The following is a 112,255-nucleotide window of genomic DNA, read 5'->3' on the forward strand; positions in this document are numbered from 1 at the left end:
CGTCCTTGCGGATGGTCTCGATGTGCTTGAGGTCGTTGGTGAGCTCCGTGCCGTCCACGATGATGTGGCCCTTCTGGTGCTCTTCCAGGCGGTTGATGCAGCGGATCATGGTGGACTTGCCCGAGCCCGACGGCCCGCACACCACGATGCGTTCACCCGGCGCGACGTCCAGGTTGATATTGCGCAGCACGTGGAACTGGCCGTACCACTTGTTCACGTCCTGCAATTTGATGATGGCATCAGACATGCCCGTACTCCCGTAAGTATCGCGGTGCGCGCCCGCCCGAGGCGGACGCGCTGCAAAGTTCTAGCGTGCGTGTCCCGTGGCCAGGCGTTTTTCCAGCGCCTGGCTGTACTTGGACATGGAGAAGCAGAAGACGAAGTAGATGAGCGAAATGAACAGGTACGCCTCCACCCCGAATCCGCGCCATGCCGCGTCGGACAAAGCCGCCTTGGCCGCCAGCGTCAGGTCGAAGATGCCGATGATCACCACCAGCGAGGTGTCCTTGAACAGCGCGATGAAGATGCTGACCAGCGGAGGAATGACGATCTTCAGCGCCTGCGGCAGGATGATCTTGCGCATCTGCTGCCAGTAGTTCAGGCCCAGCGAATCCGCGCCCTCGTACTGGCCCTTGGGGATCGCCTGCAGGCCGCCGCGCACGGTTTCGGCGATGTACGCCGCCGCGAACATGATGATCGCGATCTGCGCCCGCAGCAGCTTGTCGATGGAGAAGCCTTCCGGCAGGAACAGCGGCAGCATCACCGAGGACATGAACAGCAGGCTGATCAGCGGCACGCCGCGGATCAGCTCGATGTACACGACGCACAGCGCCTTGATGGCCGGCATCTTGGAGCGCCGGCCCAAGGCCAGCAGCACGCCGATGGGGAAGGCGAAGGCGATGCCGAACGTGGACAAAATCAGCGTCAGCGGCAGGCCGCCCCAGCGTGCATTTTCCACGTAGGACAGGCCGAACACGCCGCCCCACATCAGGAGCGCCACGGCCGTCAGGCCCACGGTCCAGATGACAGCAAGCTTCCAGTTCCAGAAGCGGCGGATGCCGCTGCAGACGATCACCGCCACCAGGATGACGGTTGCGATCAGCGGACGCCATTGCTCGTCGAACGGATAGGTGCCGAACAGGATCAGCCGGTGCTTCTCGATGATGAACGCCCAGCAGGCGCCGCCGGAAGCGCGGCACTCCTGCGCGTTGGTCGCGGAGAAGTTCGCCTTGATGAAGGCCCACTCCACCAGCGCCGGCACCGCCATCAGCAGGAACCAGGCCAGCAACACCGTGATGAGGATGTTCAGCGGCGACGAAAACAGGCGCGACTTGAGCCATGCCCAGAAACCCACATGGGTGCTGGGTGGCGGCAGCCCTTCGGCGGGGATATGCGTAGTGCTGCTCATATCAACGCTCCACCAGCGCGATGCGCTTGTTGTACCAGTTCATGAATATCGAAATCGACAGGCTGACCGTGAGGTAGGCGCCCATGATGATGAGAATGCCTTCGATGGCCTGGCCGGTCTGGTTCAGTGTGGTGTTCACCACCGACACGATGTCGGGGTAGCCGATGGCCACGGCCAGCGAACTGTTCTTGGTCAGGTTCAGGTACTGGCTGGTCATCGGCGGAATGATCACGCGCAGCGCCTGCGGCAGCACCACCAGGCGCAGCACCTGCTTGCGGCGCAGGCCCAGCGAACCGGCGGCTTCCCACTGGCCAGTATTGACCGCCTGGATGCCCGAACGCACCACTTCGGCGATGAAGGCCGAGGTGTAGACCACCAGGCCCGCCATCAAGGCGGCAAACTCCGGCGACAAGGTCAGGCCGCCCGAGAAGTTGAAGCCCTTGAGCACCGGCATGTCCAAGGTCAGCGAGGCCCCGCTGGCCAGCCAGCCGACGATGGGCAGGCCGATGAGCAAACCGATGGCGGCGCGGCCCAGCGGGAACACCCGGCCAGTCGCCTCCTGGCGTTTCTTGCCCCAGTGACCCAGGAAGATGATCGCCACGATGGCCAGGCCCAGACCGCCCAGCATCCAGTCCAGCGAATTGCCTTCCAGCCCCGGCACCTTCAGGCCGCGGTTGGAGATGAACACGCCTGGCAGCGGATTGTGCGCCTGGCGCGGACCCGGCATGTTTTCCGTGATCAGGGCGTACCAGAAGAACAGCTGCAGCAGCAGCGGCACGTTGCGCATCACTTCGACATAGACCGACGTGATCTTGGCCACCAGCCAGTTCTTGGACAGGCGGCCGATGCCGATCAGCGTGCCGAGAATCGTCGCCAGCACGATGCCGATGACGGCCACGCGCAGCGTGTTGAGCAGGCCCACCAGGATGGCGTGGCCGTAGGTGTCGGAGGGGCTGTAGGCGATGGGCGTTTCGCCGATGGCGAAGCCGGCCTCGCGTTGCAGGAAGCCGAAGCCCGTGGCGATATTGCGCACGGACAGGTTGTGCAGCGTGTTTGAAACCAGGAACCACACGGCCCAGGCCACCGCGGCCAGCGCCAGCACCTGGTAGACCACGGAGCGTACGCCGGGATCGTTCCAGTTCAGACGCCGGGGAGGGGCCGATGCAGGCGCGCTTTTATTGGGAGTATTCATGAGTGAATCTACAGAAGTCGGAATACCGGGCGGCGAAGCCGGCGAGGCCGCGCCACCCACTCCTGCCACCCGCCCGAAGGCGGGAGAGGAAAAACGGAGCACCAGGCTCCGTTTTTCCAGGCAGCCGTGTGTTAGCGCACCGGCCAGCCGTACATCAAGCCACCATTCTTGTAGGAAGCGTTCAAACCGCGTTCCAGCTTCATTGCGCTGCTCTTGCCCAGCGTGTTTTCGAAGCTTTCACCGTAGTTGCCCACGTTCTTGATGATGTTGTAGGCCCACTTGTCATCCACGCCCAGGTTCTTGCCCATGCCCGGGGTCACGCCCAGGATGCGCTGGATGTTGGGGTTGGGGCTCTTCGCCATTTCGTCGACGTTGGCCTTGGTGATGCCGTATTCCTCGGCTTCGAGCATGGCGTTGAGCGACCAGCGCACGATGTTGAACCATTGCTCGTCGCCCTGGCGCACCATGGGGCCCAGCGGCTCCTTGGAGAAGTCTTCCGGCAGGATGACGAACTTGTCCGGGTTCTCGAGCGTGGTGCGGGTGGAAGCCAGTTGCGACTTGTCGGTGGTGAAGGCGTCGCAGCGGCCGGCCGAGAAGGCGCGGATGATTTCGTCGTACTTGTCGATCACGACAGGCTTGAATTCGATCTTCTGGCCGCGGAACCAGTCGGCCAGGTTCAGTTCGGTGGTGGTGCCGGGCTGCACGCAGATGGTGGCGCCGTTCAGTTCCTTGGCGCTCTTGACGTTCAGGTCCTTGGAGACCATGACGCCCTGGCTGTCGTAGTAGTTCACGCCCACGCCGATCAGGCCCAGCGTCGTGTCGCGCGTCAGCGTGACGGTGGTGTTGCGGGTGAGGACGTCCACTTCGCCGGATTGCAGGGCGGTGAAGCGCTGCTGCGTGTTCAGCGGAGTGAATTTGACCTTGGTGGCGTCGCCGAACATGGTCGAGGCGATGGCGCGGCACAGGTCGACGTCGATGCCCTTGTATTCGCCCTTGCTGTCAGCGATGGAGAACCCCGGAATGCCCGTCGAAACCCCGCACTGGACAAACCCTTTTTTCTTGACGTTATCGAAGGTTGCGCCCGCATTGGCGGCCGCGGATGCAGCAAACAGGGCGGCGCCGACAGCAGCGAGTTTCAGTACTTTCATCGTGTTCTCCGTGTGGGATAAAGCGAAGTCGCACGCAGGCCGGGTTGGGTCCACGTATGGGGCGGATGGTAGCGTCCGCGCCACTCGCGGCGCATCCGGGAATTCCCTTGAAATATAGGGACACTGGATGAAATGAAACGCTGTTTCCCGACAAAAAAGGGACGCTCTTTGCGCCAGGACAAACGCCGCCAGACGCCTTGCGCGTAAAGATTTATCCGCGCCTCCTCCTGGCGGTTTAGGCCACCTTAGTGTCCCCGAGTTACTATTGCGGCTTCATCTGACAGCCGCCATGATCGAATTCCAGCACGTATTCAAATCATATGGTCGCGGCCGCAATATCCTGGCCGACATCAACTTCCGCGTGAGCGCGGGAGAATTCGTTTTCGTATCCGGGCCGTCCGGCGCCGGCAAGTCCACTTTGCTCAAGCTGATCGGCGGGCTGGAGCCCGCCAGCCGGGGGTCGATCCAGGTCAACGGCCAGCGGCTGGACAAGCTGCCCGCCCGCGCCCGGCCGTACCTGCGCCGCGCCGTGGGCGTCATCTTGCAGGATACGCACCTGCTGTTCGACCGAACCGCGTTCGAAAACGTCATGCTGCCGCTGGCGGTCACGGGCCATGCCTGGAACTCGGCAGCGGCGCGCGCCCGCGCCGCCCTGGACAAGGTGGGGCTGTCCGGCAAGGAAGACCTCAATCCGATCGAGCTGTCCGGCGGCGAGCAGCAGCGCCTGGCGATCGCGCGGGCCATCGTGAACCGGCCCGCCATCCTGATCGCCGACGAGCCCACCGCCAACCTCGACCACGACAACGCGCAGCGCATCATGAATGTGTTCCGCGATTTCAACCGCGTCGGCGTGACCACGCTGATCGCCTCGCACGACCAGGACCTCATGGCGCGCTACGCCACCCGCACCTTGCGCATCGATCCGGGCAAGTTCGCTGATTCCCAGGGCGCCGGAACGGCCCAGCCTGAGACTGGCGCAGGACTAGCAGGCACCGGGCAGCCGGGCGCCGCGCCCGGCCGGGCCTATCCGGGAGAGTCCGCATGAACGCCTGGCTGCGGCAACACCGCTACGCGCTCCTGGTCACCCTGCGCCGCCTGATCAAGCAACCGTTCTCGTCCCTGGCCAACCTGCTGGTCATGGCCCTGGCCCTGGCTTTGCCGCTGCTAGGCAGCGCCATCCTGGTCTCGGTCCAGCCGGTGGCGCGCCAGATGTCGGTCACCCCCGAAGTCACCGTCTTCATGCGCGTGGATGCCCCCTCGGGCGCCGCCGCGGACGTGGCCAAGCGCATCCAGGACGAATACAAGGACGATATCCGCGCCGTGCGCGTGGTGGGCCGCGAGGACGCCCTGGCGGATCTGCGCGCCAACCCGGCGTGGCAGCAGGCGCTGGCCGTGCTGCCGGGCAACCCGCTGCCGGACGCGGTGGTGGTGACGCTGGCCGACGGCGACAACTTGGCCGGCCGGGCCGACAAGCTGGCGGCGTCCTGGAAGCAATGGAACCATGTCGACCTGGTGCAGCTGGACAGCGCCTGGGTGCAGCGCCTGGAGGCCATCCTGCGCTTTGCCCGCATCGGCTTGGGCTTCCTGGCCGCCTGCGTGGCGGTAGTGGTGCTGGCGACCGTCTTCAACACCGTGCGCATGCAGGCGCTTTCGCAACGCGAGGAAATCGGCGTGGCCCGGCTGGTGGGCGCCACGGAATCCTTCGTCCGGCGCCCCTTCCTGTACCTGGGTGCGCTGTCCGGCGCGGTGGCTTCGCTGCTGGCCATAGGCGTGGCGGCGGTCGCGCTGTCGCCGCTGAACGACGCCCTGGTCGGACTGGCCCGCAGTTACGGAGCCGAGTTCGCCTTGCACCTGCCCGGGCCGGCCGTGCTGATCGGCGCGGTGATCGCCTCGGCCGCCCTGGGCGCCCTGTCGGCGCGCTGGTCGGTCACCCGCAGCACGCGCTTCTGACGCGCGGCGCCTAAAGCTCCGTATAAAGCCCCTTCCTCCCCGTGATCCGGGGAACGACTTCCGCCCGCCTGTGTAGGATGCTCGCATGCCTGCCAGCGGGCGGCCGGCTATGGGCCGGGCGGCAAAAACAGGACACATTACTGCGTCGGTTACACAGCCGTTCACCCGCTGGAAGCTTGAGTATGCAAGAATAAAGCGACATTTTCTTACATACTTTGATACATTTCTGTCTCGAGCTGCCAACTTCGTGTCCAAATCGCTGTTCTTGCCCTTAATCGAGTCCCATGGCCGCCCGTCTTGAAGCCCGTGCGACGCGCCACTATTTCGACAGCGCGTTCCAGTGTCAGGCGGTGAAAGTACTGCCCAACGAGTACTACGTCACCAACGAAGACCTGATGATCTCGACCGTCCTGGGGTCTTGCGTCGCCGCCTGTATCCATGACCCGATCACGGGCGTGGGCGGCATGAACCATTTCATGTTGCCGGAAGGCGACATGCAGTCGCCCGCCTCGGCCACCATGCGTTACGGCGCCTTCGCCATGGAAGTGCTGATCAACGAACTGCTGAAGGCCGGCGCAGTGCGCGACCGGCTCGAAGCCAAGGTGTTCGGCGGCGGCGCCGTGCTGTCCGCCATGCAGCAGATGAACATCGGCGAACGCAACGGCCAGTTCGTGCTGAGCTATCTCAAGACCGAAGGCATTCCCGTCAAGGCGCAGGACCTGGGCGACGTGCACGCGCGCCGCATCAACTACTTCCCGCGCGACGGCCGGGTGATGGTCCGCAAGATGGCGCCGCACCACCAGCGCGCCGAGGAAATCATCGCCAAGCGCGAACAGGCGGCCGCCCAGAGCGTGCAGGCCAAGACCGAAAGCCCGCAGCGCGTCGAGCGCTTCACCCGGCCCGGCGTGGAGCGTTTCGACCGCCCGGCCCGGCCCGGCGTCGAACGCTTCGACCGTCCAGTCCGCCCCGGCGTGGAACGCTTCGACACCGCGCTGACGCGCCGGCGCCGCGCCGAGACCGCCGGCGACTGAACTGCGCCGACGCGCATTGCGCCGCATGCGCCCCTACAATCGGCGCATGTCCACCGTCCGCCTGTTCTTCGCCCTGTGGCCTGCCCCCTCGCTGGCCGCCCAGCTCGCGGCCTGGGCAGAGCAGGCTCGGCCCGGTTGCGGCGGACGCGCCATGCGCACGGAAACCCTGCACCTGACCCTGGCGTTCCTGGGACCCGTGGACGCGGCGCTCGCCGACGAGCTGGCGGCAGCCACGCCCGAACGGCGTCTCGCGCCCGAGGACATGACCCTGGACCGCTACGGCGTCTTCGGCCGCCAGCGCATCCTCTGGGCCGGCCCTGGCGACACGCCCGCGGGCCTGCAGGCTGCCCACGATGAACTCTGGTCTTGGCTGTCGGGCTTCGGCCTGGTCGCGCCGCCCCAGCCCTTCCGCCCGCACGTCACCCTGCTGCGCAACATCGAACACGTCAGCCCGCCCGCCGAAACGCCCGCTCCCCTGCCCTGGCGCTACGACCGCATGGTGCTGGTGGCATCGGAATCGCAATCGGGCGGCAGCCGCTACCGCATCGTGGCGCAGTCGCGGCCGCAGAACGCCTGAGGCCCCCTCTGGCACAATCAGCCGGTTGCCACCCCCCGGGATCGCCATGATCATCCTGCTGGACCAAGACGGCGTGCTCGCCGATTTCGAACACGCCTTCATCGACGCCTGGCGCGCGCGCCATCCGGACATCCCGCCCGTGGCGTTCGAGAACCGCAAGTCCTTCTACATCCGCCAGGATTACGCCCCCGAGCTGCGCAGCATGGCCGAAGCCATCTACACGGCGCCCGGCTTCATCCGCGACCTGCCGCCGGTACCCGGCGCGCTGGACGCCGTGAAGGAACTGCTGGCGCTGGGCATGGACGTGCGCATCTGCTCCTCGCCCCTGTCACAGTTCGAGAACTGCGTGGCGGAAAAATACCTGTGGGTGGAAAAGCACCTGGGACGCGACGCCACCAACCGGCTGATCCTGACCAAGGACAAGACCCTGGTGCATGGCCATCTGCTGATCGACGACAAGCCGCTGATCGAAGGCGCGGTGAAGCCTCGCTGGAAGCACATCCTGTTCGACGCCCCCTACAACCGCGAGGTGTCGGACCGCCCCCGCATCACCTGGCAGAACTGGCGCAACGTGCTGGCCGGAGAGCTATATACGGCAGATGAGTGAGTCCTGTTCAGCTGCCGTAATTTGGGACTATTCTGTGTTGCTGTACCCCCTACCCTGGAGGAGCCTGCACCATGAATCTGCACCGCCTGCTGAAGCAGCGAGAAGCCGACCACAAGCCTTTGCGTGTTGCATTGCTGGGCGCCGGAAAGTTCGGCGCGATGTTCATGAGCCAGGCCCCGCGCACGCCGGGGATGCGGCTGGTTGCCGTGGCCGATCTGGCGCCCGACCGCGCCCGCGCGGCGCTCACCAGGGTGGGTTGGCCGGCCAGCGCACTTAACGCCAGCAGCACCAATGACGCGCTGAAGAACGGCAAGGTCTATTTCAGCGACGATCCTCACGCCGTGATCGCCAGCCCCGACGTCGATATCGTCATCGACGCCACCGGCCAGGCCGCCGCCGGCATCAGCCACGTGCTGGCCTGCTGCGAATACGGCAAGCACATCATCATGGTCAACGTCGAGGCCGACGCGCTCGCCGGCCCGTTGCTGGCGCGGCGCGCGCGCGAAGCCGGCATCGTCTATTCGCTGGCCTACGGCGACCAGCCGGCCCTGATCTGCGAAATGGTGGACTGGGCCCGCGCCAGCGGCTTCGAGGTCATGGCCGCGGGCAAGGGCACCAAGTACCTGCCCGAGTTCCATACTTCGACGCCGGACACCGTCTGGCCCTATTACGGCTTCACCGCCGAAATGGTCGCGGCCGGCGACTTCAACGCGCAGATGTTCAACAGCTTCCTGGACGGCACCAAGAGCGCCATCGAGATGGCTGCGGTCTCCAACGCCACCGGGCTGCTGCCCTCGCCTTCCGGCCTGCACTTTCCGCCCTGCGGCGTGGACGACCTGGCGCGCGTGCTGCGTCCGCGCGAAAACGGCGGCATCCTGCACCACCGCGGGCAGGTCGAGGTGATTTCCTCGCTGGAACGCGATGGCCGCCCGGTGTTCCGCGACCTGCGCTGGGGCGTGTACGTGACCCTGGCCGCCGACAGCGACTACGTGCGCCGCTGCTTCAAGGAATATGGACTGGTCACCGACCCCAGCGGCAACTACACCGCCATGTACAAGCCGTACCACCTGATAGGCCTGGAGCTGGGCATCAGCGTGGCCAGCGTGGGCTTGCGGCGCGAACCCACCGGCGCGCCCGCCGGCTGGCACGGCGACGTCGTCGCCACCGCCAAGCGCGACCTGCCGGCCGGCCAGATCCTGGACGGCGAAGGCGGCTACACGGTATACGGCCGGCTGATGCCGGCGCGCGATTCGGTGGATGAGGGCTATCTGCCGCTGGGTTTGTCGCATCAGGTCAAGCTGAAGAACCCGGTGCGACAATCGCAGGCGATCCGCTGGAGCGACGTGGAGTACGACAATAGCTCCACGGCGGTGCAGTTCCGCCGCGAAATGGAGCAGACCTTCGCCTAGGGTGCGCCCGCGCGGCGGATCGGTCCGCCGCCTTAGACCGGCGCCGGCCGTTCCGCCTGGAACAGGCGCAGGCGATCCGCGGCATTACGCAAATGCCGGTCGGCGGCGCGCCCGGCGGCATCCGGGTCGCCCGCGTCTATGGCCGCAAAGATCGCCTGATGCTCGCTCTGCACCGCAGCCATGCGTTCCGCATACATGCGCGCCGTATTGTTGCGCGCGCTGCGGATGACCCGGCGCACATTGGCTTCCAGGTAATCGTTCAAGGCCACCAGATGCGGGTTGTGGGTGGCCTGCACGATGGCATGGTGGAACTGGTAGTCCTCTTCGTCGCCGAGCTTGTCGTTGAGCAGCGCATATTCCATGCCCACCAGCGCCTGACGCATCTTCTTCAGGTCGGCGTCGGTGCGGCGCTGCGCGGCGTAGCGCGCGGCAGTGACTTCAATGGACAGCATCAGCTCCAGGATGTGTTCCAGCTCCTGGTTGTCGCCCGGCGTGGGCGCGGCGATGCGGAAGGCGTTCTTCTGGAAGTTCGGGTCGACGAACACCCCGCTGCCTTGCTGCGACGTGATCAGGCCTTCGGACTTCAGGCGCGCCAGCGCTTCGCGCACGACGGCGCGGCTGACCGAATAGGTTTCGGTCAGCTGCTTTTCCGTGGGCAGGCGATCGCCGGGCGCGAGCACGCCCTGGCGTATCTGCTCCGCCAGCGCATCGCCCAGCGCCGCCGAAAGCGAACTCTTGGGCGCGGCGCGCGGCGGATCCTGTTCTTGGTTGGGCTGCATGGTCGAATGGTGGAAACTTGCGGGCGGCGCTCAAGCGCGCCGCCTCTTGTTTATGGGAATGCCTGGCAGGCCGGCCACGGCATGGACGGCCGCGCCATCCTGGGACTTTACGCGATATAGATGCCGCCGTTGACCTGCATGACCTCGCCCGTGACGAAGCCGGCCAGCGGCGAGCACAGGAAAGCGATGGAACCCGCGATTTCCTCGGCCGTGCCGTAGCGGCGCAGCGGCGTGCTTTCGAGCAACTGCGCGCCCTTCTGCCCGATCAGGTCCTGGGTCATGGAGGTGGCGATGATGCCCGGCGCCACCGCGTTCACGCGGATCTGCGGCGCCAGTTCCAGGGCCAGGCTGCGCGTGAAGCTCTGCACCGCGCCCTTGGAGGCCGAGTAGGCCGCATGCGCATAGCTGCCGCGCTGGGCCGCCAACGAGGTCAGCAGCACGATGGAGCCGTCATGGCGCAAGTGACGCTGGGCGGCGCGGCACACATAGAAGGTGCCGTCCAGGTTCACGCGCATCAGCGTGCGCCAGGCCTCGTCGCTGGTGTCCTTGACCAGTTGCTCCGGGTAGATGCCGGCGCAGTGCACCAGGTGATCCAGCCCGCCGAAATGCTTGGCGGCAGCTTCAAACACACGTTCGCAATCGGCAGACGCCGACACGTCCAGCGCACGCGTGTAGACGCGCTGGCCACTGGGGTCCAGTTCGGCCGCGACCTCTTCCAGGCGCGCATTGTCGATGTCGGTCAGCACCAGCCGGGCGCCATGCGCCGCCATCAGCCGCGCCGTCGCCAGACCGATGCCATTGCCTGCGCCGGTGATGGCGGCAACCTTTCCTTCGAACGAAATCATTCTGTCTCCTGAAGCGCTCTCGTATGCGGGCTGAACGCCTTTCCGGCGGCCGCTGGAGTTCCGATTGAACTCCCGAAACGGCCGCTTGACACGGGAAAAACGCTTGCCCTATGATTTATCGGACAACTTAATAAAGTTGCCTGACAACTTATTCCGAAAGCGTAAAGCAACTGACGCTTTCAGGCAAGAGAGTCGGCAACGACACGGCGGCAAGCCGCCGCCCAGGCAGGGGACAATCAGGTGGAAATCACCGGCAGCACTACCGTTTTCGCGATAGCGGCGGACCCGATCGCGCACGTCAAGACGCCCCAGCGGCTCAATGCCCTGTTGCGCGAGCGCGGCGTGGACGCGGTCATGGTGCCGTTCCACGTGGCTCCCGACGCCCTGCCCGGCCTGTTCGCCGGTATCCGCGGCCTGGCCAACCTGGGCGGCATCGTGGTGACGGTGCCCCACAAGGAGAACGCCGCCGCCCTGTGCGACGCGCTGACGCCGTCCGCCCAATTGAGCGGCGCGGTCAACGCGGTGCGCCTGCGCGACGGCGTGCTCACCGGCGGCAACTTCGACGGGCTGGGCTTCGTTGCCGGCCTGCGCAGCCAGGGCCACGATCCGGCCGGCCGCCATGTCTACCTGGCCGGCCTGGGCGGCGCGGGCAAGGCCATCGCCTGCGCCATCGCCGACGCCTGTCCCGCCAGCCTGCGCCTGTACAACCGCAGCGCCGACAAGGCGGTCTCCTTTGCCGCCCATCTCGCCCGCCAATACCCCGGTCTGGCCATCAGCGTGGCCAGTGCCGCGCCCGAAGCCTGCGACATCGCCATCAACGCGACCTCGCTGGGCCTGCATGACACCGATCCCCTGCCCTTCCAGCTGGACGCGCTTGCCGCCGGCACTGTCGTCGCCGACGCCGTGATGAGCCGCGTCGACACGCCCCTGCTGCGCGCCGCCGCCGCGCGCGGCTGCCGCACGCATCCAGGCCTGTACATGCTGGAAGGACAGATCGCCGAAATTGCCCGCTTCCTGGGCATAGAAGAGGCGCGCCTGTCCGCCAGCGCGCGTGCTTGATCCACAAATTCACCACACTCCCGTCCCACGGAGGAGACACGCATGAAATTGGCTTTCACCACCGGCCTGCTGTGCCTGGCCGGCATCGCCGCATCGGCCCAGGCCGCACCCGTCAAGATCGGCCTGATCGAAACGCTGTCCGGTCCGCAGGCTTCGACCGGCCTGATGTTCCGCGCCGCAGTCAAATATGAACTGGACCGCATCAATGCCGCCGGCGGCTGGAACGGCCAGCCGCTGGAGCTGGTCGAGTTCGACAACCAGGGCGGCCCGGTGGGCGCGTCCGACCGCTTCCGCGCGGCAGCGGCCGAAGGCGTGCAGATCCTGGTGCAAGGTTCGTCGTCGGCCATTTCCGGCCAGTTGACCGAGGACGTGCGCAAGCACAACCTGCGCAACCCCGGCAAGGAGGTCGTGTTCCTGAACGTGGGCGGAGAAGCGCTGGAACTGACCGGCCAGAAGTGCCACTTCTATCATTTCCGCTTCACCACCAATGCCGACCTGCGCGTGAAGGCGCTAGCTTCCGTCATGTCGGCCGACGGCACGCTGGGCAAGCGCGTGTATGCCATCAACCAGAACTACTCCTGGGGCCAGGACATGGAAGGCGCGACCGAGCGCTTCGCCCAGCAGTACGGCTATGAAGTGGTCGGCAAGACGCTGCACGAAGTCAACAAGATCCAGGACTTCGCGCCGTACGTCGCGCGCATCCGCTCGTCCAACCCTGACACCGTCATCACCGGCAACTGGTCCAACGACCTGCTGCTGTTGATGAAGGCCACGCAGGCCGCAGGCCTGAAGGTCCGCTTCGCCACCGTGTTCCTGGACCAGGTGGGCAACCTGGCCAACGCCGGCGAGGTCGCGCTGGGCCACTACATCGCCCACCCCTACAACATCGAAGCCGCAGGCGAGGAAGGCGCCAAGTTCGCCGAGGACTACAAGGCCAAGACCGGCCACTACCCCAGCTACACCGAGCCGCAGACCGTGATCGGCATCCGCTTCCTGGGCGAGGCGCTCAAGCAGGTGAAGCCGCAAGACGGCAAGCTGTCCGTGCCGCAACTGGCCGGCGCGCTGGAGAAGGTCACCTACACCTCGTCGCTGGGCACCTACACGATGCGCGCCGAAGACCACCAGGTGCAGCTGCCCATGGTGGTGTCCAAGGTCGGCAAGAACGCCAAGTACAAGGCCGACGGCACCGACATGGGCTTCGAGCCGGTCAAGGTGCTGGCCGCGGCCGAGGTGTCGGCGCCGGCGCAGGCAACCTGCAAGATGCAGCGGCCGAACTGATGGGCCGCAAGCGCGTCCGACGCCAGCTTGCGCATGGCGCTCCGGACGCGCTTCCTCATCAGCCTTCGTCGCAGATCAATAAGCGCACCCCCGGCGCGGGCCGGAAAAACCTCGGTGCGCACTCGCTCGCAAGACGTCCGTCGTCTTAGCGCAAGAATCCTGGAGCGGACATGGAATACTTTACCGTCTCGCTGTTGAACGGCGTGATTTACGGCCTGCTGCTATTCATGGTGTCGGCAGGCCTGACACTGATTTTCGGCATGATGGGCGTGCTCAACTTCGCGCACGCCTCGTTCTACATGATAGGCGCGTATGCCGCCTACACCCTGACGCCCGCCACCGGCTTCTGGGCCGCGCTGGTCCTGGCCACCGTCATCGCCGGCGTGCTCGGCATGGGCGTGGAGCGCTACTTCCTGCGCCGCGTCCACAAGTTCGGCCACGCGCAGGAACTGCTGGTGACCTTTGGCCTGGCCTTCATCGTGGCCGAGCTGATCAAGCTGTTCTACGGCGACTTTCCGGTCGACTACCGCGTGCCGCAGTTCCTCAATTTCGCGGCCTTCCGCGTGTTCGACGCGGACTATCCGTTCTACCGCCTGCTGATGGGCGGCGTGTCGCTGGCGATGTTCGCCGTGATCTATCTGCTGCTGTCGCGCACCCGCGTGGGCATCGTGGTGCGCTCGGCCATCTACCGTCCGCGCATGGCTGAAGCGCTGGGCCATAACGTGCCGCTGGTATTCATGAGCGTGTTCGGCGTGGGCGCAGCCATGGCCGGCCTGGCCGGCGCGGTGGCCGGCGCCTTCTACACCACCAATCCGAACATGGCGCTGGAATTGGGCGTGCTGGTGTTCGTGGTGGTGGTAGTGGGCGGCCTGGGCTCGCTCGAAGGCGCGATGATCGCCTCGCTGCTGATCGGCCTGATCAGTTCCTTCTCGGTGGGCATCGACGCCAGCCTGGCGTCCTTGTTCGGTCTGTTCGGAGCCGGCGAATGGGCCGAGAGCGTGGGCGGCCTGATGACCGTCAAGGTCTCGAGCCTGGCGGCCACCCTGCCCTTCCTGCTGATGCTGGTGGTGTTGCTGGTCAAGCCCTCGGGCCTGAAGGGAGAGCAGGCATGAGCCAGACCCGCCGCGCTTCCACAATCTTCCTCCTGGCCTTGTGCGTGGCCGCGCTCTGCGCGCTGCCCTGGCTGCTGCCCCCGGGCCAACTGGTGGCGGCGGTGCAGATGCTGATCGCCGCGCTGTTCGCCTGCGCCTTCAATCTGCTGGCCGGCCAGGGCGGCATGCTGTCCTTCGGCCACGCCGCCTACTTCGGCGTGGGCACCTTCGCCACCATCCACGCCATGAACGCGCTGGGCGGTGCGGGACTCCTGCCCACGCCCTTGATGCCGTTGGCTGGAGGCGTGGCGGGCCTGCTGTTCGGCCTGGTAGCGGGCTGGTTCGCCACCATGCGCGCCGGCGTGTACTTCGCCATGATCACGCTGGCGCTGGCGGAACTGCTGCACGCGTTGGCGCCGCACCTCAAGGGCGTGTTCGGCGGCGAGGCGGGCGTATCCGCCATGCGCATGCCGGCCTGGGGCTTTACTTTCGGTTCGGACATCGAGGTCTATTTCCTGGTGCTGGCCTGGGTGCTGGTGTCGCTGGCGGCGCTGTATGGCCTGACGCGCACGCCGCTGGGCCGCTTGACGCTGGGCCTGCGTGAAAACGCCAACCGCCTGCGCTATCTGGGCTATCGCCCGCATACGCTGAAGACGCTGGTGTTCGCGCTGTCGGCCATGTTCGCCGGCATTGCCGGGGGCTTGCAGGCGCTGAACATCGAGGCCGGCAACTATGTGCTGTTCGACGTCAAGCTGTCCACCGACGCGGTGCTGTTCGCCTACATCGGCGGCGTCAACGCCTTCCTCGGTCCGGTGCTGGGCGCCTCCATCCTGACCTTCCTGTCGCAGACGCTGGCCGATATCACCCGCTCCTGGCTGCTGTACCAGGGCATCCTGTTCGTGCTGGTGATGCTGTTCGTGCCGGACGGCCTGGTCGGCCTGGTGCAGGGCGCCACCCGCTCGCTGCGCGAGCGCGGCCTGGGCAACTGGCTGCCGCGCGCGGCGGTCTCGGTGGCGGGCGGCCTGCTGCTGACTTGCGCCACGGTTTTCACGGTGGAACTGCTGCAACGCATGTTCGCCCGCGACTACCGCTCGCTGTTGGCAATGAACCCCGAGGCCGGCTGGCCCGACATTCCGCTGTTCGGCCACGACTGGGCGCCGCTGGCGCCATCGACCTGGCTGATTCCGCTGGCGCTGTTCGCCGTGGGCCTGGCCGCCTGCCGCTGGGCGCTGGCCCTGTGGCGCGACGACGAACAAGCCGCTCCCGCGCTGGAGGCCGCACAATGAGCCACGAGATCCTGACCCTGACCGACGTGCGCAAGTCCTTTGGCGACGCACAGATCATCCGCGGCGTGAACCTGAAGATCGAGGCCGGCGAGCGCCATGCCGTCATCGGCCCGAACGGCGCCGGCAAGTCCACCCTGTTCCACCTGATGTCGGGCTCGTTCGCGCCAACGTCGGGCGACATCAGCCTGCGCGCGCGCTCCATCGGCGGCCTGCCGCCGGAACGCATCAACCGCCTGGGACTGGCGCGCTCGTTCCAGATCACCAACGTGTTCCCGCGCCTGTCGGTGCGCGAGAACCTGCGGCTGGCGGTGCTGCGCATGCATGGGCTGGTCTACAACTTCTGGCGTCCCATCGCCCGCAACCGCGCCGTCAACGAAGACGTGGACCGCCTGCTGGAAAAAGTGCGCCTGACCGCCAAGCAGGACACCGCCGCCGGCGACCTGAACTATTCGGAGCAACGCTCGCTGGAAATCGGCATGACGCTGGCCTCGCGCCCCAAGGTCATCCTGCTGGACGAGCCCATGGCGGGCATGTCCCAGCACGAGGTGGACTACACGGTCGAACTCATCAAGGACGTGACCCGCGATTGCACGCTGCTGATCGTGGAGCATGACATGCAGGTGGTGTTCTCGCTGGCCGACCGCATCAGCGTGCTGGTCTACGGCGAAATCCTCGCCACCGGCACGCCGGCCGACATCCGCGGCGACGCCCGCGTGCGCGAAGCCTACCTGGGAGATGAAACGGTATGACGACGCAATCCCCCTTGCTGAGCCTGCAAGGCGTGCACGCCCACTACGGCAAGAGCCACATCCTGCACGGCATCGACCTGACCGTGGGCCGCGGCGAAGTCGTGAGCCTGCTGGGCCGCAACGGCGCCGGCCGCTCCACCACCATGAAGAGCATCATGGGCCTGGTGGACGTGACCGGCGGCAGCATCGCCATCGAAGGCCGCGACATCACCAACAAGCGCCCCTTCGAGATCGCCCGCGCCGGGCTGGGCTTCGTGCCGGAAGAACGCGAGGTGTTCGCCAACCTGACCGTGGACGAAAACCTGCGCATGGGCGAGCAGCCCAAGCGCGAGGACGCGCCCTACTGGTCGACCGGGCAGATGTTCGACTACTTCCCGCGCCTGAAAGAACGCCGCGGCACCAAGGCCGGCAACCTGTCCGGCGGCGAACAGCAGATGCTGACCATGTGCCGTTCGCTCTTGGGCAATCCCAAGGTCATGCTGATCGACGAGCCCACCGAAGGGCTGGCGCCGAAGATCGTGGAAGTGATCGCCGACGTGATCCGCGACATCCACAAGCGCGGCGTGTCCGTGGTGCTGGTGGAACAGAAGCTGACCATCGCGCTGAAGGTCTCCACCCGCGTCAGCGTGATGGGCCACGGCCGCATCGTTTTCGAAGGACCTCCCGCGCAGCTGCATGAGCGCCAGGACGTGGTCCAGGAATGGCTGGCGGTCTGAGCGCCGGCAAATACATCGCTAAGAGGCAAACATCTTGGACCAAACTCCCGAAGTCATCCATCCCGACCTGCGCGGCCAGAGCGTCGTCATCACCGGCGGCGCCAAGGGCATAGGCCTGGCCACGGCGCAAGCCTTCGTGCGCCAGGGCGCGCGCGTGGCGCTGCTGGACATGGACGCCGCGGCGCTGGATGAAGCCGTCGCCGGCCTGGCCGCGCTGGGCGGCGAGGCGCTGGCCGTGCAAGCCTCGGTCACCGATGCTGACGCCGTCGAGCAGGCTTTCGCACAGATCGAACAGGCCTGGGGCCGCATCGACGTGCTGGTCAATAACGCGGGCGTCTCGGCCAACAAGCCCACGCTGGAAGTCACCGTGGACGAATGGCGCCGCGCCGTGGACATCAACCTGACCGGCGTGTTCCTGTGCGCCCAGGCCGCCGGCCGCCGCATGGTGCCCGCCGGCGTCGGCACCATCATCAACCTGGCCTCGATGTACGGCGTGGTGGCGGCGCCCGACCGCGCCGCCTACTGCGCCACCAAGGGCGCGGTGGTGCTGTTGACCGAGACCCTGGCCGTGGAATGGGGCCCCATGGGCGTACGCGTCAACGCGTTGGCGCCGGGCTACGTGGAAACGGACCTGGTGCGCGACCTGGCCGCCCGCGGCCGCCTGGACCCCGAACGCCTCAAGCAGCGCACGCCGCTGCGGCGCCTGGCGCAACCGGCCGAAATGGCCGACCTGGCGGTGTTCCTGGCCTCGCGCCAGGCCGGCTACATCAACGGACACACCCTGGTGGCCGACGGCGGCTGGAGCCGCTACAGCTACCTCTAATCGCAAGACACATACACATCTCTGGAGATTCATTCATGGCCACCCACCAACCGCTCGAGCCCCAGGCGCCCTGGCGGCAACTGACGGTAGACGCCAAGGACTGGCAACAGGCGGATCCCGCCCTGCTCGGCACCATGCTTACCCAGCTGCACTGGATCCGCGCCTTTGAAGAGGCCGTGCTGGACCTGGCCGCCGAAGGCCTGGTGCATGGCCCGGCGCATTCGTCGGTGGGCCAGGAAGGCGGCGCGGTCGGCTCGGTGCTGGCGCTGGGCGCCGGCGACCAGATCAACGGTTCGCACCGCGGTCATCACCAATTCCTGGCCAAGGCGCTGCAGCATGTCGCGCCGCTGGGCCTGGACCCGCGCAATCCGCTCACGCCCGCCATCGACGAGGTCCTGCAGAAGACGCTGGCCGAGATCATGGGCCTGGCCCAGGGCTATTGCCACGGCCGCGGCGGCAGCATGCACCTGCGCTGGCTCGAAGCCGGCGCGCTGGGCACCAACGCCATCGTCGGCGGCGGCGTGCCGCTGGCCGCCGGCGCGGGCTGGGCGCACAAGCACGCCGGCACCGACCGCGTCGCCGTGACCTATTTCGGCGACGGCGCGGTGAACATCGGCTCGGTGCTGGAAACCATGAACCTGACCGCGGCCTGGAAGACGCCGCTGTGCTTCTTCATCGAGAACAACCGCTACGCCGTGTCCACCACGGTGGAAGAGTCCACCGCCGAACCGCGCCTGTCGGCGCGCGGCCTGGCCTTCAACATCCCCTCGTGGAAGGTGGACGGCATGGATCCGCTGGCGGTCCACCTGACCATGTCCGAAGCCGTGGCGCACATGCGCGCCGGCAACGGTCCGACCATCGTCGAGGTGGACGTCTACCGTTTCTTCCACCAGAACGGCCCCTTCCCCGGCAGCGCCTTCGGCTACCGCAGCAAGGATGAAGAATCGCAATGGCGCCGCCGCGATCCGCTGGACAAGATCGCCACGGAGATGATCGGCCGCAAGCTGATCACGCAAGCCGAAGTGGACGCCCTGCGCCAGCGCTGCAAGGACGTGATGAAGGACGTGTCCGGCCGCCTGACCGAAGCCGCCGATGGCGGCAAGCGCCGCGTGCGCGCCGACCTCTGGCCCAGTCCCGACTTCCGCGACGTGGGCCTGCGCAGCGACGGCTCGGAACTGGCCGGCCTGCGCTACCAGGAAGCCGCCGACCACGCCGGCCAGTCCGCCGAGCGCAAGTTCGTGGACGCGGTGGCCGACGTGCTGGACCGCCGCATGGAAACCGACGCCGGCGTGGTGGTGCTGGGCGAAGACGTGCACCGCCTGAAGGGCGGCACCAACGGCGCCACCCGCGGCCTGAAGGACAAATATCCCGACCGCGTGCTGGGCACCCCCATTTCCGAGAACGCCTTCGCCGGCCTGGGCGGCGGCCTGGCCATGGACGGCCGCTACCGGCCGATTGTGGAATTCATGTATCCCGACTTCATGTGGGTCGCGGCCGACCAGATCTTCAACCAGATCGGCAAGGCCCGCCATATGTTCGGCGGCGACATCGACGTGCCCTTCGTGCTGCGCACCAAGGTCGCGATGGGCACGGGCTACGGCTCGCAGCACTCGATGGACCCCGCCGGCATTTTCGCCACCGCGCCCGGCTGGCGCGTGGTCGCGCCGTCCACGCCCTACGAATACGTGGGCCTGATGAACACCGCGCTGGCCTCCAAGGACCCGGTGCTGGTGATCGAGCACGTGGACCTGTACGCCTCCTCGGGCGAAGTGCCCACGGACGACCTGGACTACGCCATTCCGTTCGGCAAGGCTCGCGTGCGCCGCGCGGGCGGCAAGGTCACCATCCTGACCTACCTGTCCATGGTCAGCCGCGCGCTCAAGGCCGCCGAAGCGGCGGGTGTGGACGCCGAGGTCATCGACCTGCGCACGCTGGACCGCGCCAGCCTGGACTGGGACACCATCGGCGCCAGCATCATGAAGACCAACAACGTGCTGATCGTGGAGCAAGGCGCGCGCGGCACGTCCTACGGCGCCATGCTGTCCGACGAGATCCAGCGCCGCTACTTCGACTGGCTGGATCAGCCGGTCAAGCGCGTGACCGGCGGCGAGGCCTCGCCCAGCATCTCCAAGGTGCTGGAGCGCGCGGCCTTCGCCGATACCGAGGAAGTGATGGCCGGCCTGGCCGACGTGCTGGCCGACATGGGAGAACAGGCATGAGCACAGCCCTGCACATGACCGTGCCGATGGAAGTCGGCATCTGCTGCGCCGACCTGGACGCGCTGCTGGCCTTCTACACCGAGGTGGTGGGCCTGAAACTCGTCAACCGCGTCAGCGTGCCGGCCGACAAGGCCCAGGCCACCGGTCTGACACGCCACGGCTATGACGTGGCGCGGCTGCAGACCAGCTATGGCGAACGCATCAAGCTGTTGCAGCCCGCCGCCGCGCCCGAGGCCGCCGCGCGCGGCGCGGCCATCCTGGACCGCCAGGGCGCCACTTACCTGACCTTCATCGTGCGCGACCTGCCCGGCGTGGTGCGCGGACTGGAAGCGAAGGGCGTGGTGTTCGACAGCAAGCCGGCGCCGATGGAAGTGCGCCCCGGCACCTGGCTGGCGTTCTTCCGCGACCCCGAAGGCAATGTGCTGGAACTGGTCGAATACGACGATCCCGCCACCTACCGGCCCGACCTGGCCGGCGCCGCAGAATAGGACGAACAACGTGGCACACCTTATCAAGCTCCCCTCCGTTGCGGCCGACACCTCGGGCGGCACGCTGCACCAGTGGCTCAAGAAAGAAGGCGACACCGTCGCCGTGGGCGAGGCGCTGGCGGAAATCGAAACCGAGAAGGCCATCGTCGAAATCAATGCCGAGCAGGCCGGCGTGCTGGGCCGCATCGTGGTCCAGGCTGGCGCGGCCTCGGTGCCGGTCAACACCGTGATCGGCGTGCTGCTGGTCCAGGGCGAAGACGCTACGGCTATCGACCGCGCGCTGGCCGAAGCCGGCGCCGCGCAGCCCACGGCAGCACCTGCGGCTGCGGTTGCTGGCAGCGCTGGCCCGGCCCCTGTCGCCGCCCCGGCTTTGGCATCGGCCAGCAACGCTGCCACCTCGGCTTCTGCGAGCGCCGCAGCCGCGCCTCAGGCACCCGCTGCCGCAGGCACCGCAGCTGTTCCTGGCGGACGCTTGTTCGCCAGCCCGCTGGCACGGCGCCTGGCCGCGCAATGGCATGTGGACCTGCTGGGTGTGACCGGCACCGGCCCGCACGGTCGCATCGTGCGCCGCGACGTGGAAGCGGCACGAGACCGGGCTCCGGCCGCCGCAACCGCGCCGCTGGCCGGCCGTCCAGCCGCACGCCGCGTCCCGCACACTGGCATGCGCCGCGCCATCGCCCGCCGCCTCACGGAAAGCAAGCAGAACGTGCCGCACTTCTACCTGACGGTGGATTGCAGGATGGACGCGCTGCTGGCCCTGCGCGCGCAAGCCAATCAAGGCGGCACGGTAAAACTGTCGGTCAATGACTTCATCGTGCGCGCGGCGGCGCTGGCCCTGCGCGAAGTGCCGGAGGTGAACGCCAGCTGGCATGAAGATGCCGTCGAGTACCACGCCGGCGCCGACATCTCGGTGGCGGTGGCGACCGATGGCGGCCTGGTCACGCCCATCGTGCGCGACGCGGACCTGAAGTCCTTGTCCGCCATCGCGGGTGAAATCGTCGAGCTGGCCGGCCGCGCCAAGATCAACCGTCTGAAACCCGAGGAATTCACCGGCGGCTCGCTGACCGTGAGCAACCTGGGCATGTACGGCATCAGCCAGTTCGCTGCCATCATCAATCCGCCGCAGGCCGCCATCCTGGCGGTGGGCACGGCCGAGAAGCGCCCGGTGGTGGACAGCGAAGGCCAACTGGCCGTCGCCACCGTCATGACGGTGACCTTGTCGGCAGACCACCGCGTGGTGGACGGCGCGGTGGGCGCGCGCTGGCTGGCCGCCTTCCGCACGCTGATCGAAAACCCCGTGCGCATCCTGTTGTGAGCCCCGCCATGACCAAGACTACCTTTGATCTCGTCGTGGTGGGCGGTGGCCCCGGCGGCTACGTCGCCGCCATCCGCACGGCCCAGCTGGGCATGTCGGTCGCGCTGGTGGAACGCGCCGAACTGGGCGGCATCTGCCTGAACTGGGGCTGCATCCCCACCAAGGCGCTGCTGCATAGCGCCACCGTGCTGCGCGCCTGCCGCGAGGCCGCGCACTACGGCGTGGCGGGTGCGGGCGAAGCGCGCCCGGACCTGGCCGCCATGGTGGCGCGTTCGCGCAAGGTGGCGGGCCGCCTGGGCCAGGGCGTCTCGCACCTGATGAAGAAGAACGGCGTGACCGTGTTCGCCGCCAGCGCCAAGCTGGCGGGCGGCGGCCGCCTGGCGCTGGACAACGGCAACACGTTGTCGGCCAAGCACATCATCCTGGCCACGGGCGCGCGCGCCCGCGAACTGCCGGCGCTGCCCCTGGGCGAGCGCATCTGGGCCTACCGCCAGGCGCTGGTCCCGGCCGAGATCCCGAAGTCGCTGCTGGTGGTGGGCGCGGGCGCCATCGGCGCGGAATTCGCCAGCTTCTACCGCGCCGTGGGCGCGGAGGTCACGCTGATCGACATGACTGCGGAGATCCTGCCGCAGGAAGACGCGGAAATCTCGGCGCTGGCTCGCAAGGCTTTCGAGAAGCAAGGCATACGCGTGCTGACGCAGTGCGCCGTGACTTCGTCCTCGTTGACCGCGACCGGCGTGAAAGTGGCGCTGGACCAGCAAGGCAAGCGCAGCGAACTGGAAGTGGACCGCGTCATCGTCGCCGCCGGCATCGTCGGCAACGTCGAGAACCTGGGCCTGGAGCAGACCCGCGTCAAAATCGAGAAGACCCATATCGTGACCGACGGCCTGTGCCGCACGAGCGAGCCCGGCGTCTACGCCATCGGCGACGTGGCCGGCGCGCCGTGGCTTGCGCACAAGGCCAGCCACGAGGCCGTGCTGTGCGTGGAAGCCATCGCCGGCAAACCCGCGCATCCCATTGATCCGCTGCGCATTCCGGCCTGCACCTATTCCTATCCGCAGGTCGCCAGCATCGGCATGAGCGAAGCCCGCGCCCGCGAACACGCCGCCAAGACCGGCGGTGAAATCCGCGTGGGCAAGTTCACCTTCGCCGGCAACGGCAAGGCGATCGCCATGGGCGAGGACCAGGGGCTGGTGAAGACGGTGTTCGACGCCAAGAGCGGCGAACTGCTGGGCGCGCACATCATCCACCCCGAAGCGTCCGAGCTGATCACGGGTTACGGCGTGGCGGCATCGCTGGAAGCTACCGAGGAAGACTTGATGCACACCGTGTTCGCGCACCCGACGCTATCGGAAACGCTGCACGAATCAGTGCTATCGGCGTTTGGCCGCGCCTTGCACGCCTAGGACCTGCCTGCCCCGGGGCCTGCTTGCGCAGGTCGCAGGCGGAAACCGCCACGCGGCGCGGACTCAGATCCGCGCCGCCAGGAAGTCCAGGAAGCAGGCAATGCGGCGCGACAGCTGCGTGTTGCGGTAATACACCGCGTGCATGGGCTGCAGGTAGTCCGTGTGCGCGGCCTCCATCAGCTTCACCAGCCTGCCGGCCTTGACGTCCTCGCGCACCACGAAGTCGGAAAGGCAGGCGATGCCCACGCCGCGCACCGCCAGCTGCCGCTGCGTTTCGCCGCTGGAAGTCGCCAGCGTCGGCATCGCCAGATAGCTGGATCCGCCGGCGTGGCGCAAGGGCCAGACGTTCAGGCTTTCGGGCTGGGTGAAGCCCAGCACCTCATGCGCCGCCAGATCCTCCACCGTCTCCGGCGCGCCGCGCCGGGCTACGTAGTCCGGACTGGCCATCACCCAGCGCGGCGACGGCCGCAGCGGGCGCGCGTGCAGGGTGGAGTCCGTCAGCGGCCCCATGCGCAGCGCCACGTCGGTGCGATGTTCCATGAGGTCGACGATGCGGTCGTTGCTGGTGAGTTCGAGCGTGATCGCCGGATACTCGCGCCGGAACTCCGCCACCAGCGGCACCACGCAATGCAGCATGACCGGCACCGACGCATCCACCCGCAAGCGGCCCGCGGGGCGCTGATGCACCATGCGCATGCAGTCCTCGGCTTCGTCCAGCGACGCGACGATGTGCCTGGCCTTGGGGAGAAAATGCTTGCCCTCTTCGGTCAAGTCCATGCGCCGGGTGGTGCGGTTGAGCAGCGTAACGCCGAGTTCTTCCTCCAGACGCGACAGGCCCCGGCTGACGCCCGAGGCAGTGTGGCCCAGCAGTTCTGCGGCGGCGCTGAGGGATCCCGCGTCCACTACGCCCAGGAAGAGCCGCAGCGCGTCTGAGTTCAGGGACATGGCTGGCTCCTTGGTTTGTGGATCGATTGTATAGAGGGCAACAGCCCTGAATGAAGCGAAAAAAAAGCGGCGCCTGAAAGCGCCGCCCTTCTCATGCATCAGCAAGCGAGAATCAGCGCTTGCCCTTCTGCTTCAGCTGCGACAAATCCCGCACCGCGCCGCGATCCGCCGACGTCGCCAGGGCCGCATAGGCCTGCAGCGCCTGCGACACGACACGTTCGCGTCCCACCGGCTCCCAGCCATCAGCACGAGCATCCATCGCCGCGCGGCGGCGCGCCAGTTCCTCGTCCGACACCGCCAGATGCATCTTGCGGTTCGGGATATCGATCTCGATCACGTCGCCCTCTTCCACCAGGCCGATCGTGCCGCCTTCCGCCGCTTCCGGCGAAGCGTGGCCGATCACCAGGCCCGACGAACCGCCCGAGAAGCGGCCATCGGTGAACAGGGCGCAGGTCTTGCCCAGGCCCTTGGACTTCAGGTACGACGTGGGGTACAGCATTTCCTGCATGCCCGGGCCGCCCTTCGGGCCTTCGTAGCGGATCACCACCACGTCGCCCGCGACGATCTTGTCGCCCAGAATGCCTTCCACGGCGTCGTCCTGGCTTTCGAAGACGCGCGCGCGGCCGGTGAAGACCCATTGCGACTCGTCCACGCCGGCCGTCTTCACGATGCAGCCCTTCTCAGCCAGGTTGCCGTACAGCACGGCCAGGCCGCCGTCCTTGGAATAGGCGCTTTCCTTGCTGCGGATGCAGCCGGTCTTGCGGTCGGTGTCCAGCGTCAGGAAGGTTGCGTCCTGGCTGAAGGCCACCGTGGTCGGGATGCCGCCAGGCGCCGCGCGGTAGAACTTTTGCGCTTCCTCTCCGGCGCCGCCGGCCACGTCCCATTGCTTGATCGCATTGCCCAGCGTGCCGCTGTGCACGTTGCCGCAGGACAGGTCCAGCAGGTCCGCGCGCGCCAGTTCACCCAGGATGCCCAGGATGCCGCCGGCGCGATGCACGTCTTCGATGTGGTACTTGTCGGTGGCGGGCGCCGCCTTGCACAGGCACGGCACCTTGCGCGAAATGCGGTCGATGTCGGCCATGGTGAAATCCACGCCGGCTTCCTGCGCCGCGGCCAACAGGTGCAACACCGTGTTGGTCGAACCGCCCATGGCCACGTCCAGCGCCATGGCGTTCTGGAACGCGCTCTTGGTGGCGATGCTGCGCGGCAGGACCGACTCGTCCTCTTCCTGGTAATAGCGGCGGCACAGATCCACCACCAGGCGGCCGGCCTGCTCGAACAAGCCCTTGCGCCAGGCGTGCGTGGCGACGATGGTGCCGTTGCCCGGCAGGGCCAGGCCGATGGCTTCGGTCAGACAGTTCATCGAGTTGGCGGTGAACATGCCGGAACAGGAGCCGCAGGTCGGGCAGGCGCTGCGTTCGACTTCAGCCACTTCGGCATCCGACACCTTGGGGTCGGCGGCCTTGATCATGGCGTCGATCAGGTCGATCTTGGCGATGACCTTGCCGTCGGTGGGCGACTTGACCTTGCCCGCTTCCATCGGGCCGCCCGACACGAACACCACCGGGATGTTCAGGCGCATGGCGGCCATCAGCATCCCCGGGGTGATCTTGTCGCAGTTCGAGATGCAGACCATGGCGTCGGCGCAATGCGCGTTGACCATGTATTCGACCGAGTCGGCGATCAGTTCGCGCGAGGGTAGCGAATACAGCATGCCGCCGTGGCCCATGGCGATGCCGTCGTCCACGGCGATGGTGTTGAATTCCTTGGCGACGCCGCCCGCGGCTTCGATTTCCTTGGCGACCAGCGCCCCCAGGTCGCGCAGGTGCACGTGGCCCGGCACGAACTGCGTGAACGAGTTCACTACCGCGATGATCGGCTTGCCGAAGTCGTCGTCCTTCATGCCTGTGGCGCGCCACAGGGCGCGGGCGCCGGCCATATTGCGGCCGTGGGTCGATGTGCGGGAGCGGTAGTGCGGCATGGTTTGTCTCTGGCTGTAGCTGTTAGCGTAGGCGGCAAAACGTTAAATAATACGCTGGTTCCGGACCCGTCCGTCCGCCGGCCGCGCCCGGGACGCCGCAGCGGCCATCAGGCGGACGCCATGCCGCGGGCCGCGAAGACGCTGGGCGGCTCGCCCACGGCCTTGCGGAACATGGCTGCGAAGGCGCTGGGGCTTTCGTAACCCAGGTCCAGCGCCACCTCCAGCACGCGCTCGCCGCGCGCCAGCCGCTCCATCGCCGCCAAGAGCCGCGCCTGCTGGCGCCAGCGGCCGAAGGTCATGCCGGTGTGCCGCAGGAACAGGCGGTGCACGGTCTTCGGGTCCACCCCCAGCGCGCGCGCCCAGTCGGCCGCGCCGTCCTGGCGTTCCGGGTGGCGCACGATGGCGCGGCAGATGCGGGCCAGGCGGGGCTCGGATGGCTGCGGCAGATGCAGCGGCAGCACCGGCTCCTGGCGCAGTTCATCCAGCAGCAACATCATCAGCCGGCCGTCGCGCGTGTCGGGCGCCCAGTCCAGCGGCACTTCGGCCGCCGCCACCATCAGCTCCCGCAGCAAGGGAGAAATCGACAGCACGCAACATTCCGCCGGCAGATGGGCGGCCGCGCCCGGCTCCACGAAGACCGTGCGCATGCGCGGCTCGCCGCTCATGCGCAGGCCGTGCGAGACCCAGGCCGGCACCCAGACGCCGCGCGTGGGCGGCACCACCCAGATGCCGGCGTCGGTATCCACCACCATCACGCCGGAGATCGCATAAAGCAGCTGGGCGCGGCGGTGACGGTGGCGGCGGACGCGGTGGCCATCTTCGTAGTCCACCGCCAGCCCGGCCACGGGCCGGCGCGAGGATTCATAGGGAAACAGGTCCAGGTCCGCGGGCTTGTACGGTGTGCGTGCGCGGGACGTGGGGTCAGGCTTGTCCATTTTGCGACGATTGCGATTGAAATGGCGTGGGATGGTCTGGCCAGTGTACCCAGGCCCCGGGGTTCAGCCACGCAATGCCAGCAATGATTCCTGCAAGTGCCGCAGGCCCCGGCTGAGGGGCTTGTCCCGCCGCAGCACGATGGCCAGGCTGCGCGACAGCCGTGGCGCAAGCGACCGCACTGCCAGCGCCTGGCGCCGGCCCGCGCCCGACACCGCCAGCCTGGGCAGGATCGCGCAGCCCAGGCCGGCGGCCACGATCTCCTTCATGGCCTCGGTGCTGCCCAGCTCCATCACGGGCTTGGCGGCCACGCCGGCTTCCTCGAACCAGTCGTCCACCAGACGGCGGGTGCGCGCGCCGGGCTCGAACAGCACCAGCGGCAGCTGCGCCAGCGCCTGCGGCGTGGCGGCGGCGGGAATGGCGGCCGCATCGCGGGCGGGAAAGATCGCCACGAACTCGTCCTCCAGCACCGGCGTAACCTGGAACATGCGTCCCGGCGCGGGCAAGGTGACCAGGCCGATGTCCAGCGTGTTGTTCTCCAGCCCGCGCAGCATGTCGGCCGTGTTGCCGGTGCTCGCCACGATGTCCAAGGCGGGAAAGCGGCGCCGCAGGTCAGCCAGGATAGGCGGCAGCAGATAGGTGCAGGCGGTGGCGCCGGTGCCCAGGCGCACCCGGCCGGACACCTGGGACGCATGCGCGGTCATGGCAAGTTCCGCCTGCGCCAGCGCGGCGTCGATGACCCGCACGTGCTCCAGCAGTTCCAGCCCGGCCGCGGTCGGGCCGGCGCGGCGGCCGATGCGTTCCACCAATTTCAGGCCGAAGCGCCGCTCCAGCTGACGGATCTGCAGGCTGACGGCGGGCTGGGTCACGCCGCCCCGCTCCGCGGCGGCGGAAAAACTGCCCAGTTCGATCACCAGCGCAAAAGTGCGCAGATGGTCCAGGTTGAGGCCGCGCATCGCTCTATCCAAAGTTTTACTTATGAAAATCATAATAGACCAAAGCTTTATTAATAAATAAGCTTGCGCGACACTGGCGGCTTGTTTCTTCACTCCCATTGCCACGGCCCGCTCATGTCGTCCCCCGCCCCCACCATCCTCATCCGCGACAGCGCGGAAGCCGATCTTCCCGCCATCAAGACCATCTACGCGCACCATGTGCAGCACGGCGCGGCCTCGTTCGAATTGGATCCGCCGTCCATCCAGGACATGCGCCAGCGCCGCGCCGCCGTGCTGGAAAAGGAAATGCCGTATCTGGTCGCAGAGATCAACGGCGAGGTGGTGGGCTACGCCTACGTCACCCCGTACCGCCCGCGCCCGGCCTACCGGCACACGGTGGAGGACTCGGTGTACGTGAAGGCGGGCCGCTCCGGCCTGGGCATAGGCGGCAAGCTGCTGGCCACACTGATCGAACGCTGCACCGCCGCCGGCTGGCGCCAGATGCTGGCCGTGGTGGGCGACAGCCGCAACGCCGCTTCCCTGGCGCTGCACGCCAGCCAGGGCTTCCATCCCGCCGGCACCTTGCGCTCGGTGGGACACAAGCATGGCGAATGGCGCGATACCGTGCTGATGCAGCGCGCGCTGGGCGAAGGCGACGCCACGCCGCCGCAACGGCCGTGATCGCGCCGCGCGCCATCGTCTGCCTGGGGCTGACGCAACTGGTCGGCTGGGGCGTGATGTATTACCTGATCGGCGCCCTGGGGCCGGCCATCGCCGCCGACCTGGGCTGGAACGCCGCCACGGTCTACGGCGGTTTTTCAGCGGCCATCGTAGTGATGGCCATGGTGTCGCCGCTGGCCGGCGCGGCCGTGGACCGCTGGGGCGGCCACCGCGTCATGCCCGTGGGCGCGGTGCTGGGCGCGCTGGGCTGCGCGGGCCTGTCGATAGCGCACGGCATCCCTCTGTACTTCCTGGCCTGGGCCGTACTGGGCGTGGGCATGCGGCTATGCCTGTACGACGCGGCTTTCGCCTCGCTGGCGCGCGCGGCCGGCCCCTCGGCACGCCGACCCATGTCGCAGATCACGCTGTTCGGCGGGCTCGCGTCCACGGTGATGTGGCCGGTGGGCCATGCGCTGTCAGGCTGGCTGGGCTGGCGCGGCGCGGTGCTGGCCTATGCCGGCCTGGCGCTGGCCACGGTGCCGCTGTACCTGGCGCTGCCGCGCGAACGCTACACCGCAGCAGCAGGCGGCAAGGACCCGATTTCCGCCGGCCTCACGCGCAACGCCGCCGAGCGCCGGCTGGCGGGCGCACTGTACGCCTTGATCGCGATGCTGACCAACTTCCTGGCAGCGGGCAATGCGGCCCATCTGATTTCGCTGTTGTCGGGCCTGGGCCTGGCCGCGGCCGCCGCGGTCAGCGTGGCGGCGCTGTGGGGCGTCGGCCAGTTCGCGGCGCGCCTGGCCGACGTGGCGCTGGGCTCGCGCCTGCATCCGCTGACGCTGACGCTGGCGGTGTGCGCGATCTTGCCGCTTTGCTTCCTGCTTGCGCTGCTGTCCGGTGGCAACCTCTACGCCACCGCTGCCTATGCGCTGCTTTATGGCGCCTGCAACGGCCTATTGACCATTACCCGCGGCACCTTGCCGCTGGCGCTGTTCGACTTCCGCAGCTATGGCACGCTGGTCGGCTCGCTGCTGATCCCCAGCTTCCTGCTCACCGCCGCCTCGCCGGTGGCCTATGCCTACATCGTGGACAGCCACGGCGCGCGCGGCGCGATGACGCTGTCGTTGGGACTGGCTGCGGCGATCTGCGCGGCGGCGTTCGCGTTGCGGTGGAAGTTCATACAAAGGACGCGCGCGGCATTCGCCTGAAACGCCGGCCGCGCAATCCGCTCCCGGTATCCGCCGCGCCACGGCGCGCGGTGCCCGGAGCCGCCGAGTCCTAGCCTTCGGCGGCGGAAGCCACCACCCATTTTTCCCAGCCGATTTTCCTGAGCTTGCAGGCGGGGCATTCGCCGCAGCCATAGCCCCAGTCATGGCGCGCGCCGCGTTCGCCCAGGTAGCAGGTATGGCTTTCCTCGACGATGGTTTCCACCAGCGCGTCGCCGCCCAATTGATGCGCCAGCGCCCAGGTTTCGGACTTGTCGATCCACATCAGCGGCGTCTCGATCGTGACCCTGGACCCCAGGCCCAGGCCCAGCGCCACCTGCTGCGCCTTGATAGTGTCGTCGCGGCAATCGGGATAGCCGGAGAAATCGGTTTCGCACATGCCGCCCACCAGCACGTCCAACTGGCGGCGATAGCCCAGCGCGGCGGCCAAAGTCAGGAACAGCAGGTTGCGGCCGGGCACGAAGGTGTTGGGCAGGCCGTTGGCCTGCATCTCGATGGCGCGGTCGCTGGTCATGGCGGTGTCGCCCACCTGGCCCAGCACCTTCAGGTCCAGCAGATGGTCCTCGCCCAGGCGCGGCGCCCAGTCGGGAAAGTTGTTGCGGATGTCGCGCAGCACATTCAGGCGCGCGCTCAATTCGATGTGGTGCCGCTGGCCATAATCGAACGCCACGGTTTCCACATGGGCATAGCGCTCCAGCGCCCAGGCCAGGCAGGTGGTGGAATCCTGGCCGCCCGAAAACAGCACGAGCGCGCGACGTTGATGATTTTGCATAAAAGGGGGCTTCTGGAAAGACGAAGGGACGGCAGGCTTGTACGGACAGGGAACAGCCAGCCTTTAGTGTAAACATGCTGCTGGCGGACTTTAAAGCGCCCCGGGCGGTCGCCGTTAAAAGTCTGCGTAAAATCTTCCTGATTCTTTTTTCCGGTTTTCCTGCAACGCCCCTTCTTTCCCGCCTCTTCCCCTCTCTCAGCAGCCTCGACGGATCCCCGCCAGATGAATGCCATGCGCCCGCAGTCCGATTCAGCAGAACCCTTGCGTCACGATATCCGGCTGTTAGGCCGATTACTGGGCACCGTCATCGAAGAATGCGAGGGCAAACGCGTTTTCGACACCATCGAAACCCTGCGCCGCACGGCTGTGAAGTTCCGCCGCGAAGGCAACGACGCCGACGGCAAACTGCTGGAACAACGCGTCAAGCGCCTGCAAGGCAGCGACCCCAACTCGGTGGCGCGCGCCTTCAGCTACTTCCTGCATCTTTCCAATATCGCCGAAGACCGCGACCAGAACCGCCGTCAGCGCGCCCGCGCCATCGCCAGCGACGCGCCGGAGCGCGGCAGCCTGCGCGAAGCCGTGCAGACCCTGGGCCGCCAGGGCGTAGGCGTGGCGCGCATCCGCCGCCTGCTGGCGGAGGCCTGCGTGATGCCGGTGCTGACCGCGCACCCCACCGAAGTGCAGCGCAAGAGCACGCTGGACGTGCATCGCGAGATCGCCGCCGCGCTGATCCAGCGCGAGGGCACCCTCACCCCGGACGAGCTGGCCGACCTGGACGCCTCCCTGCTGGGCCGCGTGGCCACGCTGTGGCAGACCCGCATGCTGCGCTACACGCGCTTGACGGTCGCCGACGAAATCGAGAACGCGCTGTCGTACTACCGCAGCACCTTCCTGCAAGTCATACCCCGCGTATACGGCGACCTGTCCAAGCTGTTGACCCGCGAATCCGCCAAACCGTTCGCCGCACCGCCCGCGCCGCTGGAGCCGTTCCTGCGCATGGGCAGCTGGATCGGCGGCGACCGCGACGGCAACCCCAACGTCGACGCCAGCACCCTCGAACGCGCGCTGCTGCGCCAAGCCACCGTGCTGTTCGAGCACTATCTGCAAGAGGTCCACGCGCTGGGCGCGGAACTGTCCGTCACCACCCTGCTGATCGGCGTCGACGCCGAACTGCTGGCGCTGGCCGAGGCCAGCGGCGACGACTCGCCCCACCGCCGCGACGAACCGTACCGCCGCGCCCTGGTCGGCGTCTACGCCCGCCTGGCCGCCACCGCGCAGCGCCTGACGGGCCAGAACCTGGCGCGGCGCAGCACCGTCGCCGCCAGCGCCTACGAACGGCCGGAAGAACTGTCCGCCGACCTGGCCGTGATCGCCGCCTCGCTGGCCGCCCACCACGGCGCCCCCATCGGCAAGCTGCGCCTGGCAGGACTGCAGCAGGCCGTGGAAGTGTTCGGCTTCCATCTGGCCACGGTGGACCTGCGCCAAAGCTCCGACGTGCACGAGCGCGCGCTGGCCGAACTGTTCGCCCTCGCCGGCACCCAGCGCAACGGCAAGCCGCTGGACTACCTGGCGCTGACCGAAGAGGAACGCGTCGAACTGCTGCGCGCCGAACTGGCGCAGGCGCGTCCGCTGGCCTCGCCCTGGATCGCCTACAGCGAAGACACCACGCGTGAACTCGCGGTGCTGCGCGCCGCCGCCGCCGGCCGCGCGCGCTACGGCAAGCAGGCCGTGCGCCAGACCATCGTGTCGCACACCGAAACGCTGAGCGACCTGCTCGAAGTCATGGTGCTGCAGAAGGAAGCCGGCCTCATCGCCCCCGCCGGCCAGGACATCCAGCCCGAGGACGGCCTGATGGTCGTGCCGCTGTTCGAGACCATCCCCGACTTGGAGCGCGGCGCCGACATCATGGCCGCCTGGCTGGACCTGCCAGAAATCCGCCAGCGCGTGAAGCTGGCGCAGAACGGCGCGCAGGAAGTCATGCTGGGCTATTCGGACAGCAACAAGGACGGCGGCTTCCTCACGTCCAACTGGTCGCTGTACCAGGCCGAACGCGCGCTGGTCGACGTGTTCTCGGCCCGCAACGTGCGCCTGCGCCTGTTCCACGGCCGCGGCGGTTCGGTGGGCCGCGGCGGCGGCTCCAGCTTCGATGCCATCCTGGCGCAGCCTCCAGGCACCGTGGCCGGCCAGATCCGCCTGACCGAGCAGGGCGAAGTCATCCAGAGCAAGTACAAGGACGCCGAGGTCGGCCGCTGGCACCTGGAGCTCCTGGTCGCCGCCGTGCTGGAATCCAGTCTGGCGCCGCGCGCCGAAGCCACCAGCGCCGAAGACGCGCACATGGCCCAGCACGGCCCCGCCATGTCGTTCATGTCGGAGACCGCGCAGCGCACCTACCGCGGCCTGGTCTACGACACTCCGCGCTTCGCCGACTACTTCTTCGCCGCCACGCCCATCAGCGAAATCGCCGGCCTGAACATCGGCTCGCGGCCCGCCTCGCGCAAGAAGGGCCAACACATCGAAGACCTGCGCGCCATCCCCTGGGGCTTTTCCTGGGCGCAATGCCGCCTGATGCTGACCGGCTGGTACGGCATGGGCTCGGCCATCGAGGCCTATCTGGAAACCGGCGCACCCGACGCGCCCCGCTCGCGCCGCGGCCGCCTGGCCCAGCTGCGCGAAATGGCGCGCGACTGGCCCGCGTTCCGCACGCTGCTGTCCAACATGGAAATGGTGCTGGCCAAGTCCGACCTGGCGATTGCCGCGCGCTACGCGCAGCTGGTGCCGCAACGCGGCTTGCGCGAACGCATCTTCGGCGCCATCAGCGCCGAGCACGGCCGCACGCTGGCCATGCTCAAGCTGCTGACCCAGCGCGAATTGCTGGCCGACAACCCCACGCTGCAAGCCTCGCTGCGCGAACGCTTCGCCTACATCGATCCGCTCAACTACCTGCAGATCGACCTGATCCGCCGCCACCGCGCGGCGCAGAAGCATCCAGAAGCCGAGGTCGACAAGCGCGTGCAGCGCGCCATCCACCTGACCATCAACGGGATTGCGGCGGGGCTGCGCAACTCGGGTTAGCGCATTGCTGGCACAATGGCGCGCGGTATAGAATGAGTCCGATTCTCATCTTTAACCCGCGCCATTTTTGCCGCCTCGGGGCGCTGCAGGGGCCCGCATGTCGACCAACCAATCCGCAGCGCAGCAGGGCATCGAAGGCCTGTATGCCGATCATCACAGCTGGCTGAGAAGCTGGCTGCGCCGCAGGCTGGGCAATGCGTTCGACGCGGCGGATCTGGCGCACGATACGTATCTGCGCATCCTGCATACTGGCCGGCTGCCCGAGCCGCACCAGTCCCGCCAACACCTGGCGCAGGTTGCGAACGGCCTGGTGATCGACCTCTACCGCCGCCGCCAGCTCGAGGCCGCCTATCTGGAAACCCTGGCCCACCTGCCGCGGGCGTTTGCGCCATCGGAGGAGGCCCGCGCGCTGGCGGTCCAGGCGCTGGTCGAGATCGACGCCGTGCTGCAAAGCCTGCCGGCCAAGGTTCGCGAAGCACTGCTCTTGCGCAAGCTGGACGGCCTGAGCTACCGCGATATCGCGGCTCGGCTGGGCGTGTCGGTATCGTCGGTGGAAAAGTACGTGGCGTCCGCGCTCGTGGCCTGCTACCTGGCCCAGCACGCGGCTCCTGGCGGCTGACCGCGCATGCCCGTTTCGCCCGCCATTCCGCCGACGCCGCAGGCGCCCAATCGCGCCATCGACCCTTGCATCGTGCAGCAGGCGGCCGAATGGATGGCGCGCCTGTGGTCGGACGACGCAAACCCTGCGGACCAAGCCGCATGCACCCGCTGGCGCGCGCAGCATGCGGACCATGAACTGGCCTGGCAACGGCTGCAGGCGTTCGAAGACAAGCTTGGCAGCGTATCGCCGCAGGCCGCAAGCCACGCCTTGCGGCAGCGGCCGGCCAGCGCCTCACGGCGCCGCGCGATTGGCCTGCTGGGGCTGGGCGCGACGATCGCGGGCATGGGCTATGTCTTGCGCGGCACCGACTCTTGGCAAGCCGCCACGGCCGACTACCGCAGCGGCACAGGGGAAATACGGGCGATCACCCTGCCGGACGGCTCCAGCGTGACGCTGTCGACCGGCACCGCCATCGACCTGAGATTCTCCGAGGACGAACGCCTGGTGGTGCTTCGCGCCGGAGAGATATTGATTGCGACCGCGCCGGATCCCGCCGCCATGCCCCGGCCGTTCCGGGTGCGCAGCCGGCACGGTTCCATCCAGGCGCTGGGAACCCGGTTCTCGGTCAGGGACGATGCCGAAACGTCCCGCGTGGCCGTATTCGAAGGCGCCGTGGAAATCCGTCCCGCCAGCGCGCCGGACCTGGCGGTCCTGCTTCAGGCCGGCCAGGGCTCGCGCTTTTCCGCGATCGGGGCCGCCGCTCCCAGCCCAGCGGCGGAAAGCGCGGCAGCCTGGAGTCGCGGAATACTGGTGGCCGATGCCATGCGCCTGGACGAATTCCTGGCCGAACTGGCGCGCTATCGGCCGGGCCTGCTGCGCTGCGATCCCGACGTTGCGGGCCTGCTCGTCAGCGGCGTCTTTTCCGTGCGTGACACGGACCGGGCGTTGGACAACCTGACGCGGGCTCTTCCGGTGGCCGTGACCTACCGGACGCGATATTGGGTGACGGTGCAGGCCGCTGAATGATGGCCAGCCGGCAGCGGCCGTTACAACTTTTCTCAGGCGGCGATTGCGGATCCGGCCTTCTTGCTCGGGATACAGGGTGAACCCCCTACTTCTCCAGCACGAACCCCAAGGCATCGCCTCATGTCCCGTCATCCGCATTCCACGTCGCGTACCTACGCGTCAATAGTGCCAACGCCGCGCCCCGCAACGCTCCGTCTGATGCGTCTGGCGCTGTCGTTCAGCGCAGCGCTCTGCTTCATCCCGGCCGCCCCCGCCGCCGCGCAGGCGCAGAGCGCCGAGGCCAGGCGCAGCTACGACATTCCCGGCGGCCCGCTGAGCCAGGTGCTCAATGCCTATGCCAGTGCAGCCGGCGTCGAGCTGAGCATGGACGCCACCTTGCTGCATGGCAAGCACAGCAACGGCCTGTCCGGCAGCTATTCGGTGCGCGAAGGCTACGCCGAACTGTTGCGCGGCCAAGGCCTGCAGGCCCTGCGGGAAAGCAACGGCAGCTACACCCTGCGCCGCGCTCCGGCGTCACACCAGGACGCCACCACGCTCGAAGCGGTGACCGTCACCGCGCAGGCTGCGGAAACCGCCACCGGCCCGCTACATGGCTACACCGCCCGGCTCAGCGCGGCCGGCACCCGCACCGACACGCCCATCATCGAGACGCCACAATCCATCTCGGTCGTGGGCGCGGAAGAAATCGACACGCTGAAGTCGCAGAGCATTCAGGATGCGCTGGGCTACGTGGCGGGCGTCAGCCGCGCCGAAGGCATGGACCGCACATCCGACAGCCTGTTCCTGCGAGGCTTCCGCAGCAATCTGGGCAACTATTATCGCGACGGCATGCTGTACACCGTGAACATCTACAACGGACGGCAGGAAGTGTACGGGCTGGAGCGGATCGAGTTCCTCAAGGGCGCATCGTCCGTTCTTTACGGTTCGGCATCTCCAGGCGGCATCATCAATACGGTAAGCAAACGCCCCACCATCGAGCCGCTGCGCGAACTGAACGTGGAAGCGGGCAACTACAGCCGCAAGCAGATATCCGGCGACTTCGGCGGGGCGCTGGACGAGGAAGGCAAATGGTCATACCGCCTGACCGCGCTGCTGCGCGACAGCGATACGTTCATTGACCACGTGCCCGACGACAGGACTTATATCGCGCCTGCAATCACCTGGCAGCCCAGCGCCGCCACCTCGCTGACACTGCTTGCGGAGTACCAGAAGGACCATACCGTCTACGTCTATGGCCTGCCGGCGCAAGGCACGGTGCTCCCCAACGTCAACGGCAAGATTCCCCGCAACCGCTTTACCGGCGAGCCTGGCTTCGACAAATTCAACATGGAGCGCTATTCGATCGGCTATCTGTTCGAACATGCCTTCAACAGCCAGCTGAAACTGCGCAACAGCGCGCGCTACTTCCATGCGGACAGCACCTATCACTCCACCGACATCTGGCAACTCGCGCCCGACCAGCGCTGGACCGCCGACCGAGGGGCAATGCCGCGCTGGGACCGTTCCTCTGCGCTGATCTCCGATACGTCCTTGCAATACGAAGTGGGCAGCGGCATGGTGCGCCACACCTTGCTGGCGGGCATCGATTACTCGCTACCCAAGCACGAAACCGAACGCTATATCCGCAGCAACAACAACATCGACCTCTACGATCCCGTGTATGGCTTGCCGTTGGGCCCCGTCGCGCCCTTCCCCGGATCTTCCTCCATCACCGACATGAAGCGCCTGGGCATCTACCTTCAGGACCAGATCAAGATCGCCGACAAATGGGTGGTCCTGCTGGGCGGGCGCCAGGATTGGGTCACGGTCGACGAACGCAACTTCTTCACCGACGAAAAATATGCGGACGGCGAAAAGAGCAAGGCCTTCACCGGCCGCGCCGGCCTGGTCTACCTGGCCGACAACGGGCTGGCGCCATTCCTGAGCTATAGCGAATCGTTCGAGCCCACCAGCGGCCAGGACCGCCAGGGCAGCCGCTTCCAGCCCACCACCGGCCAGCAATACGAAGCCGGCCTGCGCTACCAGCCTGCGGGCTCGGACACCATGCTCTCGGCGGCGGTCTACCAACTGACCCGCAAGAACATGACCGTGACCGATCCCCTGGACACGTCCTACCAGATACAGGCCGGCGAGGCGCGAACTCGCGGCCTGGAACTGGAAGCGCGCACCCGCATCGGCCGCAATGCCAACCTGATCGCGGCCTACGCCTACACCGACGCGCGCACGCTCAAGGCCAGCCCCTTGCAGCCCGACGAGGAAGGCAGGCGCCTGAATTCGGTCCCCTACAACCAGTTCTCGCTATGGGGCGACTACGGCTTCGGCGACTTCGGCCTGCCGGGCCTGAGAATCGGTGCGGGGATACGCTATGTGGGCAGCACCCGCGGCATGGCGCACGGCATGCCGGTGGAGGTACCGTCCTTCACGCTGTTCGACGCCATGATCAGCTACGCGACGGGGCCGTGGAAGTTCGCGCTGAACGCGTCCAACCTGACCGACAAGACGTATATCGGCAGTTGCACCTACGGCTGCTTCTACGGCGAGCCGCGCCGGGTGATAGGCACCGCCTCCTATCGCTGGTAAGGCAAGAGACCGGCCCACGCTCCCACCAGAGTCCGGGCCGGCCCTCCGTCCACCAGCCGGACACCCAAAATCCCCCATTTGTCCGCCCCCCGCGACTTTTAGTACTATCTCTTTCAGAAATTCTATATACGCACAAATGTTCGTATATAGAACAAAACGATTTTTCTGGCCAGGCGCACAGGAAGGCACTCCGGAAGAGACAGAAAGCATCCTGGTTCCGCACGTGCCGCCCGCAAGCCCGGCGTGTCAGTCAGCACCGAGCGAACCATCATGGATACTCCCCTCAAGAATCTCGCCATCGTCGGCGCAGGCGCCATGGGCAGCGGCATCGCCGCGCTGTTCGCCTCGAAGGGATTGAACGTCGTCCTGATCGACCCGATGGAAGGCGCGCTGGAGCGCGCGCTGCAGACCATAGACCGCCAGCTGAATGTCTACGCTCCCGGCAACGTCCAGGAAGCGATGCAGCGCATTCAAGTCGCGCCCGGGCTGGAAGCGGCCTGCAACAGCGACCTGGTGATCGAGGCCGTGCCGGAAAACCTGGAACTCAAGCGCGGCATCTTCGCCAAGCTGGATTCCCTGTGCCCGGCGCATACCCTCTTCGCCACCAACACCTCCGGCCTGTCCATCAACGCCATCGCCAGCGCGGTGGTGCGCCGCGACCGCTTCGTGGGCACCCATTTCTTCACCCCCGCCGACGTGATTCCGCTGGTGGAAGTGGTGCGCAACGACGGCACTTCTGAAGACACCGTAGCCCGGGTCATGGCCACGTTGCGTCATGCCGGCAAGCGCCCGGTGCTGGTGCGCCAGGACATCCCCGGCTTCATCGCCAACCGCATCCAGCATGCGCTGGCCCGCGAGGCCATCTCGCTGCTGGAGAAAGGCGTGGCCAGCGCGGAAGACATCGACGAAGTGGTCAAGTGGAGCCTGGGCATCCGCCTGGCGCTGTCGGGTCCGCTGGAGCAACGCGACATGAACGGCATCGACGTGCACTACGCGATCGCCAGCTATCTCTACAAAGACCTGGAAAGCCGCACGGAACCCTCCGAGCTCTTGAAGAGCAAGGTCGAAAGCGGCCAGATCGGCGCCAAGAGCGGCCAGGGTTTCTACACCTGGAGCCCCGAGCGCCGCGAACGCGTGCTGCGCGAAAAAAGCGCCGCGCTGGGCGAGCTGGCCGCGTGGCTCAACGGCAAGGCCAGCGGCTCCTGACGGTTCCGCCAGCAAGCATTCACTACATAAGGCGCGGGGCTTCCCGCCACCAGCGCCAGCGGGCCACAAGCCCAACCACACAAAGAAAGCAATCGTCCCACCCGCCCCCGCCGACACCCGGCGCCGGGCGGCGCAAGACGCGAAAAAACAGCCTGACCGGAGTTTGTAGGAAGCATCATGAATAAACTGGCTTCATTCTTTACCGAGCTGATGCGCAAGTATCTGCCCGATCCCTTCGTCTTCGCGATCGCGCTGACCCTGCTCACCGTGCTGCTGGCCATGGGCGTCGAAGGCAAGGGCATCGGCGACATCACCCGCGCCTGGGGCAACGGCTTCTGGAGCCTCTTGGCCTTCACGACCCAGATGGCCGTGATCCTGGCAATGGGCTATGTGCTGGCCACCGCGCCGCTCACCGACCGCCTGCTCAACCGCATCGTCAGCCACGTGCACAAGCCGCATACCGCCATCATCGTGGCGACGCTGGTCGGCGGCATTGGCAGCTACCTGAACTGGGGCTTCGGCCTGGTCATCGGTGGCATCGTCGCCAAGAAGCTGGCGCTCAAGGTCAAGGGCGTGCACTACCCGCTGATCATCGCTGCCGCGTACAGCGGCTTCACCATGTACGGCCTGGGCCTGTCGGCCAGTATTCCCGTGCTGGTGGCGACGCCCAACCACCCCACCGCCAAGCAGATGGGCACCATCCCGCTGTCGGAAACCATTTTCTCGGTGCCCATGCTGATCACCAGCCTGGTCATCATCGTGACGCTGCCGCTGCTCAATGCCTGGCTGCACCCGAAGAAGGGCGAGAAGATCGTTGAAGTGGACCCGGCCATCGATCGCGACGCCAACACGTCCAACGCCGCCGAAGACATGCTGGAAAAGGGCACCATCGCCTCCAAGCTGAACAACAGCCGCATCCTGAGCCTGCTGATTGGCGCGCTGGGCATCGCCTACGTGACCTTCCACTTCATGGACGGCGGCTCGCTGGACCTGAACCTGATCAACTTCATCATCCTGTTCCTGGGCATCATCCTGCTGGGCACGCCGGCCGCCTACGTCGCCAAGCTGACTGAAGGCATCAAGACGATCTCCGGCATCATCCTGCAGTACCCCTTCTACGCCGGCATCATGGCCATCATGGCCGCTTCCGGCCTGGTCACCACGATCTCCCAAGTGTTCGTCGACGTGGCCACGCCCGAATCGCTGCCGTTCTGGGGTCTGATCAGCTCGTTCGTCATCAACTTCTTCGCGCCGTCGGCCGGCGGCCACTGGGTCATCCAGGGTCCGTTCATGATCGACGCCGCCAAGGAAATCGGCAGCGCGCTGAACCAGACCACCATGGCCGTCATGCTGGGCAACGCCTGGAACGACCTGGTGCAGCCTTTCTGGATCCTGCCGGCGCTGGCGTTGTCCAAGCTCAAGCTGCGCGACGTGATGGGCTATACCGTCATCATGATGCTGTGGGTCGGCGTGATCCACATCACCGCCGTCCTCCTTTGGGGCTACCTCACCCACTGACCGGCACGCTTACTCTAGGAACGGAACCGATATGAGCAAACCTACTGCGTATCTCGTGACCGGCGGCAGCGCCGGGATCGGAGCGGCGATCATCCGCATGCTGCTGGATGCGGGACACAAGGTCGTCAACATCGACTACAAGCTGCCCGAAAATCCGCCTGCGGGGCTGGTGTCATATCAGGCTGACCTGACCGACGAAGCGCGCACCCAGGAAGTCGCCCGCGAAGTGACCGAGGCCTACAGCATCGTGGGCCTGGTCAACAACGCTGGCGCCACCCGTCCCGGCACGGCCGACACGGCCACGCTGGCGGACCTGGACTACGTAGTCAATTTGCATCTGCGCACCGCGCTGATCCTGGTGCAGGCCGCGCTGCCCGCCATGCGCGAGGCCGGTTTCGGCCGCATCGTGAACATGTCGTCGCGCGCCGCGCTGGGCAAGCCGGACCGCGTGGTCTATTCGGCCACCAAGGCCGGCCTGGTGGGCCTGACCCGCACGCTGGCCATGGAACTGGGCGGCGACGGCATCACCGTCAACGCCATCGGTCCCGGCCCCATCGCCACTGATCTGTTCACCAAGAGCAATCCTGCTGGCGCGCCGCAGACTGAACGCATCATCAACAGCATCGTGGTCAAGCGCCTGGGCACGCCGGAAGACGTGGCGCGCGCCGCGATGTTCTTCCTGTCTCCGGACAACGGCTTCGTCACCGGCCAGATGCTGTACGTCTGCGGCGGCACGACGCTGGGCGTCGCGCCGATCTGAGGCCAGCCATGCGCACCCCGGCCGCCCTCTTCCCCTCCTTGCCTCGCCTAGCGGCGCAGCAGGGCGTGGTTGATCTGGTCGGCCGCGCGGCGCAGCGGCGGCAGGAAGGCCGCCAGCATTTCCTCGCGCGTGAAGCGATTGGCATGGCCGCTGACGTTCATCGCGGCGATCACGCGGCCGCTGCGGTCCATGATGGGCACGGCCACCGACTGCAGCCCCGGTTCCAGTTCCTGCGCGACGCAGGCGTAGCCGTCGGCGCGCACGCCGGCCAGCACGCGCTTGAGTTCGGCGATGTCCGTGATGGTGTGCGGCGTGTAGGACTGGATCTGGCTCAGCGCCAGCACCCGGTCCAGCTCCTGCTCCGTCAGCCCCGCCAGCAGCACGCGGCCCATCGACGTCACCCAGGCCGGCAGACGGCTGCCCACGGCCAGGTTGATGGTCATGACCTTGTGCGTGGACAGGCGCAGGATGTAGACGATGTCCGCGCCTTCCAGCACCGAAACGGAACACGACTCCCGCGTCTGCTCGGCCACTTCTTCCATGTACGGCAACGCCAAGTTCCACAGCGGCGTGCCGGACAGGTAGGCGTAGCCGAGTTCCAGGATGCGCGGGGTCAGCGCGAACTTGCGGTCGTCGACGGTGACGTAGCCCAGGTGCTCCAGCGTCAGCAGGATGCGGCGCGCGCCGGCGCGAGTCAGCCCGGTCACCGCGGCGACCTCGGACAGCGTCATCTGCGAACGGTCGGGGCCAAAGGCCCGGATCACGGACAAGCCGCGCGCGAAGGACTGCACGTAGCTGTCGCTGGGTTGCTGGGTATCTTGCTCGGCCATCCGTCTACCGCAAAAAGAGTAAATGGGGATGACGCCGCGCCGGCTCGCCTTGACGCCCGGTTCATCCCCATGAAACGATGTTCTTCAGAAGAACGAAAGTTCTAATTAAGAACAAATTATGACACGCCACCTATGAGCAAACATCATGATTTCTAAGCTTGTTGCAAGCGCGGCGGCCGCCCTGGCGGACGTACCCGACGGCGCCACCGTCATGATCGGCGGCTTCGGCACTGCCGGCCAGCCCATGGAACTGATCGACGCCCTGCTCGAGCAGGGCGCCAAGGACCTGGTCATCATCAACAACAACGCCGGCAACGGCACCACCGGCCTGGCCGCCCTGCTGGGCGCCAACCGCGTGCGCAAGATCATCTGTTCATTCCCGCGCCAGGTGGATTCGCAGATCTTCGACGGCCTGTACCGCAGCGGCAAGATCGAGCTGGAACTCGTGCCCCAGGGCAACCTGGCCGAACGCATCCGCGCCGCCGGCGCCGGCATCGGCGCGTTCTTCACGCCCACCGGCTACGGCACGCCGCTGGCCGACGGCAAGGAGATCCGCGAGATCAACGGCCGCCAGTACGTGCTGGAATATCCGCTGCACGCCGACTACGCGCTCATCAAGGCCGAGCGCGGCGACCGCTGGGGCAATCTGGTCTATCGCAAGACCGCCCGCAACTTCGGCCCCATCATGGCGAGCGCCGCGCGCGTAGCCGTGGCGCAGGTGCGCGAAGTGGTTGAACTGGGCGAGCTGGACCCCGAAACCGTCGTGACCCCCGGCATCTTCGTCAAACGCGTCGTGCAGATCGCAGCCACCCCGGCCGCCAAGGAGCAGCAATGAGCACCAAACTGACCCGCGACCAGATCGCCGCCCGCGTGGCGCAGGACATTCCCGAAGGCGCCTACGTGAACCTGGGCATCGGCCTGCCCACGCTCGTCGCCAACCATCTGCCGGCTGACCGCGAAGTCATCCTGCACACCGAAAACGGCATGCTGGGCATGGGCCCTGCCCCCGCCAAGGGCGAAGAAGATTACGACCTGATCAACGCCGGCAAGCAGCCCGTAACGGAACTGCCCGGCTGCTCGTTCTTCCATCACGCCGACTCGTTCGCAATGATGCGCGGCGGCCACCTGGACATCTGCGTGCTGGGCGCCTTCCAGGTGTCGCAACACGGCGACCTGGCCAACTGGCACACCGGCGCGCCCGACGCCATCCCCGCCGTGGGCGGCGCGATGGACCTGGCCATCGGCGCCAAGGACGTCTTCGTGATGATGGAACTGCAGACCCGCGAAGGCCAGAGCAAACTGGTCGAAGCCTGCACCTATCCGCTGACCGGCGTGCGCTGCGTGTCGCGCGTGTACACCGACGTGGCGGTGTTCGACATCCGCGCCGACGGCGTGACCGTCATCGACATGTTCGGCGACACCACCGCCGACGAGCTGCTGCGCCTGACTGGCCTGCCGCTGAAGTTTTCCCGCTGAGTTTTGTGCGCGCTCCGGCAGGGCCGGAGCGGCTTTACAGGAGAGAGTCATCATGTTGTTCATGGTTCAAATGCAGGTCAATCTTCCCGTCGACATGCCCGCCGAGCGCGCCGACAAGCTGAAGGCCGATGAAAAGGCCCTGGCCCAACAATTGCAGCGCGACGGCAAGTGGAAGAACCTGTGGCGCGTGGCCGGCCGCTACGCCAACGTCAGCATCTTCGACGTCGAAAGCAACGATGAACTGCACGCGCTGCTGTCCTCGCTGCCGCTGTTCCCGTACATGGATATCAACGTCACGGCGCTGGCGCGCCACCCCTCGGCGATCTGACAGGAGCAGTCCATGCCCTACATCATCGAAACGTTCGACAAGCCCGGCCACCAGGAAGTGCGCCAGCAGCATCGCGCCGCGCATCTGGAATACCTGGACACGAACAAGCAACTGCTGCTGGCCTGCGGCGCCAAGCTGCAGGACGACGGCAAGGACGCCGGCGGCGGCCTGTACATCGTGGCCCTGGAAACGCGCGAAGCCGCGCAGCAGTTCATCGATGCCGACCCATTCTCCCTGGCCGGCCTGTTCGAGCGCGTGACCATCACGCGCTGGCGCAAGGCCTACCTCGACGGCGTCTGCCATCTGTAATCGCAAGGAATAAACCCACATGTCTTACGCCGATCTCAGCCAGGCACGGCTGTACTACGTCATCGATGGCCCCGCGGATGCGCCGGTGCTGGTGCTCTCCAACTCGCTGGGCACCTGCTCCGACATGTGGGCCCGCCAGATTCCCGAACTGAGCAAGCACTTCCGTGTGCTGCGCTACGACACCCGCGGCCACGGCAAATCGTCCATCCCCGAAGGCGAATACAGCTTCGAGCAGCTGGGCAACGACGTCGCCGAACTGCTGGCGCATCTGAACATCAAGCGCGCGCACTTCTGCGGCCTGTCGATGGGCGGCCCCACCGGCCTGTGGCTGGCGCTGGCGCGTCCCGAGCTGCTGGACAAGCTGATCCTGTGCAACACCGCCGCGCGCATCGGCTCGGCCGAAGGCTGGAGCGCCCGCATCGCCGCGGTCGCCGAACAGACCCTGGAAAAGATGGCGCCCACGCTGGTCGAACGCTGGCTCACCGACAGCTACCGCGCCGCCGAGCCGGGACTGACCCAGGTGCTGATCGACATGCTGCGCCGCACGCCGGACGCCGGCTACTCGGGCAATTGCGCCGCGCTGCGCGACGCCGACTTCCGCGAACAGGTGGCCTCGATCAAGGCGCCCACGCTGGTCATCAGCAGCACGCACGATCTGGCCGCCACGCCGGCCCAAGGCCAAGAGCTGGCCGCAGCCATACCTGGCGCGCGCTACTTTGAAATGAACACCTCCCATATCTCGAACTGGGAGCAACCGGAAGTCTTCACCCGCACGGTCGTCGACTTCCTGAAGGGGTAAACGGCATGCAGCGCTGGAAAAACCGGCCCGAAGGCTCCAACTGGGGCGACTTCGGACCCGACGACCAACTCGGCCGCCTGAACCTCATCACCGAAGAACAGGTCCTGAAAGGTGCGCGCGAAATCCGCGCCGGCAAGACCTTCTGCCTGTCGCTGCCGCTGGACCTGCCCGGCGGCAACGTGCTCAACCCGCGCCGCCATCCGCCGCAGCTGAGCCCCACGCGCCTGGCGGACACGCCGTACCTGAACTTCCCGCTGCGCAACGTCAACCCGGACGCGGTCGACGTGCTGAGCGACGACCAGGTGCTGCTGTCGATGCAGTATTCGACGCAATGGGACGCGCTGGCCCACGTGGGCGCCTTGTTCGACGCCGACGGCGACGGCAAGCCCGAACTGCGCTACTACAACGGCTACCAGGCCGGCGTGGACGTCATCGGTCCGGCCGACGGCGACCATACCGGCTGCGGCTGCAACAGCGGCGGCCCGTCCGCGGCGCTGAAGCTGGGCGTGGAAAACCTGGCCCAGAAAGGCATGCAGGGCCGCGGCGTGCTGGTGGACCTGTTCCGTCACTACGGCGCCGGCCGCACGCTGATCGGCCACGCGGAACTGATGCACGTGCTGAAGGCCGACAACATCAGCGTCGAACCCGGCGACATGCTGGTGCTGCGCACCGGCTATGCCGAAGCGGTGGTCGCCATGAACGGCACGCCCGACGCCGAAACGCTGCACACCTACGGCGCGGCGCTGGACGGCACCGACCAGGCGCTGCTGCAATGGATCACCGACAGCGGCATCGCCGCCATCTGCGCCGACAACTACGCCGTGGAAGCCTATCCCGCGCGCGAGAAAACCGGCCCGCGCGCCATGCTGCCGCTGCACCACCATTGCCTGTTCAAGCTGGGCCTGCCGCTGGCGGAACTCTGGTACCTGAAGGACCTGGCGGACTGGCTGCACGCCAACGGCCGGCATCACTTCATGCTGACCGCGCCGCCCTTGCGCCTGCCGCATGCGATCGGGTCGCCGGTCACGCCGATCGCGACGGTGTGATTGCTGCGAACCGCGCAAGCGCATATCGCGCAAATGAAAAGAGCTCCAGACTTGGAGCTCTTTTTTTAGATGCGGCGATCGTTACTTCATGCCTTCCCAATGCGGGCCAGGCACCACGATATCGAACATCTCCAGCACGCGTGCCACGGTATGGTCCACCATTTCTTCAATGGAAGCGGGCCGGTGGTAGAACGCGGGCAGCGGCGGAAACACGATGCCGCCCATTTCGGTCACGGCGGTCATATTGCGCAGATGCGCCAGGTTGAACGGCGTCTCGCGCACCATCATTACCAGACGCCGGCGTTCCTTGAGGGTGACGTCGGCGGCGCGGGTGATGAGGTTATCCGACAGGCCATGGGCCACGGCCGCCAGCGTACGCATGGAGCATGGCACGATCACCATGCCCGCGGTCTGGAACGCGCCGCTGGCCAGGGTGGCGCCCACGTCGCGCACGCTGTGCACGTGGTCCGCCAGTGCATAGACATCATGGCGGCCGACGTCCAGTTCGTGCTTGATGTTCAGCACGCCGGACGCCGACACCACCAGATGCGTTTCGACATCGTCCACGCCGCGCAATGCCTGCAGCATGCGCACCGCGTACAGGGCGCCCGTGGCGCCCGTGATGCCGATGACCAGTCGCCGCATGGGCTGATCAGGCCGTTGCGCCGGATTGATCCAGCAGCGTCTTCAGTTCGCCGGATTCGTTCATCTCGTTCATGATGTCCGAGCCGCCGATGAACTCGCCAGCCACGTACAGCTGCGGAATCGTGGGCCAGCTGGAGAACTCCTTGATGCCCTGGCGGACTTCGTCGTCTTCCAGCACATTGACGGTGACCAGCTTCTTCACGCCACAGCCCTTCAGGATCTGGATGGCCTTGCCGGAAAAGCCGCATTGCGGGAATTGGGCGGTGCCCTTCATGAACAGCACGACGGGGTGCTGGGTCACGGTTTCGCGGATGAATTCTTGAACGTCGCTCATGGTGGTCTCTTGGACAGGCATAACGGAATACGCCAATTATAGGTACAGCGGGGAAATCCGCCCGGATACCCCGGGCGCCCCACCGGGAATGGGGTCAGGTGGGCAGCCGGCCACCGGAAATACGCTCGATGCCGGCCAGGTCCCGGCGGCTGTGCACGTCCTGGAATCCGGCCGCGGCCAGCTGGTCGCGCACGGCTTGCGCCTGGTCCCAGCCATGCTCCAGCCACAGGGCGCCGCCCCGCTTCAGGTGGCGGCCGGCGCCCTGGACGATGCGAGCCAGGTCTTCCAGCCCGCCCGCACCGTCGGTCAACGCCCCCCGCGGCTCGAAACGCACGTCGCCCTGGTCCAGGTGCGGGTCGTCGCAGGCCACATAGGGCGGATTGGACACGATCAGGTCGAAGCCTTCTCCCGCCGGCACGGCCTGGTACCAACTGCCTTCGACCAGGCGCACGGACGCGGCCAGATCCCAGGCGTTGGCGGCGGCGACCGCCAGCGCGGCCGCGCTAAGGTCGGACGCCATCACCCGCGCGTCGCGGCGCGCCAGGGCAATGGAAATGGCGATCGCACCGCTACCCGTGCCCAGGTCCAGCACTGCGGGCGCGGCCAGGCCGGCCAGGCATTCCAGCGCGGTTTCCACCAGCACCTCGGTATCCGGGCGCGGAATCAGCACGTCCGGGGTCACGCGGAAACGGTGACCCATGAATTCGCGGTGGCCCAGCAGGTAGGCCATGGGCTCCCCGGCCAGGCGCCGCTGGGCCAGGGCTTCGTAGGCGGCGGCGGTCTCGGGCAGCAGAGGGTCGGTATCGTGCGCCAGCAGCCAGGCGCGCGGCTTGGCCAGCACGTGCTCCAGCAGCATGCGCACCTCCAGGCGGGGCAGGCGCGTGTCGAGCAGCAGGCTTTTCAGCTGGGGCGGCGTCATGGCCGGGCTCAGATGTCGTCGCCCAGGGCCGCCAGCTGCTCGGCCTGGTGTTCGGCGATGAGCGCGCCGGTCAGCTCTTCCAGATCGCCTTCCATGATCTGCTGCAGCTTGTACAGCGTCAGGTTGATGCGGTGGTCGGTCACGCGGCCTTGCGGAAAGTTGTAGGTACGGATGCGCTCGGAGCGGTCGCCCGAGCCGATCAGGCTCTTGCGCTCGGCGGCTTCCTTGCTCTGCCGTTCGCGGGTTTCCTTGTCTTTCAAGCGCGCAGCCAGCACCTGCATGGCCTTGTCCTTGTTGCGGTGCTGCGAACGGTCGTCCTGGCATTCCACCACCAGCCCGGTCGGCAAGTGGGTGATGCGCACCGCCGAATCGGTCTTGTTGATGTGCTGCCCGCCCGCGCCGCTGGCGCGGAAGGTGTCGATGCGCAAATCATTGGGGTTGATGACGATTTCCGACATCTCGTCCGCTTCGGCCATGATGGCCACCGTGCACGCGGAGGTATGGATGCGGCCCTGCGCCTCGGTGGCGGGCACGCGCTGCACGCGGTGCGCGCCGGATTCGAACTTCAGGCGGCCATAGGCGCCATCGCCGTCGATGCGCGCGATCACTTCCTTGTAGCCGCCCAGTTCAGAAGCGCTCTCGGACATCAGCTCCACGCGCCAGCCGCGCTGTTCGGCGTAGCGCGTGTACATGCGCAGCAGGTCGCCCGAGAACAGCGCGCTTTCGTCGCCGCCCGTGCCCGCGCGGATTTCCAGGAACAGGCTGCGCCCGTCATTGGGGTCACGCGGCAGCAGCAGCAATTGCAGCGCGGCTTCCAGCTCTTCGAGCTTGGCGCGGCCGGATTTGATCTCGTCCTCGGCCATGGACTTCAGATCCGGGTCGGACAGCATTTCCTGGGCCGCGGCCAGATCATCCTCCGTGCGGGCGAAAGCGGTGAACGCCTCGACCACGGGTTCCAGTTCCGCGCGTTCGCGCGAGAGCTTGCGAAAACGGTCCATGTCGGACGCGGTTTCCGGTTCGGCGAGCAGCGCGTCGACCTCGATGAGGCGGTGACACAGGTGCTCCAGCCGGCTGCGCATGGAAGATTTCATGGGGAATGACCAAAAAGAAAAACGGGAAAGCGGATAGCGGGCGCCCAAAAGACGAACGCCCGCCAGGAGGCGGGACGTGGGGCAGAATCGCTAACGGCGGGAGTCGCGGCCGGGGAACAGGCGCGGCATCCAGGCAAGCAGCTGCTTGCGGTCGTCGCCTTCGCTGCGGTTCAGCGCCGCCAGCGGGCCGTGCAGGTACTTTTGCGTCAGGCCATGGGCCAGCTGCTCGAGCACGGCCTCCGGCGATTCGCCCCGCGCCAGCAGGCGGCGGGCGCGTTCCAGCTCGGCGCTGCGGACGTCTTCGGCGGCCTGGTGCAGGTCGCGGATGACGGGCACCACCTCGCGGGACTGCATCCAGTGCATGAAGCCCTGGACGCGGGTTTCGATGATGGCTTCGGCCTGCACCACGGCCGCGCGGCGCGCGTCCGTGCCGGTCTGCACCAGGCGGCCCAGGTCATCCACCGAATACAGGTAGACGTCGTCCAGGCGGCCGACTTCGGGTTCGATGTCGCGCGGCACGGCCAGGTCGATCATGACCATGGGGCGGTGGCGGCGCAGGCGCGTGGCCCGTTCCACCATCCCCAAACCGAGGATGGGCAGGGAGCTTGCCGTACAGGAAACGATGACGTCGAACTCGGACAGGCGGTCCGTCAGGTCCGACAGCTTCATGGTGCTGGCCGCGAACCGGTTGGCCAGGACCTCGGCGCGTTCGGCCGTGCGATTGGCCACCACCATACTGCGCGGACGCTGCGCGGCGAAGTGCGTGGCGCACAATTCGATCATTTCGCCCGCGCCGATGAACAGCGTGCGGGCCTGGTCCAGATTGCCGAACACGCGCTCGGCCAGGCGCACCGCGGCGGCGGCCATGGACACCGACTGCGCGCCGATGGCGGTCTGCGACCGCACTTCCTTGGCCACCGAGAAGGTGCGCTGGAACATCTGGTGCAGCAAGGTACCCAGCGAGCCGGCTTCGCCGGCGGCGCGCACGGCGTCCTTCATCTGGCCCACGATCTGGGTTTCGCCCAGCACCATGGAATCCAGGCCGCTGGCCACGCGGAAAGCGTGGCGCACGGCGTCGTCCTGGTGATGGCGGTAGAGATGCGGGCGCAGCGTGCCGGCGTCCAGGCGGTTGTAATCCGCCAGCCAGGCAGGCAGTTGATCGGCCACGTGGCCGTCAGCGGCGCAATAGATTTCGGTGCGGTTACAGGTGGACAGGATGGCGGCTTCGCGGACCGAGCCGCCGAAGGCCGAGCGCAGGCCCTCGATTGCAGGCTTCACCAGATCGACGGGCATGGACACCCGCTCGCGGACCGAAACCGGCGCGGACGTGTGATTCAGACCGAAGGCAAGGACAGCTACCGACATGTGGGAAGGATGGCCGGGCCATCCGCGCGTAAGCGTTAAGTACTGCCACTAAGAACGAGGCGCGGCAAGCAGGGGAAATTCAACCTGGAAGCAGCGTCAGACCGCTAATCATTATACCCCCGCGGGTTATCCCCAGGCCATTTCACCCCAGGGCCGCGACCCTGGGTCGCACCTTTCGTGCCATCCGCCCAACAATTTGGCCCAGGATTCATGCGGCGATCCGGCAGGGCAAGGCGATATCCAAGATTTTCTCCCCCGACTGGCGCAAGCCTCAAAAATTGTGTATAGTTGCGGACTTCGTTGGCCTGGTAGCTCAGTCGGTAGAGCAGAGGATTGAAAATCCTTGTGTCGGTGGTTCGATTCCGCCCCAGGCCACCAAAAAGATTCAAGCAACGAGCCCCGCCCCGTATCCACTACGGCGGGGCTTTTTGTTTTGGTCGCCGATATCGGTCCGTCGCCCGGCATTCTGGCGGCAGTCAGAACCCCCTACGCCGCCCGATGCGCGCGGATGAATTCGAGTGCGGCCCGCTTGGACACCACATCCCCATACTTGCTGTCGATATCGAAAAGATTGGCTTCATGCGGATCCGGGTGGCGGTCCCCCACCCCCTCCCGCACCACGATCACGTTCAGGCCATGCTGCACGCCATCCACCGCCGTTGCGCGCACGCAGCCGCTGGTGGAGCATCCCAGCACGATCAGGGTGTCGACCTTGGAAGCCGTCAGCGTACTGGCAAGGCTGGTGCCGAAGAAACTGCTGGCGTACTGCTTGTGCAGGACGATCTCGCCGGGCAAGGGTTCCAAGCCGCCGCAAAACTCGTTGTAGGGCGCGTGTTTGAACAGTTCGAGGATGGGCGACTTGCGATACCAGGCGCCGGCGTCGGCCAGCGTGTGGGATTGGTGCGTGATCGTTGTGTGGATCACCATCATTCCGGCATCCCGCGCCGCGCGCAGGATCTCCGCGCTATGCGCCACCGCGGCCACGACGCCCGCGCCAAACATGGGCGATTCTTCAAGCGTATAGGCTTGCACGAAGTCGATGAGTAGCAATGCCGCCTTGTCGCCAAACCCGACTCGATGCCCCCATACGCCCTTGTAGTTTTCCGCTGCGCTACTCATGCAAAACTCCAAAACGAAAGAATTTGGCGGCGGTCACTCGATCCGGGCGCCGGTCTGCTCGATGATTCCGGACCACGTCTTCAGGTCGGTATCGATCAGCTCGGAGAACTGAGCGGGCGTGGTATTCGCCGCTACCGCCCCCTGGGCCTTCAAGTTGGCTTGAAACGACTTGTCCGCAAGCACGCTCGAGGTTTCCTGGCGCAGCGTGGCGACCACGTCCGCCGGGGTGCCGGCCGGGGCGAACAGGCCATACCACGACATGGCCGCCACGCCCGGCACCGTCTCCGCGATGGTCGGCACGTCCGGCAGCAACGATGAGCGCTCGGACGATGCAACCGCGATCAGGCGCAGCTTGCCGGCATGGACGAACGACATGACGCTGGGCCAGCTGGTGAAAGTCACCGACACCCGGCCGGACACCATGTCCGTGTTGGCGGCGGAGGCGCCCTTGTAGGGAATGTGCATCATGTCGACCCCGGCGGCCCGCTTGAACATTTCGCCCAGCAGATGATCGAGCGTGCCATTGCCCGCGGAGGCCATGTGCAGTTGGCCAGGCTTGCTTTGCGCCAACGAAATCAGGTCCTGCACGGTCTTTACCGGCAGCTCCGGGTTCACGACCAAGACATAAGGCGCTGTCGCCACCAAGCCGATGGGCTCGAAGTCCTTCTTGGGATCGAATGGCACGGACTTGTACACGAACGGGCTGATGGTATAGCTGCTGCCCACGGTCAGCAGCAGGTTGTAGCCGTCCTGGCTGCCGCGCGCCGACACGCCGATACCGATATTGCCGCCCGCACCCGCCCGGTTCTCCACCACGAAGGTCTGATGCAGACGCTCGCCGATTTTTTGGGCAAAAGGCCGGGCGACCGCATCGTTGGCCCCTCCTGGTCCGTGCGGCACGATGACCGTGACGGCCTTCGACGGATAGCCTTGCGCGTGGACGGCGCCAGCATGGGCAAGGCTCAGGGCGAGAATCAGCGCAGAGAAACTCAGTATCTTTTTCATCTTGACCAGTTTGTTCGGGTTGAAATGGAACTTCCATGCCGCGACTGAAACAACCAGGTTCATTGTCCGCTCCCCATTCTTTGTGTTTATCGTCCGCGTCCAGCTGCCTGGAGCGAATCATTTGATGGCAATTCTCGGCATCGAGATCGATATCGTCCAATACGAATTAAGGAATCATCTATAGTGTTTCCAGATAAATTGGACGGGATGCCCAGCCATGGACTTGCGGCAGCTTCGGTACTTTGCGGCGATTGCGGAAGAACAGAGCTTTACCAAAGCGGCCCGGAAGCTGCACATTTCGCAACCTCCGCTCAGCCAGCAACTGAGCAATCTGGAGGACGACCTTGGCGTCCGTCTTTTCATACGCACCAGCAGAAGCGTCCAGCTCAGTGAAGCGGGCAGCGTGCTGCTGCCCCACGTCCGCGCCGTGCTGGATCGCCTGGACGAGGCCAGGCTTCAGGTACAGCGCGTGGCGCAGGGCCTGGAAGGGTGCGTGACGCTGGGCTTGACCGGCTCGCACTTCCTCGGCACCTTGCCCCAGTTCATCCGCGAGTTCCGACAGGAGCGGCCGCAGGTGGACGTGGCCTTGAAGGAAATGCCCCCGTCCGATCAACTGACAGGGCTGCAGGACAGGCGCCTGGATCTATGCCTCTCGCGCGGCATCCCTGATGATCCGACATTCGCCGCCGAGCTGCTGTGGCACGACTCGTCGGTGGTCGTGCTGCCACCGGGCCATCCGCTGTCGCGCCGCAAGCAGCTGCGCCTGCAGGAATTGAAAGACGAAGATTTCGTGTTCTTCCGCCTGGGGTCGTCCATCTTTGCCGACTCGGTGTACCAGGCCTGCCTGTTTTCGCGCTTCGAGCCGCAGATCGTCCAACAGGTCGTGGAAGTGCCCGCCGTGGTCAATCTGGTGGCCGCCGGACTCGGGATCTCCATCGTCCCCGAATCGATTGCACGCCTGCGCGCCGATGCCGTCGCGATCTGCGAACTTGCACATGAAAAAGACATGCCGCAGATTTCGTCCAGCGTCTATCTCATGCGCCGATCCGACGAAGACCGCCAGGTCGTGCTGGGATTTGCCGCCGCGCTCCATCAATGGGCCAGGCAGTCGATACCCGCGCCCCTTTCCCTGGCCCGCCCTTCCGCGATATCGTAAGACGCCCTCCCCGTAGCCCGCCGCATCCATCCACCGGAGCCGCGACATGCGCGCCCAAGCAACAGCAAGAGCAAAAGCGCTTTTCGGTCTGATTGCACTGCTGGCCTGCCTGCTGGGCCCCGCGCACGCGCAGAGCGGCGCGACGACGCCAGCCCGCCCAGTCCCGGCTTCCACGCAGGTCCAGGCGATCCTGGTGGCGGAAATCCCGCTGCGGGCGGACACCGATCACCGCTACGCCGAAAGCGTCATGGAGCGCGTCACCGGCGCCGACCCCACCGACTTGCTGGCGCCGCGCCTGGAATCGATTTCCCGGTCCGTCGACGAAAAGCTTCAGCAGTTCCAGCCGGCCCAATTGCGCAGCCTGCCCATCATGCGGCTGGAAAGCCTGGAGCGGCACTGGATGTTCGACGCGCGCCGTTTCGCGGCCTGGCAGGAGGACATGCGCCAGGCGACCGCGGCCTATGCCGGCGACGCCGCCGAACTGGCGCGCCGCCGGGATGCCTGGCAGTCTCTCAAGACCGCGCCCGGCGCCGCCGACCTGCCGCCGGCCCTGACCGGCCGGATCGACTCCGTCATCGCCCAACTGGTCCGGGCCGAACAAGCGCTGTCCGTGCCGCTGGGCCGCCAGATCGCGCTGGGCCAGCGCGCCAACGCCGTTGAAGAGCGCATCCAGTCCGGGCAGCGCGCGGTGGCCGATGCCATCAACTACATCGACGCCCGCCTGCTTGAACTGGACGCGCCCCCGCTATGGGCGGCTACCTTCACGCCGACCGCGCGCAGCGATGCGATGGCCTATCTACGCTCCGGCCTGGACATGGAACTGCGCTTCGCCCGCCAGTACGCCGCGGCCGACACCGGCAACCAGCTGGCCCTGCATGTGCTGCAAGTCGTGCTGCTGCCGCTGCTGCTCTGGCTGGCCTGGCACAGCCGCCACGCGATCCGGGCCGGTGAAATGAGCCAGACGGCCGCAAGGGTGCTGGGACGCCCGCTGTCCGCCTGGCTGCTGCTGGCCATGATGGGAGTGCAGCTGCTGGAGTCGGATGCGCCGCTGATCGTGCTGCAGATCGCGCTGCTGCTGGCGGTAGTGCCCGTGCTGCGCCTGCTGCCGCCGACCGCGCGCGAGCAACTGGATCTGTGGCCCTACGCCATCACCGGCCTGTATCTGGCGGAGCGGCTGGGCATTTTCTTCCTGGCCAGCGAAACGTTGTACCGGCTGCACAACCTCGCCATTACCCTGCTGGCCCTGGCAACGGCGCTTTGGCTGCATGCCCGCGCCCAGCGCCGCGGCAACGCCCAGGCGCCCAGCCGGCTGCACAAGACCGTGCGCGCAGGCGCCTGGGTCGCCGTGGCGTTGCTGGCCATTGCCGGCGTCTCCAACCTGATCGGCAACCTGTCGATGGCCGAGATGCTGACCAGCGCCGTCATCAGCAGCGGCTACTTCGGCCTGATGCTCTACGCCGGAGTCACCATCATCGTCACCCTGCTGCAGCTGCTGCTGGCCCGGCCCGGCGTGTCGCGCTTCCGCATCGCGCGCGAGCACGCCCCGCCCCTGGTGCAACTGCTGATCCGCCTGGTGATGGCCAGCGCCGTCGTGGGCTGGACCCTCTACACGATGGACCGCTTCCGCATTCTGCGCGGCACCTATGCCGTCACGACGAAAGTACTGTCGTACACGCTGGCGCTCGGGGACATCACCATCAGTCTGGGCAACATTCTGGTGTTCGCGATCTCCGTGGTGATCGCGTTCTGGGCCGCGCGGGCGATCCGCCTGGTGCTGCATGACGAAGTGCTGGCCCGCATGCCGCTGCCGCGCGGCGTGGGCAACAGCATCGCCTCGCTGACCTACTACTCGGTGCTGCTGCTGGGCCTGGCGGTGGCGCTGTCGGCCGCCGGGGTCAGGACCAGCCAACTGGCCCTGGTGCTCGGCGCCCTGGGCGTGGGCATAGGCTTCGGCCTGCAGAACGTGGTCAACAACTTCGTGTCCGGCCTGATCCTGATGTTCGAACGCCCGATCCAGCCGGGCGACGTGGTGGAAATCGGCGAGACCTCCGGACAGGTGCGCGAGATCGGCATGCGCGCAACCCGCATCAGGACCTTCGAAGGGGCCGACGTGGTGGTCCCGAACGGCACCCTGCTTTCGGAAAAACTGACCAACTGGACCATGCTGGACCGCAACCGCCGCATCGAAATCAACCTGGGCCTGGCCTACGGCACCGACCCCGCGCAGGCCATCGAACTGCTGGGCTCGGTGGCGCGTGGCACCCTGGGCGTCTCCACCCAGCCGGCGCCCATCGCGCTCTTCATGGGCTTCGGCGCCAGCACCCTGGATTTCAGCATCCGCGCCTGGACGCCGGACTTCGACCAGTGGATGTCCATCCGCAGCGACATGTTGTCGCGGATGTACGAGGCGCTGACGCAGGCCGGCATCGGGATACCCTATCCGCAGACCGACCTGCACCTGCGCAGCATCTCTCCGGAAGCTGGCGCCGTCCTCGCGCAAGCCCGCCGCGCCGCGCCGGATGGCGGGCCGCCTCCCACATGACGCGGATATTGTGTATAGTGGCGGACTTTCGCGTTGGCCTGGTAGCTCAGTCGGTAGAGCAGAGGATTGAAAATCCTTGTGTCGGTGGTTCGATTCCGCCCCAGGCCACCAATGAATTCAAGCAGCTGGCCCCGCCTTTGGCGGGGCTTTTTGCTTTGGTGCGCGGCGGCGTTTGTCGGATAGCATAGTCACGCCGTGCCACCCCTGACTTCCCCTCCACGCGATGACGCCTGATTCCTCTTCCCCGTCCTCCTCTATCGGCATGGGCCGCGCGGCGCTCGTGCTGTGTCGCGCGCTCTGGCACTATGCCGACGGCGCGCGGCGGCAGCTGATGGGCGCCATCGCGCTGCTGTCGGGCGCGCAGCTGGTCAAGCTGACCCTGCCCTGGCTGGCCTCCCACGCCATCAACGCCTTGCAGCAGAACGACATGTCCACCGCCGGCCTCTGGATCCTGTTCCTGGTCGGCAGCTACATGATGTCCTGGGTGTTCCACGGCCCGGGACGCGTCCTGGAAGGCAACGTAGGCGTGCATGTCCGCCAACGGCAGGCCGACGATCTCTATGCCCGCATCGCGGCCGCCCCGCTGACCTGGCGCGACGGCAGGCATTCCGGCGACCTGCAGCATCGGGTATTGCAATCCAGCCGCGCGCTGTCGGCTTTCGCCCGCAGCATGTACGGCTACCTGCACAGCGCCTTGAACTTCATCGGCCCGCTGGTGGCGCTGACCCTGCTGTCGCCGGTCAGCGGCCTCATCGCCGTGAGCGGTTACCTGATTATCGCCCTCGTCACGTTGCGCTTCGACCTTGCGCTGATGCGGCTGGCCCGTTCCGAAAACGACCAGGAACGCCGCTACGTCGCCGCGCTGCTCGACTTCGTCAGCAATGCCGGCACCGTGATCGGCCTGCGGCTGCAAGCCGCCTCGCGCAAGATCCTGGGCCGCCGCCTGGAGGCGGTCATGCAGCCCTTGCGCCGCGCCCTGTGGATCAACGAAGTGAAGTGGTGCGTGGTCGACCTGGCGGGCATGTGCCTTACCTGGATCCTCGTGGTGGAGTATGTGCTGCGGCACCGCGAGCCCGGGCAAGCCCTGCTGCTGGGCACCATCTTCATGATTTATCAGTACGCCCAGCAGGCCGCGTCCGTGGTCAGCGCCATCGCCTCCAACTTCCAGAGTTTTGCGCGCATGCACACCGACTACAGCAGCGCCGAGCCCATCTGGCAGGCCCCGGGCGAACCCAATGCCGTCGTGCCCGCCGTACAGCCCGACGCGCCGTGGCAGACCCTGGAGTTGCGCGGCGCCACCTGGCGCTACTCGGACGAAGGACGCGGCGGCCTGCACGGCGTCGACCTGGTGCTGCGCCGCGGCTCGCGCGTCGCGCTGATCGGCGCCAGCGGCGGCGGCAAGAGCACGCTGCTGCGCACCCTTGCCGGGCTCTATCCGCCGCAACAGGGCGATCTGCTGCGCGACGGCAAGCCCGTGGACTGGACCGAACTGCGCGCGCTGGCCACGCTGATTCCGCAGGAGGCCGAAGTCTTCGAAGCCAGCGTGCAGGAGAACCTCACCTTCGGCGAACCTGCCGATGCGCAGGCGCTGCAAGCCGCCGTGCATACCGGCGTGTTCGACGAAGTGCTGCAACGCATGCCCGATGGCCTGGCCAGCCCGATGAATGAACGCGGCAGCAATCTGTCCGGCGGGCAACGCCAACGCCTGGCCCTGTCGCGCGGCGCGCTGGCCGCGCAAGGCAGTTCCTTGCTGCTGCTGGACGAACCCACCAGCGCGCTTGACCCGCAAGCGGAGGGTCGGGTGTTCGACCGCATGTACGCCGCCTTCCCGACGGCTTGCATCGTGGCCTCGGTGCACCGCCCTAGCCTGCTCAACCGCTTCGACACCATCGTGGTGATGGAAGCCGGGCGCGTGGTGGATGCGGGGCCGCGCGATGAAGTATTGTCCCGGCATCAACCTTGATAGAAAGCCCCATCAGCCAAGCCCCTGCACTCCGTAGCCATGACTCAGCCGCCCACCTCCCACGCAGCGCAGCGCCAGCCCGGACGCAAGCGGATGAACCTGTTGGCCTATGTCTGCCTGACGATCAGCGTGGTGTTTGTTTTCCTGGGCTCGCAAATGATCCGGGACGGCGCCGAGGCGGGGATTCCCGTCACGCTGTTCTTCGGCGTCTGCGCCGTGACCGCGGTCCTGCAGATATGGCCGCAACTGCTCCAGCGTGAGTCGCGCTCAGCCTCGACGTTGCTGGCACGCTATCCAGGCCCCCTGGTACTCAAGGCCGCGAAAGGCAAGTTGCTGGTGTTCTCGTTCCTGTCCGCGGCCTTCGGTGGCGTGATCCTGTGGATGCTGCTGCACGAAGCACTGCCGCCACTGAAGCAACTGATCCTCTGGCCCGGCGCCGGGTTTTTTCTGCTCGGCGCGGTCATGCTGCTGGTGCGCGCCGCGAAAGACGATACCGCCTTGCGGCTAGGCCGCGATGGCTTCGAAACCCGGCAGGTGTGGAACGGCAGGACAATACGCTGGCAGGACACCAGCGAATTCACCGTGGTCAGCGTCAGCCGCGCGGTGCCCAAGCTCATCGTTTTCGACGATGCCGCGGTCGAACGCGGCGGCACTGCGGGGCTCAACCGCCATATCGTCGGGCGCAATTCCAGCTTGGGTGAAACGTATGGGCTGACCCACGAGACCCTGGCCGACCTGCTCAATGCGTGGCGGACGCGGGCCTTGGAACAGGATGCGATCTTTACGCGGTGGCCTGAGAACGGATGACAGCCGTTCTTCAAAAAGCGGTCTAGAAGGCATGGGCAAGCGTACTGGTTGAAATCGCGCATGCGACGCCCCTGGAACATTACAAAAAAGTAATCAACGCGTAACCTCCCCGCCCCAGTCAGCCCTCCACACTGGAGTCCATGCACTTCCAGACCACAGAAAGGAGCTGACCATGAAGACCCTGACCACCTTGTTCAGTGCGTGCGCGTTGAGCCTGGGAATGACAGGCGCGGTCTACGCGCAGGCCGCCAGCGGCGGACATGACACGCATCATCCGGCCACGGCCGAGCCGGCCTCCAATATGCAAATGGCGCCGGGCGCCGGCATGATGAAGAACATGGAAGCGCACATGCAAGCCATGGGCGGAATGCACCAGCAGATGGCTGCGGCCAAGACGGCCGAAGAGCGCCAGGCCTTGATGGGCGAACACATGAAGTCCATGCCCGCCAATGGCGCCAGCATGCAAGGCTGCCACGAGATGATGGGATCGATGATGAATCCGGCGGGCGATGCGCCCTCGGCGGCGTCCCCGGCGGCCAAGGGCTGAGCGCCACGAGTCATTGCTGGCGGCCGGCGCCGCGGTGGCGCCGGCTGCCAGCTATTGCACTGCGCGCACCCTGCCTGGGCATAATAGGCGCACGAAGGATCACACCGGCACTCGAAAGGGATGGGTATGAATCACTCTCGTCACGGCGACGCGGCATCGAACGAAGGCACGCTCTATGTGTGCCCCATGCACCCGGAGATCCGCCAGGATCGCCCCGGGAACTGCCCCAAGTGCGGCATGACGCTGGAGCCCCTTATCCCGCTGGATGAGGAGGACAACAGCGAACTCAACGACTTCCAGCGCCGCTTCTGGTGGACGCTGCCCCTGACCCTCATCGTGGCCGTGATGGCCATGTTCGGCCATCGCCTGGGTTGGTTCGACATGGCGACCCAGAGCTGGCTGGAGTTGGCGCTGTCGCTGCCGGTCGTGTTCTGGACCGGCTGGCCGTTCTTCGTGCGCGGCTGGCAGTCGCTCGCGCATCGCAGCCCCAATATGTGGACGCTGATCAGCCTGGGCACGGCCGCGGCATTCATCTACAGCGTGGTCGCCACGCTGGCGCCGGACGTGTTCCCGAATTCCTTCGTATCGATGGGGCGCGTGGCGGTGTACTTCGAAGCCGCCGTGGTCATCATTTCGCTGACCATGCTGGGGCAGATCCTGGAGCTGAAAGCGCGTTCGCAGACATCCGCCGCAATCAAGGCCCTGCTCGGGCTGGCGCCCAAGACGGCGCGGCGCATCAACGCCGACGGCAGCGAGGAAGACGTGCCGCTGAACCACGTGCATGTGGGCGACCTGCTGCGCGTGCGTCCCGGCGAGAAGATTCCGGTGGACGGCACCGTCACCGAAGGCCGCAGCGCCGTGGACGAATCCATGCTCACCGGCGAGCCCGTACCCGTCGGCAAGCGCGAAGGCGACAAGCTGATCGGCGCCACGCTCAACACCAGCGGCACCCTGGTAATGCGCTCGGAGAAGGTAGGTTCCGCCACCATGCTGGCGCAGATCGTGCAGATGGTCGCCAACGCCCAACGTTCCAAGGCGCCCATGCAACGCATGGCGGACGTGGTGGCGGGCAAGTTCGTCGCCGCCGTGGTGTTGGTGGCGATCTCCACACTGCTGGTGTGGGGCTTTTTCGGGCCGGAACCCAGTTGGGTGTACGGCCTGATCAACGCCGTCGCCGTGCTCATCATCGCCTGCCCCTGCGCGCTGGGACTGGCTACGCCCATGTCGGTCATGGTGGCCACGGGCCGCGCCGCAGCGCAGGGCGTGCTGTTCCGCGACGCTGGCGCGATCGAGAAGATGCGCGAGGTGGACACGCTGATCGTGGACAAGACCGGCACCCTGACCGAAGGCAAGCCAGCCTTCGACACCGCGATCGCGGCGCCGGGATACACGTCCGACGAAGTGCTGCGCCTGGCGGCCAGCCTGGACCAAGGCAGCGAACATCCGTTGGCCGACGCCATCGTCAGCGCGGCGCGCGCGCAGGGCCTGGCGCTTGCCAAGGCGGAGGACTTCGACTCCGGCAGCGGCATAGGCGTGCGTGGCACGGTGGAAGGCAAGCGCCTGGCGCTGGGCAACACCGCCCTGATGGAACAGGAAGGCGTGCAGGTCGACGCCCTGCGCGCGGACGGCGAACGCCTGCGCGGCGAAGGCGCCAGCATCATGCACCTGGCCGTGGACGGCAAGTTCGCCGGCATCCTGGCAGTCACCGATCCCATCAAGCCCAGCACGCACGAAGCGATCCAGAACCTGCACGACAGCGGCCTGCGCATCGTGATGGCAACGGGCGACGGCCTCACCACCGCCCGCGCCGTCGGCGCCGCGCTGCGCATCGACGAAGTGCATGGCGAGGTCAAGCCGGCCGACAAGCTGGCGCTGGTGGAAAAGCTGCAAAAGGACGGCCACGTGGTGGCGATGGCGGGCGACGGCATCAACGACGCCCCCGCGCTGGCGCGAGCCGACGTAGGCGTAGCCATGGGCACGGGCACCGACGTAGCCATGAACAGCGGCCAGGTGACCCTGGTCAAGGGCGACCTGCGCGGCATCGCCGCCTCGCGCCAGATCTCGATCGACACCGTGCGCAACATGCGGCAGAACTTGATGTTCGCCTTTGTCTACAACGGAATCGGCGTGCCGATAGCGGCGGGCCTGTTGTATCCGTTCACGGGCTGGCTACTGTCGCCGATGATCGCGGCGCTGGCGATGAGTTTGAGTTCGGCTTCGGTGATATTCAATGCGTTGAGGTTGCGATAAGCGCCCGATCTACCCATTCCAGATCGGGTCATCCCTCCAGCCCTGTGGAAAACCCAAATCTGCCGGCGTAATGGCGGCGTGCGTCCGAAACGACTCCAGCAAGCGTACCGGCCATTCGTCACGACTATCAACTGCCTTTGAAATCAATCGCATTACGACCGCAAGGCAGTAATAGCTTTGCGGGTCGTTGAAATGCGCTGCAGCCCGGTTGTACACGGCAGGCCGGAAGACAAAGCGACGATTCCACACCCGCCCATGGTGAGCGCAGATATTGCGCAACAAGGTCAGTGCGTGCAGCCATGACTCGACTAGAGGAACGGTCAGGCCGAATGCTTTCGCTACGACCTTTTTTGGATTGGGGTGCGCACGATCTGCCTTTTGCAGATACTTGTAAAGTTGCGACCATTTGCCAAAAGACAAACACTCCGCCATCAACCAACTGGGCGGCAGCAAGGGCTCTGTGTAGGTCTCGAAGTAATGCTGGGCGAACAAGTCCCTGGAGCGGCGCGTCTCGCGCTCGACAGTTCCAAGAAAGTTGCCGAGTGGAAATGGTTCCGGCCGACTGCCATGCCCCGGCGCATGCCCTAAAACCTGAGCAGGGTGATTCAGATACCAGAACGGCCCATACTGCATGGACATCTGATTACTCATGACGGTCCGCACGGCCACCTCGATCCGTTCGAGCTGGCCAAGAGTGATACGCCGAAGGACGCGATCAAACTCATAGCGGACGATAACGTCTTCGAAACTCACCCCAGGCAGAAACATGCGTCCAGCTGGCGTGGGCGTCATGAGAGACAGCGCATAACCTCGCAGACGAAAATAGCCGACAAAGCTCAACGCACGCTCGGCATCCCCAACGTTAGAAACCGTCAGGCCTTTTCCTCGCCAGCGGGCAAGCAGGTCAGCGTTAGACAGCGGGAGTTTGGCGTACTTCACGACAAATTTCCCGCAGAAATGAGAAACCCGCCCTGGGAGCACTGTGCCTGCGTTCGCGCACGGGCCTGAAGTGTGGCGGGTGTTGTTAAGCGCAGTATACCCAGAGGCCCGCCAATGGCAACGCTTCCTCTTCCGATATAAGACCGATACACAGGCCTTTGCTTCCCCAGTTGCATACGCTTCCCTGACCGTTGCGCGATTCCAGCAATTCTGGCGCCGCATCGACAATGCACACAACAGCGTATGGGACGTTTTCAGCCTATAAGATGCCTCCGCTCAGACGCTTTGTTCCGACAGGTGGGTACATATCAACATTTACCTAGTTTTTGGAGCTCTCACCCAACCGCGCCAGCGTCCTCTCCACCACCCTGTCGCAATCATCCCCATCGAACTCAAACAAGCTCTTTTCCACCACTCCCACATCCCGCGCCAGCGACTCGCGCAGCAAGGCATTGGCGCGGAAGTGGCGGCTGCGGACGGTGGCTTCGGGAATGCCCAGGCAATGCGCCGTTTCCTCGACCGAAAGTTCCTCGACCGAGCGCAACACGAACACGGTGCGGAACGAGACCGGCAAGGCGTCCAGCCGCGCTTCCAGCAAACCTCTGAGTTCGGCGCGAGCGGCGGCGTGGTAGGGGGGATTGAAGTCGTTGATGGTCATCGCATCAACCTCTTTCTCTATGTCGTCGGCGATGGGGAACAGCGCCTCGCGGCGGTTGTGCTTGCGTAGCCGGCCATAGCATTCGTTGAGCAGGAGCCGCGACAGCCAGGTGAACAGCGTCGATTCGCCGCGGAACGCCGCCATGTGCCGGTAGGCCGCCAGGTAGGTTTCCTGCAAGGCGTCCTCGGCATCGGCGTCGTTGCGCAGAGTGGCGCGCGCCAGGCGGTAGAGCCGCCGGTTGTGCCGCCGCATCATCAATTCGAATGCGGTCTGCTCGCCCCCCGCGATGCGATGCGCGAGCGCCAGGTCTTCGTCCTCGGCCGGCGTTGCCGCCAGCGCCGCAAGTGCAGTCATGAGTCTGACCTCCGCCACGCGTCATTGCGCAATCAAGGTGCCCTGCATCGTCGGATGAAACAGGCAGGCATAGGCGTTGCTGCCTGCCTCTTTCACAGTGTAGGTCCAGGATGCGCCGGCGGCGATCACTCCTGAATCGAAGGCCTTGGAAACCGCGGTGGCGGTGTGCGGGACCAGGTCCTTGTTGATCCATGTCACCTTTTCGCCCCGCTTGACGGTCAGCGTGGCGGGCCTGAACTGCATTCCTTCTATGGTCACGACATGCTCGGCCAGTTGGGAGCCAGTGGGGCTTTGCTGGGCGGCCGCGACCCCGCCCGCCAACGCCAGGCTGGCGCATAACGCGGTCAGACCGGCGCGCCCGTGCGCGGAAAGTAAGCGGGTGTCAGCCACCGTTAAGCCTCTTTTGCAGGGATTTGGCATGTTCCAGGTGCGCGATGAACGCCGGCCGCACCTTGATCAGCAGAGCCTTCAATTCCGCATTGTGCGCGCCAGGAATCAGGGTCGTGTCCAGCGCCTGGATCACGGCTTCGTGGTAAGCCACTTCATGGTCCACATATGCCTTGTCGAACGCAGCGCCGCTCATGCCCTTGAGGGCGGCAAGGTTCTTGTCCCCGCCCTGCTGCAGGCTGTCGCTGGTCGCGTTCGGTTCGGGCTTGACCTTGAGCTTCTGCACCAGCTCGCCGGCCGACTTGTTGACCGCGGAATGATCGGTCACCATCAGCGTGGCGAAGTCGCGAACCTCCTTGTTGCCACTCTTGTCCTGCGCCAGCTTGCCGGCGTCGATGTCGACCTGGTTGGCCACCACCACGATGGCCGCTATCTGCGGATCCGTCGGCCCGTTACCGTGGGCAAATACCCCGCAGCTCACCAAGGCCAGCGCATAGAACCATCTTGCTTGAATCGCTTTCATCTCATCCCCCGACGCCATGGATGCAGGCGCGGCCGGAATGGCCAGGAATCTTGCCTGCTTATGGGGTTGGATGTCGCGAAAACGCGCCGCGTTCCGGCGCGGGACAACGAAGGGTTCAGCCCACCGGCACCGCCATGCCGTACTTGGCGCGGTTCAGCACCACCAGCGTGGAAAAGCGCTTGACGTTGGGATTGCCCCAGAAATTGCGCTGGGCGAAGGTTTCGTATTCGGCCATGTCGCGCATGGTGATGGTCAGGACGAAGTCCACCTCGCCCGTCACCGACAGGCACTGCATGATTTCCGGCGCGGACTGCATGGCGCGCTTGAACTGGTCGAGCTTGTCGGCGCGTTCGCTCTCCAGCGTCACCAGCACGACCATCATGATGCCCCGGCCCACGGCAGCAGGGTCGACCACGGAAACGTCGCCCAGCACCACCTTGGACTCGCGCAGCCGCTTCATGCGGCGCAGACAGGACACCGGCGACAGGTTCACGCGCTGCGCGACTTCCTGGCTGGTGCGCTGGTTGTCTTCCTGCATGCTTTGCAGGATCTGGAGGTCGAAATCGTCTAGTTCCATCAGGGTCTCGGAACGGCTGGAAACGGACCGGAAGAGGCCCGCCGATAGATTCTAAGCCCGGCGGCGCCTGAGTCCGGCCCCATTTTGACGGGAAACTTCATTTCCGCACCCCGCGATGCAGGAATTATTCAGCCGGCTTGCTTACACTGGGAGCCCTCTGCCCGCGCCGCGGGTACGTCCGCCCCCCCGTATCATGCCGTCACTCCAGCTTTTCCTGCTGTTCCTCGCCGCCGACGCGGCGCTCAAACTCACGCCCGGCCCCGACATGGCGCTGACCTTGTCCCGGGGCATGACGCAGGGGTTCCGGCCCGCCTTCCACAGTGTCCTGGGCAACGTCGCCGCCGGCTTCATCCAGGTGCCGGCGGTGGTGCTGGGCCTGGCTTCGGTGCTGCAGGCGTTCCCGTCGTTGTTCATGGGCATCAAGGCCGCGGGCGGCGTGTACCTGGGCTACCTGGGCATCAAGGCCATCGTCCGCTGCGCGCGTTCGGCCGACGTGTCGCTGGCAGCCCGCCCCGGAGACGCGCGCGACGCGTTCTGGCAGGGCTTCACGACGAACCTGCTGAACCCCAAGGTGCTGCTGTTCATGATCGCCTTCCTGCCGCAGTTCACCACGCCGGACAACGGGCCGGTGTGGATCCAGATGCTGGTGCTGGGCGTGACGATGAAGGCGCTGAGCCTGCCCTACGGCAGCTGCTTCGCCTATGGCGCCTCGCGCATCCGCGGCTGGGTGGGGCGCAATCCCTGGTTCCTGCGGATGCAGCAGGGCCTGCTCGGCGCCGTCATGCTGGGCCTGGCGCTCTACGTGCTTTATTCCACCGCCGAACACCTGGCGCCCTGAACCGCCCGCCGTCCCGTACGTATCCTGTCTTTCCGCCATTGCCATGACCGCCGCAACCCTGAACACCGGACGCAACGCCTCGTCCTCCACCCTGCTCCCCATCCTGTCGTTGATCGGCGCGATGGCCTCGCTATGCGTCGGCACCTCGTTCGCCAAGTCGCTCTTCCCGATGGTGGGCGCGCAGGGCACGACCGCCTACCGCATCGCCATCGGCGCGCTGATCCTGGTGGCGATCTGGCGTCCGTGGCGCTTTCCGCTGACGCGCCAGGCGGCGGCCAAAATCGCGCTGTATGGCGTGACGCTGGCCTGCATGAACCTGCTGTTCTACATGGCCTTGCGCACGCTGCCGCTGGGCGTGGCCATCGCCATCGAATTCATCGGCCCGCTGACCCTGGCGGTAGCGCTGTCGCGCCGCGCCATCGACTTCGTCTGGATCGGCTGCGCCATCGCCGGCCTGGTGCTGCTGATTCCCACGGGACAATCGGTGCATGACTTGGACCCCGTCGGCATCGCCTTTGCGCTGGGCGCGGCGGTGTGCTGGGCGCTCTACATCATCTTCGGCAAGATGGCGGGCAATGTGCATGGCGGGCAGGCCACCTCGCTCGGGCTGACCGCGGCAACGCTGGTGGCGCTGCCCATAGGCGCGGCGCACGCCGGCGCGGCATTGCTGGATCCGACCCTGATCCTGGCCGGCATCGCCGTGGGCATACTGTCCAGCGCCCTGCCCTATTCGCTGGAAATGGTGGCGCTGCGGCGCCTGCCGCAGAAAACCTTCGGCGTGCTGCTCAGCATGGAGCCCGCCATGGGCGCGCTGGCCGGCGTGATCGTGCTGAATGAGCAGTTGTCACAGACGCAATGGCTGGCCATCTGCGGCATCATCGTGGCTTCCGCCGGCTGCGCGGCCACCGCCCGCCGGCAAAATACCGCCCCCACGCCCGCGCCGGACTGAGCGCGGACGGACGCCGCCGCCGCGGCCCGCGGGCGTTTCAGCCAAATCCCACTTCGCGCTGGGGCGGCGCCAGCGGGTCGAAGTCTTCCCAGTGGTTGTTGCGCCAGCGGCCGTTGGCGTGTTCCACGTCGGCGCCGCCGGCATCGCGCAGGATGCGGCATGCGAGCATTTCGCGTTGCGGGCGCGTGCGCACGGCAACCATCACGCCCGCCTGGCGGATCTCGGCATGGGAATCGGGATTGAAGTGGCCGTGCAGGGTGCTGCCGTGGCCCGTCACCCAGAGCGCGCCGAACAGCGATCCCAGATAGGCGCCGACCCCGGCCGCAGCCAGGATCAGCGGCGTGGAATCGCTTATCTCGGACATCACGAACCCGCCAAACACCGCGAAACCGGCACCCACGCCACCTGCGCCCAGGAAGGCGCCGATATCGGCGCGCCCCGAGTCCGGATCGGAGCGGCGGTCGCCGCCCAAGGGGTAGCGGCCATGCTCGCCGGCCGGATTGACGTAGAAGGTGTTGATGTCCCAGTGGGGAAAGCCGTTGGCGGAAAGGCGTTCGGCCGCGGCGTGCGCCGCTTCGAAGCCCTCGAACCGGGCTGCTACGATCAGAGACATGATGTGCTCCTTGCCCGGGCTGCCGGACAGGATGTACGTGCCTTTATCGTACGCCCGCGTCGCCTCCCCGAGCTTGCCGGTTACACCTTGCCGCGCCTGTTACCACGCGCCTTCAATTGGCCGAGATGTTCTTGCTCCGGATCACTGCGCCCCAGCGCTCGTATTCCTTGCGCGCATAGTCCGCGAAGGCCTGCGGCGTGCTGCCGGTAGGCTCCATGCCCTGCAGCTTCAGTTGCTCGGCCACTTCTGGCGAGCGCAGGGCCTGGGCGATGGCCTGGCTGAGTTTCTCGACCACCGGAGCCGGCGTGCCGGCAGGCGCGACCACGCCCTGCCAGGCGGCGGCCTCGAACGCCGGGCCGCCCGCCTCGGCGAAGGTCGGCACCTGCGGCAATTGCCCGGAACGCTGCGCGGCCGGCACCGCGATGGCACGCAGCTTGCCTGCCTGGATCAGCGGACGCGCGGCGGCCAGATCAGCCATCATCATCGGCACCACGCCAGACGCCACATCCTGCAAGGCGGGCGGCGTGCCCTTGTAGGGTATGGCCGTGGCCCGGCCCTGGATGGTATCCAGGAACAGTTCCATGGCCAGGTGATGCGGGCTGCCCACGCCCAGGGACGCATAGCTGCCCGGCGTGTCTCGCTTGAGGTACGCCGTCACGTCCGCCAGCGTGTGCATCGAGGAATCGGGCGACACCACCAGCACGATGGGCAGCGCCACCAGCGTGGAGACGGGCGTCAGATCCTTCGCCGGATCGTAAGGCAGCTTCTGGTACAGCCAGGGATTCAGCGCCAGCGTGCTCATCCCGGCCGTCAGCAAGGTGTAGCCATCGGGCGCGGCGCGCGCGGTCTCCTGCGCGGCGACGATGGTGGCGGCGCCCGGACGGTTTTCCACCACCACCGGCTGCCCCAACGCGTCGCCCACGTGCTTGGCAACGACGCGAGTGGCGATATCGCTGCCGCCGCCTGCGCTGAACGGCACCAGCCAGCGGATCGGATGATCAGGAAACTCCGCCGCCGCAGCCATGCCCGGAGCGACCGCCACCCCGACCAGCGCCGTCGCCAGCAAGGCGCCCTGCAAAATGCCTTTGAACATGTCGCGCTCTCCTCGCCTGCCTATTTATTTAACATATTAATGATTAATTATCGGACCCGGAACGTCGGCGCACATCACCGGAAAAACCCGGAGTTTCGCCAGGCACGCAAGACTCAGGTACGGGCCGCAGCCAGCCAGCGCAAGCCGGCCGAGGTGCCGGCGGCCGGACGGTATTCGCAGCCGATCCAGCCGCTGTACTGCAGTTCGCGCAGCACGCTGAAGACCCAGCCGTAATCCAGTTCGCCCCGGTCGGGTTCCTGGCGCAGCGGCACGCCGGCGATCTGCAGATGGCCGACCCGCCCCGTGGGCAGGTATTCGCGCAGCTTCATGGTGACGTCGCCTTCGACGATCTGGCAGTGGTAGAGATCCATCTGCACTTTCAGATTGGACGCATTGACCGCCTGCACCACGGCATGCGCCTCATCCTGGCGGTTCAGGAAGTAGCCGGGTATGTCGCGGGTGTTGATGGGTTCGATCAGCACGGTAACGCCGGCCGAGCGCGCCTGGCGCGCAGCCCAGTCCAGGTTCTCGCGATAGCAGTCCAGCATGGCCTCGCGCGAGGTGTCAGGCGCAACCAAGCCCGCCATCACATGGAGGTTCGGGCAGGCCAACGCCGTGGCGTAGGACAGCGCCTGTTCAATCCCCGCCTGAAATTCCGACTGTCGCCCCGGCTGCGCGGCCAGGCCGCGATCGCCGCGGGCAGCAACGCCAGGCGGCGCATTGAAGAGCACCTGCGTCACGCCGGCCGCATCCATGCGCTCGCGCACGAAGGCGGCCGGGGCCTCGTAGGGAAACATGCATTCCACGCCGGCGTATCCGTCCGCCGCGGCGGCCGCATAGCGGTCCAGGAACGCGTGTTCCGTGTACATCATCGAAAGATTGGCGGCGAACTTCAACATGGCGGGCTCCGGACCGGGCGGCATGGCTGGAAATTAGCACATGCGCCCGCCCCGCCATCGCCGCTGCCGCGGCGCGCACCCGATCAGACGCCGAAGTCGGGCGCCGGATGCAAAGTCAGGCGCGGGCCAGCCTTGAGCAACTGGCTCGGGACATCGTGCCCCACCAGCGCGGGCAAGGTCGCCGATGCGCCGAGTATGGCGTCCAGGTCCACGCCAGTGTCGTAGCCCATCAGTTCCAGCATGTGCACCAGTTCTTCCGTGCAGACATTGCCGCTGGCGCCCGGCGCGTACGGGCAGCCACCCAGACCGCCCAACGAGGCGTCGAAGCGGTCGATGCCCGCCTCGATGGCCGTCAGGGTATTGGCCAGCGCCATGCCGCGCGTATTGTGGAAATGCATGGTAGCGGTCAGTCCGGGAAACAGCTTGCGGACCTCGCGGCCGATCTTGCCGACCTGCGTGGGATAGGCCATGCCGGTGGTGTCGCACAGCGTCACACCGTCCACCCCCAGCGCCGCGAAGCGCCCCACCAGTTCGAAGACGTCGAAGGCATTGATGTCGCCTTCCATCGGGCAGCCGAACACGGTGGACAGCGACACGTTGATGGCAACACGGCTGCCGCGCACCGCGTTGACCACGTCGCTCAACTGCTCGAACGACTGCTCCCGCGTCATGCGCAGATTGGCGCGGTTGTGGGTCTCGCTGACGGACATCACCAGGTTGACCTCATCCACCTGACACTCCAGCGCCCGCTGCGCGCCGCGCACATTGGGCACCAGCACCGTGTAGACGACGTCCGGATTGCGCTCGATCTCGTGCATCACGATCTCGGCGTCGCGCAAGGCCGGAATCGCCTTGGGCGAGGTGAAGGACGTCGCCTCGATCTTGGCGAAGCCGCTGGCCGATAGCCGGTTGATGAAGGCGATCTTGTCCTGCGTTTCAATGAACTGCTTTTCGTTTTGGAAGCCGTCGCGCGGCGCGACCTCCTGGATGTACAGCCGCGGGCGGCTGGCGTTGGTGCCGGGGTTGTTCACATTCATGGCCGCACTCCTCAGATGATGCCGCGCGCGCGCCAGTCCTGGCGCTGCGCCTCGACTATGCCCAGGCCGGCCAGCACTTCGTCGGTGTCCTGCCCCAAGGCGGGCGCCGGACTGCGCACCTCGCCGGGGGTTTCCGACAGCTTGGGCACGATGCCCGGCACCTGCACCGGCGTGCCGTCCGGCAGCGCGCCGTCCAGGATCATGCCGCGGGCCCGGTAGTGCGGGTCGGCCGCGATGTCGGCCACGTCATAGATCTTGCCGGCGGGAATCTGTCCATCGTTCAAGCGCTCCAGCACCAAGTCCAGCGGATGCTGGCCGGTCCATTGCGAAATCGCGTCGTCCAGCATGACCACGTGCTTCACGCGCCCGGCGTTGTTCGCCAGTTCCGACGCCTCGGCCAGGTCGGGCCGGCCGATCACGCCCATCAGGCGCTTGAAGATGCTGTCGCCATTGCCGGCGATCAACACGTACTTGTTGTCCTGGCAACGGTAGGCGTTGCTGGGCGCGATGCCCGGCAGGCTGCTGCCCGCTGGCTGGCGGATCTCGCCGAACACCGAGTATTCGGGCAGCAGGCTTTCCATCATGTTGAAGACCGACTCGTACAACGCCACATCGATCATCTGGCCCGTGCCGTTCTGGTCGCGCGCACGCAGCGCCAGCAGGATGCCGATGACGCCGTGCAGCGCCGACAGCGAATCGCCGATCGACACGCCCACGCGCACCGGGGTGCGGTCCGGCTCGCCGCTCAGATGCCGCAGGCCGCCCATGGCCTCGCCGATGGCGCCAAAGCCCGGCAAGTCGCGGTAGGGGCCCGTCTGGCCGTAACCCGACACGCGCAGCATCACCAGACGCGGATTGATGGCACGCAGTTCTTCCCAGCCCAGGCCCCAGCCCTCCATGGTGCCGGGCTTGAAGTTCTCGACCACCACGTCGATGTCCTTGACCAGGGTCCGTATCAGATCCTGCGCCTCGGGCTTGCGCAGGTCCAGGCTGACCGACTTCTTGTTGCGCGACTGCACCTGCCACCAGACGGAGGTGCCGTCATGGATCAGGCGCCAGTTGCGCAGCGGATCGCCCTTGCCGGGCGGTTCGATCTTGATGACCTCGGCGCCGAATTCGCCCAGCATCTTGGCGGCGAACGGTCCGGCGATCAGTTGGCCCAACTCCAGCACTCGGATGCCGCTCAATGGTTTGGATGACATGATTGCCTCGTCAGCTCTTGTGTTTTCCCAGATAGGCCTCGCGCACGCGCTCGCTGGCCAACAACTCCTGGCCCGTGCCCTCCATCACGATGGAGCCCACTTCCAGGACATATGCGCGGTCGGAGATCGCCAGCGCCTGATTGGCCATCTGCTCGACCAGCAGAATCGTCATGCCGCGCTCTTTCAGCGACTTGATGATCTTGAAGATCTCGGCCACGATCAGCGGCGCCAGCCCCAGCGACGGTTCGTCCAGCATCAGGATGCGCGGCTTGCTCATCAGGGCGCGGCAGATGGCCAGCATCTGCTGTTCCCCGCCCGACAGGGTTCCTGCGTACTGCGCGCGGCGCTCTTTCAGGCGCGGGAACATCGCATAGCAGTGTTCGATCTCCGCGGCCAGCTCGGCGGGCGATTCCTTGCGCAGGAACGCGCCCAGCATCAGGTTGTCGTGGACCGTCTGGTCGGGGAACACCTGGCGTCCTTCCGGCACGTGCGCGATGCCCAGCCCCACGCGCTTGTGCGCGCTGATTCCGCCCAGGTCCTGACCGGCGAAAGCAATGTCGCCGGTAGATTTTTCGATGCCCGACAGCGCGCGCATCATGGTGCTCTTGCCCGCGCCGTTGCCGCCGATGATGGTCACGATCTCGTTCGTGTCCACGTGCAGCGACACCTGCTTCAGGGCATTGACGGCGCCATAGCTGACCGCCAGATTCTTGATGTCCAGTAAACGGCTCATTGCTGTCTCCTATGCCGGCGCGCCCAGGTAGGCTTCGATGACCTTCGGATTCTCCTGGATGTGGTTCGGCAGGCCGGAGGCGATCTTCACGCCGTAGTCCAGCACGACGATATGATCGGAAATGGCCATGACCAGGTCCATGTGGTGCTCGATCAGCAGAATGGTCAGGCCCATGTTCTTCAGCTTCACGATCAGGTCCGTGAGCTGGTCGGTTTCCGCGGGGTTAAGGCCGGCGGCGGGCTCGTCCAACAGCAGCAGGTCCGGCATGGCCGCCACCGCACGAGCGATTTCCAGGCGGCGCTGCAGACCATAGGGCAGGCTGTTGGCGGCATCGTCCGCGTAGCGGTCCAGTTCGAAGAACTTGAGGATGGCGTAGGCCTGGCGGCGGATGCGCCGCTCTTCGGCCAGGCTGCCCGGCAGACCCAGCAGATTGGAGAAGAAGCTCGACTTCTGCACCCGGTAGAAGCCCACCATCACGTTCTCCAGAGCGCTCAGCCCGTCGAACAGCTTCAGGTTCTGGAACGTACGGCCGATACCCGAGGCAGCGATCTCGTTGGGCGACAAGCCCACCATCTGCCGGTTCTTGAAGCGGATGCTGCCGGCATCCGGCACCACCAGGCCCGACAACAGGTTCAGGGTGGTGGTCTTCCCGGCGCCATTAGGGCCGATCAGCGACACCACGGAACCCTGTTGCAGCGTGAACGACACCTTGTTGGTCGGCACCACGCCGCCGAAGGCCTTGTACAGATCCTTCACTTCCAGGAAGCCGGACGCCGCGCCGCCGCGATTGGCCGGTGGAGCCGGCGTCCAGTCGGCAGCGCCTGCGTCGGCGGCCAGCGCCTCGCGTTGGCCGCGCTTGGGCAGCACCTTGGCCAACAGGCCCGCCAGTCCTTCCGGCATGGCGTACAGCGCGAACAGCAGGATCAGGCCGTAGGCGAAATGCTGCACTTCCGGCCAGCGCGCCAGCATGGCGTCGATCACCGTCAGCACCACCGCGCCCAGGAACGAGCCTGCCGGCGTGCGGCCGCCGAACAGCACCAGCACCAGGAAGAACACCGACAGGTTGAAGTTGACGAAATCCGAGTTGATGTACTGGTTCTGCTGCGCCACCAGGCCGCCCGCGATGCCGCAGGTGATGGCGCTGATGGCGAAGGCCAGGATCTTGAAGCGGTAGACGCTGATGCCCACGCTCTCGGCCGCAATCTCTGACGTGCGCACGGCGGCGAAGCCGCGGCCGAAACGGCCGTTCAACAACAGCGAGGTCATGGCGTGCAGCGCCAGGCCCAACACCACGACCACCACCACCCACTGGCGGCTGTCCAGCGTGGCGCCGCCGAAGGTCAGGCCGGTAATGCCATAGAAGCCTTCCTGGCCCTTGAATACGTCGGTCCATTCCGACACGATCTTTTCGATCAACAGGCCGAAGGCGATGGTCACCATCGCCAGGCTTGGCCCCTTGACCTTCAGCGCCGGAATCGCAATCACCACGCCGAACACCGCGGACACGACCGCGGCGCAGGCCAGCGCGAGCCAGGGATCGACCTGGTAGTTCACCGTCAGGAGCGCCACTGTGTAGGCGCCCACGCCGAACAGGCCGGCGTGGCCCAGCGACTTCTGGCCGGTCTGGCCGACCAGAATATTGAAGCCCGTGGCAGCGATGTAATAGACCCCGATGTTGAACAGGATCAGCAGATAGAAGTCATTCAAGCCCGAATAGGCGTAGCCGATGGCAAGCGCCGCGATGACCAGGGGAATGAGAATTTTGGAGAGCTTCATACTTTCTCCGCATGCACGCGGCCCAGAATGCCGGCCGGGCGGAAATACAGCACCACGATGATCAGCGCGAACACCGCGATCTCGCGCAGGTTCGAATACCAGAGACCGATCAGCGATTCCAGCAGCCCGATCAGGAAGCCGCCGAAAATGCAGCCCCGCGGATTCTCCAACCCGCCCAGGATCGCGGCCGAAAAGGCCTTGAGCGACAACAGCGTGCCCACGAACACCGAGGCGGTCGCGATCGGCGCAACCATCACGCCCGCGATCGCGGCCAGCGCCGAACTGATCGCGAACACGGCGATCGCCACCGCGTTGGCATTGATGCCCATCAGGCTGGCGGCGGTCTTGCTGAACGCCACCGCGCGCACCGCCTTGCCCATCTTGGTCTTGTGCAAAGCCCAGTCAAACACGATCATCAGCACCAGCGTGGTGCCGAACACCAGGATTTCCTGCGGCCGCACGCCGGTACCCAGGACCGTAATGATGCCCTCGCCCAATGGCGAAGCCACCGCGATGGGCGCCGGGCCCCAGACCAGCAGCGCCAGGTTCTGGATGATGATGCCGAAGCCTATGGTGCTCATCACCCAGGACAGGCCCGCCTCGCCCACGAAGTGGCGGATGGCGGTGATGTAGAGCACGTAGCCCAGCAGGCTCAGTACCAGCATGGCGGCCAGCAGGGCGAACAGGAACGTGCCCCAGGTCACGTCCTCCGGATTCGGAAACCCGATCAGCTTGCCCTGGCTGACCAGCAGGATGGCGCTGATGCCGATCAGTCCCGCCAACGCCAGGAATGCGCCCTGTCCGAAGTTGAAGGTCTTGGTCGTGGTGTACGTGATGCTGAACCCGAACGCGACCAGGGCGTAGACGCTGCCCATGGCCAGCCCGCTCAAGATGGCTTGTAGTATTTGCATGCTGGATGCCCCCCTATTGACGACTCCCCGGCGCGCCTCGGCGCACCGGGGAGAGATCTTTCTCTTTGCCTTGCCTTCTTACAGCTTCAGGTCTTCCGGCTTGATCGCGCGGGTGTACTCATCGTCGACCGTGACCACCTTGCCGTCGATCCAGCGCACCAGGCGGAAATCCTTCACCGACAGCGCTTCGTGGTTCTCCGCGGTGAACGGCTTCTCGTAGGTCTTGATGACACCCTTGGCCTGAGCCAGGTTCTGCAGCGCGGCCTGCACGGCCTCGCCTTCGGTCGACTTGGCTTGTTCCATCGCGGCGGCGATGAGCTTGACCGAGTCATATGCCTGCGCGGCCATGACGTAGGTCGGCACGCGGCCATCGCGCTTCATCAGCGTGTCGTATAGCGCCTTGGACTCGGGCGAGGAGTCTTCGGTGATCGACGCCGTGAAGATCATCTTGCTGGCCAGCTCCGGGCCGGCAATACGCAGGAACGGCGAGCTCAGGTTGGCCCAGGAGGCCAGCGTGGTCGGGAAGTAGCTGATCTTTTCCAGGCTGCGCATGACGTGCGCATTGGAGTCCGCCAGCGCGTAGACGATCAGCGTGTCGGCGCCCGAACTCTTGATCTTGTTCAGCTGCGACGACATGTCCGTGTCCTTGGGACCGAACTTCTCGTTGGCCACGGGCGTGATCTTGTGCAGGGCCAGGATCTCGACCGCATCCTTGGCGCCTTGCTGGCCGTAGCCGGTGGTGTCGGCAATGATGGCGACCTTGCCGTTCTTGCTGGCGCGGGCGGCATAGGCCGCCAGCAGCGCAATCTGGTCGCGGTCGCGCATGGAGACGCGGAACACGTAGTTCGGCGGCGACTTCGCGTAGCGGCCGGTGATGTCGGTGGCAGTGGCCACCGGCGAGATCGTCGGGATCTTCTTCTGCTGCACCAGGTGCAGCCAGGCCAGCATGTTGCCGGAGTTGACGCCGCCCAGCATGGCGTTGACCTTGACGTTGTCGACCAGCTCGTTGGTGTTCTGGATGGCCTTGGGAGGCGCGCCCACATCGTCGCGTTCGACGATGACGACCTTCTTGCCCAGCACGCCGCCGGCCGCGTTCAACTCATCGGCCGCCTGACGCGCGCCGGCCAGCGCGGAAATGCCGAAGTCCGCCGAACCGGTGGCCGACATGTCGCTGTTGAAGCCGATCTTGATGTCGTCGGCCAGCGCGGCGCCGCTGGCGCCCGCAAGCGCCGCCGCCAGCAGCAGGGACTTCATCGTCTTGGGAAAATGCTTGAAGTACATCTTGTCTCCTTCTGGATCACTCTGGTGACCGCTGATTGGCAATTCAGGATTGTTTGATGAGATCGGCGGCCTTGTTGCCGATCATCATGGTGGCCGCGCAGATGTTGGCCGACGGCATGACCGGCATCACCGAAGAATCGATGACGCGCAGATTGGCGATGCCGTGCACCCGCAGCTGGGGGTCGACCACCGCATACTTGTCATCAGCCTGGCCCATGCGGGCCGTGCCGTTGACGTGATAGGACGACACGCCATAGCGGCGCGCGAAGTCCAGCAATTCGGAATCGGATTCGCACAGCGGGCCGGGCAGGACTTCGCTGTCGAAGTACGGCGACAGGGCCTGCGAACGCAGCAATTGGCGCGCCAGCCGGATGCCGCGCACCAGCGTCATCTGGTCGCGCTCGTTCTCCAGGTAATTGGCGAGGATCACGGGATCCTGCAGCGGATCCGCCGAGCGGATGCGCACCTGCCCGCGGCTCTCGGGCCGGTGCTGCCAGACGCCCGCGGTCATGCCGGGGAAATCGTCCAGCATGCCCACATAGCCTTCCTTGTAGCTGGCGGGCGTGAACACGCCTTGCAGGTCGGGCAGTGCCAGGTCCGGCGTGGACTTCCAGAAATAATGCAGCAGCGACGGGCTCAGCGCCATGATGCTGGGACGCTTCATCATCCAGCGACTGATCTGGCCGGCCAGGCTCAGACCCTTGACCAGCTGGTTCATCGTCTGGCTGTTCTTCACGCGCGCCACGACCCGGACCGAGTAGTGGTCACTCAGGTTCTCGCCCACGCCCGGCAGGTCGCGGACCACGTCGATGTTGTGCTGGCGCAGCAATTCCGCCGGACCCAGGCCCGACAGCTGCAGCAGCTTGGGCGTGTTGATCGCGCCGCAGGATACGATCACCTCGCGGCGCGCGCGCACCGCGCGGACCTGTGAGGGATGAGCCGGATGGCAATAGGCCACGCCAGCGGCCTTGCCGCCGTCGAACAGGATGCGCGTCGCCTGCGCATGGGTGCGCACTTCCAGGTTCTTGCGACCCATGGCCGGCTTGAGGAAGCACTTGGCCGTGCTCATGCGCCAGCCACGGTCGATTGTGCGCTGGAAGTAGCCCACGCCGGCCTGATCCGCGCCGTTGTAATCGGGATTGCGCGGAATGCCCTGCTCCACGGCGCCGGCGATGAAGGCCTCGCACAGCGGATGGATCCAGTCTATGTCCGTGACCGGCAGCTCGCCCTTGCGGCCGCGGTAGCGGTCGTCGCCGCCCACGCGCCGCTCCATGGACTTGAAGTACGGCAGCACCTCGTCGTAGGACCAGCCGGTGTTGCCAAGCGCGGCCCAATGATCGAAGTCGGCCGCCTGGCCGCGGTTGTAGACCAGGCCGTTGATGGAGGTCGAACCACCCAGGGTGCGGCCCTGCGGAATCGGCACGCGCCGGCCATTGGTCTGCGCCGTACCCTCGCTGGAAAACTGCCAGGCGTACTTCTTGTTGAATACCGCCTTGATGAAACCAGCAGGAATGTGCAGATAAGGGCTGCGATCCGGCGGGCCGGCCTCCAGCACGCAGACCGTGGAGCCGTCCGCGCTCAGGCGGTTGGCCAGGATGGAACCGGCCGCGCCGGATCCCACGATCACGTAATCGAATTGGTCCGCGTCGCGGAGAGAAGGCTGTGCTTGGCTCATGTCTGGATCCGCGTACGTCAGGGAATCGCGTTGAACGACTTGCCGGCAAGGCAGACGTACTTGATTTCCAGGAACTCCTCGATGCCGTACTTGGAGCCCTCGCGGCCCACGCCCGACTCCTTGATGCCGCCGAAAGGCCCGACCTCGTTGGATACGGCGCCGGTATTCACGCCGACAATGCCGTACTCCAGCCCTTCCATCATGCGCCAGACCCGTTCCAGGTTGGCGGTGTAGAAATACGCCGCCAGACCCGAGGCGCTGTCGTTGGCGCGCGCCAGCACCGCGGCTTCGGATTCGAAGGTGCTGATCCCCACCACCGGGCCGAAGATCTCCTCGTGCGCCAGTTCCATGGCGTCGGTGATGCCGGCAATCAGGGTCGGTTCATACAGCAAGGTTCCCGGCTCGCGCAGCTTGCCGCCCGCCAGGAGGCGCGCGCCGCGCGCGGTGGCGTCGTCCACCAGGCGCGCCACCTTGTCCACGGCGCGCTGGTCGATCAGCGGTCCTTGGGTGACGCCCTCTTCCAGCCCGCTGCCCACCTTCATGCGGCGCATGTCCGCCAGCAGCTTGTCATTGAAGGCGTCGGCGACGCTGGCATGGACGTAGACGCGGTTGGCGCACACGCAGGTCTGGCCGGCGTTGCGGAACTTGGACAGCACCAGGCCTTGCACCGCTTCGTCCAGATCGGCGTCCTCGAACACGATGAAGGGCGCGTTGCCGCCGAGTTCCAACGACAGCTTCTTGATGTTGGAAGCGCTTTGCTGCATCAGCAGGCGACCGGTCTGGGTTGACCCGGTGAAGGTCAGCTTGCGCACCGCCGGGTTCCGCGTCAATTCCGTGCCGATGGGCGCGGGGTCGCCGATGACCACGTTGAGAACGCCGGGCGGTATGCCGGCCTGCTCGCCCAGCCAGGCCAGCGCCAGCGCGGTAAACGGCGTCAGCTCGGACGGTTTGAGCACCACCGTGCAGCCGGCGGCCAGCGCCGGGCTGACCTTGCGCGTGACCAGGGCCGAAGGAAAGTTCCAGGCGATGATGGCGGCGCAAACGCCCACGGGCTGGCGGATGGCCAGCATGCGCTGGTCGCCGCGGGTGTGGGGCAGCACGTCGCCATAGACGCGCTTGGCCTCTTCGGCGAACCATTCGACGAAGGACAGCGCGTAGTTGAGTTCGCCGCGGGCCTCGGCCAGCGGCTTGCCCTGTTCCAGGGTCAGCAGCAGCGCCAGGTCGTCGGCGTGCGCCTCGATCAGCGCATGCCACTTGCGCAGGATGGCGCCACGCTCTTTGCCCGTCTTGGCCCGCCAGGCCGGCAGCGCGTCATCGGCTGCCGCGATGGCGCGGGCGGTCTCGGCCTGACCCAGGTTGGGTACCGTGCCCAGCACGCTAGCATCGAAAGGATTGCGCACCGTGATGGTGGCGCCATTGTCGGCGTCGCACCAGGTGCCGCCGATGTAGGCCTGCTGCCGCAGCAGCTGGCTATTCTGCAGATTCATTTGTCTCGCACTCCATCCATCATGCTCCGCACGGTCCACGCTGGGGGTCGGACGGAATTTTTTGGGGAGGATAGCCCCGGCGCCCGCCTGTGCAACAGCAGTCATTAGCGATGCCGCCATCGTCATCCGCGATGACAAACCCGTGCATGGCTACAATGAGCCATCTCGTCCGCTTTCCCGTCCGTCCCGCCATGCGCCTCGATCCCACCTCCCTCAAGCTATTCATCAGCGTGGTCGAGCAAGGCACCATCGCCGCGGCGGCCGAACACGAGCACATCGCCGCGGCGGCCATCAGCAAGCGGATCAGCGAACTGGAAGAGAACCTCAAGATCCGGCTGCTCATCCGCACCAACAAGGGCATCCGCCCCACGCCGGCCGGCATCGCGCTGTCCACCATGGCGCGGCGCGCCTTGCACGAACTCGATGAAATCTCGGTGCACATGCGCGATTACTCGCGCGGCCTGCGCGGCTTCATCCGGGTGCACGCCAATATTTCCGCGATAACCCAGTTCTTGCCCCAGGACATCAAGCTCTTCCTGAACGACTACCCCAACGTGCAGGTCGATCTGGAAGAGAAAATCACCTCGACCATCATCAAATCGGTCGCCGAGAACGCGGCTGACGTGGGGATTTTCTCGGGTACCGCGCCGGATCACGACGTGGAGATCCGCCCCTACCGCGAAGACACCCTGGCCCTGGTGGTGCCGGCCGATCATCCCCTGCAGGACAGGCCGGGCTTCCGCTTCGCCGAGGCCCTCGAATACGACTTCGTGGGATTGCACCGCGGCAGCGCCATCAATCGCATCCTGTCCAACGCGGCCAGCGACGAAAAGCGCAACATCCAGCTCAAGGTGCAGGTCACCGGCTTCGATGCGCTGTGTTTCATGGTGAACTCGGGGCTGGGCATAGGCGTGCTGCCGCTGGACATCGCACGCCGCTACTCGGTCATGTTCGACATCCGCATCATTCCGCTGACCGAAGCCTGGGCGCGGCGCCAGATCCAGATCTGCGTGCGCTCCTTCGACGCCCTGCCCACAGCCGCCAAGCTCTTCGTCAACCACCTGAGCAAGCGCGAGTCCTGAGTTGACGTCTGAGGGCCACGCCCGGGCATCGATTCCCGGGCGCAAAAAAAACGGAGACGGAATGACCGTCTCCGCCACTGTCACGTGTATTCCAGCCTCAGTACGTCATGCGCACGCCGAGCAGCACACTGCGTCCGGGTAGCGGCGCCACCGTCGAAATGAAGGACGCGTGGTTGTAGGCCAGCTTGTTCAGCAGGTTGGTGCCGCGCAGATAAACCTCATAACCCGTAGCGCCGTACTGGCCGCGATAGGCCACTACCGCATTGACCATGTTGTAGCCGGGTGTGCTCTCCTCGTAGGCGGCGATGTCCTTCTGCGCGAACACGCGCGCGTATTCGACACCGCCCGACCACTGCTGCCACTTCATGTTGGCGCGCACGCCGGCGCGCGCCGCCGGGATGCGCGGCAGGTTTCCATCGCCGCCGGTCAGCTTGCCGCGCACGTAGTCGCCGAACACGGCGGCCGAGAAAACCGGAGTGAACTGGTGGCGCAGTTCGCCTTCCACACCCGTGAACTCCGCATCGCGCTGGGTGTACTCGATCAGGCGGAAGTCCTCGTAGCGGTCCAGCGTGTTGGCGTAGATGTAGTTCTTCACGCGGTTGTGGAACACGCTGGCTGAGAACGTCGTGTCCCCGGCATGCTTACGCAAGGTCAGGTCGATGTTGTGCGATGTCTCGCGGCCCAGATCCGCATTGCCCAGTTCATAGGTGTTGGTGGCCAGGTGCACACCGTCCGCGTACAGTTCCTGCGCGGTAGGCAGGCGCTGCGAACGTGACAGGGACAGGGCCACGGAATACTGCGGCGCGAAGTCCCAGATGGCGGCGGCCGACAAGGAAGTGCCGGACAGACTGCTGCGCGCAGCCCCGCCCGTCGGCGAGATGCGTTGCCAGTCCTGTCGCGCGCCCAGTTCGAAGCGCCAGTCGTTCAGTTGGTACTCCTCCAGCACGAACAAGCCGTATGAGCGCGTCTTGCTGCGCGGCAGGAAAGCCTCTTCGCCATCGGCGCGGAAATCACTGTAGGCGTTCTGCACGCCCACCACACCGCGCCAACCGGCGATGGGCTTGTGCTGCATTTCCACGCGCAGGTCGTAACCCTTGTTCTTGAAGCGCGTACCGACTTCGCCGCCTTCGATCTCGTCGTGCTGGTAGTCGGTCAAGCCGCCGCGCACGCGGATCTTCTCGAAGCCCGCGAACGGATCCTGGTACTCGGCGCGCAGGTCGAGGCGGTTGCTGCGCAGCTTCACGTAGGGCACGCCGCCATGCTCGTGCTCATGGTCGTGATCGTGACCCTCTTCGCCGTGACCATGGTCATGGCCGCCGCAATGCAGATGGGTGCCGTGCGGGTGGCAGCCTTCGTATTCGTGATTGTGTCCCGGCAGGCCGTACTTGCTTTCCAGATGCGTGAACGCCAGGCCGACGTAGCCGCGTGGCGTGATCCAGGACATGCCCACCGTACCCTGCGTCGACTCGCTGTACGAGCCTTCCAGCTTGCCGCCAGGCCAGTCGGGCACGTCATAGTCGCTGGTGCGGCGCTTCAAACCTTCCACGCGCACTGCGAACTGACCTTCACCGGCAGTGATGCCCACCGCCCCCGCGCGTTCCTTGGTGCCGGTGGCGCCGCGCAATTCGGCTTCGGCCTCGATGCCTTTTTCCGGCACTGCCGTCGGGATCTTCTTGTCCACCACATTGACCACGCCACCGATGGCGCCGCCGCCATACAGCAGTGTGGCGGGGCCGCGCAGCACTTCGATGCGCTCTGCCAGCAACGGCTCCACCGTCACCGCATGGTCGGGAGAAATGCTGGACGCGTCCATCACTTCGGAACCGTCGGACAGCACCTTCACGCGCGGCGCCGTCTGTCCGCGAATCACGGGGCGGCTGGCGCCACCGCCGAAGGTGTCGCTATTGACCCCCGGCAGGTTCTTCAACGTGTCGCCCAGGGTGCCGTTGCGCTGTTCGATCAGTTCGTCGCCTTCCAGCACCGAGGCAGGCAGCGTGGTGCTGTTCAGGTCCAGGCCCAGCGGATTGGCGGATACCGTGATCGGCGCCAGGGTCTTGGCGGCTACGCGTTCCGCCGCGGCCTCTTCTGCTTGCGCCGCGGGCGCGGCCAGCATCAGCGCGCAGACCAAGGGTTTCAGCGCGCCCCGGCGGCCCGCCCGCACGGCGATCCGGCCACCGCGCTCCCTTTGCCGCCCCAGTTTCTTGCCATTCATCATCGCCCTCTTTTAAATGTTATAACGTACCAACTAATTGGCGAATGATATAACATTTCGAAAATGACGCAAGGCTGTGAGCTCAATGAAAGCCAGGTCGAGCCCTCATGGCCCTGCCCTGCTTGGGCGCGCGTATCATACGGCGATGGCGTTCCCTCGACTCCCGACTCATCCCACGCTGACCGACACGGTCGCCAAGCGCCTGCTCGCCGAGATCGACGAAGGCCGCGTGCCGCCCGGCGAAAAACTGCCCACCGAAAGCGCGCTGGCGGAACAGTTCGGTGTCAGCCGCACGGTCATCCGCGAAGCGGTGTCACGCCTGCGGCAGGATGGCATCGTGGAGGCGCGGCAAGGTAGCGGCGTGTACGTCACCGGCCACGCCGGCAACCGCGCCCTGCGCATCGACGCCGCCGATCTTTCCTCGCTGGACGCGGTGCTGCATATCGTGGACCTGCGCCGCGCGCTGGAAACCGAGATCGCCGCGCAAGCCGCGGCAGTGCGCAAGAAGCAGGACATGGCCGAGATCGACGCCGCCCTGGCCGCCATTGCGCGGGCCGTTGAAAACGGCGGCGACGGCGTGCAGGAAGACGTGGCCTTCCACCGCAGCATCGCCCGCGCCACCGGCAACCCCTATTTCCTGACGACCCTGGCTTTCGTCAGTCAGTTCCTGGAAGCGGCCACGCGCGTCACGCGCGCCAACGAAGCCCGCCACGCCAGCTTGATGCGGGCGGTGCTGCAGGAACATGTCGCCATCGTCGAAGCGATACGCAGCAAAGATGTGGCCGGCGCACGCGAGGCCGCCCGCATCCACATGGTGAATGCCGCCAGGCGGCTGAGCCAGGCGCACCGCTGAGCTCGGACAGCCGGCGCGGCAGCGCCGCGCATTGCCGCTCTGGACCGACAGGCACAGGTCGAAGCTACGGCAGCCGCCCTAGCCGAACGCCTTGATGAAGAAGTCCCGCGCGCCGAAGTTTCCCGACTTCAGCGCAATGCTGATGTCGCCTTGCGCCGCGAGCGCATGGCCGCAGCACCAAGGCACGCCTGGATCGATCTGCTCGCCGATGGCAATCTGCTGCAACCCCAGCGCCTGCACCACCGCCCCCGAGGTCTCGCCGCCCGCCACGATCAGCTGGCGCACGCCGCGTTCAACCAGCCCGGTCGCGATACGCGCGATGGCATCCTCGATCATGGCGCCCGCGCGCGCGGCGCCCAGGTCGCCCTGCGCCTGCCGGACCTGCTCGGGCTGCGCGGTGGAGTAGATCAGCACGGGGCCGTCGCGCAGGTGCGCATCGGCCCAGGCCAAAGCCTGCACCACGACGTCGTCGCCCGCCGCCAGCCGCAGCGGATCCAGCGCCAGCGCGGGCCGCCCGCTTTCGATGAACGCGGCCACCTGGCCATTGGTAGCCGCCGAGCAACTGCCCGCCACTACCGCCTGCATGCCCGGCACGCGCGGCTGCCCGGCGTGCGCGGAGGCGGGCGTCAAGCCCCAGTTGCGCGGCAGGCCGATAGCCACTCCCGAGCCCGCCGTCACCAGCGGCATGCCGGCAAGCGCTGGCCCCAGGGCCAGCAGGTCATCATTGGACACGGCATCCACAATGGCGATCTCGATCCCCTGAGTCTTCAACTCCTGGATGCAAGCGCGGATCGCCTCGCTGCCACGCGCAACAACGGCATGGTCGATCAGACCGACACGGCGCGTGGTCTGCGCGGACAACACGCGTACCAGGTTCGGATCAGTCATGGGCGTCAGCGGATGATGCTGCATGCCCGATTCGTTCAGCAGCACGTCGCCCGCAAACAGATAGCCCTTGAACACCGTGCGCTTGTTGTCCGGAAAAGCCGGCGTGGCGATGGTGAAATCCGTACCTAGCCGCTGCATCAGCGCATCCGCGACAGGCCCGATATTGCCTGCGGGCGTGCTGTCGAAGGTGGAGCAATACTTGAAGTAGATCTGTTCCGCGCCCTGCGCCCGCAGCCAGTCCAGCGCCGCCAGCGACTGCGCCACGGCCTCGGCCGCCGGCAAGGTGCGGGTCTTGAGCGCAACCACGACGGCATCGGCGCCGCCGCGCAAGGGTTCGCCCGGTATGCCTATGGTCTGCACGGTGCGCATGCCGGCCCGCACCAGGTTGTTGGCCAGGTCGGTGGCGCCGGTGAAGTCGTCCGCGATGCAGCCCAGCTTGATGCTCATTTGGCCTCCGGCAGGGCAATCCCGGGAAATATCTTGATCACCGCGCTGTCGTCCTCGCGGCCGTGGCCGGCGCTGGATGCCTGCATGAACATCTGGTGCGCCGTGGACGCCAGCGGAAGAGGAAAGCGGGTATGCCTGGCGGTGTCCAGCACCAGCCCCAGATCCTTGACAAAGATATCGACCGCAGACAACGGCGTGTAGTCGCCCGCCAACACATGGGCCATGCGGTTTTCGAACATCCAGCTATTGCCCGCGCTGTGCGTGATCACTTCATACAAGGCATCCGCGTCCACGCCTTCGCGCAGGCCCAATGCCATGGCTTCCGCCGCCGCGGCGATGTGCACGCCAGCCAGCAGCTGATTGATGATCTTGACCTTGCTGCCCGCGCCGGCGCGGTCGCCTAATCGGTAAACCTTGCCCGCCATGGATTCCAGCACCGGGCCGCAGGCGTCATAGGCGGCCGCGCGGCCTGCGGTCATCATGGTCATTTCGCCCGAGGCCGCGCGCGCGGCGCCGCCGGAGATGGGCGCATCCAGATACAGGATGCCCTGCGCTTCGAGCCTCGCCTCCAGCGCGATCGACCAGTTGGGATCCACGGTGGAGCACATCACGAACACCGCCCCCGGCCGCAGCGCGGCGGCAAGACCGTCTTCCCCATACAGCACCGCCTCGGTCTGCTGGGCGTTGACGACCACGCTGATGACGATGTCGCAGGCGGCCGCCATGTCGGCCAGCGTGGCGCAGGCCACGCCGCCTTGCGCCGCGAACGCCGCGCTGGCTTCGGACCGGATGTCGTACACATGCACGTCGTGGCCGGCCCGGCGCAAGCTTTGCGCGATGCCCGCGCCCATGGCGCCCAGGCCGATGACGCCGACGCGGCGGGATGGTGTTTGAGGATTGCTCATATCGTTGGCGGTACCGCTACGGTAGGGATGAATTGCGGCCCGCGCTCAACGCGCCAGGTCGTCGGCCATGTAGGCGCGGATGATGGCCGCGAAATCGGCGTCGCCGCGCAGGCCCAGCTTTTCGGCTCGGGCCGTGTCCCAGCGGCCTGGCCAACTGCCCACGATGCGCTCGACGCGGTCGTCGGGCTGCCAGCCGACGCGGCCGGCAACCTCGTCGCCCGCGACCTCGCGCAGCGCCTGCACCATCTCGGCAGCAGTGACCGACACGCCGGGAAGATTGATGGGCGCGCGGCCCTCGACGGCGGCCGCGTCCAGTTCGCAGCCGGCGATCAGCGCCTGGATCGCACCGCGCGGCGACAGCAGCCACAGGCGCGTGTCAGCGCGCACCGGGCATGCCGCCTCCACGCCATTCAGCGGTTCGCGGATGATGCCGCTGGCGAACGAGGAGGCCGCCGCGTTGGGTCGCCCCGGACGCACGCTGATGGTCGGCAGGCGCAGCACGCGCCCGTCCACGTAGCCGCGCCGCGTGTAGTCCGCCAGCAGCAGTTCGGCGATGGCTTTCTGCGTTCCGTAGGACGATTGGGGATTGAGCGCGGTGTCGTCGCGCACGATGTCGGGCAGCGTACCGCCATACACCGCGACCGAACTGGTGAAGATCACCCGCGGCTGGTGGCCCAGGGCGCGGCAGGTCTCCAGCAGCGCGCGCGACGCGTCCAGGTTGATGCGCATGCCCAGGTCAAAATCCGCCTCGGCCTGGCCGCTGACGATGGCGGCCAGATGGAAGATCACGCGCGTGTCCGTGCCGATCGCTTGCCGCAGCACCGCGGGATCGGCGATGTCGCCGACCTGCGCATGAATGCGCGGATCGTCCGGCCCCGGAGCCTGCACCACGTCCAGCAGACCGATCTGAGTGATGGCTTCGGGCTTGCCCCCAACCAGGGTCAGCGTGCCGCGCTCCAACAGCCTGCGGGCTAGGCGCTGCCCCAGGAAGCCGGCGCCGCCGGTGATGAGTATCTTCATGTCGCGGTATGTCCCGTGTGTGTCAGGTAGGGCCGGGCCCAGCCCAGCCCGGCGGAGGTGCCGGCGCGAGGCCGGTACTCGCAGCCGATCCAGCCCGCGTAGCCCAGCGCATCGATCTGCTCGAACAGATAGGGATAGTTCAGTTCGCCCAGATCCGGCTCATGACGGTCCGGCACTCCCGCGATCTGGATGTGGCCAATGCCGGCCATGTCGCGCTTGAGCTTGACCGCGATATCGCCTTCCACGATCTGGCAGTGGTAGATGTCGAACTGCACCTTCAGGTTGTCCGCGCCAACCTCGGCGCAGATGGCTTGCGCCTCGTCCTGGCGGTTGAGGAAGAAGCCCGGGATATCGCGCGTGTTGATCGGTTCTATCAGCACTGTCACGCCGGCCGCCGCAGCGGCGCGTGCGGCCCACGCCAGATTTTCCTGATAGACCGCGCGATGCGCGGCGCGGTCCTGCCCAGGCTGGATCAGTCCGGCCATCAGATGCAGCTTGCGGTTGCCGAGCGCGGCGGCATATTCCAAGGCCTGCTCGACCCCATGCCGGAATTCGCTTTCGCGGCCGGGCAGCGAGGCCGTGCCGCGCTCGCCTGCGGCCCAATCTCCCGGCGGCGCGTTGAACAGCGCCTGGCTCAACCCCTGTGCCTCCAGCCGCGTTTTGAGTTCGGCTGCCGGATACTCGTAGGGAAACAGGAACTCCACTGCCGCGAACCCGTCCCGCGCGGCCGCCTCGAATCGGTCCAGGAAGGGATGCTCGGTGTACATCATGCTGAGATTGGCGGCCAGGCGCGACATTGCAATTTCCAGGTTCAATAGCGCGCGCCGAACACGGCCCGCAGTTCGTCTATCGCCGCTGTGCTCAATGGCGCGGGCCGGGGATCGCTCATCAGCCAAAGACGGGCGGTTTCTTCCAGTTCTTCCAGCGCATAGGAGGCATGGGCTACAGAGCGCTCCCACACCACCGACCCAAGGCGCTCGAACAGCGCCCCGCGCACGTCGCCCGCCACCGCCGCGACCTCGGCTGCAGCTTGCGGATCGCCCGGGCGGCGATAGGGGATCAGCGGAATCCTGCCGACCTTCATGACCTGATAAGGCGTGATGGGCGGCAGCACTTCATCCGGCCGCCATACGCCCGCCAGCGTCAACGCCACCAGATGCGTGGAATGCGTGTGCACGATGCCGCGCGCGCCGGGACTGGCCTGGTAGATGCCGCGATGCAGTTCCAGCGTCTTGGACGGCTTGCTGCCCGACACATGCCTGCCCGCCGCGTCGACCTTGGACAGTTCGGCGGGGTCCAGTCGTCCGAGGCAGGCGTCGGTCGGCGTGATCAGCCAGCCGTCGTCCAGACGCGCGCTGATATTGCCGGCCGCACCCACGGTATAGCCACGGTCATAGAGGCTGGCGCCGACGGCGCAGATCTCGTCGCGGATGCGGGATTCCTCGGTCATGGCCGCCCACCGTCATGGCGACGGGTGGACTCGCATGGCACGGATGCTGCAGGCATGACGTCCTTCCTCCAGAGTTCGAAGTCATAAGGTCATCATACAAATTTATGGCAAAAAGCTGGCTCGGGGTAAACACCGAGTTGCGACCGGGCGCCCGCCCGGCCGCAACTCGGTCAGTCTTTCTGACGGGCGCCCAGCTCGACGCCGGCCAGTTGCTCGGACAGGCGCGCGACGGCGGTGTGATCCTGGCCCTTGCCCAGCGTCTTGCCGGCCGAGGCCCACAGTTCGCGGCAGAGCGACGCGAACGGCGTGGGCGTGCCGGTATCGGTCGCGATGCCCAGCGCGATGCCCAGGTCCTTGACCATCAGGTCCAGGCCGAAGCCGGAATTGAACTGGCGCGACAGCACGAATTGCTTGAACTTCTTCTGGGTCGAATTGTTCATGCCGGTCGACGCATTGAGCACGTCGACGATGACGTTCGGATCCAGGCCAAACTGCTGCCCGATAAGCATGGCCTCGACCCCGATCAGGAAGCCGCCGGCCGACACCAGGTTGTTCAGCGCCTTCATGGCGTGGGCGCTGCCCACCTCACCCACGGGCGTGATCGTCGTGCCCATGCTCGACAGGGCCGGACGCACCCGCTCCAGCGTCGCCGCGGGTCCGCCGTACATGATGGCCAGCTCGCCCGTGCGGGCGCGCGGCACGCCGCCGGAAACCGGCGCGTCGACCATGACGCCCCCGGCGGCAGCCACCGCCTGCGCCAGGCGCTGTGTATGCGCCGGCACGCCGGAACTCATGTCCACGACGACGGCGCCCGGGCGCAAGCCCGCCAGCACGCCCTGCTCGCCGCCCAGCACCTGCTCGACGATCGCGCTGGTGGGCAGCATGGTGAAGATGATGTCGGACTGCGCCGCCAGTTCGGCGCAGGTGGCGGCGGCCTGGCCGCCCACTTCCTGGGCGAACTTCGCGGCCTGGCCCGGCACGGCGTCGAACACCGTGACCGCAAAGCCAGCCTGCACCAGGCGGGCCGCCATGGGCCAGCCCATGCTGCCGATGCCGATCAGGCCCACCCGCTCTTGCGGGGCGCTCATGCCTTGGACTCCTTGAAGGCGCCCTCTTCTTCCAGCACCTGGTTGGCGACCTTGAACGCGTCCAGCCCTGCAGGGATACCGCAGTAAACCGTGGCCTGCAGCAAGATCTCCTTGATCTCCTCGACCGTCACGCCATTGTTCAGCGCGCCCTTGACGTGCAGCTTGATCTCGGCCGGCCGGTTCAGCGCCGTCAGCATCGCCAGGTTGAGCATGCTGCGCGTCTTCTTTTCCAGCCCTGGACGGCCCCAGGTGTAGCCCCAGCACCACTCGGTGGTGATGTTCTGAAAGGCCATCATGAAGTCGTTGGCGCGGGCCAGGGAGCCGTCCACGTATTCAGTGCCCAGCACTTCGCGGCGCAGGTTCAGGCCTTGGTCGAACAGCGCCTGGGTTTCGGATTTGATGTCTGCCATGAGTTCCTCTTTGTGATGGGGTGACGGGCTGCGGATCAAGCTTCCGCCTGATCCATTTTGTCTGATTGTCAGTCAGTTTTCCGGAAATCGTCAATAGTCAGATTGTCAGACAATCTTCTTGACTGCTTAAAATTTGAGCACAATAATGTGCCGCAGAGCGCCGGGCCGGCAGCCTTGCGCCACACCCGAAAAAAGCCAGGAGACAGACATGACAAAACCCCAACAGGCCATGCGCCGCGGGCGCAGGGAATTCGTCGCTGGATTGGGCGCAGCCGCGCTGGCCGCCAGCTTGCCGGGCCGCGCGCTGGCCGCGCCGTCGGAAATCAACGTCGGCGTCATCCTGCCGTTGTCGGGCGCCAACGCCCAATTCGGCATCAACTCGCGGCAGGGGCTGGAACTGGCCGCCGACGAGATCAACGCGGCCGGCGGCATCAAAGCCATGGGTGGGGCCAGGCTCAAGCTGATCATCGCCGACGCCACCTCGCAACCGACCACCGCTGCCACGGTGGCGCAACGCCTGATCACGCAGAACCGCTGCGTGGCGATCATCGGCGCCTACGCCTCGTCGCTGACGCTGGCCATATCGGAAGTGACCGAACGCCGCGGCATCCCATTGCTCACCATGTCGTTCTCCGACGTGCTCACGGAACGCGGTTTCAAGCACATCTTCCAGGTGGTCTCCAAGGGCTCCGTGCTGGGCCGCGCACAGTACGACTATGCGGCGTCGGTCGTGGCGGGCGCCTCGGACATCAACAAGATCGCGCTGCTCTACGAAGACACCGCCTACGGAACCTCGCAGGCGGTCGGCGTGCGCAACGCCGCCAAGGCCGCGGGCACGCAGATTGTGCTGGACGAGGCCTACCCCCTGGGCATCACCGACGTCACGCCCCTGATCAGCAAACTGCGGGGATCGGATGCCCAGATCGTCTTCCCGATCTCCTACCTGAACGACAGCCTGCTGATCATCCGCGTGATGCGGCAGCAGCGCCTGACCGTGCCCATCGTGGGCGGCGCGGCGGGCTATGTCATTCCCGACTTCGCCAAGGCCCTGGGCCAGTATTCCGAGGCCGTGCTGTCGATAGCTCCGGCCAACTACGACCAGGCGCCCGAATACACCGAACGCTACCGCAAGCGCTTCGGGACCTTCATGCCGCACGAGGCGCTGGAGCACGCCGTGTGCGCGGGCGTGCTGGCCCAGGCGCTGGAAGTCGCCGCTTCCGACAAGCCGGAAGCGGTCTCCCAGGCCCTGCGCGCGCAGAAGTACGACCAGGGCTGGGCCGGCGTGATGTCGGGCGGCGGCGTGCATTTCGACGCCAGCGGCCTGAACACCATGGCGCAACCCATCATGGTCCAGTGGCAGAAAGGCGAACTGGTCTCGGTCTGGCCGCAGGCGCTGGCCAAGGGCCGCGTCATCGCGGCCTCCTGAGTCCGCGCGGAGAACGGTCATGCAATTCCTACAGGCATTGGTCGACGGCATTCTGCTGGGCGGGGTCTACGCGGTCATCTCCATCGGGCTCACGCTCGTCTTCGGAGTGGTCTCCATCGTCAACTTCGCCCAGGCGGAATTCCTGATGGTGGGCATGTTCGTGGCGTACTTCGCCTGGAAGCTGCTCGGGCTGGATCCCTTGCTGGGCTCGTTGCTGTCATTCGCGGTGGCCTTCGTGCTGGGCGTGCTGACGCAGAAGTACCTGATCAACCGGGTGCTGAAGGCGCCGGCGGTGGCGCAGATCTTCCTGACGGTGGGCCTGCTCATCGTCATGGAAAACCTGGCGCTGATCCTGTTCGGTTCCGAGTTCCGTTCGGTGCAGACGCCCTACCAGATGACGGCGCTGGCCGTAGGCCCCATCCTGCTCAGCGCGCCCTATCTGCTGGCCTTTGCGGTCGCATCGGTGGCGGGCCTGGCCCTGTGGTGGGTGTTGAAGAAAACCTGGTGGGGCATGGCGGTGCGCGCCACCGCCCAGGATCCCATGGCCGCCCGGTTGTCCGGCATTTCCACGCACCGCGTGCACCAGTTGGCGTTCGGGCTGGGCGTGGGCATGACGGCGTTGGGCGGCGGCATCATCCTGCCCTACCTGACCGCCTCGACCACGGTTGGCGCGCAGTTCAGCGTGCTGATGTTCACCGCGGTGGTGCTGGGAGGACTGGGCAGCGTGATAGGCGCGGTGGTGGGCGGCGTGGCGGTCGGCGTGATCCAGTCGCTGTCTTCGCTGGCACTGCCGATGCAGCTGCAAAACCTGGCGCTGTTCGCCATCTTCATCCTGGTGCTGGCCGTGCGCCCGGAAGGTCTTTTGAAAAGGGCGGGCTGATGGCTCAGAACCGACAAATCCTGTTGTGGGCGCTGCCGCTGGCGGCAGCCCTGATCGCGCCGTGGCTGATGGAAGACCAGGGCTACGGCATCCGCGTCATGACGCTGGTGCTGCTGTTCGCCGCCATGGGCCAATCCTGGAACATCGTAGGCGGACTGGCCAACCAGATCTCGCTGGGACACGCGGCCTTCTTCGGACTGGGCGCCTACACCTCGACCTTGCTGCTGATGCGCTACGGCATCTCGCCGTGGCTGGGCATCATCGCCGCCATGGCCGTCGCCGCGGCCGCGGGCGCGCTGCTCAGCCTGCCGACCATGCGCCTGCGCGGACACTACTTCGCGCTGGCCACGCTGGCCTTTGGCGAAGTGCTGCGTGCCATCGCCAACACCTGGGCCTCCGTAACGGGGGGCCCGGTGGGCGTGTCGATCCCGTTCTCGGAAGGCCTGGCACAGATGCAGTTCAAGTCCAGCATCCCGTACTACTACCTGATGCTGGGAGCCGCGGTAATCACCTCCATCGTGTTCGCGCTGATCAGCCGTTCACGCCTGGGCTACCGCTTGCGCGCGGTCAAGGCCAATCCGCAGGCCGCCGAGGTGATAGGCGTAAACACAGCCAGAACCCGCATCCTCGCGGCCGTCATCTCCGCCGCGCTGATGGGCGCCTGCGGCACGCTGTATGCGCAGTTCATCTACTTCTTCGACCCGGACACGGTCTTCTCGCTGGTCGGGATTTCGGTGCGCGTGGCGCTGATCTGCATTATCGGCGGCGTGGGCACCGTGACCGGTCCGCTGATCGGCGCGCTGGTCATCATCCCGCTGGAAGAAGTATTCAACGATTGGCTGTCGGGGCACACGGCGGGCGCGTCGCAGCTGGCTTTCGGGCTGATCCTCATCGCCATCATCCTGATCGAGCCGCGCGGCCTGTCGGCGCTGTGGACCCGGCTGCGCAACCTGACGCGAGGCCAGCATGCCTGACATCCTCAAGGTCTCCCATGTCCAGCGCCGTTTCGGCGGCCTGAAAGCCGTGGACGACGTGTCGTTCAACGTGGCCCGCGGCGACATCCTGGGCCTCATCGGCCCCAACGGCGCCGGCAAGACCACCCTATTCAACCTGCTCGTCGGGCTGTACCGCGGCAACGGCGGCCGGATCGAACTGGAAGGCCGCGACATCAGCGGCCTGCGGCCCCACCAGATCGCGGGGCTGGGCATGACCAAGACCTTCCAGAACGTGGCGCTGTTCCCCGAAATGACGGTGCTGGACAACGTGCTGGTCGGCGGACTGCTGCGACATGACGTGGGCCGGGCCCGCCGGCTCGCGTTGGACAACCTTGATCGGGTCGACTTGGCCGGCATCGCGCGCAAGCCCGCCGGCGAGCTTTCGTTTCCCGAGCAGGCGCGGGTGGAGCTGGCGCGCGCCCTGTGCACCGATCCCAAGGTGTTCCTGCTGGACGAGGTGATGGCGGCGCTGAACGAATCCGAAATGGACGCCCTGCTGGACCTGATCCGCACCCTGCGCGACGAATCCGGCATCACCTTCATCGTGGTGGAACACCATATGCGCGCCATCATGCGCTTATGCAACCGGATCCTGGTGCTGTCGTTCGGCCAGAAGATCGCCGAGGGCAGCCCGGCGCAGATCGCGGCCGATCCCACGGTGATCGAGGTCTACCTGGGCAAGTCGTTGGAACAGGTGGAGGTCCCGGCATGAGCCTGTTGCAGATCCAGGGGCTGACCGCCGCCTACGACCGCAGTCCGGTGCTGCGCGACATCACGCTGGATGTGCCCGCCGGCGGCTTCATCGCCGTGGTCGGGGCCAACACGGCTGGCAAGAGCACGCTGCTGCGCTGCATCTCCGGCCTGCTGGACAAGGTCGGCGGCAGCGTCAAGTTCGACGGACAGGAAATCCTGCGCCTGGCGCCGCACCGCATTCCCGAACTGGGCATCGCCCACGTGCCGGAAGGCCGTCACGTCTTTCCGGAAATGACGGTCGAGGAAAACCTGTACCTGGGCGGCTACACCCGCCGCCGCGACATGGCGGCAGTCAGGCGCGGCTGCGACAGGATCTACACACTGTTTCCACGGCTGCGGGAACGGCGCCGCCAGCAGGCCGGCACGCTTTCCGGCGGCGAACAGCAGATGGTGGCCTTCGGCCGCGCGCTGATGCTGGAACCCCGGCTGTTGCTGCTGGACGAGCCCAGCCACGGCCTAGCGCCCAAGATCGTCGAGGAGATGCACCAGGCCATGGTCGACATCCACCGCAGCGGCCTGACCATTCTGCTGGTGGAGCAGAACACGCGCCTGGCGCTGTCGGTGGCCGAGTACGCCTACGTGCTGCAGTCGGGCTCCCTGGTGCTGTCCGGTCCCAGCGGCGAACTGCTGGAAGACAGCCGCGTGCGCGCGGCCTACCTCGGACTGTAGCCATGGCCCGCCGACGGGATATATTGCGTCTTTACGTAGACACGGCGGTTCGCCGCGGCGCGGCCATGAGCCCCCGCCGACGCGCGGACTTGCCGCCAGGATAAGCGAGAGACAGCCATGGCCAGCCCGACAGGCGCGGTATTCGAGAAACCCGGCACCCTGCGCACCCGCGTGGAGGAATTCCTGCGCGCGTCCATCATGGACGGACGGATCAAGGGCGGGGAACGCCTGCGCGAACAAGAATTGTGCGATCAGCTCGGCATCAGCCGCAGCACCCTGCGCGAAGCGCTGCGCACGCTCGAAGCCGAACGCTTGATTTCCATCGAACCGCATCGCGGCCCCACCGTCGTGCGCATCACCGAAAAGGCCGCCCGCGACCTCTACGCCCTGCGCGCCCTGCTGGAAGGCTATGCCGCGCATGAATTCGCGCGGCTGGCGAGCGACCCCGACGTCGAGCGACTGCGCAAGGCGGTGGATGCCCTGCACCGCCAGGCCAAGGGCAGCAACAAGTCGGCCCTGCTGGCGGCCAAGCGCGATTTCTACGACGTGCTGCTGAGCGGCTGCGACAACGATCTGGTCAAGGACATGCTGCCGGGCCTGCTGTCGCGCATCAACCTGCTGCGCGCCACTTCGTTCGCGCGCGCTGACCGCCTGCCGGAAAGCATGGCCGAAATCGATCTGATCTTCGAGCGCATCCAGGCTCGGGACCCGCAAGGCGCGCAAAGCGCGGCGCAGAGCCATATCGTGAACGCGCAACGCACCGCGCTCGAAGTGCTCAAGCGCCAGCAACAGGAGACATCCGACAGTGAAGGCGATCGTCCAGAAACTAAAGGCCGGGGCAGCCCTGGCGCAGCAGGATAGCGAATTCATCTTGGCCGCCCGCGGCCTGCCCTGCGCCATCTGGCTGCAAGCAGGCCCCGGACCGGATGAAAAGATAGCGGCCTGGGCCGGCCAGCCCGCCGCCCCCTCGCAATGCATCGTCGTCAGCGCCCCTCCCGAAACCTGGCACAAGCTGCTCAGCGACGCCCCGCCCCCGGGCTACCACTCCTTTACCGCGGCCCGCCGCCAGGCACAGGGCCTGCGCGTCACCGGCGATGCGCTGGCCGTCGCCCAGGCCTTGCACCCGCTCGAACGGCTATTCGAGATCCTGCGCGGCCAACTCGCCGCCGCGCCCGAATTGCTGGACCGCAGCCCGATTACCGGCGCCTACGCCACCCTCGATATCGGCCCGGCCCGGACCTCCCTCTACTATGAAACCAGCGGGCTCGACGCCGGACCGCCGCTGCTGATGCTGCACACGGCGGGCGCGGATTCCCGCCAATACCATGCGCTGATGACCGACCCCGGGCTGCGCCGGCAATGGCGCATGATCGCCTTCGACATGCCCGGGCACGGCCGCAGCATGCCCTTGCCGGGCCAGGCCTGGACCGAAGAGGGCCTGTCCCGCGACGCCTATCTGCAGACCTGTCTCGCGGTGATCCGCCAGCTGGCGGGCGCGCCGGCCGTGCTGCTGGGCTGCTCGATGGGCGCGGCGATGGCGCTGGTGGTCGCCGCGCGCAGCCCCGCCGACGTGGCCGGCGTCGCCGCGCTGGAAGCGCCCTACAAGGCCGCAGGCCGGCGCACGCCGATGCTGTGCCATCCCCAGGTCAACCAGGCTGCGCACAATCCCGCCTACGTGCGCGGCCTGATGGGTCCGGCCGCCACCTTGCAGGCCCGGCGCGATGCGGCCTGGATCTACTCGCAGGGCGGCTTCAATGTCTACGCCAACGATCTCTGGTTCTACAGCGAAGACTTCGACGCCGCGACGCACCTGGCCGGCCTGAACGCCGACGCCTTCGGCATATCGCTGTTGACGGGCGCCTACGACTATTCAGCCAGCCCCGAGGATTCCCGCCGGGTGGCGGCCCTGATCCGCGGCGCGCGCTTTCAGGCCATGCCGGAACTGGGACATTTCCCCATGGTCGAGAACCCCCAACGCCTGCTGGACTATCTGCGGCCCGAGCTGGATCGCCTGCGCACTACCGGAGCCACCGCATGACGCTGCCCCGCTACGAAGTCTATGCCCTGCGCTACGCCACGGTGGCGCGCCGGCGCAGCCAGAACTTCATCACGCCCCCAGACCCGCACGACGGCCCGATGCCGATGGACTATTTCGTCTGGGTCATCCGCCATGGCGCACGCGTCTATCTCGTCGACACCGGATTCAATGAAGAGGCGGCCCGGGCGCGCGGCCGCGAGTTCCTGCGCTGCCCGATAGACGCGCTGGAAAAGCTGGGCATCGCGCCCGCCGACATCCGCGACGTCATCGTCACGCATCTGCACTACGACCATGCGGGCAACATCCGCAAGCTGCCGCACGCCCGCCTGCACCTCCAGGAAAGCGAGCTGCACTATGCCTGCGGCTGCAATATGCGCTTCGACATGCTGCGCCACGCCTACGCGGTCGAAGACGTGGTCGACGTGGTGCGCGGCGTGTACGACAAGCGCGTGGCGTTCTACCACGGCCACGACGAGATCGCGCCGGGCCTGCAACTGCTGCACATCGGCGGCCACACGCGCGGGCTGCAGGCCGTGCGCGTGCACACCGCGCGCGGCTGGATGGTGCTGGCCTCGGATGCCAGCCACTACTACGACAACATGGGGCGGGACGCGCCGTTTCCCATCGTCGACAACGTTGCCGACATGCTGGCGGGCTACGAGATCCTGCTGAAATTCGCGGAATCGCCGGACCATATCGTGCCGGGACACGATCCTCAGGTCAGGACGCGGTATCCGGGCCTGGCTGGCATGGGCACCGAAGTAGTGGCACTGCATCTGGGCCACGCCAGCAATCCTTCTTGAGCGCGATCGCTTCAGCCGAGGCTGCCGGACAAACTCACAAATCCAGCGGCCGCATCGCCTCGTCCACATCTTCGGACGACAGGTCCTGCACGATCAGGACCATGGCCCCCTTCTGCCACACCCCTTCCGGCACGGTGACGGGCTCGGGCGTTGCAAATACGTGCCGCACGCCGTGCACCGCGCGCAAGGTGCCGTCCGTCCAGCGCAGCAAGCCTTTGGCGCGCAGCAGGCGGTCACCGATATGCCGCTGCATGTGCCGGGTCCAGCGCGCATAGTCTTCCCAACCCACCGGCCGGCTCTGCGGGAAGGCGTAGGACACGATGCCATAGCGCAGCACATGCGCCAGCGGCCCTGCGGCGAGCGGCGCCGCGGCCGTCAGCACGGCTGCGTCCAGATGCTCGGGCCGCAGTCCATCAAACAGCGCAGGCGCATCCTCATCCACGGTATCCGGCGACACCGCGCGGATGGGTGCGCTGGCGTTATAGCCGCGCAACGCAGACCGTAGCGCCTCTATGGCGGCCTCATCGGCCAGATCGGTCTTGGTCAGCGCAATTCGGTCGGCGATGGCGATCTGGGTGCTGGCTTCGCGATAGGCGTCCAGCGTCACCATGCCATGCAGCGCATCGGCCGTCGCCACCACGCCGCCGAAACGGTAATGGCGGGCGATCAGCGGATCCGCCGCCAGCGTGTTGATGACCGGGCAGGGATCCGCCAACCCGGACGTTTCGACCACCACCCGCGTAAAGGCGGGAATCTCCCCGCGCTGGCGCCGGTAATAGAGCGACTCCAGCGTGTCCTGCAGCGAACTGGTGGCCGCGCAGCACAGGCAGCCCGAATCCAGCAACACCACGTCGCTGTCGTCGGCGCGGCCCACCAGCATGTGGTCCAGGCCGATCTCGCCGAACTCGTTGATGATCACTGCCGTGTCGGCAAAGCGCGGGCTGCGCACCAGACGCGACAGCAGCGTGGTCTTGCCGCTGCCCAGGAAGCCCGTCAGCAAATAGACCGGCAGCGGTCCGGCGGCAGTCACGGCCATGACGCGCGCTCCCTGCCGCGCTTCAGGCCTGGTCCGCGCCAGCAGGCGCGGGCAGGTTGCGCAGGTAGTCCTGCACCTCGCGCGACGGAATCACGTCGGCGTACTTGCAGTTCAGGTCGAACAGGCTCATGGCATGGCTGGCCTGGAAGCGGTCGAACGCCGCCTCTTCGGGAATGATGACCTTGAAGTTGTACGAATAGGCGTCCACCGTGGTGGCGCGCAGGCATCCCGACGAGGTGCAGCCCACCAGGATCAGCGTGTCCACGTCCAGGAAGTTCAGGTGGCTCATGAAGATGGTGCCGAAGAAGCAGGACGGCTTCTGTTTGGTGATGCGGATGTCCTGCGGCCGCGGCGCCAGCGGCTCCACGGTCTGGGTGGCGTGGGTATTGGCCAGCACGGTCTTTTCGCCGCCGCGATGGTTCTTGCCCACCTGCACGCCGCTGTCCAGCAAGTCGGCGCGGCGGCCGCTTTCGGTGTAGAAGACCGGAATGTTCTTGTCGCGCGCCAGCTCCAGCAGCGGCACGATATGCGCGACCGCGTCCCAGGCTTCTCGGCCGCAGTGGGTGCGGTACTGCTTCAGGCCTTCCAGGATGTCTTCGGGCGTGTCGCCGCAGAAGTTGTATTGCACGTCGATGATGAACAGGGCCGGCCGCTTGCCGAAGCCGCCGCGCTTGCCGTAACCGGCCTGCGCCAGCACCTGCTTGTCGCGCTCGGTCAGAAAGTCGTCCCAGATTCGCTTGGTTTCGCTCATGGTAATGCCTGCCAGAAAGAGAGTAGGTTCAGTTCAAAGACGCTTGAGATAGCGGCCGCCCGGGTTGCTGCGCGCGGCATCGGTGATGCGGCCGTCCAGCGCCACGGTGCGCCCGCGCACCAGGGTGCGCACGGGCCAGCCCTTCAGGGTCATGCCCTCGTAGGGCGAATAATCGGAATTGGATTCGAGCGTGGCGGGATCGACGGTGCGCTCCAGGTCCGGGTCCACCAGCACCAGGTCGGCGTCCTTGCCGATCTCGATGCTGCCCTTGCCCGGCATGCGATAAATGCGGGCAGAGTTTTCGGTGCAGACCTTCATCAGGGTTTCCAGCGGCACGCCGCGGCGGTGGTAGCCCTCGTGCAGCAGGATCGGCAGCATCAGGCCGGTGCCGGGGAAGCCGTTGCTGGCAGCCCAGATGTCCGTGTCCTTGGTGGCGCGCTTGCGCGGCACGTGATCGGTGCCGATGGTGGTGATGGAACCGTCCAGCACGCCTTCCCACATGGCGTCCACATCGCCTTGCCCGCGCACCGGCGGGTTGACCTTGGCATAGGTCCCGGCAGGCGATTCGTCGTTCAGGAACAGGTAGTGCGGGCAGGTCTCGACGTAGATGGGCGGCGCGTCCGGCGTGCGGCGGTGGCGCCGCGCCTCGTCCAGCGCTTCGCGGCTGCTCAGGTGCACGATGTTGACCGCGGCGCCGGTCTTGGCGGCGAAGTAGCAGACGCGGTGTACGTTTTCCGCTTCCAGGAAGTCCGGGCTCTGTTCGTTCCAGGCCTTCAGGTCGTCGCGGCCCGCGGCTCGCAGCGGGTCCCGCAGGACCGGAATCACTTCGACGTTTTCGCAGTGCACGCCCATGATCGCGCCGGGGATCGCGGCGGTGGCGCGCAGCGCCGAATACAGCAGGCCGTCGTCAATGTCGGTAAAGCCCTTGGACAGGCCCGCCGCGCCCTTGTACATCATGTAGAGCTTGTAGGAATTCACATTGAAGCGGCGCGAGATTTCCTCCAGCGTCTCCACATGCAGATTGCTGGTGATGCCGAAATGGAAGCCGAAATCCACGCAGCTTTGCGACAGGGCGCGGTCACGCACCTTGTCAAAGGATTCACGGATGTCCGCCGAGCGATGAAACGACAACACACTGGTGGTGCCGCCCAGCGCGGCGAAGCGCGACTCGGTTTCGAAGTCGGTCTCGGGCGAGCCAAAGCCGAAATGCACGTGCGGATCGATCAGTCCCGGCAGTACCCACAGCCCTTGGCAATCGATGGTCTCGCGAGCTTCCAGCGGCGTACCCGGCTCGGCAATGATGGCGATGCGGCCATCGATGACGCCAAGCACGCCTTCGGTCAGGCCCTGCTGAGGCAAAAACAGTCTTGCATTGGTGAGTAGCAGATCCAGCATGATGTCGTGTGTCCTGAGTGATGCGCGTTGTCAGCAATGGGCCGCATCCGCGGCCTCCGTGTCGTTCAAGAAGCCGTTGAGGACGCTGGCCGGGATGCCGCCTTCCGCCATGAGCTTGCGTTCGGCGTGCGTGAGGACCTGGGCGTAGGCATGGAAGACGATGCGGCGCTCGCCGTCCTCGGCGATGACGGTGATGGGCTCGCCCTGGAGCACACCCTTGGCCACGTTCTCGAAGCGCAGGCTTTCCGCGCCGGTCAAACCCAGTTGGCGCCAGCCCTCGTCCGCCACGAACGCCAGCGGTAGCACGCCCATGCCCACCAGATTGGCGCGATGGATGCGCTCGAAGGATTCCGCGATCACGGCGCGCACGCCCAGCAGCGCCGAGCCCTTGGCGGCCCAGTCGCGGCTGCTGCCCATGCCGTAGTCCTTGCCTCCCAGGATCACGCTGGCCTCGCCTGCGGCGCGATACGCTTGCGCCGCGTCGACCACCGCCATGCGCCGGCCGCTGGGGTAATGGCGGGTCACGCCGCCTTCCACGCCGGGCACCATGGCGTTCTTGATGCGGATGTTGGCGAAGGTGGCGCGAGTCATCACATGGTGATTGCAGCGGCGCGCTACATAGGTGTTGAAATCGCGCGGCGTCACGCCCTTGTCGATCAGGTACGCGCCGGCCGGGGTGTCCGCCGGGATCTCGCCGCTGGGCGAGATATGGTCGGTCGTCAGCGAATCGCCGAACGCGGCCAGCACGCGGCCGCGCGTCAGGCTGGCTTCCAGGTCGGCCAGCGCATCGCGGCCAGGCTCGGTCTTGAAGAAAGGCGGCTCGACCAGGTATTGCGATTCCGGATCCCAGGGGAAGCGCAGTCCCGAGGGCGCCTGCAGGTCGCGCCAGATGGCGCTGTCCAGGCTGGCCGGGTCATAGACCTCGGCGAACAACGCCGGGTCCGCGGCCAGCGGCAGCAAGGCTGCGATCTCCTCCTGGCTGGGCCAGACATCGCGCAGATAGATGGGTACGCCATCGGCGCCCGGACCCAGTGGCTCATGTTCGAAATCCACATCGATCCTGCCGGCCAGCGCATACAGCACCACCATTGCAGGAGAGCCTATGTAGTTGGCGCGCAGCAGCTTGTGGATGCGCCCTTCGAAATTGCGGTTGCCGGACAGCACCGCGGCCGCCACCAGGCCGCCTTCGGCGATGGCATCGGCCGCCGTGGCATCCAGCGGGCCGGACTTGCCGCCGCAGGTCGTGCAGCCATAGCCGATCACGTGGAAACCTTGCGCCTGCAAAGGCGCCAGCAGGCCGGCCGATTCCAGATAGCGCGTTACGGCGCGCGAACCCGGCGCCAGCGAACGCTTGACCCAGACAGGCGGTGTCAGGCCCAGCGCCAGCGCCTTTTGCGCGACCAGGCCGGCTGCCAGCATCACGCTGGGATTGGAGGTATTGGTGCAGGAAGTGATAGCCGCCAGCGCCACGGAGCCGTGGCCCAGGGAGGCGCGGCTGGGCGGGTGCGCGGTCGCCGCCTCCACGCCGAATCCGCCTTCGGCCAGCGACATGTTCAGACGACGGCGGAAGTCCGCCGCGACGTCGCCCACGTCCATGCGGTCCTGCGGCCGGCGCGGACCAGCCACGCTGGGGCGCGCCGCCGACAGGTCGATCTCTATCACCCGGCTATGGGCCGGTGCGGCTGCGCCGGCTTCGCGCCACAGGCTGTTGGCGCGCGCATAGGCTTCGATCAGCGCCAGCTGTTCCTCGCCCCGCCCGGTCATGCGGGCATAGTCCAGCGTGCGGGCGTCGATCGGGAAAAATCCGCAGGTGGCGCCGTACTCGGGCGCCATGTTGGCGATGGTGGCGCGTTCCGGCACGCCCAGCGCCTCTGCCGCGGGGCCGAAGAATTCGACCATGCAACCCACCACGCCCGCCGCGCGCAATTGCTGTGTGATCAGCAGGGCGGCGTCGGTGGTGAGCGCGGGCGCCTCGATGGCGCCGCGCAGCCGCACCCCCACTACCTCCGGAATCGGAAAGGTGTAGGCATGGCCCAGCAGTGCCGCCTCGGCGTCGATGCCGCCCACGCCCCAGCCCAGCACGCCCAAGGCGTTGACCATGGGGGTATGGGAGTCGCCGCCGATGACGAAATCGGGGTAGGCCCAGTCGCCATCCGGACGCGATTGGCGCGCGACCACCGGCGCCAGGTACTCCAGGTTGACCTGATGGATGATGCCGATGCCGGGCGTGATGACGCGCAGGCCCTGGTAGGCCTGCTGCGCCCACTTCAGGAACCGGTAGCGCTCGTCGTTGCGCTCGAATTCACGGCGCAGGTTGCGCTGCACCGCGCCCGCGTCGCCCCAATGGTCGACCTGCAGGGAGTGATCCACGATCAGGTCCACGGGAATCCGGGTGTCCACCCGCGCCGCGTCCCCGCCCGCCTGAGCCACTGCATCACGCAACGCCGCCAGGTCCTGCAGCACCGGCAGGCCGCTGGAATCGGGCAGGATCACCCGCGCCACATGCAGCGGCAAGTCGGCGCCGGGATGTTCGCGCCAATCCCAGAGCCTGCCGATTTCTTCTTCGGAAACGGCAGCGCCCCAGGCGCGGTGGCGCAGCAGGTTCTCCAGCAACACGCGGATGACATAGGGATACGCGGCGATGTCGCGGCCCGCCACAAGGGCGGCAGCGGACAGGTCCGCGTAGCGCAGCGTCCTGCCGCAACAGGAGAAAGACTGGATCATGGCAGCGGTAATCGGGAAAATCTCAACTGGGTCCATCTTACGGCTTGCGAAACAATAGTGTCAACACTACAGCAGAGACACGGGACAGAAAAGACTAACCAAAAACAGTTCCGTGGAGTTCTGACGCAAGTGTAGATAGATTAATCCTCCATTCAGACCCAGGGATAACCCGTAAATTTCTCGGTAAAATAGATAAATTATCCGTATAGGCCAGGCAAACCTGGCTTACGCCCATAACAATTCCAACTCCAAAAGAGTTGACACTTTTTAGACCTCTTTGATAGGCTGTCAACACTATGAACACCGTCACGACCTCCATCGCCATCAAGGAAGACGCCACCGGCCCGCTGGCCGACGTGGTCTTCGACCAGGTGCTGGATGCCATCTACCAAGGCCGGCTGGCCCCGGGCAGCGTCATCAATGAAGTCGCGCTGGCCCAGGAATTCGGCGTCAGCCGCGGCCCGGTGCGGGAGGCGGTGCGCCGCCTGCAAGGGATCCAGCTGATCACGCGCGAGCCCTATATCAAGGCGCGCGTGGTGACGCTATCGGCGGAGTCCGCGCTGGAACTGTTCCAAATGCGCATGGCGCTGGAAGGCGTGGCCTGCAACCTGGCCACCCGCCGCATGAGCGATGCGGAAATCGCGCAGTTGCTGGTCGAGCTGGAGCAGGATCGCCAGCGCCGCCTGGAGGCCGCCAATGGCGGCGCCGCGGCGCCGCGTGTCTTCGACTTCCATGAGCGCATCGTGCGCGCCAGTGGCAACAACCGCATCATCAACGCCCTTTGCGGCGACCTCTATCACCTGCTGCGCGTCTACCGCCGGCACTCCGGCACGGTGCTGGAGCGCAAGGACGACGCCTACGCCGAGCACTGGCAAATCCTGCGCGCAATCCGCGCGCGCGACGCCGAACTGGCGGAATCGCTGATGCGCTCGCACATCGAACGCGCGGCGCAACACCTTTTTGAACATCTGGCGGAAGGAGCGTCCGGCATCGCCGGGCACCCCGTCTCCGCTGCCTGACACTCTTTGGAGCAGTACGACATGAACAACCCGCGCCACCAGTTCCGGCAATTGCTGAAGAACGAACCCTTCATCGTCTCCCCCGGTGTGTACGATGGATACAGCATCCGCCTGGTCGAAGCCGCGGGTTTCAAGACCGCCTGCACCAGCGGCGCGGCCGTGTCGAACGCATTGCTGGGCATCGCCGATATCGGCGTGATGGGGCTGTCGGAAAACGTCACCCACTGCCGCCACCTGGCGCGCTCCGTCTCCATCCCCCTCACGGCCGACGCCGACACCGGCTATGGCAACCCCGTGAACGTCTATCACACGGTGCAGATGTTCGAGGAAGCCGGCGTCGCCGGCATCAACCTGGAAGACCAGGTCAGCCCCAAGCGCTGCGGCCACATGCCCGGCAAGGACGTGGTGAGCGAGGCGGAAATGGTCAAGAAGATCGAGGCCGCCTGCCTGGCGCGGCGCGACGATGACTTCGTCATCATCGCTCGCACCGACTCCCTCGCGATCGAAGGCATCGAAGGCGCGGTCAAGCGCGCCCGCGCCTATGCCCGCGCCGGCGCCGACATGCTGTTCCCCGACGCCGTGCGCACCGAAGACGACATCAAGCGCCTGGTGGACGCCGCCGGCATCCCGGTCAGCGTCAACATGGGGTTCGGCATCCGCAACCGCCCCACCACGCCCCTGATCCCCCTGCCGCGCCTGAAGGAAATCGGCGTCAAGCGCATCAGCCTGCCGCGCATGCTGCCGGCCGCCGCCATATATGGCATGCGACAGGCGCTGCAAGTGATGCAGGGCGTGATCGCCAGCGGTGAACCCGCCGACCGCCCCGACCTGCTGGTGGGCATCGAAGACATCATGCAGTTGATGGGCTACGAGCAGATGCGCGCCATGGAAAAGCGCCTGACGACGCTGGCCGACTGAGTACCTCGCCATGACTGAGCGGAATGCGCAGGCGCATTGCGTCCTGACGGGTTCATCGTCCGGCATCGGCCTGGCGTTGGCCGAACTGCTGCTGGCGTCCGGCTGGCGGGTGACGGGCGTGGACATCGCGCCTGCCGCCATCCTGGACCATGGGCAGTATCGCCATCTGCGTTGCGATCTGGCCGACGCCACCGCGCTGCGCGGCCTGTGCGCCCTGCTGGACGACTGCGCCCCGACCGCGCTGGCGCATTGCGCCGGCGTGGTGCGCACCGGCGGCGCGCTGGATACGCGCCCGGAAGACACGGAATTGCTGTGGCAGCTGCACGGGGCCGCGCCGATGGCGCTGGTCCGCGCGCTGGCGCCGCAACTGCCGGACGGCCGCGGCCGCATCGCACTGGTGTCCAGCCGCGCCGTGCTGGGACGCGCGCAGCGCCTGGCCTATGCCGCGACCAAGTCCGCGCAGATAGGCCTGGCGCGCAGCCTGGCGGCCGAACTCATCGGCCGCGGCATTACCGTCAACGTGATCGCGCCTGGCGCGGTCGATACCCCGATGCTGCACGACCCGCAGCGCGGCGCGCCGCCGCGGGTCGATCTGCCCCTGGGACGCCTGATCGAAGCGCGCGAAGTCGCCGCGGCCATCGCCTTCTTCCTGGGCGAGCAGGCCGGCGCCATCACCGGACAGACGCTTTATGTCTGCGGCGGCGCCTCGCTGGGAACGATGCCGCTATGACGACGACAGCCACACCCGCACTGGATGGCAAGACCGTGATCGTGACCGGCGCGGCCGGCGGACTGGGCCAGGCGATCGTCGCGCACTGCCTGCTTGCCGGCGCCCGCGTGGCCTTGCTGGACCGGGATCTGGAATCGCTCGCGCAATGCCGCCAGACACTGGGCGCGCCGGATGCCCGCGTGCTGACGCGCGTCTGCGACGTGACCGATGCGGACGCCACCCGCGCCGCAATCGAACATGCCGCCGCGCACTGGGGCGCCATCCACGCTCTGGTGAACAACGCCGCCACCGTCACGCCGGGCAACAAGGTCGCGGACTTGACGCTGGAACATTGGCGACAGGCGCTGGACGTGAACCTGACCGGCGCGTGGCTGATGAGCAAGTACGCCATCCCTCACATGGCGCGGGCCGGCGGCGGCGTGGTGCTGAACATCGCGTCGCAGCTGGGCAGCGTGGCCGCGCCAGGCCGCGGCGCCTATGGCGCCAGCAAGGCCGGCCTGATCGCGCTGGCACGCGCCATCGCGGTGGACCATGCGGCCGACGGCATCCGCGGCCTGAGCCTTTCTCCAGGCGCGGTGCTCACCAGCCGGTTGGTCGCGCGCTACGGCAGCGCGCAAGCCGCCAGCGCCGCGCTGTCGGCCAAGTATCCCGCCGGACGCCTCGGCACCACCGACGAAATCGCGCAAACAGCAGTTTTCCTGATCAGCGATGCCGCTTCGTTCATCACGGGCGCGGACATACGCGCGGACGGCGGATACACCGCGCTCTAGCGCAGCCGCCGCCAACTTCACGCAAGGCTTACATCACACTACAAGGGGCTTGAACCATGAAGTACTCGACCATCTCCGCAACTCACTCGCGGCCGACCACCCGCCGCACCATTCTGGCACTGCTCGCCGGCGCCATCGGGCTGGCCGCCGCTCCCGCCTTCGCACAGGGCACGGACAATTTCCCCACGCGCGCAGTCACCATCGTCGTGCCCTTCCCAGCAGGCGGCGCCACCGACATCACCGCGCGCCTGGTGGCAGAGGGACTCTCCAAGAAGTGGGGACAACCGGTCGTGGTGGAAAACAAGCCCGGCGCGGGCGGCAACGTCGGTTCGGAGTACGTGGCGCGCGCCGCGCCCGACGGCTACACCCTGGTGCTGGGCGTAACGGGCTCGCATGGCATCAACACCTCGCTCTACAAGAACATGCGCTATGACCCGGTCAAGGATTTCGAGGCCATCACGCAAGCCACGCTGTATCCCAACGCCATCGTCGTCAACAACGACGTACCGGCCAACAATCTGCAGGAACTCATCGCCCTGCTGAAGAAGCCCGACGCGCACTACTCCTACGGTTCGGACGGCAACGGCACGGCGTCGCACCTGGGCATGGAACTGATCAAGAACCAGGGCAAGTTCGAGATCTCGCACATTCCTTACCGCGGCAGCTCGCCAATGGTGACCGACCTGCTGGGCGGCCAGATCCAGGTGGGCATTACCGGCCTGCCCGCCGTGCAGGCTTATGCCAAGAGCGGAAAACTGAAGATCGTGGCCCTGACCACGGGCGAACGCTTCGCCAGCGCGCCCGACTATCCCACGGTGGCCGAACAAGGCTTCGCGGGCTATGCCGCGCCGCCCTGGTCGGGTTTCTTCGCGCCCAAGGGAACGCCCAAGCCGCTGGTGGAGAAGATCTCGGCGGACATGCGCGAAGTCATGGCCGATCCGAAGACCAAGGAGAAGATCGTCGCCTCCGGCAGCGAGTTCACGCCGTCCACGCCTGCACAGTTCCAGGCTTTCGTGCAGCAGGAAATCGCGAAGTGGGCCGAGGCCGTCAAGATCTCCGGCGCGCGCATCGACTGACACGCGCAGCCGGAGCGCCAGCCCCGCAGGCGCGGGGCTGGCGCGATCGGCGTCAGTTGTATCGGAACGTGGCGGTCAGCATCGCCGAACGGCCCGGTGCGACGTAGCTGAACAGACCCACGTGCGAGGCCTCGTAGATGGTCTCGTCGGTCAGGTTGTTCAGGTTCAGCTGCAGGCCGAAGTTCTTGTTGAACTGATAGACCGCCATCGCGTCATAGCGCCAGTAGGAAGGCAGCTGGTAGACGTTGGCGTCGTCGACGTAGCGCTTGCCGGTGAAGGTTGCGCCGGCGCCCACCGTCAGCTCGGGCAGGAACTTGTAGGTCGTCCACAGGCTGGCGCTCTGGCGGGCGATGAACTTCATCTGATTGCCGCTGAAGTCGCTGCCGCCGCTCTGGTAGCTGGTGACCTTCGGATCCATGTAGCTATAGCCGCCCCAGACCTGCCACTTGGGCGTGATGGAACCCGCCACGCCCAGTTCGATGCCGCGCACGCGGTTGCTGCCGGACAGCGTCACGTCGCCGGTGATGGGATCGGAGCTGCGCGCATCGGTCTTGCGGGTTTCGAACACTGCCGCGGTCAGCGACAGGCGCTCGTCGAACACATCCCACTTGGTGCCCAGTTCGATGCTGCGGCTCTTCTCGGGCGCCAGCGCCGCGGTGCCTGCGGTCAAGCGGCCGCCTGCCGCGCCGTCCGCGCCGCCAGACTGGCCCGCCGTTTCGCCGGACGGATTGGACGAGGTGCCGTAGGACACGTAGATGCTGCCGTTGGGCGCCGGCTTGTAGACCAGGCCCAGCTGGTAGTTCCACATATTGTCGGTGCGCTCGACGTTGCCGCTGGTCACGCGGTAGTTGTCATAGCGCAGGCCGGCGTTGGCTTCCCACTGCTCGCTGAACTTGACCGTGTCGAACACGTAGGCCGCGCGCGTGATGGTCTTGGCGGCGTCGTAGCGCGGCCCCCAGCTCAGGCTGCCGGTATACGGCTGGCGAGGATTCGGGTTGTACAGATCGTCCACCAGGGTCTTGTCGAAGCCGCCCGCCGGCACGCCGTCGCGCTTGCTGATGGTTTCCGTGCTGAACTCCAGGCCGGCCACATAGCTGTGGCGCAGCCCGCCGGCGGTGAACTCGCCGAACATGTCGGTCTGGTTGATGAAGGAGCGGTTGGTCTGGTTCAGGCTGCGCAGAGCCTTGCTCATCTGCACGCCATCCGCTTCGTTCGAGCAGGGCGCCACGCCATAGGCCGGGTTGGGCCTGCCGCCCACGCGCGCCGCGCAGTTGTCGAAGGACGGGCGCGTCATCACGTATTCGTTGGTGGATTCGCTATAGCGCGTGCCGTTGCGCAGCTTCAGCTTGTCGCTGAACTTGTGCTCGACCATCAGGGTGGTCATGTCGGCCTGGTTCTTGCGGTAGTCGCGGCCGATCAAGCCGTAATAGTTGTCGCGGTCCACCTTGGGCGGAGTGACGCGGTCGGGGCGCGATTCGTTCTTGAACGGAATGCCCAGATCGGGCGTGTCGTCGTTCTGCAAGTGGTAGTAGCTGAGCGTGACTTGCGTCGGCGTGCCCAGGCCCCACGAGAACGAGGGCGCCACGCCCCAACGGTCGGTTTCGACGTGGTTGCGGCCCGGAATGTCACCGCCCTGCTTCATGAAATTCAGGCGGAACGCCGAGCTTTCGCCCAGGGCCCAATTGCCGTCACCCGTCAGGCGCCAGTTGTCGTCGGTGCCGACGCCGACCGTGCCTTCCGCGAAGTTCTCCAGCTTGGGGCTCTTGCTGACCAGGTTGATGCTGCCGCCGGTCGACCCGCGGCCGGAATACGCGGAGCTCGGCCCCTTCAGGATCTCGACCGACTCCAGATTGAAGGTCTCGTGCGAGAAACGTCCCAGGTCGCGCATGCCGTCGACCATCATGTCGGTGCTGGCTTCATAGCCACGCACGAAGGGCCGGTCGCCGGTGGGCGTGCCGCCTTCGCCGGCGCCAAAGGTAATGCCCGGCGCGGTGCGCAGCACGTCCATCAGCGAGGTGGCGGCCCGGTCGCGCATCAGCTGTTCGGTGATCACCGTGACCGACCTCGGCGTATCCAGCAAGGGCGCCGTCATCTTGGGAGAGGAGGCGATGTTGGCCTCGTAGCCGTCACTGACCGCCTGCCCTTGCACGTGGACGGGCGACAACTGATGCACTGCGCCTGGCGCCTGGCTGCCCTGGGCCAGGACCAGGCCCGGCGACATCAGCGCGCCGCACATTGCTGCATAAATGGAGGCCGAAGGGTTGCCACCGGCCTTGGCATGGGCCGTCGATCTATCTGCTTTGCTCATTGGACTCTTTCAGGAACCGCCCCGCGGCGGGTGCGCCATGCGCGCTCTTGGTTTTATAAGATCGCCAATGATATTCATTCCTATTTTTACATTCAACAAACAGTCAGCTTTTATTCAGAAAAATGTCAATTTCATGGAATTTAGTGGCCAAGGCAGCCGCAAAAGCGGCGTAATAACAACATTCCAGCACGAAAACTGCTTTCAGCACGCAGCCATCGCCGCGCATCCGCTGGCTTCAGACGGCAAAAAGCCCCTTTCCCGATGGGCAACCATCGGAACAAGGGGCTGGACAGTCGGACGCAGCGTCCGGCTACAGCGAGTAGCGGTATTCGCAGTTCAGCGTGGCCTTCAGCGGGGTATCCGTCTGCGCCCCCGACATCGTGCGCGGCCGCGCGGAGGTCAGCTTGGCCTGAAACTTGCCGGTGACGTCGCCGTTCTCGCGCTTCTTTACCGCGACGCTGGACGGCAGGGCGTACAGCGTCAACGGCAGGTCCCGGGTCGCCACCACCAGGGTGAACACCGACTGCGGGAAGTCTTCCGCCACGTAGCTATCATTCTTGCTCGAATTGAACGACAAGCCGCCGTCGGCATAACGCAACTTCAAGTCCAGCTCCTCCGAAGACGGCGAAGGAATCGAGCCTTCCAGCGCGACCTTGCCGCTATCCGAGACACAGCGCAGCTCCGCCGGCGCCGATCCCGCATAGGCCGCGCCCACCAGCAACCAGCCAGACAACAACCAGATTCCGCGCACTGCCATGAAACTCTCCTTGGTGGCGGCTCGGTCCAGAGCCGAGGCGCAATATTAGACCGCGCGGCCGGGCGCTGGTGCGACATGGGCTAGCATGGAGGGGCTGTCCATCGGAAGGAGCTTGCCATGCCATCAATGAGACAACTCGGCCGCGCGGCCGTGCTTGCCGCGCTGCTGCCCTGCGCGGCCTACGCTGAAACCGTCGTGCTGCAGGTGGCGCGGGCCACCGCCGGGGCCGATCCGCAAACCTCCGCCAGGACGGTGGACGTCGAACTCAAGCCCGAAAGCCGCCAGGCCCTGGCCGACTTCACGCGAGACCGCGTGGGCAAGCGCATCCAGCTGCGCTCAGGCGGCGTGCTGCTGTCCTCGGCCACGCTGCAGAGTCCGCTGGAAGGCGACAGCTTCCGCATCACCGCGGGCGAACACGGCTTCGCCGGCAAGTCCGCCGAAGAGATCGCCCAGAGCATCATGAAAAGCGGCGGACTGACGGTGGACGACGAAAACACCGCCAAGTAGCCCCGCCCTCAGGTCTGGGGCGCACGCGGCCCCAGCGTGGCCGTCAGCATGGTCTGGCCCGGCCGCGAGGCCACCTCCAGCGTGCCTCCCACCCTGGCGATGCGGGTATGCATACTGCGCATGCCCACGCTGATGCCCGCCCGCAGCACTGCGGCCACATCGAAACCGACGCCGTCGTCCTCGATGCGCAGCTCCAGTCGGTCAGGCTCGGGCTGGCGCAATTCCACCTCTACGCGCCGGGCGCGGCTGTGCTTGAGCACGTTCACCAGCGATTCTTCCACCAGCCGCGTC

General features: G+C 66.4%; 106 protein-coding genes and 2 tRNA genes (2 of these 108 only partly in view). 58 read left to right on the plus strand and 50 right to left on the minus strand.

The window, feature by feature from the left end:
• From AXYL_RS29275 to AXYL_RS29290, 4 genes are all read right to left on the minus strand, one after another.
• On the minus strand, positions 1-247 hold the start of the coding sequence (locus tag AXYL_RS29275) for an amino acid ABC transporter ATP-binding protein (RefSeq protein WP_013396506.1). The gene continues 494 nt to the left of window position 1, outside the view; the window shows 247 of its 741 coding nt (coding positions 1-247); the start codon lies at positions 245-247; its stop codon lies off the left edge, out of view.
• A 60-nt stretch (positions 248-307) separates the two neighbouring features.
• Positions 308-1,408 carry an amino acid ABC transporter permease gene (locus AXYL_RS29280; protein WP_013396507.1) on the minus strand — a complete coding sequence of 367 codons (1,101 nt, stop codon included), beginning with the start codon at positions 1,406-1,408 and terminating at the stop codon, positions 308-310.
• Position 1,409: 1 nt separating this feature from the next.
• Positions 1,410-2,600 carry an amino acid ABC transporter permease gene (locus AXYL_RS29285; RefSeq protein WP_041654409.1) on the minus strand — a complete coding sequence of 397 codons (1,191 nt, stop codon included), beginning with the start codon at positions 2,598-2,600 and terminating at the stop codon, positions 1,410-1,412.
• Between the two features lie 131 nt (positions 2,601-2,731).
• On the minus strand, positions 2,732-3,748 hold the full coding sequence (locus AXYL_RS29290) for an amino acid ABC transporter substrate-binding protein (RefSeq protein ID WP_013396509.1): 1,017 nt from the start codon (positions 3,746-3,748) through the stop codon (positions 2,732-2,734).
• 289 nt (positions 3,749-4,037) lie between these two features.
• Between AXYL_RS29290 and AXYL_RS29295 the strand changes: the two genes are divergently transcribed.
• The 6 genes from AXYL_RS29295 (at position 4,038) to AXYL_RS29320 (ending at position 9,322) form a co-directional block, all read left to right on the plus strand.
• Entirely contained in the window at positions 4,038-4,793 is a 756-nt protein-coding gene (locus AXYL_RS29295) for a cell division ATP-binding protein FtsE (protein WP_013396510.1), read from the plus strand.
• Entirely contained in the window at positions 4,790-5,698 is a 909-nt protein-coding gene (locus tag AXYL_RS29300; RefSeq protein ID WP_013396511.1) for a cell division protein FtsX, read from the plus strand. Before AXYL_RS29295 ends, AXYL_RS29300 begins: the two co-directional genes overlap by 4 nt.
• A gap of 284 nt (positions 5,699-5,982) precedes the next feature.
• Positions 5,983-6,729: a chemoreceptor glutamine deamidase CheD gene (gene cheD / locus AXYL_RS29305; protein WP_013396512.1), complete on the plus strand. Its 747-nt coding sequence runs from the start codon at positions 5,983-5,985 to the stop codon at positions 6,727-6,729.
• Between the two features lie 46 nt (positions 6,730-6,775).
• Complete coding sequence (thpR, locus tag AXYL_RS29310) at positions 6,776-7,306, plus strand: RNA 2',3'-cyclic phosphodiesterase (protein ID WP_049797965.1); 531 nt, start codon at positions 6,776-6,778, stop codon at positions 7,304-7,306.
• Positions 7,307-7,352: 46 nt separating this feature from the next.
• Positions 7,353-7,913 (plus strand): 5'-3'-deoxyribonucleotidase, encoded by a 561-nt coding sequence (locus tag AXYL_RS29315; RefSeq protein ID WP_013396514.1) that lies wholly within the window; start codon positions 7,353-7,355, stop codon positions 7,911-7,913.
• Between the two features lie 71 nt (positions 7,914-7,984).
• Complete coding sequence (locus tag AXYL_RS29320) at positions 7,985-9,322, plus strand: NAD(P)H-dependent oxidoreductase (RefSeq protein ID WP_013396515.1); 1,338 nt, start codon at positions 7,985-7,987, stop codon at positions 9,320-9,322.
• Positions 9,323-9,354: 32 nt separating this feature from the next.
• Here AXYL_RS29320 and AXYL_RS29325 read toward each other — a convergent pair whose 3' ends face one another.
• Together AXYL_RS29325 and AXYL_RS29330 are read right to left on the minus strand one after the other, a co-directional pair.
• The gene (locus tag AXYL_RS29325; RefSeq protein WP_013396516.1) at positions 9,355-10,101 is read right to left on the minus strand and encodes a FadR/GntR family transcriptional regulator; all 747 of its coding nucleotides are present in this window, start codon (positions 10,099-10,101) and stop codon (positions 9,355-9,357) included.
• 107 nt (positions 10,102-10,208) lie between these two features.
• Complete coding sequence (locus AXYL_RS29330) at positions 10,209-10,946, minus strand: SDR family NAD(P)-dependent oxidoreductase (protein ID WP_013396517.1); 738 nt, start codon at positions 10,944-10,946, stop codon at positions 10,209-10,211.
• A gap of 240 nt (positions 10,947-11,186) precedes the next feature.
• Between AXYL_RS29330 and AXYL_RS29335 the strand changes: the two genes are divergently transcribed.
• The 11 genes from AXYL_RS29335 to lpdA all read left to right on the plus strand — a co-directional run bounded on the left by AXYL_RS29335 (position 11,187) and on the right by lpdA (position 23,376).
• The gene (locus tag AXYL_RS29335) at positions 11,187-12,005 is read left to right on the plus strand and encodes a shikimate dehydrogenase family protein (protein WP_013396518.1); all 819 of its coding nucleotides are present in this window, start codon (positions 11,187-11,189) and stop codon (positions 12,003-12,005) included.
• Positions 12,006-12,047: 42 nt separating this feature from the next.
• A complete protein-coding gene (locus AXYL_RS29340; protein WP_013396519.1) occupies positions 12,048-13,283 on the plus strand; it encodes a branched-chain amino acid ABC transporter substrate-binding protein in 1,236 nt (411 codons plus the stop codon).
• A 170-nt stretch (positions 13,284-13,453) separates the two neighbouring features.
• Complete coding sequence (locus AXYL_RS29345; RefSeq protein ID WP_013396520.1) at positions 13,454-14,395, plus strand: branched-chain amino acid ABC transporter permease; 942 nt, start codon at positions 13,454-13,456, stop codon at positions 14,393-14,395.
• Positions 14,392-15,660 carry a branched-chain amino acid ABC transporter permease gene (locus AXYL_RS29350; RefSeq protein ID WP_013396521.1) on the plus strand — a complete coding sequence of 423 codons (1,269 nt, stop codon included), beginning with the start codon at positions 14,392-14,394 and terminating at the stop codon, positions 15,658-15,660. Before AXYL_RS29345 ends, AXYL_RS29350 begins: the two co-directional genes overlap by 4 nt.
• Positions 15,657-16,409, plus strand: coding sequence for an ABC transporter ATP-binding protein (locus AXYL_RS29355; RefSeq protein WP_013396522.1), 753 nt, complete (start codon positions 15,657-15,659; stop codon positions 16,407-16,409). Before AXYL_RS29350 ends, AXYL_RS29355 begins: the two co-directional genes overlap by 4 nt.
• Positions 16,406-17,125: an ABC transporter ATP-binding protein gene (locus AXYL_RS29360; protein ID WP_013396523.1), complete on the plus strand. Its 720-nt coding sequence runs from the start codon at positions 16,406-16,408 to the stop codon at positions 17,123-17,125. The genes AXYL_RS29355 and AXYL_RS29360 overlap by 4 nt, the downstream gene beginning before the upstream one ends.
• 34 nt (positions 17,126-17,159) lie before the next feature.
• The gene (locus AXYL_RS29365; protein ID WP_013396524.1) at positions 17,160-17,948 is read left to right on the plus strand and encodes an SDR family NAD(P)-dependent oxidoreductase; all 789 of its coding nucleotides are present in this window, start codon (positions 17,160-17,162) and stop codon (positions 17,946-17,948) included.
• A 35-nt stretch (positions 17,949-17,983) separates the two neighbouring features.
• Positions 17,984-20,167 (plus strand): thiamine pyrophosphate-dependent enzyme, encoded by a 2,184-nt coding sequence (locus AXYL_RS29370; protein WP_013396525.1) that lies wholly within the window; start codon positions 17,984-17,986, stop codon positions 20,165-20,167.
• Complete coding sequence (locus tag AXYL_RS29375) at positions 20,164-20,655, plus strand: VOC family protein (RefSeq protein WP_013396526.1); 492 nt, start codon at positions 20,164-20,166, stop codon at positions 20,653-20,655. The genes AXYL_RS29370 and AXYL_RS29375 overlap by 4 nt, the downstream gene beginning before the upstream one ends.
• A 10-nt stretch (positions 20,656-20,665) precedes the next feature.
• Positions 20,666-21,970 (plus strand): pyruvate dehydrogenase complex dihydrolipoamide acetyltransferase, encoded by a 1,305-nt coding sequence (locus tag AXYL_RS29380; RefSeq protein WP_013396527.1) that lies wholly within the window; start codon positions 20,666-20,668, stop codon positions 21,968-21,970.
• Between the two features lie 8 nt (positions 21,971-21,978).
• Positions 21,979-23,376, plus strand: coding sequence for a dihydrolipoyl dehydrogenase (gene lpdA / locus AXYL_RS29385; protein ID WP_013396528.1), 1,398 nt, complete (start codon positions 21,979-21,981; stop codon positions 23,374-23,376).
• Between the two features lie 63 nt (positions 23,377-23,439).
• On the opposite strand, the gene AXYL_RS29390 is transcribed toward lpdA, so the two are convergent.
• The 4 genes from AXYL_RS29390 to AXYL_RS29405 form a co-directional block, all read right to left on the minus strand.
• Positions 23,440-24,321: a LysR family transcriptional regulator gene (locus tag AXYL_RS29390; protein ID WP_013396529.1), complete on the minus strand. Its 882-nt coding sequence runs from the start codon at positions 24,319-24,321 to the stop codon at positions 23,440-23,442.
• Positions 24,322-24,433: 112 nt separating this feature from the next.
• Positions 24,434-26,302 carry a dihydroxy-acid dehydratase gene (ilvD, locus tag AXYL_RS29395; protein ID WP_013396530.1) on the minus strand — a complete coding sequence of 623 codons (1,869 nt, stop codon included), beginning with the start codon at positions 26,300-26,302 and terminating at the stop codon, positions 24,434-24,436.
• Positions 26,303-26,409: 107 nt separating this feature from the next.
• Positions 26,410-27,237, minus strand: coding sequence for an AraC family transcriptional regulator (locus AXYL_RS29400; RefSeq protein ID WP_013396531.1), 828 nt, complete (start codon positions 27,235-27,237; stop codon positions 26,410-26,412).
• A gap of 63 nt (positions 27,238-27,300) precedes the next feature.
• Positions 27,301-28,191, minus strand: coding sequence for a LysR family transcriptional regulator (locus tag AXYL_RS29405; RefSeq protein WP_013396532.1), 891 nt, complete (start codon positions 28,189-28,191; stop codon positions 27,301-27,303).
• A gap of 114 nt (positions 28,192-28,305) precedes the next feature.
• Between AXYL_RS29405 and AXYL_RS29410 the strand changes: the two genes are divergently transcribed.
• Positions 28,306-28,851: a GNAT family N-acetyltransferase gene (locus AXYL_RS29410; RefSeq protein WP_013396533.1), complete on the plus strand. Its 546-nt coding sequence runs from the start codon at positions 28,306-28,308 to the stop codon at positions 28,849-28,851.
• Positions 28,848-30,038, plus strand: a complete 1,191-nt coding sequence (locus AXYL_RS29415) for an MFS transporter (protein WP_013396534.1) — start codon at positions 28,848-28,850, stop codon at positions 30,036-30,038. Before AXYL_RS29410 ends, AXYL_RS29415 begins: the two co-directional genes overlap by 4 nt.
• A gap of 70 nt (positions 30,039-30,108) precedes the next feature.
• Here AXYL_RS29415 and queC read toward each other — a convergent pair whose 3' ends face one another.
• Positions 30,109-30,828 carry a 7-cyano-7-deazaguanine synthase QueC gene (queC, locus tag AXYL_RS29420; protein ID WP_013396535.1) on the minus strand — a complete coding sequence of 240 codons (720 nt, stop codon included), beginning with the start codon at positions 30,826-30,828 and terminating at the stop codon, positions 30,109-30,111.
• Between the two features lie 222 nt (positions 30,829-31,050).
• Between queC and ppc the strand changes: the two genes are divergently transcribed.
• The 7 genes from ppc to AXYL_RS29455 all read left to right on the plus strand — a co-directional run bounded on the left by ppc (position 31,051) and on the right by AXYL_RS29455 (position 41,591).
• Entirely contained in the window at positions 31,051-33,900 is a 2,850-nt protein-coding gene (gene ppc, locus AXYL_RS29425; protein WP_013396536.1) for a phosphoenolpyruvate carboxylase, read from the plus strand.
• Between the two features lie 97 nt (positions 33,901-33,997).
• Positions 33,998-34,519, plus strand: coding sequence for a sigma-70 family RNA polymerase sigma factor (locus AXYL_RS29430; protein ID WP_013396537.1), 522 nt, complete (start codon positions 33,998-34,000; stop codon positions 34,517-34,519).
• 6 nt (positions 34,520-34,525) lie between these two features.
• A complete protein-coding gene (locus tag AXYL_RS29435) occupies positions 34,526-35,527 on the plus strand; it encodes a FecR domain-containing protein (protein ID WP_013396538.1) in 1,002 nt (333 codons plus the stop codon).
• A gap of 198 nt (positions 35,528-35,725) precedes the next feature.
• Entirely contained in the window at positions 35,726-38,107 is a 2,382-nt protein-coding gene (locus AXYL_RS29440) for a TonB-dependent siderophore receptor (RefSeq protein WP_041654415.1), read from the plus strand.
• A gap of 270 nt (positions 38,108-38,377) precedes the next feature.
• Positions 38,378-39,313, plus strand: coding sequence for a 3-hydroxyacyl-CoA dehydrogenase family protein (locus AXYL_RS29445; RefSeq protein WP_013396540.1), 936 nt, complete (start codon positions 38,378-38,380; stop codon positions 39,311-39,313).
• A 177-nt stretch (positions 39,314-39,490) separates the two neighbouring features.
• Positions 39,491-40,831, plus strand: a complete 1,341-nt coding sequence (locus AXYL_RS29450; protein ID WP_013396541.1) for a short-chain fatty acid transporter — start codon at positions 39,491-39,493, stop codon at positions 40,829-40,831.
• Between the two features lie 31 nt (positions 40,832-40,862).
• Positions 40,863-41,591 (plus strand): SDR family NAD(P)-dependent oxidoreductase, encoded by a 729-nt coding sequence (locus tag AXYL_RS29455; protein WP_013396542.1) that lies wholly within the window; start codon positions 40,863-40,865, stop codon positions 41,589-41,591.
• 47 nt (positions 41,592-41,638) lie between these two features.
• Here AXYL_RS29455 and AXYL_RS29460 read toward each other — a convergent pair whose 3' ends face one another.
• Entirely contained in the window at positions 41,639-42,421 is a 783-nt protein-coding gene (locus AXYL_RS29460) for an IclR family transcriptional regulator (protein ID WP_013396543.1), read from the minus strand.
• A gap of 145 nt (positions 42,422-42,566) precedes the next feature.
• Between AXYL_RS29460 and AXYL_RS29465 the strand changes: the two genes are divergently transcribed.
• Genes AXYL_RS29465 through AXYL_RS29490 form a run of 6 tightly spaced genes read left to right on the plus strand, consistent with a single transcriptional unit; the run spans position 42,567 to position 46,379 of the window.
• Complete coding sequence (locus AXYL_RS29465) at positions 42,567-43,256, plus strand: 3-oxoacid CoA-transferase subunit A (protein ID WP_013396544.1); 690 nt, start codon at positions 42,567-42,569, stop codon at positions 43,254-43,256.
• Entirely contained in the window at positions 43,253-43,897 is a 645-nt protein-coding gene (locus AXYL_RS29470) for a 3-oxoacid CoA-transferase subunit B (RefSeq protein ID WP_013396545.1), read from the plus strand. Before AXYL_RS29465 ends, AXYL_RS29470 begins: the two co-directional genes overlap by 4 nt.
• 52 nt (positions 43,898-43,949) lie before the next feature.
• A complete protein-coding gene (gene catC / locus AXYL_RS29475; protein ID WP_013396546.1) occupies positions 43,950-44,225 on the plus strand; it encodes a muconolactone Delta-isomerase in 276 nt (91 codons plus the stop codon).
• Positions 44,226-44,237: 12 nt separating this feature from the next.
• A complete protein-coding gene (locus AXYL_RS29480) occupies positions 44,238-44,534 on the plus strand; it encodes a YciI family protein (RefSeq protein WP_013396547.1) in 297 nt (98 codons plus the stop codon).
• Between the two features lie 19 nt (positions 44,535-44,553).
• Positions 44,554-45,333: a 3-oxoadipate enol-lactonase gene (gene pcaD, locus AXYL_RS29485; protein ID WP_013396548.1), complete on the plus strand. Its 780-nt coding sequence runs from the start codon at positions 44,554-44,556 to the stop codon at positions 45,331-45,333.
• 5 nt (positions 45,334-45,338) lie between these two features.
• On the plus strand, positions 45,339-46,379 hold the full coding sequence (locus AXYL_RS29490; protein WP_013396549.1) for a cyclase family protein: 1,041 nt from the start codon (positions 45,339-45,341) through the stop codon (positions 46,377-46,379).
• 81 nt (positions 46,380-46,460) lie between these two features.
• Here the strand turns inward: AXYL_RS29490 and AXYL_RS29495 are convergent, their stop codons facing one another.
• The 5 genes from AXYL_RS29495 to hemA form a co-directional block, all read right to left on the minus strand.
• Positions 46,461-47,024, minus strand: a complete 564-nt coding sequence (locus AXYL_RS29495) for a UbiX family flavin prenyltransferase (protein WP_013396550.1) — start codon at positions 47,022-47,024, stop codon at positions 46,461-46,463.
• A gap of 7 nt (positions 47,025-47,031) precedes the next feature.
• On the minus strand, positions 47,032-47,358 hold the full coding sequence (gene grxD, locus AXYL_RS29500; protein ID WP_041654416.1) for a Grx4 family monothiol glutaredoxin: 327 nt from the start codon (positions 47,356-47,358) through the stop codon (positions 47,032-47,034).
• A 94-nt stretch (positions 47,359-47,452) separates the two neighbouring features.
• Positions 47,453-48,277: a peptide chain release factor N(5)-glutamine methyltransferase gene (gene prmC / locus AXYL_RS29505; RefSeq protein WP_013396552.1), complete on the minus strand. Its 825-nt coding sequence runs from the start codon at positions 48,275-48,277 to the stop codon at positions 47,453-47,455.
• Positions 48,278-48,285: 8 nt separating this feature from the next.
• Positions 48,286-49,368, minus strand: coding sequence for a peptide chain release factor 1 (gene prfA, locus AXYL_RS29510; protein WP_013396553.1), 1,083 nt, complete (start codon positions 49,366-49,368; stop codon positions 48,286-48,288).
• Between the two features lie 90 nt (positions 49,369-49,458).
• Complete coding sequence (gene hemA / locus AXYL_RS29515; RefSeq protein WP_013396554.1) at positions 49,459-50,733, minus strand: glutamyl-tRNA reductase; 1,275 nt, start codon at positions 50,731-50,733, stop codon at positions 49,459-49,461.
• Between the two features lie 302 nt (positions 50,734-51,035).
• Here hemA and AXYL_RS29520 point away from each other — a divergent pair.
• Positions 51,036-51,111 (plus strand) — tRNA-Phe (locus AXYL_RS29520).
• Between the two features lie 108 nt (positions 51,112-51,219).
• Here AXYL_RS29520 and AXYL_RS29525 read toward each other — a convergent pair.
• Both AXYL_RS29525 and AXYL_RS29530 read right to left on the minus strand, forming a co-directional pair.
• Positions 51,220-51,852, minus strand: a complete 633-nt coding sequence (locus tag AXYL_RS29525) for an isochorismatase family protein (RefSeq protein ID WP_013396555.1) — start codon at positions 51,850-51,852, stop codon at positions 51,220-51,222.
• Positions 51,853-51,885: 33 nt separating this feature from the next.
• Entirely contained in the window at positions 51,886-52,920 is a 1,035-nt protein-coding gene (locus tag AXYL_RS29530) for a Bug family tripartite tricarboxylate transporter substrate binding protein (RefSeq protein WP_013396556.1), read from the minus strand.
• Positions 52,921-53,074: 154 nt separating this feature from the next.
• Between AXYL_RS29530 and AXYL_RS29535 the strand changes: the two genes are divergently transcribed.
• From AXYL_RS29535 to AXYL_RS29565, 7 genes are all read left to right on the plus strand, one after another.
• Positions 53,075-54,013, plus strand: a complete 939-nt coding sequence (locus AXYL_RS29535) for a LysR substrate-binding domain-containing protein (protein WP_013396557.1) — start codon at positions 53,075-53,077, stop codon at positions 54,011-54,013.
• A 46-nt stretch (positions 54,014-54,059) separates the two neighbouring features.
• Positions 54,060-56,555, plus strand: coding sequence for a mechanosensitive ion channel family protein (locus AXYL_RS29540; protein ID WP_013396558.1), 2,496 nt, complete (start codon positions 54,060-54,062; stop codon positions 56,553-56,555).
• Positions 56,556-56,590: 35 nt separating this feature from the next.
• Positions 56,591-56,666: transfer RNA gene (locus AXYL_RS29545), tRNA-Phe, on the plus strand.
• Between the two features lie 112 nt (positions 56,667-56,778).
• A complete protein-coding gene (locus AXYL_RS29550) occupies positions 56,779-58,518 on the plus strand; it encodes an ABC transporter ATP-binding protein (protein WP_148260642.1) in 1,740 nt (579 codons plus the stop codon).
• Positions 58,519-58,611: 93 nt separating this feature from the next.
• Positions 58,612-59,325, plus strand: a complete 714-nt coding sequence (locus AXYL_RS29555) for a hypothetical protein (protein WP_013396560.1) — start codon at positions 58,612-58,614, stop codon at positions 59,323-59,325.
• 172 nt (positions 59,326-59,497) lie between these two features.
• On the plus strand, positions 59,498-59,872 hold the full coding sequence (locus AXYL_RS29560) for a hypothetical protein (protein ID WP_013396561.1): 375 nt from the start codon (positions 59,498-59,500) through the stop codon (positions 59,870-59,872).
• Between the two features lie 126 nt (positions 59,873-59,998).
• Entirely contained in the window at positions 59,999-62,122 is a 2,124-nt protein-coding gene (locus tag AXYL_RS29565; protein WP_013396562.1) for a copper-transporting P-type ATPase, read from the plus strand.
• A gap of 9 nt (positions 62,123-62,131) precedes the next feature.
• Here AXYL_RS29565 and AXYL_RS29570 read toward each other — a convergent pair whose 3' ends face one another.
• From AXYL_RS29570 to AXYL_RS29590, 5 genes are all read right to left on the minus strand, one after another.
• Positions 62,132-63,061 carry an Abi family protein gene (locus AXYL_RS29570; RefSeq protein WP_013396563.1) on the minus strand — a complete coding sequence of 310 codons (930 nt, stop codon included), beginning with the start codon at positions 63,059-63,061 and terminating at the stop codon, positions 62,132-62,134.
• Between the two features lie 319 nt (positions 63,062-63,380).
• Positions 63,381-64,073 (minus strand): RNA polymerase sigma factor, encoded by a 693-nt coding sequence (locus tag AXYL_RS29575; protein WP_013396564.1) that lies wholly within the window; start codon positions 64,071-64,073, stop codon positions 63,381-63,383.
• Positions 64,074-64,094: 21 nt separating this feature from the next.
• Complete coding sequence (locus AXYL_RS29580) at positions 64,095-64,463, minus strand: cupredoxin family copper-binding protein (protein WP_413772864.1); 369 nt, start codon at positions 64,461-64,463, stop codon at positions 64,095-64,097.
• On the minus strand, positions 64,456-64,983 hold the full coding sequence (locus AXYL_RS29585; protein WP_041656659.1) for a DUF4142 domain-containing protein: 528 nt from the start codon (positions 64,981-64,983) through the stop codon (positions 64,456-64,458). Before AXYL_RS29585 ends, AXYL_RS29580 begins: the two co-directional genes overlap by 8 nt.
• Positions 64,984-65,098: 115 nt before the next feature.
• Positions 65,099-65,560 (minus strand): Lrp/AsnC family transcriptional regulator, encoded by a 462-nt coding sequence (locus AXYL_RS29590; RefSeq protein ID WP_013396567.1) that lies wholly within the window; start codon positions 65,558-65,560, stop codon positions 65,099-65,101.
• Between the two features lie 193 nt (positions 65,561-65,753).
• Here AXYL_RS29590 and AXYL_RS29595 point away from each other — a divergent pair, with 193 nt between their 5' ends.
• A complete protein-coding gene (locus AXYL_RS29595) occupies positions 65,754-66,398 on the plus strand; it encodes a LysE family translocator (RefSeq protein WP_013396568.1) in 645 nt (214 codons plus the stop codon).
• Between the two features lie 43 nt (positions 66,399-66,441).
• Entirely contained in the window at positions 66,442-67,347 is a 906-nt protein-coding gene (locus AXYL_RS29600) for an EamA family transporter (protein WP_013396569.1), read from the plus strand.
• 37 nt (positions 67,348-67,384) lie between these two features.
• Here the strand turns inward: AXYL_RS29600 and AXYL_RS29605 are convergent, their stop codons facing one another.
• The 11 genes from AXYL_RS29605 to AXYL_RS29655 all read right to left on the minus strand — a co-directional run bounded on the left by AXYL_RS29605 (position 67,385) and on the right by AXYL_RS29655 (position 80,054).
• The gene (locus AXYL_RS29605; RefSeq protein ID WP_013396570.1) at positions 67,385-67,960 is read right to left on the minus strand and encodes a hypothetical protein; all 576 of its coding nucleotides are present in this window, start codon (positions 67,958-67,960) and stop codon (positions 67,385-67,387) included.
• A gap of 112 nt (positions 67,961-68,072) precedes the next feature.
• Positions 68,073-69,053: a Bug family tripartite tricarboxylate transporter substrate binding protein gene (locus AXYL_RS29610; protein ID WP_013396571.1), complete on the minus strand. Its 981-nt coding sequence runs from the start codon at positions 69,051-69,053 to the stop codon at positions 68,073-68,075.
• Between the two features lie 113 nt (positions 69,054-69,166).
• Positions 69,167-69,952 (minus strand): 2-oxo-tetronate isomerase, encoded by a 786-nt coding sequence (otnI, locus tag AXYL_RS29615; RefSeq protein ID WP_013396572.1) that lies wholly within the window; start codon positions 69,950-69,952, stop codon positions 69,167-69,169.
• 83 nt (positions 69,953-70,035) lie between these two features.
• The gene (locus AXYL_RS29620) at positions 70,036-70,989 is read right to left on the minus strand and encodes a hydroxymethylglutaryl-CoA lyase (protein WP_013396573.1); all 954 of its coding nucleotides are present in this window, start codon (positions 70,987-70,989) and stop codon (positions 70,036-70,038) included.
• An 11-nt stretch (positions 70,990-71,000) separates the two neighbouring features.
• Positions 71,001-72,191, minus strand: coding sequence for a CaiB/BaiF CoA transferase family protein (locus AXYL_RS29625; protein WP_013396574.1), 1,191 nt, complete (start codon positions 72,189-72,191; stop codon positions 71,001-71,003).
• A 10-nt stretch (positions 72,192-72,201) separates the two neighbouring features.
• The gene (locus AXYL_RS29630; RefSeq protein ID WP_013396575.1) at positions 72,202-72,924 is read right to left on the minus strand and encodes an ABC transporter ATP-binding protein; all 723 of its coding nucleotides are present in this window, start codon (positions 72,922-72,924) and stop codon (positions 72,202-72,204) included.
• Between the two features lie 9 nt (positions 72,925-72,933).
• Positions 72,934-74,700, minus strand: a complete 1,767-nt coding sequence (locus AXYL_RS29635) for an ABC transporter permease subunit (RefSeq protein ID WP_013396576.1) — start codon at positions 74,698-74,700, stop codon at positions 72,934-72,936.
• On the minus strand, positions 74,697-75,575 hold the full coding sequence (locus tag AXYL_RS29640) for a branched-chain amino acid ABC transporter permease (protein WP_013396577.1): 879 nt from the start codon (positions 75,573-75,575) through the stop codon (positions 74,697-74,699). The genes AXYL_RS29635 and AXYL_RS29640 overlap by 4 nt, the downstream gene beginning before the upstream one ends.
• A 114-nt stretch (positions 75,576-75,689) precedes the next feature.
• The gene (locus AXYL_RS29645; RefSeq protein WP_013396578.1) at positions 75,690-76,892 is read right to left on the minus strand and encodes an ABC transporter substrate-binding protein; all 1,203 of its coding nucleotides are present in this window, start codon (positions 76,890-76,892) and stop codon (positions 75,690-75,692) included.
• 43 nt (positions 76,893-76,935) lie between these two features.
• On the minus strand, positions 76,936-78,567 hold the full coding sequence (locus AXYL_RS29650; protein ID WP_013396579.1) for a GMC family oxidoreductase: 1,632 nt from the start codon (positions 78,565-78,567) through the stop codon (positions 76,936-76,938).
• A gap of 17 nt (positions 78,568-78,584) precedes the next feature.
• A complete protein-coding gene (locus tag AXYL_RS29655) occupies positions 78,585-80,054 on the minus strand; it encodes an NAD-dependent succinate-semialdehyde dehydrogenase (protein ID WP_013396580.1) in 1,470 nt (489 codons plus the stop codon).
• A 191-nt stretch (positions 80,055-80,245) separates the two neighbouring features.
• Between AXYL_RS29655 and AXYL_RS29660 the strand changes: the two genes are divergently transcribed.
• Positions 80,246-81,136 (plus strand): LysR substrate-binding domain-containing protein, encoded by an 891-nt coding sequence (locus AXYL_RS29660; RefSeq protein ID WP_041654432.1) that lies wholly within the window; start codon positions 80,246-80,248, stop codon positions 81,134-81,136.
• Positions 81,137-81,233: 97 nt separating this feature from the next.
• Here the strand turns inward: AXYL_RS29660 and AXYL_RS29665 are convergent, their stop codons facing one another.
• Positions 81,234-83,249: a TonB-dependent receptor domain-containing protein gene (locus AXYL_RS29665; RefSeq protein ID WP_237710062.1), complete on the minus strand. Its 2,016-nt coding sequence runs from the start codon at positions 83,247-83,249 to the stop codon at positions 81,234-81,236.
• Positions 83,250-83,493: 244 nt separating this feature from the next.
• On the opposite strand from AXYL_RS29665, the gene AXYL_RS29670 reads away from it, so the two are divergent.
• Entirely contained in the window at positions 83,494-84,201 is a 708-nt protein-coding gene (locus AXYL_RS29670; protein ID WP_013396583.1) for a FadR/GntR family transcriptional regulator, read from the plus strand.
• Between the two features lie 78 nt (positions 84,202-84,279).
• Here AXYL_RS29670 and otnK read toward each other — a convergent pair whose 3' ends face one another.
• The 7 genes from otnK to AXYL_RS29705 all read right to left on the minus strand — a co-directional run bounded on the left by otnK (position 84,280) and on the right by AXYL_RS29705 (position 90,409).
• Positions 84,280-85,536 carry a 3-oxo-tetronate kinase gene (gene otnK, locus AXYL_RS29675; protein WP_013396584.1) on the minus strand — a complete coding sequence of 419 codons (1,257 nt, stop codon included), beginning with the start codon at positions 85,534-85,536 and terminating at the stop codon, positions 84,280-84,282.
• Positions 85,533-86,441, minus strand: a complete 909-nt coding sequence (gene ltnD / locus AXYL_RS29680) for an L-threonate dehydrogenase (RefSeq protein ID WP_013396585.1) — start codon at positions 86,439-86,441, stop codon at positions 85,533-85,535. Before ltnD ends, otnK begins: the two co-directional genes overlap by 4 nt.
• Positions 86,442-86,486: 45 nt before the next feature.
• Positions 86,487-87,461, minus strand: a complete 975-nt coding sequence (denD, locus tag AXYL_RS29685) for a D-erythronate dehydrogenase (protein ID WP_013396586.1) — start codon at positions 87,459-87,461, stop codon at positions 86,487-86,489.
• Positions 87,458-88,258 carry a 2-oxo-tetronate isomerase gene (gene otnI, locus AXYL_RS29690; RefSeq protein WP_013396587.1) on the minus strand — a complete coding sequence of 267 codons (801 nt, stop codon included), beginning with the start codon at positions 88,256-88,258 and terminating at the stop codon, positions 87,458-87,460. The genes denD and otnI (AXYL_RS29690) overlap by 4 nt, the downstream gene beginning before the upstream one ends.
• Before the next feature lie 14 nt (positions 88,259-88,272).
• Entirely contained in the window at positions 88,273-88,911 is a 639-nt protein-coding gene (locus AXYL_RS29695) for an aldolase (RefSeq protein WP_013396588.1), read from the minus strand.
• A 170-nt stretch (positions 88,912-89,081) separates the two neighbouring features.
• Positions 89,082-89,999: an NAD(P)-dependent oxidoreductase gene (locus tag AXYL_RS29700; RefSeq protein WP_013396589.1), complete on the minus strand. Its 918-nt coding sequence runs from the start codon at positions 89,997-89,999 to the stop codon at positions 89,082-89,084.
• Positions 89,996-90,409, minus strand: coding sequence for a carboxymuconolactone decarboxylase family protein (locus AXYL_RS29705; RefSeq protein WP_013396590.1), 414 nt, complete (start codon positions 90,407-90,409; stop codon positions 89,996-89,998). The genes AXYL_RS29700 and AXYL_RS29705 overlap by 4 nt, the downstream gene beginning before the upstream one ends.
• A gap of 208 nt (positions 90,410-90,617) precedes the next feature.
• Here AXYL_RS29705 and AXYL_RS29710 point away from each other — a divergent pair, with 208 nt between their 5' ends.
• From AXYL_RS29710 to AXYL_RS29745, 8 genes are all read left to right on the plus strand, one after another.
• Positions 90,618-91,835, plus strand: coding sequence for an ABC transporter substrate-binding protein (locus AXYL_RS29710; RefSeq protein ID WP_013396591.1), 1,218 nt, complete (start codon positions 90,618-90,620; stop codon positions 91,833-91,835).
• 19 nt (positions 91,836-91,854) lie between these two features.
• Positions 91,855-92,715 carry a branched-chain amino acid ABC transporter permease gene (locus AXYL_RS29715; RefSeq protein ID WP_013396592.1) on the plus strand — a complete coding sequence of 287 codons (861 nt, stop codon included), beginning with the start codon at positions 91,855-91,857 and terminating at the stop codon, positions 92,713-92,715.
• Positions 92,715-93,689 (plus strand): branched-chain amino acid ABC transporter permease, encoded by a 975-nt coding sequence (locus tag AXYL_RS29720; protein WP_013396593.1) that lies wholly within the window; start codon positions 92,715-92,717, stop codon positions 93,687-93,689. The genes AXYL_RS29715 and AXYL_RS29720 overlap by 1 nt, the downstream gene beginning before the upstream one ends.
• Entirely contained in the window at positions 93,682-94,422 is a 741-nt protein-coding gene (locus AXYL_RS29725; RefSeq protein WP_013396594.1) for an ABC transporter ATP-binding protein, read from the plus strand. Before AXYL_RS29720 ends, AXYL_RS29725 begins: the two co-directional genes overlap by 8 nt.
• Positions 94,419-95,132, plus strand: coding sequence for an ABC transporter ATP-binding protein (locus AXYL_RS29730; RefSeq protein ID WP_013396595.1), 714 nt, complete (start codon positions 94,419-94,421; stop codon positions 95,130-95,132). Before AXYL_RS29725 ends, AXYL_RS29730 begins: the two co-directional genes overlap by 4 nt.
• Positions 95,133-95,249: 117 nt before the next feature.
• A complete protein-coding gene (locus AXYL_RS29735) occupies positions 95,250-95,993 on the plus strand; it encodes a GntR family transcriptional regulator (RefSeq protein ID WP_013396596.1) in 744 nt (247 codons plus the stop codon).
• Positions 95,938-97,170: an alpha/beta fold hydrolase gene (locus tag AXYL_RS29740; protein WP_013396597.1), complete on the plus strand. Its 1,233-nt coding sequence runs from the start codon at positions 95,938-95,940 to the stop codon at positions 97,168-97,170. Before AXYL_RS29735 ends, AXYL_RS29740 begins: the two co-directional genes overlap by 56 nt.
• The gene (locus tag AXYL_RS29745; RefSeq protein ID WP_013396598.1) at positions 97,167-97,973 is read left to right on the plus strand and encodes an N-acyl homoserine lactonase family protein; all 807 of its coding nucleotides are present in this window, start codon (positions 97,167-97,169) and stop codon (positions 97,971-97,973) included. The genes AXYL_RS29740 and AXYL_RS29745 overlap by 4 nt, the downstream gene beginning before the upstream one ends.
• A gap of 34 nt (positions 97,974-98,007) precedes the next feature.
• Here AXYL_RS29745 and AXYL_RS29750 read toward each other — a convergent pair whose 3' ends face one another.
• From AXYL_RS29750 to acnA, 4 genes are read right to left on the minus strand one after another with little or no spacing between them, the layout of a single operon-like run.
• A complete protein-coding gene (locus AXYL_RS29750) occupies positions 98,008-99,009 on the minus strand; it encodes a CobW family GTP-binding protein (RefSeq protein ID WP_013396599.1) in 1,002 nt (333 codons plus the stop codon).
• 22 nt (positions 99,010-99,031) lie between these two features.
• Positions 99,032-99,760: an isochorismatase family protein gene (locus AXYL_RS29755; protein ID WP_013396600.1), complete on the minus strand. Its 729-nt coding sequence runs from the start codon at positions 99,758-99,760 to the stop codon at positions 99,032-99,034.
• Between the two features lie 33 nt (positions 99,761-99,793).
• On the minus strand, positions 99,794-101,155 hold the full coding sequence (locus AXYL_RS29760) for a dihydroorotase (protein ID WP_013396601.1): 1,362 nt from the start codon (positions 101,153-101,155) through the stop codon (positions 99,794-99,796).
• Between the two features lie 30 nt (positions 101,156-101,185).
• Positions 101,186-103,879, minus strand: a complete 2,694-nt coding sequence (acnA, locus tag AXYL_RS29765; protein WP_013396602.1) for an aconitate hydratase AcnA — start codon at positions 103,877-103,879, stop codon at positions 101,186-101,188.
• Positions 103,880-104,175: 296 nt separating this feature from the next.
• Here acnA and AXYL_RS29770 point away from each other — a divergent pair, with 296 nt between their 5' ends.
• The 5 genes from AXYL_RS29770 to AXYL_RS29790 are packed head-to-tail and all read left to right on the plus strand — an operon-like array spanning position 104,176 to position 108,392.
• A complete protein-coding gene (locus AXYL_RS29770; RefSeq protein ID WP_013396603.1) occupies positions 104,176-104,898 on the plus strand; it encodes a GntR family transcriptional regulator in 723 nt (240 codons plus the stop codon).
• A 21-nt stretch (positions 104,899-104,919) separates the two neighbouring features.
• Positions 104,920-105,816, plus strand: a complete 897-nt coding sequence (locus tag AXYL_RS29775; RefSeq protein ID WP_013396604.1) for an isocitrate lyase/PEP mutase family protein — start codon at positions 104,920-104,922, stop codon at positions 105,814-105,816.
• 10 nt (positions 105,817-105,826) lie between these two features.
• On the plus strand, positions 105,827-106,546 hold the full coding sequence (locus AXYL_RS29780) for an SDR family NAD(P)-dependent oxidoreductase (RefSeq protein ID WP_013396605.1): 720 nt from the start codon (positions 105,827-105,829) through the stop codon (positions 106,544-106,546).
• Entirely contained in the window at positions 106,543-107,316 is a 774-nt protein-coding gene (locus tag AXYL_RS29785) for an SDR family NAD(P)-dependent oxidoreductase (protein WP_013396606.1), read from the plus strand. Before AXYL_RS29780 ends, AXYL_RS29785 begins: the two co-directional genes overlap by 4 nt.
• Positions 107,317-107,372: 56 nt before the next feature.
• Complete coding sequence (locus AXYL_RS29790) at positions 107,373-108,392, plus strand: Bug family tripartite tricarboxylate transporter substrate binding protein (RefSeq protein WP_013396607.1); 1,020 nt, start codon at positions 107,373-107,375, stop codon at positions 108,390-108,392.
• Positions 108,393-108,444: 52 nt separating this feature from the next.
• Here AXYL_RS29790 and AXYL_RS29795 read toward each other — a convergent pair whose 3' ends face one another.
• Positions 108,445-110,700 (minus strand): TonB-dependent receptor, encoded by a 2,256-nt coding sequence (locus tag AXYL_RS29795; RefSeq protein WP_013396608.1) that lies wholly within the window; start codon positions 110,698-110,700, stop codon positions 108,445-108,447.
• A gap of 310 nt (positions 110,701-111,010) precedes the next feature.
• Entirely contained in the window at positions 111,011-111,457 is a 447-nt protein-coding gene (locus tag AXYL_RS29800; protein ID WP_013396609.1) for a hypothetical protein, read from the minus strand.
• A 117-nt stretch (positions 111,458-111,574) separates the two neighbouring features.
• Between AXYL_RS29800 and AXYL_RS29805 the strand changes: the two genes are divergently transcribed.
• Positions 111,575-111,964, plus strand: a complete 390-nt coding sequence (locus AXYL_RS29805) for a SecDF P1 head subdomain-containing protein (protein WP_013396610.1) — start codon at positions 111,575-111,577, stop codon at positions 111,962-111,964.
• Positions 111,965-111,972: 8 nt separating this feature from the next.
• Here the strand turns inward: AXYL_RS29805 and AXYL_RS29810 are convergent, their stop codons facing one another.
• Positions 111,973-112,255, minus strand: the 3' portion of a protein-coding gene (locus AXYL_RS29810) for a 7TM diverse intracellular signaling domain-containing protein (protein ID WP_013396611.1). Its footprint extends 1,580 nt past the window's final position; 283 of the gene's 1,863 nt are visible here — the last part of the coding sequence; the start codon falls outside the window, past its right edge — the gene reads right to left on this strand; it ends in the stop codon at positions 111,973-111,975.

The organism is Achromobacter xylosoxidans A8 (assembly GCF_000165835.1).
Classification (GTDB): Bacteria; Pseudomonadota; Gammaproteobacteria; order Burkholderiales; family Burkholderiaceae_B; genus Achromobacter; species Achromobacter xylosoxidans_B.

What these genes read in the sequence shown, in the direction of transcription:
- AXYL_RS29280 (WP_013396507.1), bottom strand. Translation starts at nt 1,408, where the DNA reads ATGAGCAGCACTACGCATATCCCCGCCGAAGGGCTGCCGCCACCCAGC.
- AXYL_RS29285 (WP_041654409.1), bottom strand. Translation starts at nt 2,600, where the DNA reads ATGAATACTCCCAATAAAAGCGCGCCTGCATCGGCCCCTCCCCGGCGT.
- AXYL_RS29290 (WP_013396509.1), bottom strand. Translation starts at nt 3,748, where the DNA reads ATGAAAGTACTGAAACTCGCTGCTGTCGGCGCCGCCCTGTTTGCTGCA.
- AXYL_RS29295 (WP_013396510.1), top strand. Translation starts at nt 4,038, where the DNA reads ATGATCGAATTCCAGCACGTATTCAAATCATATGGTCGCGGCCGCAAT.
- AXYL_RS29300 (WP_013396511.1), top strand. Translation starts at nt 4,790, where the DNA reads ATGAACGCCTGGCTGCGGCAACACCGCTACGCGCTCCTGGTCACCCTG.
- cheD (WP_013396512.1), top strand. Translation starts at nt 5,983, where the DNA reads ATGGCCGCCCGTCTTGAAGCCCGTGCGACGCGCCACTATTTCGACAGC.
- thpR (WP_049797965.1), top strand. Translation starts at nt 6,776, where the DNA reads ATGTCCACCGTCCGCCTGTTCTTCGCCCTGTGGCCTGCCCCCTCGCTG.
- AXYL_RS29315 (WP_013396514.1), top strand. Translation starts at nt 7,353, where the DNA reads ATGATCATCCTGCTGGACCAAGACGGCGTGCTCGCCGATTTCGAACAC.
- AXYL_RS29320 (WP_013396515.1), top strand. Translation starts at nt 7,985, where the DNA reads ATGAATCTGCACCGCCTGCTGAAGCAGCGAGAAGCCGACCACAAGCCT.
- AXYL_RS29325 (WP_013396516.1), bottom strand. Translation starts at nt 10,101, where the DNA reads ATGCAGCCCAACCAAGAACAGGATCCGCCGCGCGCCGCGCCCAAGAGT.
- AXYL_RS29330 (WP_013396517.1), bottom strand. Translation starts at nt 10,946, where the DNA reads ATGATTTCGTTCGAAGGAAAGGTTGCCGCCATCACCGGCGCAGGCAAT.
- AXYL_RS29340 (WP_013396519.1), top strand. Translation starts at nt 12,048, where the DNA reads ATGAAATTGGCTTTCACCACCGGCCTGCTGTGCCTGGCCGGCATCGCC.
- AXYL_RS29345 (WP_013396520.1), top strand. Translation starts at nt 13,454, where the DNA reads ATGGAATACTTTACCGTCTCGCTGTTGAACGGCGTGATTTACGGCCTG.
- AXYL_RS29350 (WP_013396521.1), top strand. Translation starts at nt 14,392, where the DNA reads ATGAGCCAGACCCGCCGCGCTTCCACAATCTTCCTCCTGGCCTTGTGC.
- AXYL_RS29355 (WP_013396522.1), top strand. Translation starts at nt 15,657, where the DNA reads ATGAGCCACGAGATCCTGACCCTGACCGACGTGCGCAAGTCCTTTGGC.
- AXYL_RS29360 (WP_013396523.1), top strand. Translation starts at nt 16,406, where the DNA reads ATGACGACGCAATCCCCCTTGCTGAGCCTGCAAGGCGTGCACGCCCAC.
- AXYL_RS29370 (WP_013396525.1), top strand. Translation starts at nt 17,984, where the DNA reads ATGGCCACCCACCAACCGCTCGAGCCCCAGGCGCCCTGGCGGCAACTG.
- AXYL_RS29375 (WP_013396526.1), top strand. Translation starts at nt 20,164, where the DNA reads ATGAGCACAGCCCTGCACATGACCGTGCCGATGGAAGTCGGCATCTGC.
- lpdA (WP_013396528.1), top strand. Translation starts at nt 21,979, where the DNA reads ATGACCAAGACTACCTTTGATCTCGTCGTGGTGGGCGGTGGCCCCGGC.
- AXYL_RS29390 (WP_013396529.1), bottom strand. Translation starts at nt 24,321, where the DNA reads ATGTCCCTGAACTCAGACGCGCTGCGGCTCTTCCTGGGCGTAGTGGAC.
- ilvD (WP_013396530.1), bottom strand. Translation starts at nt 26,302, where the DNA reads ATGCCGCACTACCGCTCCCGCACATCGACCCACGGCCGCAATATGGCC.
- AXYL_RS29400 (WP_013396531.1), bottom strand. Translation starts at nt 27,237, where the DNA reads ATGGACAAGCCTGACCCCACGTCCCGCGCACGCACACCGTACAAGCCC.
- AXYL_RS29405 (WP_013396532.1), bottom strand. Translation starts at nt 28,191, where the DNA reads ATGCGCGGCCTCAACCTGGACCATCTGCGCACTTTTGCGCTGGTGATC.
- AXYL_RS29410 (WP_013396533.1), top strand. Translation starts at nt 28,306, where the DNA reads ATGTCGTCCCCCGCCCCCACCATCCTCATCCGCGACAGCGCGGAAGCC.
- queC (WP_013396535.1), bottom strand. Translation starts at nt 30,828, where the DNA reads ATGCAAAATCATCAACGTCGCGCGCTCGTGCTGTTTTCGGGCGGCCAG.
- ppc (WP_013396536.1), top strand. Translation starts at nt 31,051, where the DNA reads ATGAATGCCATGCGCCCGCAGTCCGATTCAGCAGAACCCTTGCGTCAC.
- AXYL_RS29430 (WP_013396537.1), top strand. Translation starts at nt 33,998, where the DNA reads ATGTCGACCAACCAATCCGCAGCGCAGCAGGGCATCGAAGGCCTGTAT.
- AXYL_RS29435 (WP_013396538.1), top strand. Translation starts at nt 34,526, where the DNA reads ATGCCCGTTTCGCCCGCCATTCCGCCGACGCCGCAGGCGCCCAATCGC.
- AXYL_RS29440 (WP_041654415.1), top strand. Translation starts at nt 35,726, where the DNA reads ATGCGTCTGGCGCTGTCGTTCAGCGCAGCGCTCTGCTTCATCCCGGCC.
- AXYL_RS29445 (WP_013396540.1), top strand. Translation starts at nt 38,378, where the DNA reads ATGGATACTCCCCTCAAGAATCTCGCCATCGTCGGCGCAGGCGCCATG.
- AXYL_RS29450 (WP_013396541.1), top strand. Translation starts at nt 39,491, where the DNA reads ATGAATAAACTGGCTTCATTCTTTACCGAGCTGATGCGCAAGTATCTG.
- AXYL_RS29455 (WP_013396542.1), top strand. Translation starts at nt 40,863, where the DNA reads ATGAGCAAACCTACTGCGTATCTCGTGACCGGCGGCAGCGCCGGGATC.
- AXYL_RS29460 (WP_013396543.1), bottom strand. Translation starts at nt 42,421, where the DNA reads ATGGCCGAGCAAGATACCCAGCAACCCAGCGACAGCTACGTGCAGTCC.
- AXYL_RS29465 (WP_013396544.1), top strand. Translation starts at nt 42,567, where the DNA reads ATGATTTCTAAGCTTGTTGCAAGCGCGGCGGCCGCCCTGGCGGACGTA.
- AXYL_RS29470 (WP_013396545.1), top strand. Translation starts at nt 43,253, where the DNA reads ATGAGCACCAAACTGACCCGCGACCAGATCGCCGCCCGCGTGGCGCAG.
- catC (WP_013396546.1), top strand. Translation starts at nt 43,950, where the DNA reads ATGTTGTTCATGGTTCAAATGCAGGTCAATCTTCCCGTCGACATGCCC.
- AXYL_RS29480 (WP_013396547.1), top strand. Translation starts at nt 44,238, where the DNA reads ATGCCCTACATCATCGAAACGTTCGACAAGCCCGGCCACCAGGAAGTG.
- pcaD (WP_013396548.1), top strand. Translation starts at nt 44,554, where the DNA reads ATGTCTTACGCCGATCTCAGCCAGGCACGGCTGTACTACGTCATCGAT.
- AXYL_RS29490 (WP_013396549.1), top strand. Translation starts at nt 45,339, where the DNA reads ATGCAGCGCTGGAAAAACCGGCCCGAAGGCTCCAACTGGGGCGACTTC.
- AXYL_RS29495 (WP_013396550.1), bottom strand. Translation starts at nt 47,024, where the DNA reads ATGCGGCGACTGGTCATCGGCATCACGGGCGCCACGGGCGCCCTGTAC.
- grxD (WP_041654416.1), bottom strand. Translation starts at nt 47,358, where the DNA reads ATGAGCGACGTTCAAGAATTCATCCGCGAAACCGTGACCCAGCACCCC.
- prmC (WP_013396552.1), bottom strand. Translation starts at nt 48,277, where the DNA reads ATGACGCCGCCCCAGCTGAAAAGCCTGCTGCTCGACACGCGCCTGCCC.
- prfA (WP_013396553.1), bottom strand. Translation starts at nt 49,368, where the DNA reads ATGAAATCTTCCATGCGCAGCCGGCTGGAGCACCTGTGTCACCGCCTC.
- hemA (WP_013396554.1), bottom strand. Translation starts at nt 50,733, where the DNA reads ATGTCGGTAGCTGTCCTTGCCTTCGGTCTGAATCACACGTCCGCGCCG.
- AXYL_RS29525 (WP_013396555.1), bottom strand. Translation starts at nt 51,852, where the DNA reads ATGAGTAGCGCAGCGGAAAACTACAAGGGCGTATGGGGGCATCGAGTC.
- AXYL_RS29530 (WP_013396556.1), bottom strand. Translation starts at nt 52,920, where the DNA reads ATGAACCTGGTTGTTTCAGTCGCGGCATGGAAGTTCCATTTCAACCCG.
- AXYL_RS29535 (WP_013396557.1), top strand. Translation starts at nt 53,075, where the DNA reads ATGGACTTGCGGCAGCTTCGGTACTTTGCGGCGATTGCGGAAGAACAG.
- AXYL_RS29540 (WP_013396558.1), top strand. Translation starts at nt 54,060, where the DNA reads ATGCGCGCCCAAGCAACAGCAAGAGCAAAAGCGCTTTTCGGTCTGATT.
- AXYL_RS29550 (WP_148260642.1), top strand. Translation starts at nt 56,779, where the DNA reads ATGACGCCTGATTCCTCTTCCCCGTCCTCCTCTATCGGCATGGGCCGC.
- AXYL_RS29555 (WP_013396560.1), top strand. Translation starts at nt 58,612, where the DNA reads ATGAACCTGTTGGCCTATGTCTGCCTGACGATCAGCGTGGTGTTTGTT.
- AXYL_RS29560 (WP_013396561.1), top strand. Translation starts at nt 59,498, where the DNA reads ATGAAGACCCTGACCACCTTGTTCAGTGCGTGCGCGTTGAGCCTGGGA.
- AXYL_RS29565 (WP_013396562.1), top strand. Translation starts at nt 59,999, where the DNA reads ATGAATCACTCTCGTCACGGCGACGCGGCATCGAACGAAGGCACGCTC.
- AXYL_RS29575 (WP_013396564.1), bottom strand. Translation starts at nt 64,073, where the DNA reads ATGACTGCACTTGCGGCGCTGGCGGCAACGCCGGCCGAGGACGAAGAC.
- AXYL_RS29585 (WP_041656659.1), bottom strand. Translation starts at nt 64,983, where the DNA reads ATGAAAGCGATTCAAGCAAGATGGTTCTATGCGCTGGCCTTGGTGAGC.
- AXYL_RS29590 (WP_013396567.1), bottom strand. Translation starts at nt 65,560, where the DNA reads ATGGAACTAGACGATTTCGACCTCCAGATCCTGCAAAGCATGCAGGAA.
- AXYL_RS29595 (WP_013396568.1), top strand. Translation starts at nt 65,754, where the DNA reads ATGCCGTCACTCCAGCTTTTCCTGCTGTTCCTCGCCGCCGACGCGGCG.
- AXYL_RS29600 (WP_013396569.1), top strand. Translation starts at nt 66,442, where the DNA reads ATGACCGCCGCAACCCTGAACACCGGACGCAACGCCTCGTCCTCCACC.
- AXYL_RS29605 (WP_013396570.1), bottom strand. Translation starts at nt 67,960, where the DNA reads ATGTCTCTGATCGTAGCAGCCCGGTTCGAGGGCTTCGAAGCGGCGCAC.
- AXYL_RS29610 (WP_013396571.1), bottom strand. Translation starts at nt 69,053, where the DNA reads ATGTTCAAAGGCATTTTGCAGGGCGCCTTGCTGGCGACGGCGCTGGTC.
- otnI (WP_013396572.1), bottom strand. Translation starts at nt 69,952, where the DNA reads ATGTTGAAGTTCGCCGCCAATCTTTCGATGATGTACACGGAACACGCG.
- AXYL_RS29620 (WP_013396573.1), bottom strand. Translation starts at nt 70,989, where the DNA reads ATGAATGTGAACAACCCCGGCACCAACGCCAGCCGCCCGCGGCTGTAC.
- AXYL_RS29625 (WP_013396574.1), bottom strand. Translation starts at nt 72,191, where the DNA reads ATGTCATCCAAACCATTGAGCGGCATCCGAGTGCTGGAGTTGGGCCAA.
- AXYL_RS29630 (WP_013396575.1), bottom strand. Translation starts at nt 72,924, where the DNA reads ATGAGCCGTTTACTGGACATCAAGAATCTGGCGGTCAGCTATGGCGCC.
- AXYL_RS29635 (WP_013396576.1), bottom strand. Translation starts at nt 74,700, where the DNA reads ATGAAGCTCTCCAAAATTCTCATTCCCCTGGTCATCGCGGCGCTTGCC.
- AXYL_RS29640 (WP_013396577.1), bottom strand. Translation starts at nt 75,575, where the DNA reads ATGGGCAGCGTCTACGCCCTGGTCGCGTTCGGGTTCAGCATCACGTAC.
- AXYL_RS29645 (WP_013396578.1), bottom strand. Translation starts at nt 76,892, where the DNA reads ATGTACTTCAAGCATTTTCCCAAGACGATGAAGTCCCTGCTGCTGGCG.
- AXYL_RS29650 (WP_013396579.1), bottom strand. Translation starts at nt 78,567, where the DNA reads ATGAGCCAAGCACAGCCTTCTCTCCGCGACGCGGACCAATTCGATTAC.
- AXYL_RS29655 (WP_013396580.1), bottom strand. Translation starts at nt 80,054, where the DNA reads ATGAATCTGCAGAATAGCCAGCTGCTGCGGCAGCAGGCCTACATCGGC.
- AXYL_RS29660 (WP_041654432.1), top strand. Translation starts at nt 80,246, where the DNA reads ATGCGCCTCGATCCCACCTCCCTCAAGCTATTCATCAGCGTGGTCGAG.
- AXYL_RS29665 (WP_237710062.1), bottom strand. Translation starts at nt 83,249, where the DNA reads ATGCTGGCCGCGCCCGCGGCGCAAGCAGAAGAGGCCGCGGCGGAACGC.
- AXYL_RS29670 (WP_013396583.1), top strand. Translation starts at nt 83,494, where the DNA reads ATGGCGTTCCCTCGACTCCCGACTCATCCCACGCTGACCGACACGGTC.
- otnK (WP_013396584.1), bottom strand. Translation starts at nt 85,536, where the DNA reads ATGAGCATCAAGCTGGGCTGCATCGCGGACGACTTCACCGGCGCCACC.
- ltnD (WP_013396585.1), bottom strand. Translation starts at nt 86,441, where the DNA reads ATGAGCAATCCTCAAACACCATCCCGCCGCGTCGGCGTCATCGGCCTG.
- denD (WP_013396586.1), bottom strand. Translation starts at nt 87,461, where the DNA reads ATGAAGATACTCATCACCGGCGGCGCCGGCTTCCTGGGGCAGCGCCTA.
- otnI (WP_013396587.1), bottom strand. Translation starts at nt 88,258, where the DNA reads ATGTCGCGCCTGGCCGCCAATCTCAGCATGATGTACACCGAGCATCCC.
- AXYL_RS29695 (WP_013396588.1), bottom strand. Translation starts at nt 88,911, where the DNA reads ATGACCGAGGAATCCCGCATCCGCGACGAGATCTGCGCCGTCGGCGCC.
- AXYL_RS29700 (WP_013396589.1), bottom strand. Translation starts at nt 89,999, where the DNA reads ATGAGCGCCCCGCAAGAGCGGGTGGGCCTGATCGGCATCGGCAGCATG.
- AXYL_RS29705 (WP_013396590.1), bottom strand. Translation starts at nt 90,409, where the DNA reads ATGGCAGACATCAAATCCGAAACCCAGGCGCTGTTCGACCAAGGCCTG.
- AXYL_RS29710 (WP_013396591.1), top strand. Translation starts at nt 90,618, where the DNA reads ATGACAAAACCCCAACAGGCCATGCGCCGCGGGCGCAGGGAATTCGTC.
- AXYL_RS29715 (WP_013396592.1), top strand. Translation starts at nt 91,855, where the DNA reads ATGCAATTCCTACAGGCATTGGTCGACGGCATTCTGCTGGGCGGGGTC.
- AXYL_RS29720 (WP_013396593.1), top strand. Translation starts at nt 92,715, where the DNA reads ATGGCTCAGAACCGACAAATCCTGTTGTGGGCGCTGCCGCTGGCGGCA.
- AXYL_RS29725 (WP_013396594.1), top strand. Translation starts at nt 93,682, where the DNA reads ATGCCTGACATCCTCAAGGTCTCCCATGTCCAGCGCCGTTTCGGCGGC.
- AXYL_RS29730 (WP_013396595.1), top strand. Translation starts at nt 94,419, where the DNA reads ATGAGCCTGTTGCAGATCCAGGGGCTGACCGCCGCCTACGACCGCAGT.
- AXYL_RS29735 (WP_013396596.1), top strand. Translation starts at nt 95,250, where the DNA reads ATGGCCAGCCCGACAGGCGCGGTATTCGAGAAACCCGGCACCCTGCGC.
- AXYL_RS29745 (WP_013396598.1), top strand. Translation starts at nt 97,167, where the DNA reads ATGACGCTGCCCCGCTACGAAGTCTATGCCCTGCGCTACGCCACGGTG.
- AXYL_RS29750 (WP_013396599.1), bottom strand. Translation starts at nt 99,009, where the DNA reads ATGGCCGTGACTGCCGCCGGACCGCTGCCGGTCTATTTGCTGACGGGC.
- AXYL_RS29755 (WP_013396600.1), bottom strand. Translation starts at nt 99,760, where the DNA reads ATGAGCGAAACCAAGCGAATCTGGGACGACTTTCTGACCGAGCGCGAC.
- AXYL_RS29760 (WP_013396601.1), bottom strand. Translation starts at nt 101,155, where the DNA reads ATGCTGGATCTGCTACTCACCAATGCAAGACTGTTTTTGCCTCAGCAG.
- acnA (WP_013396602.1), bottom strand. Translation starts at nt 103,879, where the DNA reads ATGATCCAGTCTTTCTCCTGTTGCGGCAGGACGCTGCGCTACGCGGAC.
- AXYL_RS29770 (WP_013396603.1), top strand. Translation starts at nt 104,176, where the DNA reads ATGAACACCGTCACGACCTCCATCGCCATCAAGGAAGACGCCACCGGC.
- AXYL_RS29775 (WP_013396604.1), top strand. Translation starts at nt 104,920, where the DNA reads ATGAACAACCCGCGCCACCAGTTCCGGCAATTGCTGAAGAACGAACCC.
- AXYL_RS29780 (WP_013396605.1), top strand. Translation starts at nt 105,827, where the DNA reads ATGACTGAGCGGAATGCGCAGGCGCATTGCGTCCTGACGGGTTCATCG.
- AXYL_RS29785 (WP_013396606.1), top strand. Translation starts at nt 106,543, where the DNA reads ATGACGACGACAGCCACACCCGCACTGGATGGCAAGACCGTGATCGTG.
- AXYL_RS29790 (WP_013396607.1), top strand. Translation starts at nt 107,373, where the DNA reads ATGAAGTACTCGACCATCTCCGCAACTCACTCGCGGCCGACCACCCGC.
- AXYL_RS29795 (WP_013396608.1), bottom strand. Translation starts at nt 110,700, where the DNA reads ATGAGCAAAGCAGATAGATCGACGGCCCATGCCAAGGCCGGTGGCAAC.
- AXYL_RS29800 (WP_013396609.1), bottom strand. Translation starts at nt 111,457, where the DNA reads ATGGCAGTGCGCGGAATCTGGTTGTTGTCTGGCTGGTTGCTGGTGGGC.
- AXYL_RS29805 (WP_013396610.1), top strand. Translation starts at nt 111,575, where the DNA reads ATGCCATCAATGAGACAACTCGGCCGCGCGGCCGTGCTTGCCGCGCTG.